The 115343-nt window shown below is 65.0% G+C and carries 97 protein-coding genes and 2 pseudogenes (1 of these 99 running past the window's edge); 49 read left to right on the forward strand and 50 right to left on the reverse strand.

Annotated elements, in window-relative coordinates; translation table 11 throughout:
* Positions 1 to 91 precede the first annotated feature (91 nt).
* Positions 92 to 955, reverse strand: a complete 864-nt coding sequence (locus BDW41_RS13885) for a DJ-1/PfpI family protein (protein WP_074549378.1) — start codon at positions 953 to 955, stop codon at positions 92 to 94.
* 72 nt (positions 956 to 1027) lie between these two features.
* Between BDW41_RS13885 and BDW41_RS13890 the strand changes: the two genes are divergently transcribed.
* The 9 genes from BDW41_RS13890 (at position 1028) to BDW41_RS13925 (ending at position 7921) form a co-directional block, all read left to right on the forward strand.
* Positions 1028 to 1495 (forward strand): SDR family NAD(P)-dependent oxidoreductase, encoded by a 468-nt coding sequence (locus BDW41_RS13890; RefSeq protein WP_074549380.1) that lies wholly within the window; start codon positions 1028 to 1030, stop codon positions 1493 to 1495.
* Between the two features lie 39 nt (positions 1496 to 1534).
* Positions 1535 to 2542 (forward strand): zinc-binding alcohol dehydrogenase family protein, encoded by a 1008-nt coding sequence (locus tag BDW41_RS13895; RefSeq protein ID WP_074549382.1) that lies wholly within the window; start codon positions 1535 to 1537, stop codon positions 2540 to 2542.
* Between the two features lie 190 nt (positions 2543 to 2732).
* Positions 2733 to 3590 (forward strand): alpha/beta hydrolase, encoded by an 858-nt coding sequence (locus BDW41_RS13900; RefSeq protein ID WP_074549384.1) that lies wholly within the window; start codon positions 2733 to 2735, stop codon positions 3588 to 3590.
* A 128-nt stretch (positions 3591 to 3718) separates the two neighbouring features.
* Positions 3719 to 4438: a hypothetical protein gene (locus tag BDW41_RS13905; RefSeq protein WP_074549707.1), complete on the forward strand. Its 720-nt coding sequence runs from the start codon at positions 3719 to 3721 to the stop codon at positions 4436 to 4438.
* Between the two features lie 9 nt (positions 4439 to 4447).
* A complete protein-coding gene (locus BDW41_RS13910) occupies positions 4448 to 5218 on the forward strand; it encodes an alcohol dehydrogenase catalytic domain-containing protein (protein WP_083337684.1) in 771 nt (256 codons plus the stop codon).
* A gap of 214 nt (positions 5219 to 5432) precedes the next feature.
* Positions 5433 to 6290, forward strand: a complete 858-nt coding sequence (locus tag BDW41_RS13915; protein WP_074549386.1) for a Fic family protein — start codon at positions 5433 to 5435, stop codon at positions 6288 to 6290.
* A gap of 56 nt (positions 6291 to 6346) precedes the next feature.
* Complete coding sequence (locus tag BDW41_RS13920; RefSeq protein ID WP_074549388.1) at positions 6347 to 7081, forward strand: hypothetical protein; 735 nt, start codon at positions 6347 to 6349, stop codon at positions 7079 to 7081.
* 25 nt (positions 7082 to 7106) lie between these two features.
* Entirely contained in the window at positions 7107 to 7445 is a 339-nt protein-coding gene (locus BDW41_RS23045) for a hypothetical protein (RefSeq protein WP_146217355.1), read from the forward strand.
* Between the two features lie 185 nt (positions 7446 to 7630).
* Positions 7631 to 7921: a hypothetical protein gene (locus BDW41_RS13925; RefSeq protein WP_146217356.1), complete on the forward strand. Its 291-nt coding sequence runs from the start codon at positions 7631 to 7633 to the stop codon at positions 7919 to 7921.
* A 158-nt stretch (positions 7922 to 8079) separates the two neighbouring features.
* Here the strand turns inward: BDW41_RS13925 and BDW41_RS23935 are convergent, their stop codons facing one another.
* Both BDW41_RS23935 and BDW41_RS13935 read right to left on the reverse strand, forming a co-directional pair.
* Positions 8080 to 8232, reverse strand: a complete 153-nt coding sequence (locus tag BDW41_RS23935) for a helix-turn-helix domain-containing protein (RefSeq protein WP_343125765.1) — start codon at positions 8230 to 8232, stop codon at positions 8080 to 8082.
* Positions 8233 to 8471: 239 nt separating this feature from the next.
* Positions 8472 to 8927, reverse strand: a complete 456-nt coding sequence (locus tag BDW41_RS13935; protein ID WP_146217357.1) for a hypothetical protein — start codon at positions 8925 to 8927, stop codon at positions 8472 to 8474.
* Positions 8928 to 9439: 512 nt separating this feature from the next.
* On the opposite strand from BDW41_RS13935, the gene BDW41_RS13940 reads away from it, so the two are divergent.
* Positions 9440 to 10369, forward strand: a complete 930-nt coding sequence (locus BDW41_RS13940; RefSeq protein WP_146217358.1) for a hypothetical protein — start codon at positions 9440 to 9442, stop codon at positions 10367 to 10369.
* A 170-nt stretch (positions 10370 to 10539) separates the two neighbouring features.
* Here the strand turns inward: BDW41_RS13940 and BDW41_RS13945 are convergent, their stop codons facing one another.
* On the reverse strand, positions 10540 to 10854 hold the full coding sequence (locus BDW41_RS13945; RefSeq protein ID WP_074549396.1) for a carboxymuconolactone decarboxylase family protein: 315 nt from the start codon (positions 10852 to 10854) through the stop codon (positions 10540 to 10542).
* Positions 10851 to 11258, reverse strand: a complete 408-nt coding sequence (locus tag BDW41_RS13950) for a cupin domain-containing protein (RefSeq protein ID WP_074549398.1) — start codon at positions 11256 to 11258, stop codon at positions 10851 to 10853. Before BDW41_RS13950 ends, BDW41_RS13945 begins: the two co-directional genes overlap by 4 nt.
* A 119-nt stretch (positions 11259 to 11377) precedes the next feature.
* Here BDW41_RS13950 and BDW41_RS13955 point away from each other — a divergent pair, with 119 nt between their 5' ends.
* The 4 genes from BDW41_RS13955 to BDW41_RS13970 all read left to right on the forward strand — a co-directional run bounded on the left by BDW41_RS13955 (position 11378) and on the right by BDW41_RS13970 (position 16917).
* Entirely contained in the window at positions 11378 to 12268 is an 891-nt protein-coding gene (locus BDW41_RS13955; protein WP_074549400.1) for a LysR family transcriptional regulator, read from the forward strand.
* Between the two features lie 143 nt (positions 12269 to 12411).
* Entirely contained in the window at positions 12412 to 13899 is a 1488-nt protein-coding gene (locus BDW41_RS13960) for an FUSC family protein (protein WP_083337685.1), read from the forward strand.
* A gap of 182 nt (positions 13900 to 14081) precedes the next feature.
* Complete coding sequence (locus BDW41_RS13965; protein WP_074549404.1) at positions 14082 to 15641, forward strand: glycosyl hydrolase family 39; 1560 nt, start codon at positions 14082 to 14084, stop codon at positions 15639 to 15641.
* A 133-nt stretch (positions 15642 to 15774) separates the two neighbouring features.
* Positions 15775 to 16917, forward strand: coding sequence for a M23 family metallopeptidase (locus tag BDW41_RS13970; RefSeq protein ID WP_074549406.1), 1143 nt, complete (start codon positions 15775 to 15777; stop codon positions 16915 to 16917).
* Between the two features lie 125 nt (positions 16918 to 17042).
* Here the strand turns inward: BDW41_RS13970 and glnA are convergent, their stop codons facing one another.
* Complete coding sequence (gene glnA, locus BDW41_RS13975) at positions 17043 to 18458, reverse strand: type I glutamate--ammonia ligase (RefSeq protein WP_074549408.1); 1416 nt, start codon at positions 18456 to 18458, stop codon at positions 17043 to 17045.
* 36 nt (positions 18459 to 18494) lie between these two features.
* Between glnA and BDW41_RS23050 the strand changes: the two genes are divergently transcribed.
* The 3 genes from BDW41_RS23050 to BDW41_RS13985 are packed head-to-tail and all read left to right on the forward strand — an operon-like array spanning position 18495 to position 21187.
* Positions 18495 to 18761, forward strand: a complete 267-nt coding sequence (locus tag BDW41_RS23050) for a hypothetical protein (protein WP_146217359.1) — start codon at positions 18495 to 18497, stop codon at positions 18759 to 18761.
* A gap of 21 nt (positions 18762 to 18782) precedes the next feature.
* The gene (locus tag BDW41_RS13980; protein ID WP_074549410.1) at positions 18783 to 19580 is read left to right on the forward strand and encodes an undecaprenyl-diphosphate phosphatase; all 798 of its coding nucleotides are present in this window, start codon (positions 18783 to 18785) and stop codon (positions 19578 to 19580) included.
* Positions 19581 to 19624: 44 nt separating this feature from the next.
* Positions 19625 to 21187, forward strand: coding sequence for a winged helix-turn-helix transcriptional regulator (locus tag BDW41_RS13985; protein ID WP_074549412.1), 1563 nt, complete (start codon positions 19625 to 19627; stop codon positions 21185 to 21187).
* Positions 21188 to 21202: 15 nt separating this feature from the next.
* On the opposite strand, the gene BDW41_RS13990 is transcribed toward BDW41_RS13985, so the two are convergent.
* Positions 21203 to 22186: a serine hydrolase gene (locus BDW41_RS13990; protein ID WP_233496883.1), complete on the reverse strand. Its 984-nt coding sequence runs from the start codon at positions 22184 to 22186 to the stop codon at positions 21203 to 21205.
* A gap of 1233 nt (positions 22187 to 23419) precedes the next feature.
* The gene (locus BDW41_RS14000; protein ID WP_074549416.1) at positions 23420 to 24370 is read right to left on the reverse strand and encodes a LysR family transcriptional regulator; all 951 of its coding nucleotides are present in this window, start codon (positions 24368 to 24370) and stop codon (positions 23420 to 23422) included.
* Positions 24371 to 24517: 147 nt separating this feature from the next.
* Between BDW41_RS14000 and BDW41_RS14005 the strand changes: the two genes are divergently transcribed.
* The 5 genes from BDW41_RS14005 (at position 24518) to BDW41_RS14025 (ending at position 32631) form a co-directional block, all read left to right on the forward strand.
* On the forward strand, positions 24518 to 25714 hold the full coding sequence (locus tag BDW41_RS14005) for an efflux RND transporter periplasmic adaptor subunit (protein ID WP_074549418.1): 1197 nt from the start codon (positions 24518 to 24520) through the stop codon (positions 25712 to 25714).
* A 252-nt stretch (positions 25715 to 25966) separates the two neighbouring features.
* On the forward strand, positions 25967 to 29164 hold the full coding sequence (locus tag BDW41_RS14010; RefSeq protein WP_074549420.1) for a multidrug efflux RND transporter permease subunit: 3198 nt from the start codon (positions 25967 to 25969) through the stop codon (positions 29162 to 29164).
* 154 nt (positions 29165 to 29318) lie between these two features.
* On the forward strand, positions 29319 to 30797 hold the full coding sequence (locus BDW41_RS14015) for an efflux transporter outer membrane subunit (protein ID WP_083337691.1): 1479 nt from the start codon (positions 29319 to 29321) through the stop codon (positions 30795 to 30797).
* Positions 30794 to 31558 carry an SDR family oxidoreductase gene (locus tag BDW41_RS14020; RefSeq protein ID WP_074549422.1) on the forward strand — a complete coding sequence of 255 codons (765 nt, stop codon included), beginning with the start codon at positions 30794 to 30796 and terminating at the stop codon, positions 31556 to 31558. The genes BDW41_RS14015 and BDW41_RS14020 overlap by 4 nt, the downstream gene beginning before the upstream one ends.
* A 41-nt stretch (positions 31559 to 31599) precedes the next feature.
* A complete protein-coding gene (locus BDW41_RS14025; protein WP_074549424.1) occupies positions 31600 to 32631 on the forward strand; it encodes an NADP-dependent oxidoreductase in 1032 nt (343 codons plus the stop codon).
* A 30-nt stretch (positions 32632 to 32661) separates the two neighbouring features.
* Here BDW41_RS14025 and BDW41_RS14030 read toward each other — a convergent pair whose 3' ends face one another.
* The 12 genes from BDW41_RS14030 to BDW41_RS14085 all read right to left on the reverse strand — a co-directional run bounded on the left by BDW41_RS14030 (position 32662) and on the right by BDW41_RS14085 (position 40492).
* On the reverse strand, positions 32662 to 33123 hold the full coding sequence (locus BDW41_RS14030) for a GNAT family N-acetyltransferase (protein WP_074549426.1): 462 nt from the start codon (positions 33121 to 33123) through the stop codon (positions 32662 to 32664).
* A 7-nt stretch (positions 33124 to 33130) separates the two neighbouring features.
* Positions 33131 to 34222: an AI-2E family transporter gene (locus BDW41_RS14035; protein ID WP_083337692.1), complete on the reverse strand. Its 1092-nt coding sequence runs from the start codon at positions 34220 to 34222 to the stop codon at positions 33131 to 33133.
* A gap of 71 nt (positions 34223 to 34293) precedes the next feature.
* Entirely contained in the window at positions 34294 to 34584 is a 291-nt protein-coding gene (locus tag BDW41_RS14040) for a hypothetical protein (RefSeq protein WP_074549430.1), read from the reverse strand.
* Positions 34581 to 35045 carry a hypothetical protein gene (locus BDW41_RS14045; protein ID WP_074549432.1) on the reverse strand — a complete coding sequence of 155 codons (465 nt, stop codon included), beginning with the start codon at positions 35043 to 35045 and terminating at the stop codon, positions 34581 to 34583. The genes BDW41_RS14040 and BDW41_RS14045 overlap by 4 nt, the downstream gene beginning before the upstream one ends.
* 26 nt (positions 35046 to 35071) lie before the next feature.
* Positions 35072 to 35437 (reverse strand): DUF883 family protein, encoded by a 366-nt coding sequence (locus BDW41_RS14050; protein ID WP_074549434.1) that lies wholly within the window; start codon positions 35435 to 35437, stop codon positions 35072 to 35074.
* Between the two features lie 85 nt (positions 35438 to 35522).
* Positions 35523 to 35678, reverse strand: coding sequence for a DUF1328 domain-containing protein (locus BDW41_RS14055; RefSeq protein ID WP_074549436.1), 156 nt, complete (start codon positions 35676 to 35678; stop codon positions 35523 to 35525).
* A 131-nt stretch (positions 35679 to 35809) separates the two neighbouring features.
* The gene (locus BDW41_RS14060) at positions 35810 to 36430 is read right to left on the reverse strand and encodes a YbhB/YbcL family Raf kinase inhibitor-like protein (RefSeq protein ID WP_074549438.1); all 621 of its coding nucleotides are present in this window, start codon (positions 36428 to 36430) and stop codon (positions 35810 to 35812) included.
* Positions 36431 to 36489: 59 nt separating this feature from the next.
* Positions 36490 to 37584, reverse strand: a complete 1095-nt coding sequence (locus tag BDW41_RS14065; RefSeq protein ID WP_110301610.1) for a PQQ-dependent sugar dehydrogenase — start codon at positions 37582 to 37584, stop codon at positions 36490 to 36492.
* A gap of 61 nt (positions 37585 to 37645) precedes the next feature.
* On the reverse strand, positions 37646 to 38047 hold the full coding sequence (locus BDW41_RS14070) for a DUF3224 domain-containing protein (RefSeq protein WP_074549442.1): 402 nt from the start codon (positions 38045 to 38047) through the stop codon (positions 37646 to 37648).
* A gap of 97 nt (positions 38048 to 38144) precedes the next feature.
* A complete protein-coding gene (locus BDW41_RS14075; protein WP_074549444.1) occupies positions 38145 to 39149 on the reverse strand; it encodes an alpha/beta fold hydrolase in 1005 nt (334 codons plus the stop codon).
* Complete coding sequence (locus BDW41_RS14080) at positions 39146 to 39922, reverse strand: lysophospholipid acyltransferase family protein (RefSeq protein ID WP_233496878.1); 777 nt, start codon at positions 39920 to 39922, stop codon at positions 39146 to 39148. Before BDW41_RS14080 ends, BDW41_RS14075 begins: the two co-directional genes overlap by 4 nt.
* Before the next feature lie 93 nt (positions 39923 to 40015).
* Positions 40016 to 40492, reverse strand: a complete 477-nt coding sequence (locus BDW41_RS14085) for an Lrp/AsnC family transcriptional regulator (protein ID WP_074549448.1) — start codon at positions 40490 to 40492, stop codon at positions 40016 to 40018.
* 145 nt (positions 40493 to 40637) lie between these two features.
* On the opposite strand from BDW41_RS14085, the gene phhA reads away from it, so the two are divergent.
* Together phhA and BDW41_RS14095 are read left to right on the forward strand one after the other, a co-directional pair.
* Positions 40638 to 41528 carry a phenylalanine 4-monooxygenase gene (gene phhA / locus BDW41_RS14090; RefSeq protein ID WP_074549450.1) on the forward strand — a complete coding sequence of 297 codons (891 nt, stop codon included), beginning with the start codon at positions 40638 to 40640 and terminating at the stop codon, positions 41526 to 41528.
* Positions 41529 to 41705: 177 nt separating this feature from the next.
* On the forward strand, positions 41706 to 42323 hold the full coding sequence (locus BDW41_RS14095) for an OmpW family outer membrane protein (RefSeq protein WP_074549452.1): 618 nt from the start codon (positions 41706 to 41708) through the stop codon (positions 42321 to 42323).
* A 72-nt stretch (positions 42324 to 42395) separates the two neighbouring features.
* Here the strand turns inward: BDW41_RS14095 and BDW41_RS14100 are convergent, their stop codons facing one another.
* Both BDW41_RS14100 and BDW41_RS14105 read right to left on the reverse strand, forming a co-directional pair.
* Positions 42396 to 43079, reverse strand: coding sequence for an RES family NAD+ phosphorylase (locus BDW41_RS14100; RefSeq protein ID WP_074549454.1), 684 nt, complete (start codon positions 43077 to 43079; stop codon positions 42396 to 42398).
* Between the two features lie 171 nt (positions 43080 to 43250).
* Positions 43251 to 43643 carry an MbcA/ParS/Xre antitoxin family protein gene (locus BDW41_RS14105; RefSeq protein ID WP_074549456.1) on the reverse strand — a complete coding sequence of 131 codons (393 nt, stop codon included), beginning with the start codon at positions 43641 to 43643 and terminating at the stop codon, positions 43251 to 43253.
* Positions 43644 to 43786: 143 nt separating this feature from the next.
* Between BDW41_RS14105 and BDW41_RS14110 the strand changes: the two genes are divergently transcribed.
* Positions 43787 to 44314 carry an SRPBCC domain-containing protein gene (locus BDW41_RS14110; RefSeq protein ID WP_074549458.1) on the forward strand — a complete coding sequence of 176 codons (528 nt, stop codon included), beginning with the start codon at positions 43787 to 43789 and terminating at the stop codon, positions 44312 to 44314.
* 63 nt (positions 44315 to 44377) lie between these two features.
* On the opposite strand, the gene BDW41_RS14115 is transcribed toward BDW41_RS14110, so the two are convergent.
* The 6 genes from BDW41_RS14115 to BDW41_RS14140 form a co-directional block, all read right to left on the reverse strand.
* On the reverse strand, positions 44378 to 46129 hold the full coding sequence (locus BDW41_RS14115; RefSeq protein ID WP_233496884.1) for a DUF885 family protein: 1752 nt from the start codon (positions 46127 to 46129) through the stop codon (positions 44378 to 44380).
* A 35-nt stretch (positions 46130 to 46164) separates the two neighbouring features.
* The gene (locus tag BDW41_RS14120) at positions 46165 to 47829 is read right to left on the reverse strand and encodes a SulP family inorganic anion transporter (RefSeq protein ID WP_074549460.1); all 1665 of its coding nucleotides are present in this window, start codon (positions 47827 to 47829) and stop codon (positions 46165 to 46167) included.
* Between the two features lie 708 nt (positions 47830 to 48537).
* The gene (locus tag BDW41_RS14125) at positions 48538 to 49245 is read right to left on the reverse strand and encodes a YafY family protein (protein WP_074549462.1); all 708 of its coding nucleotides are present in this window, start codon (positions 49243 to 49245) and stop codon (positions 48538 to 48540) included.
* 333 nt (positions 49246 to 49578) lie between these two features.
* Complete coding sequence (locus BDW41_RS14130) at positions 49579 to 49983, reverse strand: GFA family protein (RefSeq protein WP_074549464.1); 405 nt, start codon at positions 49981 to 49983, stop codon at positions 49579 to 49581.
* Complete coding sequence (locus tag BDW41_RS14135; protein ID WP_074549466.1) at positions 49980 to 50174, reverse strand: hypothetical protein; 195 nt, start codon at positions 50172 to 50174, stop codon at positions 49980 to 49982. The genes BDW41_RS14130 and BDW41_RS14135 overlap by 4 nt, the downstream gene beginning before the upstream one ends.
* Before the next feature lie 25 nt (positions 50175 to 50199).
* Positions 50200 to 50817, reverse strand: a complete 618-nt coding sequence (locus BDW41_RS14140; protein ID WP_074549468.1) for a DJ-1/PfpI family protein — start codon at positions 50815 to 50817, stop codon at positions 50200 to 50202.
* 241 nt (positions 50818 to 51058) lie between these two features.
* On the opposite strand from BDW41_RS14140, the gene BDW41_RS14145 reads away from it, so the two are divergent.
* The 5 genes from BDW41_RS14145 (at position 51059) to BDW41_RS14165 (ending at position 60213) form a co-directional block, all read left to right on the forward strand.
* Entirely contained in the window at positions 51059 to 52072 is a 1014-nt protein-coding gene (locus BDW41_RS14145) for a class 1 fructose-bisphosphatase (RefSeq protein WP_074549470.1), read from the forward strand.
* A 678-nt stretch (positions 52073 to 52750) separates the two neighbouring features.
* Positions 52751 to 53698 (forward strand): patatin-like phospholipase family protein, encoded by a 948-nt coding sequence (locus BDW41_RS14150; RefSeq protein ID WP_110301611.1) that lies wholly within the window; start codon positions 52751 to 52753, stop codon positions 53696 to 53698.
* 102 nt (positions 53699 to 53800) lie between these two features.
* Positions 53801 to 54310 carry a hypothetical protein gene (locus BDW41_RS14155; RefSeq protein WP_074549472.1) on the forward strand — a complete coding sequence of 170 codons (510 nt, stop codon included), beginning with the start codon at positions 53801 to 53803 and terminating at the stop codon, positions 54308 to 54310.
* A gap of 67 nt (positions 54311 to 54377) precedes the next feature.
* Complete coding sequence (locus BDW41_RS14160) at positions 54378 to 56399, forward strand: S9 family peptidase (RefSeq protein ID WP_074549475.1); 2022 nt, start codon at positions 54378 to 54380, stop codon at positions 56397 to 56399.
* 262 nt (positions 56400 to 56661) lie between these two features.
* Positions 56662 to 60213, forward strand: a complete 3552-nt coding sequence (locus BDW41_RS14165; protein ID WP_083337687.1) for an autotransporter outer membrane beta-barrel domain-containing protein — start codon at positions 56662 to 56664, stop codon at positions 60211 to 60213.
* A 27-nt stretch (positions 60214 to 60240) separates the two neighbouring features.
* Here the strand turns inward: BDW41_RS14165 and BDW41_RS14170 are convergent, their stop codons facing one another.
* Positions 60241 to 61332: a PA0069 family radical SAM protein gene (locus BDW41_RS14170; RefSeq protein WP_074549479.1), complete on the reverse strand. Its 1092-nt coding sequence runs from the start codon at positions 61330 to 61332 to the stop codon at positions 60241 to 60243.
* Positions 61333 to 61384: 52 nt separating this feature from the next.
* A complete protein-coding gene (locus BDW41_RS14175; protein WP_074549481.1) occupies positions 61385 to 63589 on the reverse strand; it encodes a hypothetical protein in 2205 nt (734 codons plus the stop codon).
* Positions 63590 to 63803: 214 nt separating this feature from the next.
* Between BDW41_RS14175 and BDW41_RS14180 the strand changes: the two genes are divergently transcribed.
* Positions 63804 to 64064 carry a GlsB/YeaQ/YmgE family stress response membrane protein gene (locus BDW41_RS14180; RefSeq protein WP_074549483.1) on the forward strand — a complete coding sequence of 87 codons (261 nt, stop codon included), beginning with the start codon at positions 63804 to 63806 and terminating at the stop codon, positions 64062 to 64064.
* Between the two features lie 57 nt (positions 64065 to 64121).
* Here the strand turns inward: BDW41_RS14180 and BDW41_RS14185 are convergent, their stop codons facing one another.
* Together BDW41_RS14185 and BDW41_RS14190 are read right to left on the reverse strand one after the other, a co-directional pair.
* The gene (locus BDW41_RS14185; RefSeq protein WP_074549485.1) at positions 64122 to 65780 is read right to left on the reverse strand and encodes an MFS transporter; all 1659 of its coding nucleotides are present in this window, start codon (positions 65778 to 65780) and stop codon (positions 64122 to 64124) included.
* 180 nt (positions 65781 to 65960) lie between these two features.
* Positions 65961 to 67469 (reverse strand): hypothetical protein, encoded by a 1509-nt coding sequence (locus tag BDW41_RS14190; protein WP_074549487.1) that lies wholly within the window; start codon positions 67467 to 67469, stop codon positions 65961 to 65963.
* A gap of 219 nt (positions 67470 to 67688) precedes the next feature.
* Here BDW41_RS14190 and acs point away from each other — a divergent pair, with 219 nt between their 5' ends.
* Together acs and BDW41_RS14200 are read left to right on the forward strand one after the other, a co-directional pair.
* The gene (acs, locus tag BDW41_RS14195) at positions 67689 to 69629 is read left to right on the forward strand and encodes an acetate--CoA ligase (protein ID WP_074549489.1); all 1941 of its coding nucleotides are present in this window, start codon (positions 67689 to 67691) and stop codon (positions 69627 to 69629) included.
* Between the two features lie 167 nt (positions 69630 to 69796).
* The gene (locus BDW41_RS14200; protein WP_074549491.1) at positions 69797 to 70471 is read left to right on the forward strand and encodes a response regulator transcription factor; all 675 of its coding nucleotides are present in this window, start codon (positions 69797 to 69799) and stop codon (positions 70469 to 70471) included.
* A gap of 79 nt (positions 70472 to 70550) precedes the next feature.
* Here BDW41_RS14200 and BDW41_RS14205 read toward each other — a convergent pair whose 3' ends face one another.
* A complete protein-coding gene (locus tag BDW41_RS14205) occupies positions 70551 to 74015 on the reverse strand; it encodes a NahK/ErcS family hybrid sensor histidine kinase/response regulator (protein ID WP_199535344.1) in 3465 nt (1154 codons plus the stop codon).
* A 113-nt stretch (positions 74016 to 74128) separates the two neighbouring features.
* Between BDW41_RS14205 and BDW41_RS14210 the strand changes: the two genes are divergently transcribed.
* Positions 74129 to 74773, forward strand: a complete 645-nt coding sequence (locus BDW41_RS14210) for a 4'-phosphopantetheinyl transferase superfamily protein (RefSeq protein ID WP_074549493.1) — start codon at positions 74129 to 74131, stop codon at positions 74771 to 74773.
* Positions 74774 to 74847: 74 nt separating this feature from the next.
* Positions 74848 to 75591: a pyridoxine 5'-phosphate synthase gene (locus BDW41_RS14215; protein ID WP_074549494.1), complete on the forward strand. Its 744-nt coding sequence runs from the start codon at positions 74848 to 74850 to the stop codon at positions 75589 to 75591.
* Between the two features lie 202 nt (positions 75592 to 75793).
* Here the strand turns inward: BDW41_RS14215 and BDW41_RS14220 are convergent, their stop codons facing one another.
* The 9 genes from BDW41_RS14220 to dnaA form a co-directional block, all read right to left on the reverse strand.
* The gene (locus tag BDW41_RS14220) at positions 75794 to 76210 is read right to left on the reverse strand and encodes a biopolymer transporter ExbD (protein ID WP_038622740.1); all 417 of its coding nucleotides are present in this window, start codon (positions 76208 to 76210) and stop codon (positions 75794 to 75796) included.
* Positions 76211 to 76216: 6 nt separating this feature from the next.
* The gene (locus tag BDW41_RS14225) at positions 76217 to 76630 is read right to left on the reverse strand and encodes a biopolymer transporter ExbD (protein ID WP_074549496.1); all 414 of its coding nucleotides are present in this window, start codon (positions 76628 to 76630) and stop codon (positions 76217 to 76219) included.
* 11 nt (positions 76631 to 76641) lie between these two features.
* On the reverse strand, positions 76642 to 77388 hold the full coding sequence (locus BDW41_RS14230) for a MotA/TolQ/ExbB proton channel family protein (protein ID WP_074549498.1): 747 nt from the start codon (positions 77386 to 77388) through the stop codon (positions 76642 to 76644).
* 49 nt (positions 77389 to 77437) lie between these two features.
* Positions 77438 to 78097 carry an energy transducer TonB gene (locus BDW41_RS14235; protein WP_074549500.1) on the reverse strand — a complete coding sequence of 220 codons (660 nt, stop codon included), beginning with the start codon at positions 78095 to 78097 and terminating at the stop codon, positions 77438 to 77440.
* Positions 78098 to 78294: 197 nt separating this feature from the next.
* Positions 78295 to 79587 (reverse strand): tetratricopeptide repeat protein, encoded by a 1293-nt coding sequence (locus BDW41_RS14240; protein WP_199535345.1) that lies wholly within the window; start codon positions 79585 to 79587, stop codon positions 78295 to 78297.
* Positions 79588 to 79897: 310 nt separating this feature from the next.
* Positions 79898 to 82315, reverse strand: coding sequence for a DNA topoisomerase (ATP-hydrolyzing) subunit B (gene gyrB, locus BDW41_RS14245; RefSeq protein WP_074549502.1), 2418 nt, complete (start codon positions 82313 to 82315; stop codon positions 79898 to 79900).
* Positions 82316 to 82392: 77 nt separating this feature from the next.
* A complete protein-coding gene (gene recF / locus BDW41_RS14250; protein WP_074549722.1) occupies positions 82393 to 83472 on the reverse strand; it encodes a DNA replication/repair protein RecF in 1080 nt (359 codons plus the stop codon).
* A 96-nt stretch (positions 83473 to 83568) separates the two neighbouring features.
* The gene (gene dnaN, locus BDW41_RS14255; protein WP_074549504.1) at positions 83569 to 84669 is read right to left on the reverse strand and encodes a DNA polymerase III subunit beta; all 1101 of its coding nucleotides are present in this window, start codon (positions 84667 to 84669) and stop codon (positions 83569 to 83571) included.
* Positions 84670 to 84916: 247 nt separating this feature from the next.
* On the reverse strand, positions 84917 to 86272 hold the full coding sequence (gene dnaA / locus BDW41_RS14260) for a chromosomal replication initiator protein DnaA (protein ID WP_074549506.1): 1356 nt from the start codon (positions 86270 to 86272) through the stop codon (positions 84917 to 84919).
* Between the two features lie 213 nt (positions 86273 to 86485).
* Between dnaA and rpmH the strand changes: the two genes are divergently transcribed.
* The 4 genes from rpmH (at position 86486) to mnmE (ending at position 90273) form a co-directional block, all read left to right on the forward strand.
* Positions 86486 to 86623 carry a 50S ribosomal protein L34 gene (gene rpmH / locus BDW41_RS14265; RefSeq protein ID WP_038622724.1) on the forward strand — a complete coding sequence of 46 codons (138 nt, stop codon included), beginning with the start codon at positions 86486 to 86488 and terminating at the stop codon, positions 86621 to 86623.
* Positions 86624 to 86636: 13 nt separating this feature from the next.
* Positions 86637 to 87035: a ribonuclease P protein component gene (gene rnpA, locus BDW41_RS14270; RefSeq protein ID WP_074549508.1), complete on the forward strand. Its 399-nt coding sequence runs from the start codon at positions 86637 to 86639 to the stop codon at positions 87033 to 87035.
* A gap of 58 nt (positions 87036 to 87093) precedes the next feature.
* Positions 87094 to 88785, forward strand: a complete 1692-nt coding sequence (yidC, locus tag BDW41_RS14275; protein ID WP_074549510.1) for a membrane protein insertase YidC — start codon at positions 87094 to 87096, stop codon at positions 88783 to 88785.
* 147 nt (positions 88786 to 88932) lie between these two features.
* Positions 88933 to 90273 carry a tRNA uridine-5-carboxymethylaminomethyl(34) synthesis GTPase MnmE gene (gene mnmE / locus BDW41_RS14280; RefSeq protein WP_074549512.1) on the forward strand — a complete coding sequence of 447 codons (1341 nt, stop codon included), beginning with the start codon at positions 88933 to 88935 and terminating at the stop codon, positions 90271 to 90273.
* A 48-nt stretch (positions 90274 to 90321) separates the two neighbouring features.
* Here mnmE and BDW41_RS14285 read toward each other — a convergent pair whose 3' ends face one another.
* The 3 genes from BDW41_RS14285 to BDW41_RS14295 all read right to left on the reverse strand — a co-directional run bounded on the left by BDW41_RS14285 (position 90322) and on the right by BDW41_RS14295 (position 94853).
* Positions 90322 to 91266, reverse strand: a complete 945-nt coding sequence (locus tag BDW41_RS14285; RefSeq protein WP_074549514.1) for an FAD-binding protein — start codon at positions 91264 to 91266, stop codon at positions 90322 to 90324.
* Between the two features lie 11 nt (positions 91267 to 91277).
* Positions 91278 to 92027, reverse strand: coding sequence for an electron transfer flavoprotein subunit beta/FixA family protein (locus BDW41_RS14290; RefSeq protein WP_074549516.1), 750 nt, complete (start codon positions 92025 to 92027; stop codon positions 91278 to 91280).
* A gap of 150 nt (positions 92028 to 92177) precedes the next feature.
* Entirely contained in the window at positions 92178 to 94853 is a 2676-nt protein-coding gene (locus tag BDW41_RS14295) for a LuxR C-terminal-related transcriptional regulator (protein WP_074549518.1), read from the reverse strand.
* A gap of 184 nt (positions 94854 to 95037) precedes the next feature.
* On the opposite strand from BDW41_RS14295, the gene BDW41_RS14300 reads away from it, so the two are divergent.
* The 6 genes from BDW41_RS14300 to BDW41_RS14325 all read left to right on the forward strand — a co-directional run bounded on the left by BDW41_RS14300 (position 95038) and on the right by BDW41_RS14325 (position 100837).
* Entirely contained in the window at positions 95038 to 96225 is a 1188-nt protein-coding gene (locus BDW41_RS14300; RefSeq protein WP_074549520.1) for a lipid-transfer protein, read from the forward strand.
* Positions 96226 to 96248: 23 nt separating this feature from the next.
* Positions 96249 to 96689, forward strand: coding sequence for a MaoC family dehydratase N-terminal domain-containing protein (locus tag BDW41_RS14305; RefSeq protein WP_074549522.1), 441 nt, complete (start codon positions 96249 to 96251; stop codon positions 96687 to 96689).
* An 11-nt stretch (positions 96690 to 96700) separates the two neighbouring features.
* Positions 96701 to 97120 (forward strand): MaoC family dehydratase, encoded by a 420-nt coding sequence (locus BDW41_RS14310; RefSeq protein WP_074549524.1) that lies wholly within the window; start codon positions 96701 to 96703, stop codon positions 97118 to 97120.
* A gap of 43 nt (positions 97121 to 97163) precedes the next feature.
* Positions 97164 to 97994: an SDR family NAD(P)-dependent oxidoreductase gene (locus BDW41_RS14315; protein WP_074549526.1), complete on the forward strand. Its 831-nt coding sequence runs from the start codon at positions 97164 to 97166 to the stop codon at positions 97992 to 97994.
* 76 nt (positions 97995 to 98070) lie between these two features.
* Positions 98071 to 99219, forward strand: coding sequence for an acyl-CoA dehydrogenase family protein (locus BDW41_RS14320; protein ID WP_074549528.1), 1149 nt, complete (start codon positions 98071 to 98073; stop codon positions 99217 to 99219).
* Positions 99220 to 99268: 49 nt separating this feature from the next.
* Positions 99269 to 100837 carry a long-chain-fatty-acid--CoA ligase gene (locus BDW41_RS14325; protein WP_074549530.1) on the forward strand — a complete coding sequence of 523 codons (1569 nt, stop codon included), beginning with the start codon at positions 99269 to 99271 and terminating at the stop codon, positions 100835 to 100837.
* A gap of 496 nt (positions 100838 to 101333) precedes the next feature.
* Here the strand turns inward: BDW41_RS14325 and BDW41_RS14330 are convergent, their stop codons facing one another.
* The 4 genes from BDW41_RS14330 to BDW41_RS14345 all read right to left on the reverse strand — a co-directional run bounded on the left by BDW41_RS14330 (position 101334) and on the right by BDW41_RS14345 (position 107745).
* On the reverse strand, positions 101334 to 102497 hold the full coding sequence (locus tag BDW41_RS14330; protein WP_074549532.1) for a CaiB/BaiF CoA-transferase family protein: 1164 nt from the start codon (positions 102495 to 102497) through the stop codon (positions 101334 to 101336).
* A 47-nt stretch (positions 102498 to 102544) separates the two neighbouring features.
* Positions 102545 to 104392 carry an acyl-CoA dehydrogenase gene (locus BDW41_RS14335; RefSeq protein WP_074549540.1) on the reverse strand — a complete coding sequence of 616 codons (1848 nt, stop codon included), beginning with the start codon at positions 104390 to 104392 and terminating at the stop codon, positions 102545 to 102547.
* A gap of 10 nt (positions 104393 to 104402) precedes the next feature.
* A complete protein-coding gene (locus BDW41_RS14340) occupies positions 104403 to 105581 on the reverse strand; it encodes an acetyl-CoA C-acyltransferase (protein WP_074549542.1) in 1179 nt (392 codons plus the stop codon).
* An 85-nt stretch (positions 105582 to 105666) separates the two neighbouring features.
* Positions 105667 to 107745, reverse strand: coding sequence for a 3-hydroxyacyl-CoA dehydrogenase NAD-binding domain-containing protein (locus BDW41_RS14345; protein WP_074549544.1), 2079 nt, complete (start codon positions 107743 to 107745; stop codon positions 105667 to 105669).
* Positions 107746 to 108165: 420 nt separating this feature from the next.
* Between BDW41_RS14345 and BDW41_RS14350 the strand changes: the two genes are divergently transcribed.
* The 4 genes and pseudogenes from BDW41_RS14350 to BDW41_RS23730 form a co-directional block, all read left to right on the forward strand.
* Positions 108166 to 110733: a TonB-dependent receptor gene (locus BDW41_RS14350; protein WP_074549546.1), complete on the forward strand. Its 2568-nt coding sequence runs from the start codon at positions 108166 to 108168 to the stop codon at positions 110731 to 110733.
* A 169-nt stretch (positions 110734 to 110902) separates the two neighbouring features.
* On the forward strand, positions 110903 to 111250 hold the full coding sequence (locus BDW41_RS14355) for a DUF805 domain-containing protein (RefSeq protein ID WP_074549548.1): 348 nt from the start codon (positions 110903 to 110905) through the stop codon (positions 111248 to 111250).
* Between the two features lie 181 nt (positions 111251 to 111431).
* Positions 111432 to 111776: pseudogene (locus tag BDW41_RS23725) on the forward strand (DNA translocase FtsK 4TM domain-containing protein); the annotation flags it as partial.
* A 738-nt stretch (positions 111777 to 112514) separates the two neighbouring features.
* A pseudogene (locus BDW41_RS23730) lies at positions 112515 to 113990 on the forward strand (DNA translocase FtsK); the annotation flags it as partial.
* Between the two features lie 25 nt (positions 113991 to 114015).
* On the opposite strand, the gene BDW41_RS14365 reads toward BDW41_RS23730, so the two are convergent.
* Positions 114016 to 115343: the 3' portion of an alkyl sulfatase dimerization domain-containing protein gene (locus BDW41_RS14365; protein ID WP_083337688.1), read on the reverse strand. The gene runs 637 nt beyond the window's last position; only the last 1328 of its 1965 coding nucleotides appear in the window; its start codon lies off the right edge, out of view; it ends in the stop codon at positions 114016 to 114018.

Raw genomic sequence — 115343 nt, forward strand, 5'->3', positions numbered from 1 at the left:
ATCAAGGAACCCTTGCCAACCCATCACCGAGCGATAAGCTCGCAACCTTGGACTCTACGAAATAGGTTTTGGCCCTAAGCCCGGGGGCAGGTCACCGGAACCCCGTTTCTCTGGCAATGATTTCCAGCGGATGTCTCCCGCGTTCAACCATGTTTCGCGCCTCTTCCAATCGAAGTTTCTCCACGGCCTTAGCGGGTGACTGGCCTGTTTCTGCCTGAAAGACCCTGCCGAATTGACGGGTGCTCAGATTCGCCACCCGCGCTAGGTCATCGACGGAAAGGGGTTTGGACAAGTTGTTCCTGGCGTACTCGAGTGCCAGCTGCACCCGATCCGACTTTGGCGACAGCTTGAGCATTTCGGAGTGTTGGGATTGACCTCCCGATCGGCGCTGGTGCATGACCAGGGCCTGGGCAACTCTCGTGGCCAATGCCGAGCCTAGATCTCTTTCGACCATGGCTAGTGCGAGGTCCATTGCTGCGGTCAGCCCCGCTGATGTCCATGTGCCATCATCGGCGATGAATATGCGGTCGGGCTCGACTTGCACACGAGGTCGACGTTTCTTGAGTACGTCGACATAGGCCCAGTGCGTAGTGGCACGCCTGCCGTCAAGAAGCCCCGCATCCGCCAGAACAAACGCGCCGGTGCAAAGGCCGGCAATACGGCGCGAGGTTCTCGCTGCGTGCCGTACGAACGCCAGTTCCTCGCTGTTCGCAGCGGTTTTTAGGGGATCGATCGTTCCGCCGATCATCCACGTCTCGGCCTTCGTGTCCGTCTCTATAGGCCGTGTTGACACCGATAAGCCCAAAGAAGAGCGAACGTCGCCTCCTGACAGAGAATAGTTCACGACGCTGTACACCTCCTCCCTGGCCACCGTGTTGGCTATTTCGAATACCGACTGAGTTCCGATCGCCATGACCTGGAAGCCATGGGTAAGAAGAAAGCCTACGCGATGCATGATCTTTACCTCGCTCTGTGTCCGAAAAAGTGGCCATAAACGTCGTTGGCGATGTCGATGCCCCATTGCAGCATGAGTCAGTCGGATGACTTCTCACCGGGCGTTGGCGGGGACGACATGGAGGCAGCGTTTGGAACAGTTGTCATTACAGGGGCGTCATCGGTACTTGGCATGGCATGCGCCAGGTATTTCGCTCATGAAGGTTACGACTTGCTTCTCATTGATCGCGACAGGCGTCGACTCAATGAACAGGCCGACGATCTGACTACACGCACGCTACGAAACGTGGACGTTTGGGAGGCCGATCTTGGTCAGCTGACCGAACTTGTTCCCTTGATTGAAAAGATTCGCCAGCACGCCAGCGTTCTGGCCGTGATTTGCGCTCATGAGACGCTTGCCTCGCATAAGTGCGTATCCGCCAGAAACGGTGGTTCTCCCAGCGACCTATTTATGTGTTCTGTCGCGGATTACCTCAAGGAGCGGTGGGGCGAAGCCCTTTCCACTCGCGCCTTGGTGACGATCATTGCCGGTAACCGATAGCAACTCGTTCAAGCCCTCTACCATTCAGGAAGCGACTCTATGAAAGCCATTGTTTACGCGCAGGCTGGCCTACCCATCGACGATGCCGCGTCACTCTACGAGGCTGACGCTCCCCGGCCGACTCCTCGATCGCGCGATCTCATCGTGAAGATCGAGGCCATTTCGGTGAATCCGGTCGACACCAAGGTCCGGGCGAGCGCGCAGCCCCCCGGTGAACGGATTCTGGGCTGGGATGCCGCTGGCGTCGTCGCCCAAAAGGGTGATGACGCGTCATTGTTCGAAGTCGGCGACCGGGTCTGGTTTGCCGGCGACATCACCCGGCCGGGTACCTACGCCGAATTCACGGCCGTGGATGAACGGATCGTCGGTCATGCCCCCAAAACCCTGTCCTCCGCGCAGGCCGCAGCACTTCCCCTGACCACCATCACCGCGTGGGAGCTGCTGTTCGACCGCCTGGCCATTCCTGAAGGGCGGGGACAGGGACAGACGCTCCTGGTGGTTGGCGCTGCGGGCGGCGTAGGGTCGATCCTTGTACAGCTTGCTCGGCAACTCACCGGAGTCACCATTATCGGAACGGCTTCGCGTGCTGAGACCAAGGATTGGATCCATCACCTGGGCGCCCATCATGTCGTTGACCACTCGCAACCCCTGGAGCCTCAGCTCCGCGCGCTTGGCGTGCCGCAGGTCGATCATGTCATCAGTCTGACGCACACGGACTCGCATTACAGCCAGCTTGTCGACGTGCTCAGGCCGCAGGGTCAATTCGCGTTGATCGACGATCCCGTCCATCTCGATCCATCCTTGCTCAAGCGAAAGTCCATATCGCTCCACTGGGAGTTCATGTTCACCCGGTCCATGTACCAGACGCCGGATATGGTGAAACAGCATGACCTCCTCACACGAGTGGCGGAGCTGATCGATCACGGCACCATCAAGACCACGATCGGTCAGCACTTTGGCGCGATCAATGCCGAAAACATCCGCCGGGCTCACGCGCTCGTTGAGAGCCATAAAGCCGTCGGGAAACTGGTGCTGGAAGGTTTCTGATCCAATCGCCGGGCCAACCCATCAAACGCGTTCGTTGGCTGTCCGAAAAGCGGACCCTAAATGTCGTTGGATGTTCCGGGGCGTGGATGCACCATGAGCTCCGGATTCTCACGCCCGCCACGACAACCACTCTTGGCAGACACCGTTCGCACTCGCCTTATGAAGAGTGCCACTTGGAGGGCTTTGCCTCATGCTGAAGCAATACGTGAGTAGCACATCCGAGACTCAGTTCATCGAGGTCAATGGGCGCAAGCTCGCTTACCGCAGCGTGGGCAACGGACGTCCCATGGTGCTCGCCGTCAGGTTCCGCGGAACCATGGACTCGTGGGACCCGGCATTTCTTGATGCGCTGGTGGAACAGGATTTCCGGGTTGTCGTATTCGATTACAGCGGTCTTGGGCAGTCCTCCGGAACACCGACGTATCACCCTGCATCGCTCGCTACCGACATCATCGATCTGATCGGCGCTTTGCAGCTTGACCGGCCTATTCTGGGCGGATGGTCGATTGGAGGCATCGCGGCGCAGTTCGTTCTAGCGAAGGCGCCGCAACTGGTCAGCCATGTCGTTCTGTTGGCAACTACGCCACCCGGTGATCTGCCGAAAACCGGCGACCGGCTGTTCTATGAACTCGCCAAACGGCCCAACGACTTCGAAGATTTTCTGGCGTTGTTCTTTGAACCGACGAATGCCGGGAGTCGGGAGGCTGCGGAGAGGTCAGCAGGGCGCCTTGCTCTTCGCACGCACGGGAGAAGTCCTGAAGTGCCTTATGAGTGGGCGGGAAATCAGCTTAGCGAAGGGCCTCAGAACCCGGTCTTTCCTGCGGATCCGTTTCTTGCCGTGCTCAGATCGACTCCGATCCCCGTGATGCACTTGGGGGGCGACCACGACATCGTGTTTCCCGTCGAGAACTGGCATGCGTTGAGCCGCCAACTGCCTGGGCTGCATCTGGTAACTCTCCCGAGTACGGGGCATGGACCCCATATGCAGTATCCCCACGCCGCGGCCAGGCATATCGCCGCCTTTGTCACGTCCGATGACAACGCATAAGCGACGGCTCTCTCCTCATGACGGGATACGACCGTCATGCCGTGATGAGGCATGAGCATGCAGCGTTCGCCATCGGCAAGAAGTCCCCCTCTCAACACCATCCAAGCCCGTCAACTGCCGAGGTAAGCATGACCCGTCTTCTTGATACCGCCATCCAGGCTGCCGGAGGCATGGATCGATTCCGCTCTTTCCAAAGCGTGTCGGCTCATCTTCATCACACCGGCGTACTTTGGTCCCTTAAAAAGCGCCAGGGCGTGCTCACGGATGCGCGAGTCACGGTCCAGCTGCATACGCAACGGGTTTCGCATGGTCCGTTCCTGCCATCCTCGGATCACTCCGTCTATACGCCCGACCGGGTGGAAATTCGAAGTGAGAGCGATGCGTTGGTAGAGGCTCTGGACAGCCCGCGCGCCTCCTTCGATGGGTTCGAAATGGAAACGCCCTGGAGCAATCCGCAGCTCGCATATTTTGCCGGATACACGATGTGGACGTATCTCACATCACCGTTTCTTCTTGCGCGACCGGACATTGCGACTGAGGAAATGGAGCCGTGGATCGTTGATGGCCTGCGTTGGCGCCGATTGAGGGCGACATTTCCCCGTACCATCGCCACGCACAGCACCATCCAGACGTTCTATTTCGACGCGGATGGTCTACTGCGGCGCCATGACTACGAAGTGGATATTCAAGGCCGGAACGCAGCTGCGCGTTATCTGAGCGACTACGTCGATGTGCAGGGCACCGCCATGCCGACCCGGCTTCGTATCTATCCACGCGGAGCGGATAACCATGCCGTGCCGGAACCGCTCATTGTGGGTGTCGATCTTTCCGACTACCGATTCGCCTGAGGCGGCACGATGACGACACAAGCAACCTACAGAGCCATGGTCGCCGTATCCCGTGGAGTGCTCGAACTGCAGGAACGACCCATACCGGAACCGTGCGCCGGCCAAGTTCGCCTGCGCATCGAAGCCTGCGGCGTCTGCCACAGCGATAGCGCCACCGTGGAAGGCTCCGACTGGGTGGCGCATCCCCGCGTGCCTGGCCATGAGGTCGTCGGCCGGGTGGATGCCATTGGTGATGGAGTGGTCGGCTGGTCCATCGGCCAACGGGTCGGCGTGGGCTTTATTGCGGCCGAAGACGGTACCTGTTCATCCTGCCGGAAGGGCGACTTCGTCAATTGCAGCGATCCGGCCATATCCGGCATCACGTTTGATGGCGGATATGCCGAGGTAATGCTGACTGACGCGCGTGGATTGGTCCGCGTGCCCGAGGCGCTGGAGGCCACTGATGCCGCGCCGTTGTTGTGCGCGGGACTGACCACCTTCAATGCGTTGAGAAACGGCGGAGCCAGGCCGGGCGATCTGGTGGCGATCCTGGGCCTCGGCGGGCTCGGTCACCTTGCCGTGCAGTTCGCTCGCAAGATGGGATTCCACACGATCGCCATCGCGCGTGGCGGAGACAAGGCTGCTTTGGCCCGTGAGCTTGGTGCTCACCGATACATTGATGCGGATGTCGAAGACCCTGCGACCGTGCTTCAGGAAATGGGCGGCGCCACGCTCATATTGGGCACGGCTCCCACAGGTAAGGGCATGTCGGACATCGTGCCGGGCCGACCCAGGCGGTAGAAGACCTGATCAAACGGGGGCGTATAGAGCCTGGCGGCATAGCCCGGGTCTGCCTCCTGGATCGGCTTCCAGCAAGCGCCTGCCACAGACATTGTCACCACCCAGCTGGGGAGGAATGGCGACATCGCTTTCTGGATGAAAACGGTGAACGCAGTTTGGCTGAGCCGGTGGTCCGGATATCCAAGGACTACCTACTCATCCCGGCGGCCTGAGCATGGCCATTCGCAACGAAGCGCACTTCCACGTCAAGGCGACCGATCGGCTCCCCCAGCCGTCAGCGATCGAGAGATCGTTGCTGGACAGGGTTAGCGATCTGTCCGGCCGACTCGGCGATATCGGACCGGTAAATATCCAGCCATGGAGACAACTGGTGACCGTCGATGAAGCTGACATTGGCGTGGACGTGGCCAACTGCATCCGCACGATAAGGAATGACGAGCTGCTCGATGCCTATGCCGAGTATCACGGTGACTGGTCTGCGATTGCCTTTTCCACGAGCGACGAGCTCGGCAGAGGAAGTGAACTAGCTGGCCTCCGCCAAGCCTTACAAGGGGATCTGGGCAACCTCGACCGGTTCGTCGATTACCTGGAAGAACTATCCACCCGGGTGCTCAACGGCCCATCGAGCATGCGAAATCATCCCATCTACACTGCTGCGGATCGGCACGGGCGCTTCGTGGAATACCCGGCCGCATCATCCATTCGCGATCAGCTTGGGTTATTGCTCGACGTTCTGGCCAACCCGGCCACCGATGCGCTGTTTCGGGCAACGGTGGCCTATGTGACGATCGTCAATGTTCATCCATTCAGCGACGGCAATGGGCGCGTGGCACGGCATCTCTTCAACGCCGTGCTCAGGGACGACGGACTCAAGCTAGGGGCTTACGTCCCAATCAAAGAGCTCATCGCCATCTCGCGTAGCGGATTGATCATCCACACCGCCAGGGCGTGGAAACGCTGGGAGTGGAATTGGATCTTCGCCGACATGTGCGCGGCGATCGAACTGTCCTTGCTCCTGGCCCAGCCGTCCGAATCGTGGGAATTCGAAAAGCATAAAGCAGGCCGTACATGACAGGGGCGACTTCGGTCACCCGACACATCAAGGACTATAGTCAAAGGAGTTCGAGTATGAAGTATTCGCTTGTCTGCCTGTTTCTGGCTTCCCTGACCGCATCGACGGTCTCGCTGGCTCAAGATCCCCAACCGCAATCCGTTGGCGTGGCACCACCTTACAAGGCCGTCTTCACCAAGGCTCACGGCATCCGAGGCATCGACGCGCCCACGGGCGAGTTGTCTGACTCGATCCAGCAGCTCGCGAAGCGTGCGGCTGTCGGCGATGGTCATGCCGCGGCACAGATCTACGCGGGGCTTTCCGCGTGCCAAGCGCTCAAGAACCGCCAGTCGTTGAGCTACGGCTCCCATTGCTCGGGCATCACCAACGACGACCTGGCGAGCACCGGAAAGTGGCTTGATTTGGCGGCATCGCTTGGCGACGGGGAGGCGCAGTACGCCTATGCCGTAGGCGGCTTCGATGCGGTGGTGGGCGTGCAGAACGCTCAGAAGCATCCCGAGCAATTTAAGGCCTACCAAGCTAGGGCAAAGCAGTATTTGCTCGACTTGGCTGACGAGTGCAATTTCGATGCGATCAGCATGATCGCGAGCAGCGGGGGATCAGACGGCATAGTTTTCGGTTCCGATGCTTCTACTGCTTACAAGTTCCAGTTAGTACGCGAACAGCTAATCACCGGACCGCAGAACATCGACAGGACCTATCGCAGCCATTTGGAAAGTAAGTTGACCGGCATGCAGGTTGATGACGCTCAGCGCGAAGCTACGAAATTCATCCTCCACCATTGCATGTAATTTGGACAAGGAAAGGAACTTACCGATGAAGACTTTCAACCTTATTCTTCTTGGGATCGCCTATTCCTTGCCGGCGGCATCCTTTGCAGCGGACTGGTTGGTGCAACAGGATTGCAGTTGCATATTGCGAACCCCAGTAGCCGACTCGACTACGGCAAACGATTTGAATCAATGGCACGCCGGTACCGGCCAGTATGCGGGTTTTGCCGGTGCGCCAGCCCCAAAAGATATTGCACCTGGCGACGTGGTGACCATCTGCAACGGGTCCTATTGCGCGCAATACACGTATGGTAAAGATGGCAGCTGGACCAATGGCAGTGCGAAGCCGGAGACAGCCAACCCGCCTCAGAAGTGTAATCCGTAATCGATTCCAGGAACGCTTCTGCAAGTAACACGGGGAGCGGCGGGATCAGCCCGCTGCCCCCCATTTTAACCAAAGACGTCATAGGTGACGAAATGATGGCTCGCTGTTTGTGTGTGTTGGTAATGAGTGCACTGATGTGCGGAACCGCTATCGCGGCGGATGCAGATTTCGGTCAGGCTTTGAGCATGGCCAAGCACGACCAAGCCTCGCTCTCCGGCAATGCTGCGGATGCTTTTACTAATGCAAAGAACGATGTCAGCCTGTCAGCTTTCGCGGCGTGCATGCCTAAGCGGAAGCTGGACGCTCGTGAAACAACGTTCATGGTAGTGGCAAAGCTCGACGATTCCGGCGCGGTCGTGCAGACCTGGCATCAGGGCGACTCCGATCTAGCCACCTGCTTCGAGAACCAGGTCAAGCAGGCCAAGTTTATCCATCCGCCGCGCTCGCCCTTCTACACCTACTTCGATGTGAAATGATTAAGTAGCTCAGCCACGTCAGCCCAGGCGCCTCGTACTGGGCTGTCATGTGATCATGCTTACCGGAGCGGCTTTCCCACTAGCCCCTTATCGCGTCCTGCGAAGGCTGCGTCGTGGCGATTGGCAGGTCAGTTGGGTGTCCTACCATGCGCCAATTTCTAATCGCTGTCGAAGAGCTGTTTGACATCTACGCCGAGCACCGCGCTCAACTTGCACGGGACCAATAGGGACGGATTGCCGATCGCACGCTCGATCTGGCTGACACAGGTCCGATCAACGTCAGCACGAAGCGCCAATTCTTCTTGCGACAGCTGTCCCTCATCCCACTAAGTGCACGGATGTTTTGCGCCAAAATTTTTCGGGCGTGGTCGAAACTCCGTGCCATGCAGCACTCCTTCCGCTCGCGTGTCTATAGTGTGTTGCGTTGACCGGCTGTAGTCGCAGTCGAAAGCGGACCTTTCGTGCATGCCTGACGATCAGATCTATTGAAATTAAACAAACCGTCGAACGGTGGCCAGTTAAAACACGAGGCTGCTGAGTGTCGGCGTAACTACAGCATGTCGATCACGACATCGCGCGCAGCCCCCTTATAGGAACCAGCGCGTGTAATCAACGCAGTCATACCTTCAAGCAATGACGATTTCACTTTAGAAAAGTCTGCTTCGCTCAACGTATCAACACCCATAGCCTCCTTGAGACCTTGCCGCACACTGTCTTCGTGCACGTGACATGCCGTCGTCTGTAGCGGCGTGTAGGGAGTTCCATCGGTTTGAATGATGGGGGCCGAGACCCTTTCCTCGAAGGTAACGAAGAAATCGAACTGGATTCCGGGGGCGCTGTAGGTGTAATGCGCATCCAACCTGGCGTCATCGTAAAAGAAGCTGGACCGAGAGACCCCGATTTGTCGACTCTTGTCAATTACCGTGCTACCTGGCGCGAGCTCGAAAGGCACTTTTCCGTTCTTCCAAGAGTATTGTTCATAACGTTGAAAATGAACGACCGACATGAAGCAAGACCTAGCGCTCTTGATGCGTTGAAGGATCCGCTTTGGGTCTTGTCGAATGCCTGATGACGTTCGTGACTCTTACGGTTCGATCGGATGGATTGCCAAAGAACCGCGCGAATTCGGATCTAGTCGTTCGCCGCAGCAGAGATACCCGCCTCAGGGGTACTGGAACGCGCGGGACCCGCAAAACGATGCCAGCCTTTGCGTGAATTCAGAAGTCTTACCGACTACGCGGAGGAGGTACATAGCTCTTCTGGCCGATATTAATCAAGTAGCCTACCTGCCGAAACAGCGGAGGCATCTATATTGACTTCATCGATCGGAATCTCGGCTTCGAAGATCGGATCAGATGCCTAAGTCACGACTCATGTTATTTGCCTCCGCTTGCGACCTAATCGAGATCCGCGTTCATGCAAACGACGACACCTAATAGGACGGCAGTCATTGGCCTATGCACTATGTGCATAGGCGTCCTGCTTCTCAAGTATTCGGCTACTGCCGGCAAGCTCGCTATGGGTCTGGGCATCCTCGCCATGGTCTCTACAGGTAGCGTCCAGGGCTTTAGCAAGCTCATGGCGGCGGCGCGATGCGATCTCTTCGAGTTACGCCACGCCTTTCTAGCGCGAAAACGCCTATGGTTGCGACGGGCCCGTCATGTGACTAAGCCATCAGCCGCCGCCAGCCTCGGCTGGCAGCTCAGCGTATTGCTGTTCACTCTCGTCATGTTTGTCGGCGGCGCCTTCGAGGTTTCCATAGCAGGCCTAAGCATTGCCACTGAGACCGTTAGCCGCATCGCCCTGACAGTTGCCTTGTTCGATCTATGCATCATGGGGCTGAGAGTTATGCGCTGGCCTTGGGGCCGGTCCGCCGGCAAATGGCTGAAGGCCGCCGTAGCTGCCATCTTAGCCGGCATCGCTCTCAGCATGGCTCGTCAAATCGTTGCTGGTCTTACCGGCGAGGATCCATCTAAGTTTCCAGCTACGGTAGCTTTGTTAGCCGGCTTATGCGTACCACTGGCCTGGGCGACGATCGCCACGGTCGTCGCGGCTGTCACCATTCTTCCCGCTATGGTGCTGTCGTTTCGACGTATGACTCGGGACGAGACACCGCCTATGGAGCATAGCTATTTCCTCGCTCGCGGTGCGGCGATCATTCGCCCCATTTTGCTATGCCTGGCCTTGCTCCAGATCGGGTTCTTTGCGACCCCGCCGGACCTCAATAAGCATCCGCTTCTTCGATATGCCAGTGTCGTGCTTCTCGTGCATATGGATTTCTGGGATCAGACAGTCTGCGGAACCCCAAATGTACTTGCCGCTCGCATTACCGATGACCGGTACCTCAAGGTCAATCCCAACGAGCAAGTGCCCACGCTTCATGTCGCGACTTGCCTTAATAAAGATGCTCAGCCGGCAGGCAGCAAAGCGTCAACTGCCGTCCTTTGAAGCACAGACTTTGCGAGCAATTTCATCAGTCCCGCCCGGAGCAGGCCCAGCGTAAGTGGCTGATAACAAGAGGATGATCACACTATGGCCCGGATTTTCAATGCAAGGTCTGTGCTTGTGGATGCTCTGGTGCACAGACTATGGGCGCTAAATCCGTACAGACTTTGCCGCTAGGAACAGAGCTTTCGTGCGATTTCAATCGCCGTGTTTGCCGCGGGCCAGCCGGCGTAAAACGCCAGATGGGTGATGAGTTCGATGAGCTCCTCACGGGTGACGCCGTTCTGCAGTGCGTACTTCAGGTGGAAGGGCAGTTCGTTGACGCGGTACAGCGATACCAGTGCGGCAACGGTGATCAGGCTGCGCTCGCGCTTGGGTAGCTCGGTGCGTTCCCATATCTGCCCGAACAGCACTTGGCGCGTGCAGTCGTTGAGCGTGGGGGCAATGTCGGCATAAGGGCCGGCATTCGGCGTGGCTTCGCTGCTCATCGGTTTGCTCCCACCAGGTACTGTTCGTCGGTCACGTGCTCTATCCATTCGACGGCTTTGCCGTCCAGGTATTCCTGCACCGCGATGTGCGTCATGGAGGTGTCCGGAGTGGCGCCGTGCCAATGGCGATGACCCGGCGGGCACCAGATCACGTCGCCGGCGCGGATGACTTCGATGGGCTCGCCTTCGCACTGTGTCCATCCGCAACCCGCCGTCACGATGAGGATCTGGCCCAGCGGATGCGTATGCCACGCGCTGCGCGCACCGGGCTCGAGGGTGACGGTGGCGCAGCCCACGCGCGCCGGCACGGGCGCATTGAACAGGGGATCCACGCGCACGTTGCCCGTGAAGTAGTCGGCCGGTCCCTGGGCCGACGGCTGGGAACCATTGCGGATGAGTTTCATAGTGCCGTCCTCGTTCGTAGGTCTGGAGGACAAGCTTGGGCCACGCCCGGCCTATTGATAAGCCGTGGCTATGTGATTGAACATATGAAAATTGCTCACGAATGTCCTGAGGCCCGACGATGGCCCGCCCGAACCTCAACGACCTGCTCGCCTTTGTGGCGGTGGCGCGCTCACGCAGTTTCACCAGGGCGGCCGCGCAACTGGGCGTGAGCCAGTCGGCGTTGAGCCACACGATGCGCGGCCTGGAAACGCGCATGGGCATGCGGCTGCTGACCCGCACGACGCGCAGCGTCTCGGTCACCGACGCGGGCGAACGCCTGCTTCTTTCGGTGGGAAGCCGCCTCGATGAGATCGAAGAAGAGCTGGATGCGCTGACCGCGCTGCGGGACAAACCTGCCGGCACCGTGCGGATCACCACGGGCGAGCATGCACTGACCACCATCCTGTGGCCCACGCTTCGGCCGTTTCTGCGCAAGCATCCGGACATCCAGGTGGAGTTCGACGTCAGCTACGCGTTGAAAGACATCGTAGCGGAACGACTGGATGCTGGCGTGCGCATGGGCGAGCAAATCGAGAAGGACATGATCGCGGTGCGCATCGGGCCGCCCATGCGCATGGCGACCGTCGGCTCACCCGCGTATTTCAAGGGCGAAACGAAGCCGAAGAAACCGCAGGACCTGACCCGGCACCGCTGCATCAATCTGCGCCTGCCCACCTATGGCGGTTTCTATCCCTGGGAATTCGCACGCCAGGGGCGGGAGATGCACGTTCGCGTGCAGGGGCAGCTGGCCTTCAGCACGGTGCCGCACATCGTCGCCGCGGCCATCGACGGTTTTGGCCTGGCGTTTGTGCCTGAGGACATGGTGCTGTCCCATATCAAGGCCGGGCGACTCGTCCGCGTGCTGGAAGACTGGTGCCCCGCGTTTCCTGGCTATCACCTCTACTACCCGAGTCGGCGGCAGCACTCGCCAGCGTTTTCGCTGGTGCTGGAGGCTTTGCGTTATCGCTAGATCGCCGCTCCGCATCGCAGCGGAATGGACGTCCAACGTCGTCACGGACACGGGCGATCGTCGGCGGGCGGTCTGCGGTTGCCCTCTCCGCCGTCGCTATTGCCCTTTATAGTGGCGCCTCTTCTGCTTCCTTCCGGATCGGCATGAACGAGCCTCGCCCCGCATGGATACGCATGGCCAGGTCGGGCGCGTCGGCGCTGACGCGGCCGCTGGTCGAAGCGGTGACGACCATGCTGGCGGCGCTGGCCACCTTGTTCTGCACGCGTTTCATCGCGCCGGGCGCGGGGCCGTCGGTGCTGGCCGTGGTGTTGTGCCTGTCGTTGTCGCGCAGCCATATGGATCGCGATCTGCGCGGCCGGCTGGAAGCCGCGCTGGCCTTGCCGTTGATCGGCTTCGTGGCGACAGGCGTGGGCTTGCTGCTGCGGCACGCGCCCTGGCTGGGGGCGACGGCCTTTATCGCGGGCATGTTCCTGTCGATCTGGCTGCGCCGCTTCGGACCGATGGCCCGACGCGCGGGGCGATTGATTGCCTTGCCGTTCGTCGCCCTGCTCACCGTGCCGCACGTCCACGCGGCGGCGGACAGTGCGATTCCCCCGGTGCTGGTGCCGATCGTGGTGGCGCTGCTGTCCCTGTGGTGGGTGACCGTGTTCCACCTGCTGGCGCGCCGCCTGCGTCTGCTGCCGCCGGTCACCAACGAGCCGGCCGTCGCCGCGCCCGCCACCGCGTCAAAGGAGGGCATGCGTCCCATCGCCAGCACCCGTATGGCCATCCAGATGGCCGTGGCGCTCGCGCTGTCGTTCGTCGTGGGTTATCTGTGTTTCGCCGAACGCTGGGCGTGGATCGTGCTGACCGCCTTCATCGTCAACAGCGGCAATCGCGGCCGGCTCGATGTGGCCTACAAGAGCGGGCTGCGCGTGCTGGGCGCGGCGGCCGGCACGGTACTGGCGATGTCACTGAGCTTCCGCGCGGCGGGTGACCCGACCGCCACGGGCGTGTGGATTCTGGTCGCGCTGTTCTTCGGCGTGTGGCTGCGCCCGCTGGGCTATGCGTGGTGGGCCTTGTTCGTAACACTGGCGCTGGCGCTGCTGCAGAGCCTGCAGCCGGAGGCGCCATCGCTGCTGCTGTGGCAGCGCCTGGAGGAAATCGTCATTGGCGCGCTGATCGGCCTGGCTTCCGCGTGGCTGGTGTTGCCGGTGCGCTCCAGCGACGTATTGCGCCGACGGCTGGCGGATGCACTGGCCGCGATGAGCGAAGCGATGGACCCTGCCATTGCCGAGCGAACACCGGCCCGCGTGGCGGATGCGCTGGACCAACTCCGCGACATGGCCGCGCCGTTTCGCGCCAGCCGACGCCTGATGCGACACGCCAGCGCAAGGCAGCCTGCCGACTGGATCGACGCCTTGCTCGCCTGTCGCGCATCCGCCATCGATATCATCGCGCGCGGCGGCACGCCGGGACGGGTGCGCCAAGCTATCGGCGCCGCGCGCAAGTCGCTGCGCGAGCCGGACACCCTGCTGCCTGCGCTGCAGCGATTGCGCGAGGCGCTGGATCAGGAAGGCGCGGCGCAGTCACCGACGACCTTGCGTGCCATGCAGCAAACGTCAGCGCAACAGGATCACGAAACACCCTGAAAACTGCGGCGTTTACGCGAGCGCCCGCCGTGATGCAGCGCAGCGGGCGCCAAGGGCGCGACATTTCCTTGTTGATCGCATGGGCCGCTCTGGTACAGACTTCGCCCCTGTCGCGTAAACGTTTACATGTCGGCCACCACTGAAGCCGCCGTCTCTCCACCCTGCCGCACAAAGGAATCGCCATGTCGACCCCGTCACCGCTCCGCCGCCTTGCCCTGCGCACCTGCGCCGCGGCATGCCTTGCCCTGCTCGGTTCGGTGCATGCGGCGCCCGCCGGCAACGACGCCGTGCAGCTGCAAGTGGATGCGACGGCCAAGGGCACGCCGCTGCCGCACTTCTGGGAGAACATGTTCGGCTCCGGCCGCGCCGTGCTCGCGCTGCGCGACGACTACCGCAAGGACCTGGAAGACGTGAAGGCCGCCACCGGCTTCACCTATATCCGCTTCCACGGCATCTTCGACCGCGACATGGGCGTGGCATACCGCGACGCGCAGGGCAAGCTGCAATTCAATTTCAGCTACGTAGACCAGGTGTACGACGGCCTGCTCGCGCGCGGCGTCAAGCCGTTCGTGGAGCTAGGCTTCATGCCGCCGGAGATGAGCACCGACCCGGCCAGCCATCATGACTTCTGGTATCACCCCAACGTGATGCCGCCGAAGGACTGGAACGAATGGGACGCGCTGGTGCGCGCCTTCCTGCAGCACGAGATCGAGCGCTACGGCATCGAGGAAGTGCGCAGCTGGTACTTCGAGGTGTGGAACGAACCCAACCTCGCCTTCTGGGGCGGCAAGCCGGAGAAGGACACCTACTACCAGCTGTACGACCGCACCGCGCACACGGTGAAAGCGGTCGACAAGCAGCTGCGCATCGGCGGCCCCGCCACCGCGCAGGCCGCGTGGCTGCCGGAATTTCTCAAGCACGTGAAGCAGAGCGGCGCACCAATCGACTTCGTGAGCACGCACGTCTACGGCGACGACACCGCCGACAACGTGTTCAAGACCAACGAGAACATCCCGCGCCGCGACATGGTGTGCCGCGCGGTGGACAAGTCGCACCAGGAAATCGCCGCGTCGGCCTTCCCCAAGCTGCCGCTGATCTACAGCGAGTACAACGCCTCGTACGCCAACCTGCCCAACGTCACCGACACGGTCTACATGGGCCCATGGATGGCCAACACCATCCGCGCATGCGCGGGCAAGGTGGAGATGATGAGCTACTGGTCATTCTCGGACGTGTTCGACGAACAGGGCGTGGTGAAGACGCCGTTCTACGGCGGCTTCGGCCTGATCGCCGCCGACCGCATCGAAAAACCCGCCTTCAACGCGTTCGCCATGCTGCACAAGCTGGGCGACGTGCAGCTGCCGCTGAAGACCGACAGCGCGCTGGCCACGCGCCGCGCCGACGGCACCGTGGTGCTGGCGCTGTGGAACTACACGCCGCCGCTGGGCAACACCGCCGACTACACGCCGGGCGTGCCCACCGGCCAAGCCAAGCACTTCGATGTGGACCTCAAGCACCTGGGCAACGCCACGCAGGCCACGGTGTGGCGCCTGGATCAGGAGCACGGCAACGCCGTCGCTGCCTTCGACAAGATGGGCCGCCCGGCCTGGCCCAGCCGCGAACAGATCGCGCAACTGCGCGAGGCAGGCAAGCTCGCCGCGCCCGAACAGGCTGCGTTGCAGAACGGCCGCCTGAGCATCGACATTCCCCCGCAAGGCCTGGTGGTGGTGGAGCTGCACTGACCATCGGCAAACGCGCCGCCGCCATCCCCTCGTGGCGGCGGCGCGTGTTGTTCCGCGCCAGTGACCTCCGGCATTGGCGCGCTGCGTCCCTTCGATCAAAGCTCGCGCGGCACTCCACCATGGATGCCATGCCATGCGTTTCCTGCGCGACGTCGTCTTCTGCGTGATCATCGTGCTGCTGGCGCCGGCCGTCGCCGCGCAGCGTGCCACGTTGCATCAGTCCTTCGATGTGCGCGTGCCGTGGACGCCGCAACCGGTCGTCGTCGCGGGCAAGGCCTCGCTGGTCTACGAACTGCACATCGCCAATGAAGCGCAGGAGGCGCTGACACTGCGGCGTATCGACGTGGTCGATGACCGGCAACAGGTGCTGCTCGATCTTGCTGGAAGCGAACTGGTCGCCGCGTTGGGCAGGGCCGATCGTGCCAAGGGCAAGGATCGATTGCACATCGCACCGGGCATGACGGCGGTGGCCTATCTGTCGGTGCCGATGGCCGATGCACGCACCGGACACCTGAGACATCGCATCGTCTACGAAGACTCCGCTGCACGTGAGATCACGCTGGAGAGCGCCGAGATAACGCCCATCGCGGCAGTGGCAAAACCGTTAGGTCCACCGCTACGCGGCGGCCCATGGGTAGCTATCTACGACGCGAGCTGGGAGCGCGGACATCGCCGCGTGATCTACGCCACCCACGGCAGCGCGAAGATTCCCGGACGTTTTGCCATCGACTGGATCCTGGTCGGTCCGCACGGCGGCTTTGCGCAAGGCAAGGGCGAGACGCCTGCGCAATGGCACGGTTACGGCGCCGACGTGCTTGCGGTGGCCGACGCCACGGTAGCCTCGGTGGGCGAAGGCATCGCGGAGCCTGCGTCGCTCAAGGAGGGCGCCGCGCACAAGGTGCCGCTGGAGGATGCCACCGGCAACTACGTTGCGCTGGATCTCGGCGACGGTCGCTATGCCTTTTACGAGCACCTCAAGCCCGGCAGCATCACCGTGCACGCCGGCCAGCGCGTTCGCCTGGGCGAGGTGATCGGCAAGCTGGGATTCACCGGCGAATCCACGGGCCCGCATCTGCACTTCCACGTGAGCGATGCCAACGCGCCGCTCGATGCCGAGGGCCTGCCGTATGCGCTGTCGTCGTTCCGTGTCGTCGGCGCTTATGCATCCATCGAAGACTTCGGCGAAGGGCGGCCATGGACGCCGAATGAAACACCCATGCATAGCAACGGATTCCCCGCGCCCTTGTCCGTGGTGGATTTCGGCGCGGGTCACTGATCCGCCATCGACAACGCACGCGCTCTTCAAGAAGGTACGTAGCAGACGGCGTCACCCGGCACGCAGAAAAAACAACGGGCGCCGAAGCGCCCGTCGTCCCCTCTTCCCCGTCTGTGGCAACGCGATCAGATCGCGTAGTACATCTGGAATTCCAGCGGATGCGTGCTGGCGCGGTAGCGGGTGACTTCCTGCATCTTCAGCGCGATGTACGCGTCGATGAAGTCGTCGGTGAACACGCCGCCGGCCTTGAGGAAGTCGCGGTCCTTGTCGAGCGCGACCAGCGCTTCGTCCAGGCTGGCGCACACCTGCGGGATGTTCTTCTCTTCTTCCGGCGGCAGGTCGTACAGGTCCTTGTCGGCCGGCGCGCCCGGGTCGATCTTGTTGATGATGCCGTCCAGGCCGGCCATCATCAGCGCGGTGAACACGAGGTAGCCGGAGTTCATCGGGTCGGGGAAGCGCACTTCGATGCGGCGGCCCTTGGGGCTGGACACATACGGAATGCGGCAGCTGGCCGAGCGGTTGCGGGCCGAGTAGGCGAGCATCACCGGCGCTTCGAAGCCCGGCACCAGGCGCTTGTAGCTGTTGGTGGTGGAGTTGGCGAAGGCGTTGATGGCCTTGGCGTGCTTGAAGATGCCGCCGATGTACCACAGCGCCGTCTGCGACAGGCCGCCGTACAGGTCGCCCGCGAACAGGTTGTTGCCGTCCTTGCTCAGCGACTGGTGCACGTGCATGCCGCTGCCGTTGTCGCCCACGATGGGCTTGGGCATGAAAGTGACGGTCTTGCCGTTCTGGTGGGCGACGTTCTTGATGACGTACTTCATGGTCATCAGTTCGTCGGCTTTCTTCACCAGCGTGTTGAAACGCGTGCCGATTTCGCACTGGCCGGCGTTGGCCACTTCGTGGTGGTGCACTTCCACCACCTGGCCCAGCGATTCGAGCACCTTGCACATGTCGGCGCGCAGGTCGCCCAGCGAGTCGACCGGGCTGACCGGGAAGTAGCCGCCCTTCACGCCCGGGCGGTGGCCGGTGTTGTTGTCTTCGTACTTGTAGCGCGAGGACCACGCGGCTTCTTCGGAGCCGATTTCATAGAACACGCGGCCCATGTCGTTCTGCCAGCGCACCGAGTCGAAGATGAAGAATTCCGGCTCCGGACCGAAGAAGGCGGTGTCGGCGATGCCGGTGGACTTCAGGAACGCCTCACCGCGCTTGGCGATGGAGCGCGGATCGCGGCCGTACGCCTGCATGGTGGAGGGTTCCAGCACGTCGCAGTGGATGACCATCTGCGTGTGCGCGCTGAACGGGTCGATGTACGCGGTATCCGGGTCCGGCATCAGCACCATGTCGGACTCGTTGATGCCCTTCCAGCCGGCGATGGAGGAGCCGTCGAACATCTTGCCGTCCTCGAAGGTGCCCTCGTCGATGGCGTGGGCCGGGAACGTGACGTGATGGTGCTTGCCGAGCATGTCGGCGAAACGGAAGTCGACGAACTCGACCTCGTGTTCCTGGATCTGATCGAGCACTTTCTGGACGGCGGACGACATGGACAACCTCGACGGACGAAAAGGTGGGAAAACGACATGCGTCTGAGCAAGGCGCGTGCCAAGCGGTTTGATCTCGCGGTTTCAACGGGTTACGTTTGCTTCAACCATCCTGATGCAGGCTTGTTGCACTGGAATGAAACATTGATATGCACCACACGGGTGCAAAAGGAATGCGGCGGCGCCTTCGGTGAAAGCGAAACGACGGATCGGGAAAGACAAGATGCATCCGACCCGGCCCCGCCCCGAAATCGCCATCCCGTTCCCTTAAGCTATGCCGCTTTGCACCGGTATGGAACCGGTTGAGCCCCCTTCGTCGGAGTTTCCGTGAGCGACCTCATCAACGTCATCCTGCTCGGCATCATTGAAGGCATCACCGAATTCCTTCCCATTTCCAGCACCGGCCACCTGCTCATCGCCGAGAAATTCGGCCTGGGCGAGCGCTCGGACCTGTTCAACGTGGGCATCCAGGCGGGCGCGATCCTGGCGGTGACCTTCATCTACTGGGGCCGCATCTGGAAGCTGCTCACGCAGTGGCGCGATCCGGCAAACCGCGATTACCTGGCCAAGCTCGCCGTGGCCTTCCTGATCACCGCAGTGCTCGGCTTCGTCGCCGTGAAGCTCGGCTTCAAGCTGCCCGAGGCGGTGACGCCGGTGGCCTGGGCGCTGGTGATCGGCGGCATCTGGATGATCGCCGCGGAACGCCTGGCCGCGCGCCAGCCCGATCGCACGCAGGTGACGTGGCGTGTGGCGATCCTGGTGGGCATCGCGCAGATGGTGGCGGGCCTTTTCCCCGGCACCTCGCGCTCGGCGGCCACCATCTTCACCGCCATGCTCGCCGGCACCAGCAACCGCGCTGCCGCCACCGAGTTCGCCTTCCTGGTGGGCATTCCCACCATGTACGCGGCGACCGGCTACGAGCTGCTGAAGGTACTGAAGGAAGGCGGCCTGCACCATGAGGACTGGACGGCCTTCGGCGTGGGCTTCGTGGTGTCCGCCATCGTCGCGTTCGTGGCGGTGAAGTGGCTGCTCGGCTACATCCGCAGCCACCGTTTCACGCCGTTCGCGATCTACCGCATCCTGCTGGGCATCGCCTTGCTGCTGCTGGTTCCCGCGGGCGCCTGAGTGACGTGCGAGGATGGCGTCACCGCACTGACCCTCCTCGCCGCATGACCGCCGCACGTTATCGACTGCTGGATCTTGTCATCGACGTGCCGCGCCAGCGCGTCACGCGCGAAGGCGTACCGCTGGACGTGCAGGGCCTGTCCTTCCGGCTGCTTGCCTGCCTGCTGCGGCACGGCGTGGACGTGGTGGACTTCGACGCGCTGATGGCCGAAGTCTGGGCGCCCGCCGTGGTGAACGAGGAAACCGTCACACAGCGCGTGAAGCTGCTGCGGCAATCGCTGGGCGACGACGGCCGCTCGCCGCGCTACATCCGCTCGGTACGCGGGCGCGGTTATCAGTTGTGCGAGATGCCGGTGGTGGAAGCGGACGACGTACCGCGGGCTTCCGTCTCCCGCCGATGGATCGCGGCCACCGCCGTTGCGGTTGTCCTCGTCGTAGCGGCAGTGGCTTGGCGGCTCGCACCCGGCCCCGCGGCGAAGCCATCCGCGACGCAGGAGCTGGTTCAGCGCGCCAGCTACTACGCCAGCATCGGACAGCGAGACAACAACGAGCGAGCCATCGCGCTCTACCAACAGGCGCTGAGCGCGTCGCCCGCGGACCGCGAGGCCCGCATCGGCCTGAGCCGCGCCTACAGTGCGCGCGTCTGCCTCTACAACTTCCCCTATCCATGGGCGCAACAGGCGCAGACGCTGGCCGAGGCGGCCGTCGCCGCGGAACCGTCCAGCGCGCCGGCATGGTCCGCGCTGGGCTATGCGCGCGATTGCCTGGGCGACATCGATGCCGCCATCGAAGCCTACGAGAAAGCCTTGACGCTCGCCCCGGGCGACGATGCCACGCGCGCCTCGGCCGCCTACCTGTACCAGGAACGCGGACGCATCGACGAGGCCTTGCATGCCAACCTCGACATGCACGGCGACCCCTCGCGCATCCGCTTCCGCGACGTGCAGATCGCCCGCGAAATGGCCTTGCTCGGCTTCGATGAGGAGGCGGGCAAACGGCTGGCGCGCAGCTTCCAGCTCTATCCGGACAATGTCTTTTCCAACATCGCCTGGCCCCGTCACCTGTTCCTGCACGGCCGCCTGGTCGAGGCGCAACAGGCGCTGGACGAAGCGATGGCACGCAACACGCCGCACGTGGAGCTGTATGTGCTGCAGGGCGAACTGGCGCTGTTGCGTGACGACCGCGACGCGGCGCTGGCGGCGTTTGTCCATGCGCAGCAATTGCGTCCACAGATGGGCTTGCCGGGCACGCTCGTTGGCCTTTACGGCCCGAACGCACCCGACGCCAGCTGGTTCGCCACGCGCATTGGCGCCATCCATGACGAGGCCGCGCACCACACGCTGTATCCGGTCGAATGGCTCGAACTGGCGATGCTGTTGCAGGCGCAGGGCCAGCGTGACGCCGCGCTCGACGCGGTGCAGACCGCCGTGAGCAAGGGCTACAGCGACAGCGCCTACCTGCAGGTGTCGCCCCTGCTGAAGCCGCTGTCGCATGAGCCGAAGTTCGCGGCGGCCATCGCTGCGATCAACCAGCGCGTGGCGGAACAACGCCAGCGCGTGCTGGCTGCCGCGTGGTGCCCGCCGGAACTGCGGCAGGCGCCACGCTGAAGCACTATCGCTACGCTACGGCAGCGCCTTCAGCACGTAATCGCGGAACAGTTCCTGCGACTGCGCGTGCGCGTTGCGCTGGTTGTAGGCGGTGCTGGTGATCACCGCGACCAGCTGTTGCGACGGCATCACGAACACGTAGTTGCCGCCGTTGCCCGACATCGCCCAGGCCACTTGCGGGCTGCCGTGCACGGGAAAATGGAAGCACCACCACAGATAGCCGTAGTCGGCATCGTCGCGCGCCTGTGCGTGCACGGTGAGCATCTGCCGCATCCACGCGGCCGAGATCACCTGCCGCCCCTGCCAGCGGCCTTCGTCCAGCGCCAGTTGGCCCAGCTTCGCCAGGTCGCGGCTGCGATAGCGCGTGCCGCCGCCACCCATACCGATGCCCAGCGGCGAGCGGTTCCACTGCACGGCGGTGATGCCCAGCGGCTTTTCGAGCGCCTCCGCGGCGAACGCAGCGAGCCCGCGATGGGTGGCGCGCTCGACCACGGCACCCAGGGTGAAGACGCCTGCCGTGCAATAGGCGAAGGCGCGGCCGTGCGGGCTGTCCTCCGGCCGCGTCATCCACGGCGCGAAGCCCTTGATGGGCAGGTCCAGCGCGAATTGCAGCCAGTCTTCGGTGACGTACATGCGCTCTTCGTTGCCGCTGGAGAATTCGTTGTCGTCGTTGCACTCCCACAGCGAGCTCATGGTGAGCAGGTCTTCGAGGGTGATCGCCTGCTTGCGCGGGTCGGGATGCTGCACCCGCCGCTTGTCCGGGAAGAAGTCGTACACATGCGCCTGCACGCCGCCGATCAGGCCGCGATCGATCGCCGCGCCAACCAGCAAGGCGGTGACGCTCTTGCTGGCGGAGCGGACATCGTTGAGCCGCTCCGCGTCGCCGCCGTTGAAGTAGCCCTCGTAGACGAGCTTGCCGTGCTGGGACACGACGACGCTGGTGATGCCCTTGGCGCTGCCATCGGCAAGATGGGCCTCCATCGCCGCCAGGGTCGCCATGTTCCAGTGCTGCGCACGCGCATCGTCGACGGCCCAGCCGTCGTCGCGGGCGGCTGGCGGTTGATAGTCGGCCGCGGCCAGGGAAGGAGCCGCCAGCGCGAGCGCCAGCAGCCATCGGGGAAAACGCGTGAACATGGATGTGCTCCGTGCGTGGGAAGTCGGAGCACAGCCCACCAGGACGCCGCATGAAGCGCCTGAAAAGCGTATGAAGGATTATGAAGAAGGCCAGAGCATGGACCATCGGCGCTCACCTGGGCCGTCCTTCCCCTTGAGTGCTGTCCTATGTGATCGCCTTGCAGCCGCCAGTAATCTGCCGTCCTGTTTCGAAGCAACGAGAGAAATACCTTGGACGGCTTCAGGCGTTGGTGGAAGGACTTCCGGACGGCGGTCGGTGATGGGCTGATTTCGCTGGCCCGGGGTTTCCTGAGCGCGTGCCGCCCAACCGTGCTCTGGCGCTCGGCGCTCATCAGCCTTGTTGCCCTCGGCCTTACCACCTGGTTCTTCGTTTGGCACTGGGCTCAGGCCCGGTTTCTCTCTGGCCTGTTCGGCCCTTCGTTCCTGGCATCGTCGATAGGTGGAGGCGGGTTGGGCTACGGCGGACAATCCCTGACGCCGACGATGGGACCGTACGATTTCGTTGGCGGCTTTCGAAATGTGTTCGAAATGGGCTCTGGCCTCGCTCACTCAGCCCAGCGCATAGGACAGGCGATTTTGGTCGGCGCGCTCTCCATCGTATGCAGCTACGTCTTTTGCGCCATGGCGTTGGTCGTCCTTGGCACGCGCTGGTGTCTGTTGGATCGTGTCCGTGAGCGCACAAACATGTGCCTCTCGGCACCCTCCCACGCGGAACCTGCCACACATTCACCGTCTGGAGGCGGCGCGCAGGGACAGCCCTGGCCTGGTGGCTAATATGGCAACTGACGTTTGTGGCGGGCATTTTCCTTCCGCACGTCACCATCGTCTGGGCGCTTTCCATCGCCTATCTTTGTCCATGGGTCGTCGCCAACGCCTTGTTGCGGCCGCTGCTGCCAGTGCAAACGAGAAAAGCTCTTTTGGCACGATCGAGACCTGGGCTCCTGATCGTGGGATGCGTCGCCACCATCGCCCTGTGGATACCCATCGTGAACTTCTGGGTCCCTGGACTGATGTGCTGTGCTGTCGCCCACCTTTGCAAGCGCCTGCTGCAACGGTGGCCACCGCAAGGGTGCGCGGCCACCACCGCATAAACCGAAATCAGGCGCTCAACCGCTCCGGCACCGCCGACACCACCGGCTTCTTGTGCTTGCCCGGCTCGTTGGTCTGCTCGAACACCTCGCGCACCCATTCGATAAAGCACTGCACGCGGGCGGAGAGGTGCTTCTTCTGCGGATAGACGATCCACACCGGCTTGCCGGTGGAGATGGTGTCCGTCATCACCAGTTCGAGCTTGCCGATGTCGAGCATGCAGGCGGCGATGACGTTGGGCGCCTGGGTGATGCCCAGCCCCGACACCACGGCCTGGATGACCGATTCGGCATCGTTGATCAGCAGGTGCGCGTCGATGTCCACCGACACCTGGCCGCTCGGCGTGTCGAACTGCCACTGGCGCGGCCGGCCGTTGGGCTGCACGTAGTTGATGCAGCGGTGGTTCTTCAGATCCTCGATGCTCTGCGGGGCGCCGTGTTTGGCCAGGTAATCCGGCGAGGCGAGGATCACGTTGCGCAGGTAGCCGATCTTGCGGGCGATCAGGCTGGAGTCCTCCAGCGGGCCGACCCGCACCGCACAATCGATGCCTTCCTCGTTGAGGTCGTAGGGGTAATCGCACATCGACAGCTCGAGCCGGATATCCGGGTAGCGCTGCTCGAATTCCGCCAGCCTGGGAATGATCACGGTGCGGCCCACGGCGGCCGGCGCACCGATGCGCAGCTTGCCGGTGGGCTTGCGGCTGGCATAGCCCAGGGCCTCGGTGGCCTCGGCCAGATCGGCAAGGATTTCCTTGCAACGTGCGTGGAACGAGGCCCCATCGTCGGTCAAACGCAATGATCGCGTGGAGCGGAACAACAGCCGGGCGCCCAGCTGTTCTTCCAGTCGCGACACGGCGCGGCTGACCCCGGAAGGTGTCATGCCCAACTGGGCGGCGGCGGCGGCGAAGCTCTTGGCCTCGACCACGCGGACAAACGCGGAGATTGCGGCAAAGTCTTCCATAGCTTGGATATTTACCCCATTCGTGACTGGCAGTCACTATTGCGTTGCATCATAAGCTATTTATTGAACTGGATGGTATACCTAATCTTCCGCTCCTGATCGTCGGGGTATTCCTACTTCGGCGACTCCACTCCAGGGAGCCCAACCATGAACAAACGATGGATCCTCACCGCATTCGCCCTCGCCGTGGTGGGCGGCAGCTGGGCCCTGCTGGGCCACAGCGGTGACACCCACGCCCAGGCCGGCCCGCCGCCGGCGCCCGCCGTCACGGTGGCCGAAGTGCTGGTCCGCCCGGTGGACGACGCGGACGAATTCACCGGTCGCCTGCAGGCGGTCGACACCATCCAGCTGCGTCCCCGCGTCAGCGGATATGTGGACTCGGTGCACTTCAAGGAAGGGGCGATCGTGCGAAAAGGCGATCTGCTGTTCCGCATCGACCCACGCCCCTACCAGGCCGAGGTGGACCGGCTGAACGCCAACCTGGCCGAAGCCAAGGCCAACCAGGTGCTGGCCCAGGCCAATGCGGAACGCGCCGACCGCCTGCTGGCGCAGCACGCCATCGCCAAGGAAGAAGCCGACCGCCAGCAAACCGCCGCGCAAAGCGCCAAGGCGCAGGTGGCCTCCACCACCGCCGCGCTGGACGCCGCCAAGCTCAACCTGGGCTTCACCGAAATCCGCGCGCCTATCGACGGCCGCGTGAGCAACGCCCTGGTGACGCCGGGTAACCTGGTCACCAGCAACGACGTGCTGACCAGCGTGGTGAGCATCGACCCGATCTACGCCTACTTCGACGTGGACGAGCACAGCTACCTGAAGTTCGACCGCCAGCGTCGCGAGCATGGCGCGGCGCCGCAGATCTCGATGGCGCTGGCGGACGAGAAAGGGTTTCCGCACACCGGCCGCGTCGACTTCGTCGACAACCAGCTGCGCGCGGGCAGCGGCACGATCCGCCTGCGCGCGGTGTTCGACAACGCCGACGCCAGCTACACGCCGGGCCTGTACGTCCGCATCCAGCTGCGCAGCGACAGCCGCCAGCCGCGTGCGCTGGTCGACGACCGCGCCATTGGCGCCGACCTGGGCAACAAGTTCGTGTACGTGGTCGACAAGGACCGCAAGGTGGAATACCGCCGCGTGGTCACCGGCCCGCTACTGGACGGCCTGCGCGTGGTTACCGAAGGTCTGGACGCCAAGGACACCGTGATCGTCAACGGCATCCAGCACGTGCGCCCCGGCGTGGAAGTGAACCCGACCAAGGTGGCGATGCAGTCGCGCAGCCTCGATCCGAACAAGCAGGTGGCGATGGCGGGTAACGGTAGCGGAAACAAGGCGGCGCAACAGCAGTAGTACCCGCCCCAGTTTTTGCTTCGTCATTCCTGCGAAAGCAGGAATCCAGTGACTCTACTCTGCCGTGGAAAAGGCACTGGATCCCTGCTTTCGCAGGGATGACGGAGTAGGAAAGGTAACGAACAAGTCATGGACGCCCTCTCTCTTTGAGCCGAGGGCCAGGGCCGCTTTGTCTCCGCACTCCGCGAACAACGCACCCGTTAGTACCCGCTCGCGCGGGAATGGTGCCTAAGAGCAACCAGGACGAATGCAATGAAACTCGCCCAATATTTCGTGGACAGGCCGATCCTGGCCGGCGTCCTTTCCGTGCTGATCGTCATCGCGGGCAGCATTGCGCTGTTCAAGCTGCCGATCAGCGAATACCCCGAAGTGGTGCCGCCGACCGTGGTGGTGCGCGCTTCCTATCCCGGCGCCAATCCCAAGGTGATCGCCGAAACCGTCGCCACGCCGCTGGAAGAACAGATCAACGGCGTGGAAGGCATGCTCTACACCAGCTCGCAGTCCACCAGCGACGGCGCGATGACGCTGACCGTCACCTTCGCGCTGGGCACGGACCTGGACAACGCGCAGGTGCAGGTGCAGAACCGCGTGTCGCAGGCGCTGCCGCGCCTGCCCGAGGAAGTGCAGCGACTGGGCGTGACCACGCAGAAGAGCTCGCCCGACCTCACCATGGTGGTGCACCTGATCTCGCCGGACCAGCGCTACGACATGCTGTACCTGTCGAACTATGCGCGCCTGCACATCAAGGATCAGCTCGCCCGCCTCGATGGCGTCGGCGACGTGCAGATCTTCGGCGCCGGCGAATACAGCATGCGCGTTTGGCTCGATCCCGATCGCCTGGCCACGCGCCAGCTGACCACGGGCGACGTGGTGCACGCGATCCAGGAGCAGAACATCACCGTGGCGGCCGGTGCGCTGAACGCGCCGCCGGGGCCGACCAATGCCGCGTTCCAGCTCAACATCAACACGCAGGGCCGACTGATCACCGAGGAAGACTTCCTCAACATCATCGTGCGCAAGGACGCCGACGGCTCCTTCGTGCACCTGCGCGACGTGGCGCGCGTCGAACTGGGCGCCAACAGCTATGCGCTGCGCAGTCTGCTCAACAACCAGCCGGCCGTGGCGCTGCCGATCTTCCAGCGCCCAGGTTCCAACGCCATCCAGATCTCGGACGAAGTCCGCGCGCTGATGGCCGACCTGAAGAAGGATTTCCCGCAGGGCGTGGACTACCAGATCGTGTATGACCCCACGGTATTCGTGCGCGGTTCGATCGAGGCGGTGGTGCACACGCTGTTCGAAGCGATCCTGCTGGTCGTGCTGGTGGTGATCCTGTTCCTGCAGACCTGGCGCGCGTCGATCATCCCGCTGGTCGCCGTGCCGGTGTCGCTGATCGGCACCTTCGCGGTGATGCTGATGTTCGGCTTCTCGCTCAACGCGCTGTCCCTGTTCGGCCTGGTGCTGGCCATCGGCATCGTGGTGGACGACGCCATCGTGGTGGTGGAAAACGTCGAGCGACACATCGAGCACGGACTGTCACCCAAGGAAGCCACGCGCAAGGCAATGACCGAAGTCACCGGCCCCATCGTGGCGACAGCGCTGGTGCTGTGCGCGGTGTTCGTGCCGGCGGCCTTCATCAGCGGCCTGACCGGCCAGTTCTACCGCCAGTTCGCGCTGACCATCGCCATCTCCACGGTGATCTCGGCCTTCAACTCGCTCACGCTGAGCCCGGCGCTGTCGGCCCTGCTGCTGCAGGAACATGGCGCGCCGAAGGACAAGCTGAGCCGCTTCATCGACCGTGCATTCGGGTGGCTGTTCCGTCCATTCAACCGCCTGTTCGTCACCAGCGCCAACCGTTACGTGGGCGGTGTGAAACGCATCCTGCGCTCGGGCGGCATCGCGCTGGTCATCTACGGCGGTCTCGTGTTGCTGGGCCTGTTCGGCTTCGCCCACGTGCCGACCGGTTTCGTGCCGGCGCAGGACAAGCAGTACCTGGTGTCGTTCGCGCAGCTGCCGGATGCCGCCTCGCTGGACCGTTCGGAAGACGTGATCCGCCGCATGAGCGACATCGCGCTCAAGCAGCCGGGCGTGGAGAGTGCGGTGGCGTTCCCGGGCCTGTCGATCAACGGCTTCACCAACAGCACCAACTCCGGCATCGTGTTCGTGACGCTCAAGCCGTTCGAGGAACGTCGCGATGCATCGCTGTCGGCCGGTGCCATCACCGCGGCCCTGCAGCAGAAGTACGCGGGCATCCAGGACGCCTACATCGCGATCTTCCCGCCGCCGCCGGTCAACGGCCTGGGCACCATCGGCGGCTTCCGCCTGCAGGTGGAGGACCGTTCGGATGCGGGCTTCGAGGAGCTGTACAAGCAGACCCAGGGCCTGATCCAGGCCAGCACCAAGGTGCCTTCGCTGGCGGGGCTGTTCTCCAGCTACCAGGTGAGCGTGCCGCAGATCGACGCGAACGTGGATCGCGAAAAGGCGAAGGCCGAAGGCGTGGACCTGAGCGATGTCTACCAGACCATGCAGGCCTACCTGGGCTCGCTCTACGTGAACGACTTCAACCGCTTTGGCCGTACGTACCAGGTGAACGTGTCCGCGGAACCGAGCTACCGCCACGAGGCGAGCGACATACTGCAACTCAAGACGCGCAGCGCCTCGGGTGAAATGATTCCGCTGGGTTCGTTCCTCACCGTGAACCAGACCGTGGGCCCGGATCGCGTGCAGCACTACAACGGTTATCCCACCGCCGAGATCAACGGCGGGCCGGCACCGGGCTACAGCAGTGGCCAGGCGCAGGCAGCCATCGAAAAACTGGCGGCGGAGAACCTGCCCAACGGCATGACCTTCGAGTGGACCGAGCTGACCTATCAGCAGATCCTCGCCGGCAACACCGCGGTGCTCGTGTTCCCCTTGTGTGTGCTGCTGGTGTTCCTGGTGCTGGCCTCGCTGTACGAAAGCCTGCTGCTGCCGCTGGCGGTGATCCTGATCGTGCCGATGGTGCTGCTGTCCGCGATCTCCGGCGTGTGGATCTCCGGCGGCGACAACAACATCTTCACCCAGATCGGCCTGATCGTGCTGGTGGGCCTGGCGTGCAAGAACGCGATCCTGATCGTGGAGTTCGCCCGCGAAGCGCAGATCATCGAAGGCATGGACCGCACGCAGGCCGTGCTGGAAGCGGCCCGCCTGCGACTGCGCCCGATCCTGATGACCTCGTTCGCTTTCATCATGGGCGTGGTGCCGCTGGTGACCTCGCACGGCGCCGGCGCGGAAATGCGCCACGCGATGGGTGTAGCGGTGTTCTCGGGCATGTTGGGCGTGACCTTCTTCGGCCTGATCTTCACTCCGCTGTTCTACGTGATGGTGCGCGGCTGGGGCGAACGCATGAGCGAACGCCGCCGCGCCCGCCGGACTGCGCGCCTCGCGCAGGCCAATCTGATTGAGGAGCACTGATATGTCCTTCTTCAAGAACCTCAAAACCACACTTCTCCCTCTCCCCGCTGGGGCACGCGGGGAGCGGCCATGGATGGCCGCTGCTCTGAGGAGCGAGGAGAGGGCCGGGGTGAGGGGCCAATCCGGCGATGACCTCGCCACCGGCGTCGGTTTCATGGATCTGGCCGCAGGCAATTCGCCCGCATGCGCTCCCGTTTCTCGCCGTAGTGCAGCCAAAAAAGTCACCGCCATCGCCGCCGCCATCATGCTTTCCGGTTGCGTCAGCGTCGGCCCCGACTACCACGCGCCGCAGGAAAAGCCGGTGGCCCTGCAAGGCGTCAACGCGCAGGAGTCCACGCAGACCTTCCAGGCGCAGTGGTGGAAGCAGTTCAACGACCCCACGCTGGATACCTTGATCCAGCGCGCGGCCGCGAACAGCCCGGACCTGAAGATCGCCTTCGCCCGCCTGCGCGAATCGCGTGCGTTGCTCGGCGTAGCCAAGTCGCAGCAGATCCCCGACGTGCAAACCGTGGCGAACTATTCGCGCAGCCGCGAGCAGCAACCAGGCTTCACCGACCAGCGCACCACCATCACCAGCTACCAGGCCGGCTTTGACGCCAGCTGGGAGATCGACCTGTTCGGCGGCGTGCGCCGTTCGGTGGAAGCCGCACGCGCGGATGCCGGCGCCAGCGAGGCTTCGCTGCAGGACGCGCAGGTGACGTTGTTCGCCGAAGTCGCGCGCTACTACTTCGACCTGCGCGGCGTGCAGCTGCGCATCGACGTGGCCAACCGCGACATCGAGAACCAGCGCGAGACGCTGCGCCTGATCCACGCCCGCAACGACATCGGCACGGTGTCCGAGCAGGACGTGGCCAGCGCCACGGCGCGCCTGAAGTTCGTCGAGGCGCAGCTGCCCACGCTGCAGACGCTGGCGCAGAACGACATGTCGCGTCTGGCCGTGCTGCTTGGCGAACGTCCGGGTGAACTGGACGTCGACCTGTCGCCGCAGAAGTTCCAGCCCATCGACGTGGCGCTGGATATCGGCAACGCCGGCGACGTGCTGCAGCGCCGCCCCGACGTGCGCGTGGCAGAACGCGAGCTCGCCGCGGCGAACGCGCGCATCGGCGTGGCCAAGGCCGACTACTACCCGCACATCACGCTGGGCGGTTTCCTGGGCTTTCTCGCCGGCCGCAGCAACGACTTCGGCGGTGCACAGTCGCGTGCATGGTCGATCGCGCCGAGCATCTCGTGGTCCGGCCTGAATGTGCAGCGCGTGCGTTCCAACGTGAAGGCGAGCGAGGCACGTTCCGATGCCGCGCTGGCCAACTACCAGCGCACAGTGCTGCAGGCCGTGGAAGACGTGGACAACGCCATCGTCGGCTACAACCTGCAGCGCGAGCGCGTGCTGAAGCTGCAGGACCAGGTGACCAACAGCCGTCACGCCGCCGACCTGGCGCGCATCCGCTACAACGAAGGTGCCGCCGACTTCCTGCAGCTGCTCGACGCCGAGCGCACGCAGCTGGAGGCGGAAGATTCGCTGGCCGATGCGCAGGCCTCGATCAACCTGCGTGCCGTGTCGGTATACAAGGCGCTGGGCGGCGGCTGGCAGGCCTGCGCCAGCGAGCGTTGCGACCAGCTGGCCGCGACGCCATGAGCGCGGTGGCGTTTCCGGGGAGGCCATCGCGACGCCGCACGCTCGCGCCCGAACCGGAACCGTCACAACGCGTGGCGCTGGTCAGCGGCGCGAATCGTGGGCTGGGTTTTGAAGTCTCGCGCCAGCTCGCCGCCACCGGCGTCACCGTACTGCTGGGCGCGCGCAAGCCCTTGCTCGGCGAGAAGGCCGCGCGGCAGCTGCGCCGCGAAGGCGGCACGGTGATCTCCGTGCCGCTGGACGTCACCTCGCCCGACAGCGTGCGCGAACTGGCGGCACACATCGATAGCGAATATGGTCGCCTCGACATCCTCGTGAACAATGCCGGCGCGTACTTCGATATCGACGACCAAGCCTCGTCCGTCGACCTGGACATCGTGCGCCAGGCGCTGGAAACCAACCTGCTCGGCGCGTGGCGACTCACCGAAGCCATGCTTCCGCTGATGCAGCGCCACGGCTACGGCCGCATCGTGAACGTGTCCAGCGGTTGCGGCGCGGTGGAAAGCGAAGGCGCCAGCTGCCCTGCCTATCGCGTGTCCAAGGCCGCGCTCAACAGCCACACGCGCATGCTGGCCGCGGAACTCGCCGGCAGCGGCATCCTCGTCAATGCCGTGTGTCCGGGCTGGGTCGCCACCGACATGGGCGGCCATGGCGGCCGCCCTGTGGCCGACGGCGCCGAAGGCATCGTATGGGCGGCCATGCTGCCCTCGCGGCCGGCCGTCAACGGTGGCTTCTTCCGCGATCGGCAGCGCATCGATTGGTGATATTCCGCTTTACACCATTTATCAGCATAAGGAAGGCTGTCATGTCGCACGATCGATCGACCCATCAACGCATCGTCCTCGCCAACCGTCCCTACGGAGAGCCGACGCTGCAGGATTTCCGCGTTGAAACAGCCGCCATACCCCACCCCGCCGAGGGCCAGCTGCTGCTGCGCACGCTCTATCTCTCGCTTGATCCCTATATGCGCAATCTCATGGATGAGGCGGGCACCAGCTATGCGTCGGCCGTACCTGTCGGTGCAGCCATGGTTGGCGGCACGGTGAGTCGCGTCGAGGTATCCAGGCATCCGGACTTCCAAGCCGGTGACCTGGTGCTGGGTTCGTCGGGTTGGCAGGAATACGCCTTGGCCGACGCGGCGGAACTGACCCATCTCCACGACATGGCCAGGCCGTCGCTCGCGCTCAGCGGCCTGGGCATGACCGCATTCACCGCCTACGTGGGTCTGCTGGACATCGGCACGCCCAAGGCCGGTGAGACCGTGGTAGTGGCGGCAGCCACGGGCGCCGTCGGCGCCATGGTCGGCCAGATCGCGAAGCTCAAGGGCGCGCGCGTGGTGGGCATCGCGGGCGGCGCAGACAAATGCGCGTACGCGGTGGACGAACTCGGCTTCGATGCCTGCGTGGACCGCCGCGATCCCGCCTTTGCGGAACAGCTCGCCGCCGCCTGCCCCGACGGCATCGATGTCTATTTCGAGAACGTCGGCGGCGCCGTGTTCGACGCGGTGCTGCCGCTGTTGAATATCGGCGCACGCGTGCCGGTGTGCGGTTTCATTGCGCATTACAACGACAAGGCCTCGGCCGGCCCGGACCGTTTGCCGGCGGTGACTTCGGCGATCCTGCAGAAGCGCATTCGCATGCAGGGCTTCATCATCCTCGATCACTACGCCACGCGGTTCGATGCGTTCCGCCGCGACATGGAGGCATGGATCGCCAGCGGCCAGGTCAAGGTGCGCGAGGACATGGTGGAGGGTCTGGAGAACGCACCGGCCGCATTCATCGGCCTGCTCCAGGGTCGCAACTTCGGCAAGCTGGTGGTGCGCGTCGCACAGGACTGAGCGAACACGACCAAAACCGGCGCCACGCGACTACAGCGGTTGGCGGTAGACGATAAACCCCGACTTCTGGGCCAGCTTGTCGTACAGCTGCATGGCCGTTGCGTTGGTCTCATGCGTCTGCCAGTACACGCGCGAGGCGCCCGCTTCGCGGGCCTGCGCGTAGACGGCCTCGATCAGCGCGCGGCCCACGCCCAGGCCGCGTGCTTCCGGCACAGTGAACAGGTCCTGCAGATAGCAGCTGTTCGCAGGATGTGTGGTGTTGCGGTGGAAGAGGTAATGCGCAAGGCCGAGCAGCTGGCCGTCGCGTTCGGCCACCAGCGCATGCATCGGTTCGGCGGGATCGAGAAAACGCATCCATGCGACGCGCGTGAATTCGTCCGGCAAGGCCGTATCCCCGCTGCGGCCGTAGAACGCGTTGTAGCCGTCCCACAGCGGTTTCCAGGCGACAAAGTCGCTGTCGGTCACGGCGCGGATGACGAGTGCGCTGCTCATCGTGGGATCAGCGTTGCACCATGCGCGCGAACCAACGCCAGCCGCGCACGCGCTCGGCCACGAGCTTGGCGCTGGTGAGCATGGGCACGGCCAGCAGCGCACCCGGAATGCCCCACAGCCATCCCCAGATCAGCAGCCACAGCAGGATCGCGATGGGGCTGAGCCGCATGCGGTGTCCCTGGATCAACGGCGTGACCACGTTGCCCTCGAACGCCGTGATGCCGGCGAACGTAAGCGCGGGCAGCAACGCCGCGCCCGCCTGGTTGAAATTGAGCAGGCCCACCACCGCCAGCACGGCCGTGGTGCTGATCGCGCCCACGTAGGGGATGAAGTTGGCGAGCATGGCCACGGTGCCCCACAGCAGCGGATCGGGCATGTGGTACAGCCACAGCATGCCTGCCGTCACCGCGCCGAGCGCGGCGTTGATCAGGGTGGCGGTGAGGATGTAGCGCGACACTTCATACTGAATGCCGCGCACTACCGACACCGCGTGCCGCTTGTAGCCAAAGCTTGGCGAGGCCTCGACCAGCCGCCGCAGCATCAGGTCGCCGTAGACCAGGAAGAAGAACACCAGCAACACCACCGTGAGCACGCCCGCCAGCACCTTCGGCGTGGTGGCGACCACATCCCAGAGGGTGATGGACAGCGGCGACTGCGCCGAGCCCTGCACGCGCGTCGGGCCGGTGAGACCCTGCGTAGCGCGGTTGGCGGCTTCCAGCGGCTGCAGCACGCTGCGCAGCTTGGGCAGGAAGCCGCGAATGGCCGTGGGCGCTTCGTGCACCCAGCCCAGGGCCGGCTGCGTGAGCATGCCGATGCCCGAACCGATGGCGGCGATCAGGCCGATGGTCAGCACGCTGGCCGCGAGCCAGCGCGGAATGCCCAGATGCGCGCAGCGCGCCACCAGCGGATTCAGCGCCAGCCCGATGAAGGAGGCCAGCACCAGCGGTATCAGCAGCTGCTTGGTGAGGGTCACCGTGTACAGCAGCGCCAGCGCCAGGAAGATGTTGAGCACGATGCGGATGCCGCGCAGGTGACGGCGCGCGCTTTGCGTGCGCTGCACGCGCATCAGGTTCGTCCGCGGCTCGCGGCGGGGCACCATGGCTTCAATGGGCAAATCCGGCGCCGCCGCGTCGCCCTGGTCGACCGGCGGTGGCGGCGGCGTAGGCGTGTTCATGACGGCTCGGTGCCGTCCTGCATGAACTCGGCCACCATGCGCATGGCCTGACCGGCCACCTCGGCGGCGGTGCCGCTCAGCAAGGCGCCCAGGCCGGGCACGCGCAGCGGATGCACGTTGAGCTGGCCGAGCACGAAACCCGCGCCCGCCGCCACGCCCACGGTGGTCAGCGGATAGCGCCGGCCGCGCGACAGCAGCGCCTGCGCGGGTCGGGCCAGTTCCTCGCGAGCGTCCTGCACGCGGCCTTGCGCATCGCGTACCGCGTGCAATTGCTTGATGAGGCTCATGGCACGTCCTCCGGGCGGGATGGACCCTGCGCATCGGAACGGCGCAGGGCGTCGCGCATCATCGCATTCCATTCGCCCCGCGTCGCGGGCAAGGTCATCCAGTGCATGCAGCGGCGGAACAGCAGCAGCGCGCCGCCCAGAAAGGCCAGCTCCACCACGGCGAGCGCGGCCAGCGCCCACGTCCACGAACCGAACCATTGCGCCAGCAGCCAGCCGATCAGGCCCAGCAGGGTCAAGCCGAGGCCCACGCCCGCCACGGTGGCGACCAGTCCGGCGACGAGTATCCAGTGCACGGCGCTGCGGGCCAGGCCCAGCTCGGCCGACAACAGCTTGAGCTGGGCACCGAACAACGTCTGGAAAGCGCGACCGAGGCGGCCGATGTCGTCCAGCAGCCCCGGCGGCGCAGCAGGTGGCGTCTCGTCAGGCGAGGCGGGCGCGTCATCGCGTCCGGTCTGGTCCATCCACTATCCCCAGGTAGCTACGGCTGTCAGCGGCGAAGTATGCGGCCAAGCAGCCAGCCGGCGCCAAGCGCGATGGCCACGGATTGCACGGGCTTCTCGCGCACGTAGTCGCGGGCGCGCTCCAGCCATTCGTCGGCGCGGTCGATGGCGTCGTCGTAGGCTTCGCGGCCGCGCTGGCGATATTCGTCGGCCTTCTCGGTGGCGCGCGTGGCGGCGTCGGCGGCCTTGTCGGTGGCGCGGTGCAGGCTTTCCTCCACGTGGTCAGCCGCGCGCTCGACGGCTTCCTTGGTGTTGGTCACGGCGTGCGTGGTGGCCTGCTTGATGCGCTCGGCGCGCTCTTCGATGCGATCGGCGGGCGTGGTTTCCTCGTTCGCCTGGACTTGCTTGTTCATGACGTTCTCCGTTGAGGCGGACATTCACTGTAGCCAAAATGGTCAACCGGGCGCATCGGACGATGCCGCTGTGTCGTGCCGTCGCTCAGCTCGCGCGACGGAAGAACGCGATGATGGCCAGGATCAGGAAGACGATGAAAAGGATCTTCGCAATGCTCGCGGCGGCGCCGGCGATACCGGTGAAACCGAACAGGGCTGCGATGATGGCGATAACCAGGAATACCAGGGCGTAATGGAGCATGGCGCGATCCTCTCTGTGGGCGCATGACGTCATCCCTGCGCCATTCACCCACAGCCCATGCCTCCCGAGCGTGAAAATGACCTGAGGCCGCGTGCACCTTTGGTCACTGTTCACGCTCGCGCCGACGCCGTTCAGGCGGCCGAGGGATTGATCGCGTAGCTGCCCATGATTTCCGCTTCGGCCAGCACGTGGCCGTCCATCGCCGCGCGCAATTCGTTCACGGTGAAACCATCGGCCAGGCGGAGGTTTTCCACGTCCAGCGCGTATAGGCGGAAATGGTAGTGATGCACGATGCTGTCGTTCCACGGCGGGCACGGGCCGTCGTAGCCCAGGTATTCGCCGGCCATGTCGGCATCGCCCGCGAACCAGCCGGTGTAGTCGTTCTTGCCCTGCACGCTGCCGGGCGGGCCGTAGGGCGCGCGCTTGCCGCGCGGCACGATGCCATCGCTGCAGGCGCCTTCGGCCAGCTCACCGCATTCCACCGGAATATTGGCCATCAGCCAGTGGACGAATTCCACGCGCGGCAGGTCGGCCGGCACCGTGCGGCCTTGCATGTTCACGTCGTCGGGCTTGCTCGGTACGTCGAAGTCCAGGCAGGTGAGCACGAACGAACGCGTGGCGTGCGGCGCGTCTTTCCAGGCGAGGTGCGGGCTGAGATTGTCCGACAGGGCGAAGGGCTCGCCGCGCTTGCCGAAGGCAAGTCGCGCCGGCATCGGCTGCCCGTGTTCGAAACTATCGCTGCGCAGTTGCAAGGTGGTTCTCCCGGATCATGGTCAAATGATGAGTATCGCGTCGCCGCGCAGGCGCCGCATCAGTGCTTTTCGTAGGTCACGCGGTAGACCGCGCCCGCCAGGTCGTCGCTCACCAGCACGCTGCCATCGGGCAGCGGCTGCACATCCGCCGGGCGGCCCCAGGCCTGCTCGTTCTGCTGGAAGCCTTCCAGCAGCGGCTCGTACGCAGTGACCTTGTCGCCGCTGAGGTGCACGGCCATCACGCGGTAGCCGGATTTCTTGGTGCGGTTCCACGAGCCGTGCTCGGCCACGATGATCGCGCCCTTGTAGCTGGCCGGGAACTGCGAGCCCTCATAGAAGCGCATGCCGAGCGAGGCGACGTGGGCGCCCAACTTGTAGACCGGCGGCGCGTAGTCCTTGCAGTTCTTGCCCTGGCCGAATTCCGGATCGAGCGTGTCGCCCTGGTGGCAGTAGGGAAAGCCGAAGTGCTCGCCGACGCGCGACAGGCGGTTGAGCTCGTCGCTGGGCATGTCGTCGCCCATGAGATCGCGGCCGTTGTCGGTGAACCACAACTGCTTCGTCTTCGGCTGCCAGTCGAAGCCGACGGTGTTGCGGATGCCGTAGGCGACGTCTTCCAGCCCCGTGCCGTCGGCATTCATGCGCGTGAGCTTGGCGTAGTCCTTGCCCTTGTCGCAGACGTTGCACGGCGCGCCGATGGGCACGTAGAGCTTGCCGTCCGGGCCGAAGGCGATGAACTTCCAGCCGTGGTGCGTCTCGGTGGGAAACTTGTCGTACACCACTTCCGGCTTCGGCGGGCTGTCGAGATGGTTCTCGATGTCGCGCAGCACGAGGATCTTGCTCACCGCGGAGATGTACAGGTCACCGTTCTTGAACGCCACGCCCACTGGCAGCTGCAGGCCGCTGGCGATGACGCGCACCTTGTCGGCGTGTCCGTCGCCCTTGCTGTCGGTGAGCGCATAGACCTTGCCCGCGCTGTTGGAACCGACGAACACGGTGCCCTTGGCGCCCAGCGTGATCTCGCGCGCGTTGGGCACCTGATCCGAATACACCGCCACGTGGAATCCCGGCGGCATCGTGAGCTTGTCCAGCTGCGGCGCAGCCATGGCGGCGTGGACGGCGAACAAACCGAACAGACCAAGAATCAACTTGCGCATGGAACGGCACTCCATGGGGGAGTCCCGAAGCGTAACGCCATGGCTGCGACAGCGAAACGCTTCAGGGCAGATCGGGCAGCGTGTAATGCAGATCGTAGGAATGCACGCCGTTGGCGACCGTGATCGACAGCGTGCCGGCGATGCCCGCCAACTCGTCGGTGCCCGAGTCCGGCACGATGGCGATGCTCAGCTGCGGCGTGCCGCGGTGCATGGTGCCGTTATGCTGCAGCGCGAAACTGCCCTGGCGGCCTTGCAGGCTGGCCTTGACCCGCTCCATCGCCACATAGCCGGCCGAACCGTCCACGGCGGTGCCCATGGCCAGCATCTGTCCGCGGCCCAGCCCCTGCATGTCGCCCTGGAACTGTTTTTCGATGGCCATGCGCCCGACGCCAGGATCGCCCACGCCGTCCTCTGCTGGCTGCGGGGTGATCTTTACTTCGAACGTACCCTTGGCGTGCGCCATGTATTTCCCTCCCTTGGATGTGACCCGCGATGGTGACGCGGACGATGCGACGCGATTGTGACGGCCTGCGCATGCCCCGTCCGCACGCTGCGTGCCGCTACGCCGAGGCGATCGTGTTGAATCGCGCCGCGATGTAGTCGTCGGTGAAGCTGGTCATGTCCCAGCCGCGGATGAAGCCGCAGTGGCCGCCATAGGTGGCGATGTCCAGCTCGATGTTAGCCGGAAGCTGCAGCTTCTCGAACGCGTCCACCGGAATGACGGGGTCGTCGCGCGCGGTGAGGATGGTGCACGGGACGTGCATGTCCTCCAGCGCTCGGCCCGCCACGGAATAGCCGTCCAGATAGGCTTCGAGCGAACCGAAATCGGTGTGCCGCGCCACCAGCGCCGCGGTGAGCCCGCGCAGGTTCTGCTTGAGCTCGGCCAGCTCGAAGTATTCGCGCTGCGGGAACGCCGCCTGCTTGGCCTGCAGGGAGCGCCGCCACTTGTGCATGAAGTACGCCTGGTAGAACCACGGCGCCGAGGCTTCGAGCGAGAACAGGCCCTCGCCCGGATCGATGATCGGGCACACCGCCAGCGCATAGCTCAGCGGAAGGCCGGCCGCCGGCGCGCGCATGGCGGCGCGCAGCGCGAAATTGCCGCCCAGCGAAAAACCGGCCAGCGCCATGGGCCGCGCCGGAAAACGCTGGGCGATGTCGCCCAGCGCATGCACCACCTCGTCGATGCGGCACGAATGGAACAGCGCTTCGTTGAGGTGATGGCTGTCGCCGTGGTCGCGGAAATTCAGGCGGAAGATGTCCCAGCCATCGGCCAGCAGGCGGCTGCCGGTCTGCAACACATAGGTGGAATCGACGCTGCCTTCCCAGCCGTGGAACAGCACGGCCAGGCCGCGCGATTGGGGTTGCGCCGTCTGCGCGGTGTACGCACCCGTGAGCCGCACGCCGTCGCCGCCATCCACCATCATCGGCTGCGAACCCTGCAGCACGGTCCGGGCTGCCTTGGGCAGCAGCAGGCGGCGCACGCCGCTGGAGGACAGCATGGTCTGGATATGGCCGCTGCGCAGCGGCCTTGGCGGCAGAAAATCCTTTCCCCTGGGTAGCGTCATGCTTGGTTTTCGTGGGTCGTCTTGTCTTCCAGCGCCAGCGCGATGCGCTCGCGCGCGGTTTCCGCCATGCGGCGGCGCGCATCGGGCGTGGCCGGCACCGGCTCGAGGAAATGCACCTCGGCGTCCAGCGGCGCTTCGCCCAGCAGGCGCAGGAAGTTCTGCATGAAGTTTTCGTGCTCGCGGAAGCCGGCGTCGATGACGCGGCGACCGTCGCGCGCGAAGCGCAGGGCCACCGGCTGCACCGGCACTTCGGCGTCGAGCGCGGCCTGGAAGATGCGCGCATGGAACACGCGCAGCACGCCGTTGTGGCCGGTGCCGCCCTCCGGGAACACCGCCACGGAACGGCCCGCACGCAGGCGATCCACCATCACCTGCATCACCGCCGCCAGCGAATGATTGCTGCCGCGGCGGTGGAAGATGGTGCCGCCCGCGGAGGCCAGCCAGCCCACCAGCGGCCAGCTGGCGATTTCCGCCTTGGCGACGAAGCAGGCGGCGCGCTGGCTGTGCAACAGCTCGATGTCGATCCACGACGTGTGGTTGGCGACGAACAGCACCGGATCGGCCAGCGGCGTGCCGACCCGCACCGAGCGCAAGCCGAAGATGCGCAGCAAGGCGGTGGACCACCAGCGGATGGTGCGATGCGCAAACGGCTCGCGGCCGTTCTTCATCACCACGTCGCGGCGCCAGGTCAGCACCAGCGAACAGAGCAGGATGCCAAGCACCACGTGCAGCAGCAGCAGGGGCACTCGCCACAGGTAGCGCAAGGGTCGCATCAGGTCTCGGCGGGCAGGGGCGGTGAGGGAATGGCTATTCATCAGTACCGGTTAGTTTAGCGTTAGTCGATCCCGAAGCGCCCATTTGCGGGATCAACGTTCCAGCTGCCCCAGCGGCAGGGCCGAGGAGTGTTTGACCGTGCGCAGGACAAAGCTGGAGTTGACGTCCGCCACGCCCGAGGCGTTCAGCAGCCGGTCCAGCAGGAAGCGCGAGAAGTCCTGCAGATCAGCCACATAGACGTGCAGCAGGTAGTCCATGTCGCCGGTCAGCGCATAGCAGGACACCACCTGGGGCCAGTCGTTCACCAGGGCCACGAAGCGCTCGACGGCGGCGCTCTCGTGCTTGGTCAGCTGCACGCGGACGAAGGCCTGCAGGCCGAGCCCCACCGCCTGGGGGTCCACCTGTGCGCTGTACCCCGCCAGCACGCCCTCGCCCTCCAGCTTCTGGAGCCGGCGCAGGCACGCCGAGGGCGAGAGGCTGACCTTGTCGGCCAGCTCGGCATTGGTGATGCGTCCGTCCGACTGGAGGACGGCCAGAATCCGCAGATCGGTGCGGTCCAGAGTAACCATGGCAACAAATCTCCATAGATACGCAGGGTAAAACACGATTATTGCGCAAATGGCGTCACTTGATGCAACAAAACAAGCATCGTGCGCGGCAATCAGCCTATGCTGGCAGAGCCAAAACTAGCGGGTATGTCGCCAGGAGCACGCCATGAACACCACGCCGCGCCGCGTAGAACATCAGCAGACCGACCGTGGCTATGTGCCTGTGTATGCCACGGGCGTCGTGGAGCAACCGTGGGCGGACTATTCCCGCACCGATCACGAAGTGTGGGACACCCTCTACAAGCGCCAGCGCGACCTGCTGCCGGGCCGGGCCTGCCAGGAGTTCCTGGATGGCGTGGAGCGCTTCGGCCTGGGCGATGGCGGCATCCCGAAGTTCGCCGACCTGAACAAGGTGCTGGGCGCCACCACCGGCTGGGAGCTGGTCGCGGTGGAGGGGCTGCTGCCGGACGAGGTGTTCTTCGATCACCTTGCCCATCGCCGCTTCCCGGTGAGCTGGTGGATCCGGAAGCCCGACCAGCTCGACTACCTCAGCGAGCCCGACCTGTTCCACGACCTGTTCGGCCACGTGCCGCTGCTGCTCAACCCAGTGTTCGCCGACTACATGCAGGCCTACGGGCGCGGCGGCATGAAGGCCTTCGCGATCGGGCCCGAAGCGCTGATGAACCTCACGCGGCTGTACTGGTACACGGTGGAATTCGGCCTGATCAATACTAAGGAAGGCATGCGCATCTACGGCGCGGGCATCGTCAGCTCCAAGGGCGAGTCGATCTATTCGTTGGACTCGGCCTCGCCCAACCGCATCGGCTTCGACCTGGAGCGCGTGATGAGCACGCGCTACCGCATCGATACCTTCCAGCAGACTTATTTCGTGATCGACAGCTTCGAGCAGCTGTTCGACGCCACGCGTCCCGACTTCACGCCCATCTACGCGAAACTGCGCGAGACGGAAGCGCACAAGGCCGGCGACGTGCTGGACGGCGACCGCGTATTCACGCGCGGCAACCGCGAGGGCTGGGCGACCAACGCCGACAACTGATCGCCACGCGCCGTCACGCGAGGAAAGGAAAGGCCCGCCATCGTGCGGGCCTTTTTCTTTTCCGCCTTCACACCTGCGTCCGAATGCCCTACACGCACATGATCTGGATCAAGGGTAGACAACGACTTCCTAACGACCATGGCCTTGTCACCAACGAAAACACGATGGAACAACGCCATGAAAGCCCTGCTTCCCCTTGCCCTTGCCGCCACGCTCGGCGCGCTCGCCATTCCCGCCGCCCACGCGGAAGGCAATGATTCCTGGGTCGTCCGCATCGGCGGCACCGTGGTCGCGCCCAAGAGCAACAACGGCACCCTGGCCGGCGCGCGCGCGGATGTGAGCAGCAGCACGCGCCCCACCATCGACCTTGAATACATGATCACGCCGAACTGGGGCGTGGACGTGCTCGGCGCCTCGCCGTTCCTGCACGACGTCAGCCTCGCCGGCCTGGGTACGGTGGCCCGCACCAAGGAACTGCCGCCGACCTTCGGCATCAACTACCACTTCATGCCGAACCAGGCGTGGTCGCCCTTCCTGGGCTTGGGCGTCAACTACACCAACTTCTTCGGCACCCATGCCACGGGCGCGCTGTACGGCAACAGCGTGAGCATCGCCAACAGCTGGGGCCCGGCAGTGCGCGCCGGCTTCGACATGAAGATCTCGGAGAAGTGGCTCGCCACGGTGGACGTGCGCTGGGCCTACATCGAGAGCGACGTGAAGCTCAACAACACCAAGATCGGCACGGCCAAGATCGACCCCATCGTGTTTGGCGCCAGCGTGGGCTACCGGTTCTAAGGGGAGACCAGTCGGCAAGGAAGCTGCAGGGGCCCTTCGCGAGAAGGGCCCTTTTTCATGCCTTCACATGCACTAGCCGCGCTTCCACTCGTCCACGGTCAGCACCTGCGCGATGCGCTTGCCGTCCCAGCGGTACATCAGGTGCTGCGCCTGCACGCACGGCGCGACGCGATCGGGATAGAACACCGCCACGCATTCACCGCCGGCATGACGCACGCTGTCGTAGACCAGCCCATCCGAGCCTTCCTTGCGCAGCCTGCGCGCGAGTGCGACGCCGGCGGCGTAGTTGTCCGGATCGTGCTCGGCCTTCCAGCCCCCGCGCAGGTCGTGCAGCTTCGCCTGGATGCTGGTGCTGTAGCAGCGCATTTCGATGTCGCACGGCGGTTCGGCCGTGGCGGCGAGGAACAGCTCGCGGTGATAGACCGTTTCCTCCACCGCGGTGGCCACGCTGTGCGCGGCGTAGAACACGCCCCAGGTGCCGTCGGAAAAACGGCTGCCTTCGGGGTTGAGATGCGTGAACGCCGCCATCACCGGCGTAGTGCCCGGACCGCTGATGCGCCGCTCCGGCGACACCAGGTGCAGGTCGCCGATTTCATTGCGCAGGCGCGGATTGGTCATCGCCTCGATGGCGTACAGCGCTTCCAGATCGCCCGGCTCGGCGATGCGGTCGAACACGCCGATGGGCGGAAAGCGACTGGGAACGATGCGATAGGCATGGCTCCAGCGGATGCGTTTGAGCGGTGGAATGTCGGCCATGACGTGGATCTCTCACGCGATCTGCCAGAGGAAAGGAGTATGGCGGAGAGCGGTATCGCGGGTTGCGACGTGGGGCTGGGAACGAGGAACGAGTGAAGAGGAGTGAGAAGTGAGAGTCGCGATCCCCCGCTCTCTCTCGCTTCTCACTCCTCTTCACTCACTTCCAGCTCCTCAACCGCGTTGGGCGTCGAGGTACTGGCGCACCACGTAAAGGTCGGCCACGTTGCCCGAAAGCATGCGTTCCAGCGCCGAATGGCCGCCGAACGTCGCGGCCTGGTTCGCGCGATGCACCCAGCCGTCGGCCTGGTCGGGGTCGGGAAACAGGATCTGCAGGTCCTTGAAGATGCCCAGCAGGTAGCTGATGCGTTCCAGGGTGTCGCGCCCCAGCGTGCCGCTCTGCAGTCGCTTCCACTTGTAGAAGGTGGACTCCGGCGGATCGCCCAGCAGGCGGCGCTGGTCGGCGATGCGCAGGTTCCAGCGCTCGGCGATGTTGAAGAAGGCGCGCAGCGCGGGGCCGCCGAGATCGGTGGCGGGATGGCTTTCGGGTTGGAGATGAGCCGCCATGGTTCGACTCTCCCTGTGAAGTTGTGATCAACTTTACTTCATTGGTGCATTTTTCGCCAGTGGGCCAGTCATCGGCCGTTCGGCCAGTACAGGCGCCTCCCGGCCCGCCGCATACTCGCCCCGCCCCGTCGGGAGGAACCGCCATGCGTAGCCACGCCCTTGCCGCCGCGATCCTGCTCTCCGCCTGCGCCCTCGCCGCCCATGCGGAAGTGAAGGAGGCCGCGCTGGACCACCTGCTGATCCAGGACACCCGCACCGTCCATGCGTCGCCCGACAAGCTCTACGCCGCACTGACCGACGTCGGCCGCTGGTGGAACAGCGAACACACCTATTCCGGCGACGCCACGCACCTGAGCCTGAAGGCCGAGGCCGGCGGATGCTTCTGCGAACGCTGGGATGGCCAGAGCGTGGAGCATGGCCGGGTGATCTGGGCGGCGCCAGGCCACGTGATCCGCCTCGATGCCGCATTGGGACCGTTGCAGGCCATGGCCGTGCAGGGCGTGATGACCTTCACCCTTAAACCCGCGCCGGGCGGCACGGCGCTGCAATTTGACTACCGCGTCAACGGCTCCGCGGCCAGCGGGCTCGACAAGATCGCGCCCGCGGCCAACGCGATGTGGATGGACCAGTTGCAGCGTCTGCAGCGCTATGCGGAAAAAGCGGCGCCGTGAAGCGGCGCCGGCCATCACGCCATTCCGCTATCGCGGGAATGACGTGATGGCTCCTCTGCTCCGTTACTTCTTTCCGCCCTTGTCCTTCCCGCAGTCACAGCCGAAATCCGGCTCCGGGCCGCCCTCGGCAATGAAACGGTCGATGCGCTTCTCCAGCACCGGCAGCGGCACGGAGCCGATCTGCAGCACGGTGTCGTGGAAGTGGCGGATGTCGAACTTCGGTCCCAGCGCCTGCTCGGCCTTCTGGCGCAGTTCCAGGATCTTCAGGTAGCCCAGCTCATACGACAGCGCCTGGCCCGGCCAGCTGATGTAGCGGTCCACTTCGTTGGCGATTTCGCGGTCGGACAACGCGGTGTTCTGCGTCATGAAGTCGATCGCCTGCTGGCGCGTCCAGCCCAGGTGATGGATGCCGGTGTCGACCACCAGCCGGCACGCGCGCCACATCTGGTAGGTGAGGTAGCCGAAGTGTTCGTAGGGCGTCTTGTAGATGCCCATCTCGTTGCCGAGGTATTCGGAGTACAGGCCCCAGCCTTCGCCGTAGGCGGAGATGTAACCCTCGCGACGGAAATCCGGCTGGCCGTGCTGCTCGGCGGCCAGCGCGAGCTGCAGCGAATGGCCCGGCATCGATTCGTGCAGGGTCAGCGCGGGCATGTTGTAGAGCGGACGCGACGGCAGATCGTAGGTGTTCACCAGGTACGTGCCCGCGCCGCCGCGGCCGGAGGTGTAGTACGGTGCGATGTCGTCCGGCACCGGCACGATGGCGAAGCGCTGGCGCGGCAGACGGCCGAATTCCTTGCCCAGCTGCGCGTCCACCTGCTTGGCGACCCAGGCGGTGCGCATCAGCAGTTCGTCCGGCGTCTTGGCGTAGAACTGCGGGTCGGTGCGCAGGAAATGCAGGAAGTCGGCGAAGCTTCCCTTGAAGCCCGTCTCCTGCATGGTCTTGACCATCTCGGCGTGGATCTTCGCCACTTGCTCCTGGCCCACCTTGTGGATGGTGTCGGGGTCCAGGTCGAGCGTGGTGTACTCGATGATCTGCTGGCGATACCACGCCTTGCCGTCCGGCATGGCTTCAGCCGCCAGCGTGGTGCGCGCCTTGGGCACGTACTCGTTGCGGAAGAACGCGAGCAGTTTGGCGTAGGCCGGAACCACCTTGGCGCCGATGGCCTGCTTCGCCGCTTGCTGCAGCTTCGCCGCATCGGCCGCGGGCATGGTGGAAGGCATTTTCTCGAACGGCTTGTAGAAGCTGCTCTGCGCGGGGTCTTTCAGCTCGGCCACGGAGGCGATGGACACGTCGCGGCCCTTCAGCACTTCCCGGGGCACGGTGAAACCGCGCGCCAGGCCGTCGCGCATGTTGTCGATCTGCTGCTGGAAATACGCCGGCACTTCGTTGAGGCGATCGATGTAGCGCTGGTAGTCCTGCGCGGTGCGCAGCTTGTCGCCTTCCAGCACGTAGCCCAGGTCGCTCCAGAACGCCGAGTCGCTGTTGAACGGCATCTGCCATTGCTTGAACTGCTGCGCGGCCAGCAGGTTGTGGATTTGCGCGCGATACACCGCGTAGTTCACCTGCTCTTCCGGCGACAGCTGCTTGACGTCGATGCCGTCGAGCTCGCTGGACACCTTCTGCCAGTAGTCCAGGCGCTTCTGCTGGTTGGCCGCGTCCACGTTGTCCAGCCGCGAACCGTTGGGTTGCGCCTCGCCCGACGAGGCGATGCCGGACTGGCCGTTGCGCCAGGCCCATTCCTGTTCGTAGATCTGCCTGAAGCGTGCATCGGCGCTGGAATCGGCCCAGGCGGGGGCGGCCAGCGCCAGCGTCACGGCGGCGGCCAGCCAGGTCGTGCGTAGAGCGTTCTTCACTGCGGGTTTCCCTTTGGCAACGAGGTCATCGGCGGTGCCGACACGGCATCCTCCACGCTCCAGTCGTCCAGCGCCTGTGGCGGAAGCTGGGGTAGCGCCATGCGCGACAGGGCATCGCGGGCGTCGTCCTTCAAGCGTGCCACGCGCAGCTCGATGCCGCGCGCGGCCAGCCAGGTGGCGAAATCGCCGATGGCTTCCAGCGAGGTACCGTCCAGGTCGGGGCTGACTTCCAGGCTCAGCACCACGCGCCTAAGCCCCTGGCAGGCCTCCACCCGATGCCGCGCCTGCGCCAGCATGGCCTCGGCGTTGACGAAGAACAGCGGCTCCTCCGGCCGCACGATCAGCATGCCCGGCACCGGCTGCGCGCCGGGGTGCTGCCCGATATCGACGAAATCATGCCCATCGGCCAGCCGGCCCAGCACGCTGAGCCGCGGTGCGGCCAGCTGGCGCAGCAACATCACCAGGCTGAAGGCGATGGCGCACAGCAAGCCGTTGAGGATGCCCAGCGACAGCACCGCCACCACCGCCGCCAGCAGCACCAGCCGGTCGCGATGCCAACGCAGATAAGGCATGAACACGGACACCCGCAGGGACTTGCTCACCGCATGGATCACGATGGCCGCCAGCACCGGCTGCGGGATGCGCTCGATCCACGGCAAGGCCAGCAACACCAGCACCAGTACAGCGCCCGCGCCGATCAAGCCCGCCAGCCGCGATTGCGCGCCCGCCGCCTCGTTCGCCGACGTGCCCGAATAACCCGCGCCCACCGGCATGCCATGCAGCGCGCCGGAGACCATATTGGCCACGCCGAGCACCAGCAGGTCGCGATTTGGGTTCACCGCGTCGCCATGCTTGAGCGCGAACCCGCGGATGGAGCTGTACGACTCCGCGTAGAGAATCAGCAGCAACGCCGCCGCCAGTTCCACGCTCGGCAACCATTGGCCGCTCTGCGGCCAGGTCGGCCAGCCGAGATCCACCGCCAGCTGGATCGAACCCGTCAACGCCACGCCATGCGCCGCCAACCAGCCCGACGACGCCACACCCAGCGCAATGGCCACCAGGCTGCCCGGCAACCGCCGGAAACGCTCGCACGCGAACAACAACGCCAACGCCACCACACCCGCGCCCAGCGCCGCCACATTCACCTGCGGCAGCACCTTGGCCAGCTGCAGCAGCAGCGCCGGCACGAAATCGCCATGCATGTCCGCCACACCCATCAGATGCGGCAGCTGCTTGAGCGCGATCACGCACGCCAGCCCGAAGGTGTAACCGCGCAGCACAGGACGCGCGATCAGATGCGACAACCCACCCAGCCGCGCCGCGCCCGCAATCAGGAAACACACACCCGCCAGCAGGATCAGCGTCCCCGCCATCGCCACGCGGGACACGTTGTCCCCGCCCGCCAGCGCCAACGTGCCCGCCGCCAGCACCGCCGCCGACGATGACGTCGCGGAGACGATGGCATAGCGGCTTTGCCCGAGCAGGCCATACGTCGCCAGACCCACGAACAACGCGATGACACCGGCCTGCGGCGACAGATTGGCGATGCCCGAATAGGCCACCGCTTCCGGAATCAACAGACCGGCGATGGAAAGGCCAGCCACCAGGTCGAGGTGCCAGACAGGTGCAGCCTTGGTGGCAGGGCTGACGGTGGAGGACATGGACGGCTCCGGCTTGTACGCGCGGAGTGAGGGTAACGGATTGGGGTGTGAGTTCGTTCTGGTGGCTTGAGGGGCGACGCTCGACTTGGCGTTTGATCTTTACCGTCACCCGGGGTGTCGCGCAGTGACACAACTACCTTGCGGTTCCTGCAGCGCAGCGCTCCATTCCTCAGCGCGACATCCCAGCACAACGCCACATTCCTGCTCTGCGCGTCCGCCACGACGCGATGTGCCGCGCAGCGGCACGAGCCGTCGGCAGTCGCTCTTGATCTTCCGGATCCCCGTATGAGGCGGCGGGCGGGTGGAGATCAGGCCCCGCAGGGGTGCCTGGCATGGAAGCCAGGCACTTTTCGTCGGGGCAGGAGCCCCGTCGAAAAGCCCGGAACCCGTCCGCGCACCTATCGGGCTTTGCCCGATAGGTGCCTCATCCGGGGGGCCCTTCTCTTTGGTTACTTTCTCTTGGGCAAGCAAGAGAAAGTGACCCGACCTCCGGCAGGAGGTCGGAACGCTCGCCGCGTAGGCGGCACGGTCGCGGAAACGCTGGTAAGAGCCGATCAACCTCTACGCGACAACCGAGCATAAAGTCGCTGGATCCCTGCCTCCGCAGGGATGACGGCTAAAGAATGAAGCGGTGAGGCGAGCACCCGACCTTTACCCCCTTTTCGGGGCTCACCCAAACCCTCTCCCCAAAGAGGAGAGGAAGAAAAGTCACCCATCCATCCCTTCGTAATACCCCCGCATCGCCTCCAGATAAGCATCCAGATTCCGCCCCTCCACATCCCCGAACCGCTCCCCCGTGATGGTGCACGCGGCAATGCGATCCGGCCGGAAATTGCGGAAGCCCACCCGTAAACGACACCACGTCCCCAGGGTCCACTTGCCGCCCCAGAACGCCAGGCACAGCGGCTCCACTTCGCGCGTGGAGGTTCGCCCCGCCTCGTCGGTGTAGTCCAGGCGCAGCACCTGGCCGTCGGTGATGGCGGCGTTGAGCCGGTCGATGAGCGCGGCGAAATCGGTCTTGCTCTGGTCGCGCCAGATCGGCGCGTAGATGCGCGTGCGCGTGGCGCGCTCGCGCAGGTCGGCGGGCAGCACGGCCTCGATCTTGAGCAAGGCGGCCTGCGCGCTTTCGGCCAGCTTCTGCCCGGCGAAGGCCCGCACGAAGCGCGTGCCGACCACCAGGGATTCGAGCTCGTCGGCGGTGAACATCAGCGGCGGGATGTCCGAACCCTTGCGCAACAGATAGCCGACGCCGGCCTCGCCCTCGATGGGCACGCCGGAAAGCTGCAGGTCGGCCACGTCGCGATAGACGGTGCGCAGCGAGACGCCGAGCGTGCCGGCGAGCTGGCGCGCCTGCAGCGCGGTACGGCGCCCGCGCAGGGCGTGGATGATGAGGAAGAGCCGGTCGGCGCGACGCATCCGTGGATGATGGCGGAGCGGCGCGCGCGGGGCCAGCGCCGGGAGTCATGGGTGTGATGTAACGCCGGGCGCATCCTCACCGTCATTCCCGCGAAAGCGGGGATCCAGTGTCTTTCGGGATTCACGGCGAAAATCAAAGACGCTGGATTCCCGCTTTCGCGGGAATGACGGTGAGGGATTTCACCGCAGCGGGTCACTTCAGGCCGCCTGCTTCGCCAGCGCATCGAGCACGGTACGAATGCTGACGGAACAGCTGCCCGCTGCGTAATGGAACGCGACGCTCGATGTGCTCATAAGGTTCTCGCGAACTTATTCACAAGTTGCCCGAGTTATTCACAGGTAACTCGTCACGGCCGGCGCGTTCCACCAGTTGTTGTCGCGACCATCCGCGAACCTCACCGGCGTCGCGGCCCATTCCTCGTCGCTCACGTCGTCCAGGCAGGCGACGTTGACGGAGACGTAAGCGCCGCCGATCTGTTCCACGTAGCCGCGATGGAACGCGTGCGTGCCGCAGTGGCGACAGAACACGTTATGCGCGCTGTGGGTGCCGAACTGGTAGTCGACCAAGGCCTCCTCGCCGCTCAGCAGGCGGAAATGTTCCGGCGTGGTCCTGGCGCCCCAGAAGCGCAGCTTGCGGCAGATGGAACAGTTGCAGCGGCCGGTGCCGGCGGACAGGTCCAGCTCCGCTTCGTAGCGGACGGCGCCGCAATGGCAACTGCCCTGGTGCGTACGGGTCATGCGCGAACTCCTCGTAGGGTGGGTGATGCGGCGGGCATGCGCTCGGCCGCGACTTCCTTGCTCACTTTGACTTTCTTGCCCTGCACCGGCGCCGGCGTGCTGGCCGGCAGGCGGTATTGGCCGTCCATCAGCAGGCCGCGCAGGTACAGGGGCCGATAAGCCATCAGGATCTTTCCAAGCGGGAATGCCATGACGTCCTCCTCGTCATTCGATGCGTCACGCCGCCACGGCAGCGGCGGCTTCGCCCGCGCACCAGGGCGGCGGCAGGGCATGCTTGAACAGGCGGAACCAGTGCTCGCGGTCGCTGGGGTTGTACAGGTCGAGCGTGCGGATCACTTCGCGGGCGAACTCCACGCAGCCGAGCTGGCTGGCGGTGATCACGCCGCCGTCGCTCACCGCGAGCACGTTCGCGTCGTACTGATCGGCGCCCGCATAGGCGGGCACATGCGCGCCGATGTGGCCCGGCCAGCTGCCGGTATGACGGCAGGCATCCAGCAGCCCGGCACGGGCCAGCACCAGCACACCACTGTCGACGGCGGCCACCGGCACGCCGGCCGCGTGGAGGCGGCGCGCCGCGTCCACCGCTTCCTCGCCGTGCCCGTGCTCCCACACATACCCGCCGGGCACGATCAGGAGCGCCGCGCGCTTGAGGTCCAACTGGGCCAGGGTCAGCTCCGGCACCACGCGCAGGCCGCCCATCGAGAGCACCGGCTGCATGGAGAAGCCCACCGTCTTCAACTGCCATTCGCCCGGACGGCGGATCTCGCAGAGGGCATGCGCCGCATGCCAGTCCGCGAAGCCGTCGAACGCCAGGAAATACACCGTATCGCGCATGAGAGTCCCTCCTTCCGATGGAGGGAAGTGTGGGGACCCCCTGCTGCCAACGTGTTGTCAGCAGGGGCGGCGCGGATCAACTCCGGGTTATCCACAGCCGCCGCTCCTGCGCGAGGCGGACGGGGGTGGCTTGCCAGAAAAGGTTTTCCAGACCGGGAGATGAACCCACTGGTCACACTTTGTACTGACAAGCGCAGGGGTCTCCCCGGACAATAGGCGTCCCTTTGCTTGCGGGTTCGCCATGAAGTCCATCTCGCTGATCCAGTTCCTCATCGAGGAACGCCGCGCCGGCCGCATCAACGCCGAGCTGTCCCTGCTGATCGAAGTCGTGGCGCGTGCCTGCAAGCGCATCGCGGTGGCCACCAACAAGGGCGCCCTGGGCGGCGTGCTGGGCGAGGCCGGCACCGGCAACATCCAGGGCGAGGCGCAGAAGAAGCTGGACGTGATCTCCAACGAGATCCTGCTCGAAGCCAACGCCTGGGGCGGCCAGCTCGCCGCCTGCGCGTCGGAGGAAATGGAAGACCCGCAGCCCATCCCCGACATGTACCCCAAGGGCAACCACCTGTTGCTGTTCGATCCCCTGGACGGCAGCTCCAACATCGACGTGAACATCTCCGTCGGCACCATCTTCTCGGTGCTCCGCTGCCCCGACGGCATCACGGAGCCTAAGGCCGAGCACTTCCTGCAGGAAGGCACCACCCAGCTCGCCGCCGGCTACGTGGTGTACGGCCCGGCCACCGTGCTGGTGCTCACCTTCGGCCACGGCACGCACGAGTTCACGCTGGACCGTGAGGTGGGCAGCTTCATCCTGAGCCGCCGCGATATCCGCATTCCCGAGGAAACCGCCGAGTTCGCCATCAACATGTCCAACCAGCGCCACTGGGAAATCCCCATGCAGCGCTACATCGGCGAACTGCTCGCCGGCAAGGACGGCCCGCGCGGCAAGGATTTCAACATGCGCTGGGTGGCCTCGATGGTGGCCGACGTGCATCGCATCATCACGCGCGGCGGCGTGTTCTTCTATCCGCTGGACGCCAAGATCAAGTCCAAGGGCGGCAAGCTGCGCCTGATGTACGAAGCCAACCCCATGGCCTTCATCATCGAACAGGCCGGCGGCGCCGCCACCACCGGCCGCCAGCGCATCCTGGACATCCAGCCGACCGGTTTGCACCAGCGCGTGCCGGTGTTCCTGGGCTCGAAGAAGGAAGTGGAAGTGGCGACGCATTACCACGTCGCGGCGGACGCGGCGGGTTGAAGTGAACTCGCCACCTTGCGGCAAGACACTCCTGTAGCGTGGTGTTCCATCTCCACAACAGCACGCTCCAACCAACGCGTCATTTCTGCTCCAAGGCCGGCGCTCCGCCAAACGCGACGCGATGTGCCGCACAGCGGCACGAGCCGTCCGCTCGACGCTCTTGATCTATGGGTCCTCGTATGAGGCGGCGGGCGGGTGGAGGAATAGCCCGAAGGGTGGCTCGCAGGGATGCGAGCCAGTTTGGCGTCAGGGCAGGATGCCCTGTCGACAAACCCCGTAACCCGTCCGCGAACCTATCGGGCTTTGCCCGATAGGCGCCGATTCCGGGGGGGCCCTTCTCTTTGGTTACTTTCTCTTGGGCAAGCAAGAGAAAGTGACCCGGCCTCCGGCAGGAGGTCGGAACGCTCGCCGCGCAGGCAGCCAGGTCGCGGAAGCGCTAAAAAGTGCCGAACACACTCCCACGCGACAACCCAGCACAAAGTCACTGGATCCCGGCCTTCGCCGGGATGACGGCTCCTTTGAGGAAACGAGGCAAGAGTCCCCTCACATGACCGCCGCCCAACGGCACGCCCCAATCCGCCATCACCTCGCCCCGCACCGGCCGTACACTCGCCCGCCAACCACCACCGGCAACGGAACCGCCGGCGGCCCCCCGCTCCCCATCATCCCCACGCCGACATGACGTCCACCCGCCGCATCCATGCCCTGCTCCCCCTGCTCGCCACGCTCGCGCTGTGCGCCTGCTTCGGCGACACCAAGCCCACGCCGCCCGCGCCCATCGCGCCGCCGCCGGTGGTGAAGCTGCGTATCGGCCTGGCACTGGGTGGCGGGGCGGCCAAGGGGTTTGCGCATATCGGGGTGATCAAGATGCTGGAGGCCAACGGCATCCGTCCTGACGTGGTGGCCGGCACCAGCGCGGGCAGCGTGGTCGGGGCGCTGTACGCCAGCGGCATGGATGCGTTCCAGTTGCAGGAGACGGCCGCCGCGCTCGACCAGGCCAGCATCCGCGACGTGCGGCTGTTTTCCGGTGGCGTGGTGCAGGGGCAGAAGCTGCAGGACTACGTGAACCAGCAGGTGAAGAACCGGCCGCTGGACAAGCTCAACGTGCCGTTCGCGGCGGTGGCGACGCAGCTGGAGACCGGCCAGCGCACCGTGTTCGTGCGCGGCAACACCGGGCAGGCGGTGCGCGCGTCCAGCAGCGTGCCCGGCGTGTTCGAGCCGGTGGAGATCAACGGCAAACACTATGTGGACGGCGGCGTGGTCAGCCCGGTGCCGGTCGATGCCGCGCGCCAGCTCGGCGCGGACGTGGTGATCGCCGTGGACATCTCCAGCAAGGCCAGCGGCACCAACCCGCAAGGCATGCTCGGCATCGTCGGCCAGTCCATCAGCATCATGGGCCAGAAGCTGGGCGAGCAGGAGCTGGCGCGCGCGGATGTGGTCATCCGCCCGCAGGTCAACCAGATCGGCGCCGCCGATTTCGAACAGCGCGACCGGGCCATCCTCGAAGGCGAACGCGCGGCGCTGGCAGCCATCCCGGCCATCAAGGCCAAGCTCGCCCAGGTGCAGCAGGCTCGCCAGCAGGCGGCGATGCGTGCGCAGGCGCCGGCGGCCACGACCACGCGCTGACCCCGAAGCAGTTTCTTTCCCGGCTGTCCATACGGCCGTCCGGACGATGGGATTGCCCGCGTCCGCACGGTAGCTTGCGCGCGGGGAAAACGGGGGAAAGCCATGAGTTCATGCGACCAGTGCGGCAAGTCGATCCTGTTCGGCGGCCAGAGGCTTGATCAGCGCCGTTACTGCAGCGCCGCCTGCGCGCGCATCCATCCGCTGCTGGAGATGGCCGATCGCGTGCCGGTCGACATTCTCCAGCGCCAGGTGAGCGAATGGCGCCAGTCGGCCTGTCCGAAGTGCAAGCGGCGGGACGGCGCCATCGACGTGCATGAGCATCACCGCGTGCATTCGCTGGTACTGATGACGCAATGGAGCACGCGGCGCAATGTCTGTTGTCGACGCTGCGGTCGCCGCGAGCAACTGCTGAGCACGCTGTACTGCGCCACCCTGGGCTGGTGGGGTTTTCCGTGGGGGCTGCTGGTGACGCCGGTGCAGATCGTGCGCAACGTGGCCGCGCTGTGCAGGCGCGAGGCGGATCGACCCTCGGCGGCGTTCGAGCAGATCGTGCGGCGCCAGATCGCCCGCCATTATCTCGATGCGCAGGCCACCGTGCCCGCATCGCCATAAGTTACGTTGGCGGGAAGCGCCTCTGGCTGTTAGCGTGGGAATTCTTCACCGTTATCCGGGCTTCGCCATGCAACACCCTGCTCGTCTGCTTCTGCCGCTCCTGGCCGCCGCCTTCATTCCTGCTCTGCATGCCGCGCCTGCCGTCGATCCGCGCATCGACGCCTTGCTGACCGAACTGGGCAAGGCCCGCGCCATCAGCGCGGTGCAGATGTCGCCGGACGGCAGCCAGCTCGCATGGGTCGTGCGTACCGACGGCAAGGACGTCATCGAAGTGGCCAAGGCCGATGGCAGCGGCGCGCATCGCGTCGGCGCGGCATCGGGTGACTGCAACGAGACCGATCCGGCATGGGCGCCGGACTCGCATCGCCTTGCCTATGTGGCCAACTGCGGCAGCGGGCAGCAGAAGGATCTGTTGATCGTCGACACGCAGACCAAGGAATCGCCGCACCACATGGCGTCGCTGCCCGGCGTCGCGCAGGGTTTCAGCTGGTCGCCGGATGGCAAGTCGCTGGGCTTTCTCTACGTGCCCAACGGCACGCGCCGCGCCAGCGCGGTGTACGCGGCGAAGCCGGCATCGGGTGAGATTGGCGTGGACGGGCTGGAAGTGCAGCGCGTGGCGGCGGTCGATGCCGGCGGCGGCGCGGTCAGGCTGCTCTCGCCCGAGAAACTCTACGCTTATGAATTCGCCTGGTCGCCGGACAGCCAACGCATCGCCTACACCGCCGCGCCGCCGCCGGGCGACAACAACTGGTGGCTGGCCAAGCTCTACGTGCAGAACGCGCAGGCACAGGCGAAGCCCGACGCGATCGTCGATCCATCGACGGTGAAGGGGCCGCTGCACGGCCTGCAGATGGCGCTGCCGCGCTGGTCGGCGGATGGACAGCGCATCGGCTTCATCGGTGGCCTGATGAGCGATCAGGGTGCGACGGGCGGCGATATCTACGCCGTGCCGGCATGCGGCGGCGAGCCGGTGAACCTGACGGCGGGCACGACGGTGACGCCGGCGTGGTTCGACTGGTTCCGCTCGGATGAAATGATCGTCGCGCATATTCGCAACGGCCAGAGTGAAGTGGCCGAGTACGGCGTCACGCCGACCAAGGCCACGCAGGAAGTCCTGCTGTTCACCCTACCCGCCAGCATCGGCGACGGCAGCGCGGAGATGGCCTTGTCGCTGTCCGCCGACCGCACCAAGGTCGCCTTCGTGCAGAGTTCGTACACCGAAGCGCCCGAAGTGCACGCCGGCCCGCTGAGCCAGGTCCCACCGCCAGCCGTCACCCGCATCAACGCCGCGCTCAAGCCCGGCTGGGGCAAGGCCGAATCGGTGGAATGGGACAACGAAGGCCATCACGTGCAGGGCTGGCTGCTGTATCCGGCCAATTACGATCCGAAGAAGTCGTATCCGATGATCGTCACCGTGCATGGTGGACCGTCGAGCGCGGTGATCCCACGCTGGCCGCGCATGGGTTTCGGCGGCGAGCCGTTCTCGGCGCTGGGTTATTTCGTGTTCATGCCCAACCCGCGCGGCAGCTTCGGCCAGGGCGAGGCCTACGTGCAGGCCAACCGCAAGGACTTCGGCCACGGCGACCTGCGCGACATCCTCGCCGGCATCGATGCCATCGAAAAGAAGCTGCCGGTGGACGACAAGCGCCTGGGCCTCACCGGCTGGAGCTACGGCGGCTTCATGAGCATGTTCATTCCCACGCAGACGCAGCGCTTCCGCGCGGTGGTCGCGGGCGCGGGCATCGCCAACTGGCAGAGCTATTACGGCCAGAACCTGATCGACCAATGGATGATCCCGTTCTTTGGCGCGTCGGTATACGACGATCCGCAGGTGTACGCGAAGAGTTCGCCCATCGACTTCATCAAGCAGACCAAGTCGCCCACGCTGGTGGTGGTGGGCGATCGCGACGCCGAATGCCCGGCGCCGCAGTCATTCGAGTACTGGCACGCGTTGCGTGCGCTCGGCGTGCCGACGTCGCTGGTGGTGTATCCCAACGAAGGGCATCACTTCGTCGATCCCGATCATCAGCGCGACGTGTTGCAACGCGCACTGATGTGGTTCGAGAAATACCTGCCGCCGTCGAACTGAAACTCCTGCGAACGCACACAAGGCTGTCGATGGCGGCAGCCTTGTCGCGCTTGCAAGCGCTAAAACTCGGCCTGGCATCGAGCGAGCAAAACTTCGCAGATGCATGCACGTAGTTTCACGGATGCGCGCCAATGTCGTCGTGCAACGGCGCCTTGATCGCTACATGACATTCACAGAGGCGGCGCTATCACATGGCGCGTCAGCATGGTGAAGTGCCGACGCAGGCGCTTACGTAACGCACTCTGTTTGGCATGGGGCGGCCATGAGCATCCCACTGTGTCCATCACGACTCTCCGCAGGCATCGTGCTGGCTTGCCTGTTCTCCACGGCAACGCACGCCGGCACCGTGCTGATACCCGACGGCGGCAACCTCGCCACGTTGACGCCGATGAGCGGCGACACGTGGGTGCTGCTCGGCAACGCCTATCTTTCCGATGGAAGCAGCAGCACGTTCGCCAAGGCATGGCCCACCGGCCTGATGTTGTCGATCAACAGCGCGCCGGCCGGCGGCACGATCACGCTCAATGATGGAGCGGGCCACTACGCTTACATCAGCGATCCCAGCCTGACGCTGACGCTTTTCCATCTGACGCTAAGTGGCGGCAATAACGCGACCGGCAGCGGCGGCGTGATCGATGCCGCCACCTCGCTGACCTTGCAGACCAGCAGTGACACGGTGTTTCGCGGCAATGTGGCGAATCAGGACGGCGGCGCGATCCATGCGCCCGGTGCGCTGACCGTCAACGGCAGCCTCACCGCCAGCCAGAACCAGACGCTGCTCGGTTCAGGCGGCGCAGTGCTGGTGGGCCAAGGCAATGCGCTGGTCACCGGTGCGGTTTCCATGGATGGCAACCACGCACAGGTATCAGGCGGCGCCATCGTTGCCGCCAACGGCAACATCGCGCTTGCTACGCAAACGGGCGACATCACGCTCACCAACAATACGGCCGGGCTGGCGGGCGGCGCGATCAGCGCGGCCAATGGTCCCGGTGGCACGGGTTATCTCACGCTGGGCAACGGCACGGGCAACATCACCCTCGTGGGCAATACGGCGGGCGTGAGCGGCGGCCCAGACGCTCCCGTGGTGACGGCGCCCAAGGGTGTCGGCGGAGCGGTGTACGCCGAAGTCGCCACGTTGACGGCGCAGACGGTGACAATCTCGAACAATATCGCGCCCACGGGTGGCGGCATGTATGTCTACGGCAATGTCGCCATCAACGGCGACTTGATCGCCAACGGCAACCAGGCCATCAATCCTGGCGTGATCAATGACGCGGGTTCCGGCGGTGTCATCTACGTACAGTCCGGCGGTATAGACGTCCATGGCGATGCCAGCCTGAGCAACAACATCGCCAAGGGCGCGGGCGGCGCGATGGTGGCGGCCGACAGCCATATCAGCATCAGCGGGTCGGTCGACATGACGGGCAATCAGGCGCTGAGCAATTCGGGCGGTGCGCTCTATACCAACGATTTCGGTTTTGAGGCGTCGGTGAAACTGGCCACGCTTTCCGGCAACGTCTCCGCCGCCAGCAACCATGCCGGCATCGACGGTGGCGCGATCTACGTCAATGGCTATGGCTCGGTGGAGCTCGGCAATGCCACGTCCACGCTGACGCTGGTCAACAATACGGCGAGCCAGGATGGCGGTGCCATCTATGGCGGCGCCGGCATCACCGTGAATTCCGGCGGCACGTCGAACATCAGCGGCAATACCTCCGGAGGCAATGGCGGCGCCTTCTGGAACAACGGCAACCTGGCGGTGAATGTGACCGGCGGCAGCCTGACATTTTCCGCCAATCACGCGGGCGGGTTGGGCGGTGCGATCTATGCCGATCCTTCGCTGCTGTCGTTCAACGCCACCGGCGGCGACATCGCCTTCACCGGGAACACGCAGGCCGGCACGGGCACGGCACAGGCCAACGCGCTCTATATCGCCAACACGGGCAACGACAGCTCCCTGGTCTTGAATGCCGCGGCAGGCCACAGCATCACCTTCTTCGATCCCATCAAGAACGATGGCCTGCACGGCCTGATATCGGTGGCCAAGTCCGGCGACGGACTCGTCAGCTTCGATGGCGCGCAGTACAGCGACGTCGCGGAGCGATGGTCACAGGTTTACGCCAATACGGAGGTGCAAGCGGGCACGTTCGAAGTAGCTAACGCCGCGGCCTATGGCGTGCGTGCGGCGAATATCGCGGGTACGGCGTCGCCCAGTTCCTTCATCGTCGACAGCGGCGCGACCCTGCAAGGCGGTGGCTACGGTGCGGTGATCGCCGATCAGGTGACGTTTCAGCCGGGCGCGACGCTGAACCTTGCGGGGAAGCAAACGGGCGTACGCAGCGTGTTCGGCATTGATGCGGCCAACGTAAACTTCATGCCCGGCAGCACCCTCGTTTTCAACACCGTGCTCAACACCGGACTCACGCAAGACAGCGACCGACTGTTGCTGAGCCGCAGCACGACCAGCGGCACCGGCACGATCATCGTCCACCGCGTCGGCGGCACGGGCGGCATCACGGTGGGTGATGGCATCCAACTGGTCGCCACCATCAATGGCGCAACCACGCAGCCGGACTCGTTCGTGCTGGGGCAGCGCGTGGCGGCGGGGCCCTTCGAATACCAGCTCTATCGCGGCGGCTCGCTCAACGGCAACGATTGGTTCCTGCGCAACTCGTACACACCACCGCCCGCGCCACCGATACCACCCGCGCCGCCTGTTCCACCGCCACCACCCGGCCCACCGGTGCCACCCGATCCCCCGCCGCCACCGACACCACCCGCGCCATCGCCCGCTCCGTTGCCCGACATACGTCCGGAAGTACCCACGGACATGGTCGTGCCCGTGCTGGCCAATCAGTTGGGGCTGGAGATGCTGGGCACCTACCACGACCGTCAGGGCGAGGACTACGCGAACCTTGGCCCAAGCGACAACACCGGCTATCGGCCCAGCTCGGGCTGGGGACGCATGTTCGGTGGAAGCCAGCACGTGGGCTATGGCGGCGGCGATGCCTACGACCGCTATCACCGCTTCACCAGCTATGGTCCCGCGTACAGCGACGACACTTACGGCTTCCAGACCGGCGTGGATCTCTATCGCGCGGACGAGGGAGACCTGCGAACCCAATCCGGCGTGTACGTCGGCGCCGCTCGTGCGAATGCCGACGTGAAGCAGATCTACAGCGGCGAGCAGGCGGGCACGGTGTCGATGGACGGCTATGCGTTCGGCGGCTACTGGACACGCAAGGCAAGCAGCGGCTGGTATGTGGATGCCGTGCTGCAGGCGATGCGCTACGACCGCATCCGGGCCCGTTCGTTCTATGGCCTGGAACTGGACACCACCGGCTGGGGATTCATCGGATCGCTCGAAGGCGGCCGCGCGTTTGCGCTGAACGAACACTGGTCGCTCGAACCCCAGGGACAACTGATCTATCAGCGCGTATCGCTCGATGATGTCGCCGACGCCTACGCACGCGTCACGTACAACGGCAGCAACGCGCTTTACGGACGCCTCGGTCTGCGACTCCTGCGGCAGTGGAACATGGGCAACACGTATCCGATCACGGCCTGGATGCGCGTCAATGCATGGGATGCCATGGGACCCTCACCGAAGACCACCTTCATCGCCCCCGACGGCCTTGGCGCCTATCCGTTCTCGACCAGCCTGGGCGGCCGCTGGGCGCAGGCGCAGCTGGGCGTGGCCGGGCAGATATCAACCGCCATCAGCCTGTTCGCATCCGTCGACTACAACCACGTTATCGGCGTGGGCAATGGACATGGCATCGGCGGCCGGGTCGGCGTTCGCGCAAGCTGGTAACGTCTCGCAAAGCGGCAGCGAGCTGCCTCAGAACAATTGGCCTTGGGGCGATGGCTTGCGCGGCGGCACGAATTTCGTGGTGTCCAGCCACAACTCGCGCGCGCGGCCAAAGCCGTGCTTGCGGCAGGCGACATCGAAGCGGCGGCGGATGAGTTCGGCGAACACGCTCTGCCCGCGCATGCGCGTGGTGAAGTCGCTGTCGTAGTCGCGGCCGCCGTGCATCTGCTGTACCAGGCTCATCACGTGGGCGGCGCGTTGCGGCACGTGCAGCGCCAGCCATTCGCGGAACAGCGCTTTCAACTCGTAGGGCAGCCGCAGCGTGGTGTAGCCGGCGCAGGTAGCGCCGGCGTCGGCGGCTTGTTCCAGTACCGCTTCCATGTCGCAGTCGTTGAGCGCGGGAATGATGGGCGCGACGAGCACGCCAACCGGCACGCCAGCCTCGCGCAGCTTGCGTATCGCCTTGATGCGCCGGTGCGGTGCGCTGGCGCGCGGTTCCAGTTTCGCGGCCAGATGGTTGTCCAGCGAGTTCACCGACACGAATACCTGCACCAGGTTTTCGCGCGCCATCGGCGCGAGGATGTCCATGTCGCGCTCCACCATCGCGTTCTTGGTGACGATGGTGCACGGATGCTTGCATTCCGCCAGCACTTCCAGCGCCGCGCGCGTGAGTTTCCAGCGGCTTTCGATGGGCTGGTAAGGGTCGGTGTTGCTGCCGATGTTGATCGGGCTGACCGTGTAGGAGGGCCGCGCCAGTTCATGGCGAAGCACTTCGGCCAGGTTGCTCTTGGCGCGCAGCCTGGTTTCGAAATCGAGGCCGGGCGACAGATTGAGATAGCTGTGCGATGGACGGGCGAAGCAATAAATGCAGCCGTGTTCGCAGCCGCGATACGGATTCAACGCCTGGTTGAAATGGATGTCCGGCGAATCGTTGCGCGTGATGACGCTGCGCGCCTTCTCCTCCGTCACCTCGGTGCGCGGGCGCGGCGCCTGTTCGTCGAGCAGCAGGCTCTGCCAGCCGTCATCCTCGGCGTGGTGGCGGATGGACTCGAAGCGGCCCTCCGGGTTGGAGGCGGCGCCGCGGCCCTTGAGGGCCTGCAGGGGAAGAAAGGATTCGGCCATGCCGCCAGTGTGCGCCGGGCATGTCTCAGCTGGCGCGACACCTGGGGGATGCCTAATTCACCGGCGCGAGCTGCTCCCTCAAGGCATCGCCCATGGCCTGCAATGGATAGCGGCCGAGTTGCCGGTCCAGCTCGTTGAACACGGGGTCGGAGATGGTCCAGCCCATGGGAATCGGGTAGTTGCCAGGACACAGGCGGAAGTGCCACAGGATGTCGCCGTTCGCGGGTTGCGTCGCGTCCGGCCTCAGCGCGTTGAGCAGTTGCACGCGCGCGTATTCGCCGCGCGCGCTGCGCGTGTCGAGCAAGGCGTAGAACGGGGCGGTCGCCTCGCCGCTGACCTGATCGTGGAGTTTGCCTGGCACCGCGGGGCACGCGGTGGAGTAGACCGGCATCGGATGGCTGGCATCGTGCTGGTCGATGAAGTCGGTCATCAACGGATCGTTGCTGATGTGGATGACGATGAAGCGCAAGGCGATGCCGCGCTCCCTCGCCTTGCCGCGCACCAGACGCAGCAGTTCGAGCAGGGTGGTGGCGCCGGAGTTCTCGAAGTAGCCGCCATCGACCAGTTGCAACCGATCCGGCACCGGCGGATTGGCCATGTTCGCCTCCAGCGTGCCTGCCGGGCTGATATAGGTGAAACGCGCGCTGTTGAGCACCACTTCGCTGAGCGGCGCGCGCGGATCAAGCCAGCTCGAACCGTCGAGCCCCGCGGTCCAGGGCTGCCGCTGCGGCGTGGCCAGCGGCTTGAACGGATGCTCGATGAAGCGCTTGCCTTCGGCCACGGTCGTGCTGTTGAGGAACAACGCCGGCAACGACGGAGCGGTCGGCCCGTACAGCGCAGCGAAGGGTTGCGCGAAGGCAGGCATGCCTTCCTTGCTGGCCGCCGATTCCCATGCGCGCGTCAGGGCTCGCGAGCGGTCGTTGAGCCACGCGCCGGGCAACCAGCGCTGGGTGAAATCGACGAAGAAGGCGTTGGCCAGTGTCGGTGCGAGAAAATCGTGGCTCAGCAGGCGGCGGGCGCGAGGCTCCAGAGTCGATACATCCACCGGCTGCGGTTGCGCCAGCGACGCCGTATAGACGGCCAAACCCAGGCCGCCGCCCGACACGCCGCTGCTCGCCAGCAGGTGTCGCGCGAACAGGGGTTCGCTTCCCGATGATTGCCCTTGCTGGGTCAGCGCGGTGAGCTTGCCTAGCACTTCGACGGTCCACGCGGCGCCGCGGATGCCGCCGCCCTCGGCCGACACCAGGATCACTGGGCAAGGGCGGCGTTCCGCGCAGCGGTCCGTGAGCCAGTTGTCCATATAGGCATCGAACGACGTGCGCGTGTCCGCGGGTTGCGGCGCGGGTCGTTCATGCGTGGACATCGCCGGGTACTGGCGCACCCTATGGTTGTCGTTGAGATGCAGCCAGTGCAACGAGGCGCCGAGCAGCAACAGCATGCTCAGCAGCGGCACGCCGCGCCGGTCGCCGAGCATGCACAGCAGGCCGCCGTTGTAGCAGAGGAAGGCCTCGGCGATGAGCAGGATGGCCAGCGGGCCGATGCCGTCCAGCAGCTCCGGCCGGATGGCGATCAGCACGGTGGCGAGCACGTTGAGCAGCACCGCAGCCGCATACATGGCCACGGCCCGCGGGCCGAGCTCGCGCACGCGCCACACGCGCTTCTCTTCCCTGGGCTGAAGACACGGCGCGCGCACGCCCGCCATATGGCGCGACAGCATATGCCACGCACGGCGGCGCATGACGAAGAACACGATCAGCGCCGCCGACTCCACCAGCAGGCCCAGCGCACGCCAGCTGCGCTGCATGCATTGGTCGGTGATGCCGCACGGGCCATGCGGCAGCCGGCTCAAGGCCAGCACGTAGCCGAGGCAGATCAACAGCGGCACGGACGCGCCGAGCAGGCGCGGCAGCCAGTCGCGCAGGACGGCCGCGCGTTCGTCCTGCAGCGAGGGCCAGCGCGGATAACGCAGGCGATAGGCATTGCGCGCGGCATGCCACATGGCCAGGCCAGTCAGGGCGCCGGTGGCCAGCAAGGCCAGGTAGCGCCAGCGGCTGGGATCGGTCCACAGCGCAATCAGGAAAAGCTCGGCCGCCTGATCCACGGCGATGGCGACCACGGCCACCGTGGCCAGCACCAGCAGCGACACGCGCACGGGCTTGAGGTGATCGAGCACCAGCGCCGTCCAGCCCTGCATGCGGCGCCACCGGCTGCGGACGCCGCCGCGTGGCGTTTTCCTTGCGCGTTCGAGATCGGGCATGCGGCGCCCTCCCGGTGCCGTGCTTCGCCATGGCCGCGGCCATAGTAGAGCGCCCGGGGGTCTGCCTCTCGTGATCCGGTTGGCATGCACGTTTCGGCGACATCGCCAACCGGGCGCTGAAGCGGCGTTCCCGCATTGCGCTGGCGGTCACCGTGCCTGTGGATACTTCCTGAGCCTGTGGACAGTTTGTGGATCGACTCACCGGGAGCTTGCGATGACCACCGAAGGCCTGCTGATTTTCCTGTTGATCGGCGCCATTGCCGGCTGGCTGGCCGGCCTGATCGTGCGAGGCTTCGGCTTCGGGCTGATCGGCAACATCGTGGTCGGCATCATCGGCGCGTTCTTCGCCGGGTGGTTGCTGCCGCGGTTGGGCGTGCATTTCGCCGTGGCGGGGCCCTTCGTCAACAGCGTGCTGCACGCGTTGATCGGCGCGGTGGTGCTGCTGGCCATCGTGGGCGTGATACGCAGCATGTAGCGGCCATAGAAAAGGCGCGGCGGTTGCCCGTCGCGCCTTGGCCTTGCGTGAAAACGCTCAGTAGCGGATGTCGACGTCCTTGGTTTCGCGCAGGAACAGCAGGCCAATGAAGAACGTGGCGATGGCCACGATGATCGGATACCACAGGCCGTAGTAGATATCGCCCTTCCAGGCCACCAGCATGAAGCCGATGGTGGGCACGAAACCGCCGAACCAGCCATTGCCGATGTGGTACGGCAGGCTCATCGAGGTGTAGCGGATGCGCGTGGGGAACATTTCCACCAGCCATGCGGCGATGGGCCCGTACACCATGGTCACGTAGATCACCAGGATCGCGAGCAGCACGATGAGCATGACGTAGTTGCTCTGCGCGGGGTCGGCCTTCTCCGGATAACCGGCGGCTTTCAGCGCCGCGCCCAGCTGCGCGCCGAAGGCCTTGCCCTGGTCGGCGAAGGCCTTGCTGTCCAGCGAAGCGCCCTCGAAAGATGTAATGCTGCGATCGCCGATCTTCACTTCGGCCACGCTGCCCGGCTCGGCGGTGACGTTGGAGTACGGAATGCCCTTCTTCGCCAGCGCGCTCTTGGCCACGTCGCACGAGCTGGTGAACTTGGTCTTGCCGACCGGATCGAACTGGAAGCTGCAGGCCTTGGGATCGGCCACCACCTTCACCGGCGCGGTGGCCGCGGCAGTCTCGATGGCCGGGTTGCCGAAGTGCGTCAGGCCCTTGAAGATCGGGAAGTAGGTCAGCGCGGCGAGCAGGCAGCCGGCGAGCACGATGGTCTTGCGGCCGATGCGATCCGACAGCCAGCCAAACAGCACGAAGAACGGCGTGCCGATGGCAAGCGCGGCGGCGATCAGCAGGTTCGCCGTGGTGCCGTCGATCTTCAGGCTCTGGGTGAGGAAGTACAGCGCGTAGAACTGGCCCGTGTACCACACCACGGCCTGGCCGGCGGTGGCACCGAGCAGCGCGAGGATCACCAGCTTGAGGTTCTTCCACTGGCCGAACGCTTCGGTGAGCGGCGCCTTGGAGTGCTTGCCCTCGGCCTTCATCTGCTGGAACACCGGCGACTCGTGCAACTGCATGCGGATGTACACCGACACCGCCAGCAGCAGCGAGGACACCAGGAACGGAATGCGCCAGCCCCAGTCGTCGAACTTGGCGTCGCCCAACCCCAGGCGCGTGCCGAGGATGACCAGCAGGGACAGGAACAGGCCGAACGTGGCGGTGATCTGGATGAAGCTGGTGTACAGGCCGCGCTTGCCGTTGGGCGCATGTTCGGCCACATAGGTGGCCGCGCCGCCATACTCGCCGCCCAGCGCCAGGCCCTGCAGCAGGCGCAGCGCGATCAGCAAGGTCGGCGCGGCGACGCCAAGCTGTGCATAACCCGGCAGCACGCCGACGAAGAACGTCGACAGGCCCATGATGATGATGGTGATGAGGAAGGTGTACTTGCGCCCGATCATGTCGCCCAGGCGGCCAAACACGATGGCGCCGAACGGACGCACCGCGAAGCCGGCGGCGAAGGCGAGCAGTGCGAAGATGAACTGGCTGGTTTCGTTGAGGCCGGTGAAGAAGTGCTTGCCGATCAGCGCGGCCAGCGAGCCATAGAGATAGAAGTCGTACCACTCGAACACGGTGCCCAGGCTGGAAGCCAGGATGACGCGGCGGTGGCCGGTGTCGAGCGATCCCCGCATGTCGACGGCGGTCGTAGCCATGATGTAACCCTCAGTTGTGACGCTCGGTCAGGTCGATGGATGACGTTTTTCTGCGTGCATGCCGCTGGAGCGGCAGCCGCCACTCGTCGCGTCCCTCTCCACTGTCCGGTTCGGGCGCCTCCCGTCGCCCCGCCCGGTGATGCCGGCAGCAACGCTGCTCGCGTCGCCGCCGTTGCTTGCTCAGAACTTGTACATGGCGCTGAAGTTGAACTGGTTGCCGTTGACGGTGTGGCTCGACGCCGAGTTCTTCAGCTGGTAGCGCACGTCGTCGTAGAGATATTCCACGCCAAGCTCATAGTTGCCCGAGGCGTATTGCAGGCTGACTGCACTCATGTTGTTTCGCAGCAGCGCCGTGCCCGGCGCGGCGGCGGTGCCGGCAGGAGTCCACGCAAGCACGTCGTCGCGATTTGGCCTTGCCGCGGCGAAGAAGCCGTTGACACTCCACTTCGGCGTGAAGTTGTAGCCCGCCTGCACGAAGCCGCCCGATTCCTTGATGTTGCCGAACTGCGACATGGCGCCGAAGATTTCGCCCAAGGCCCTGCCGGCATAGAGCAGGCCCTTGAAGGTCCACGGGCCGGGTTTCCACTGGCCGCCCAGGTCGTAGCCAAAGCTTTGCAGGTTGTCGCGCGGCGGCTTGGCCGTGATGTTGCCCACGCCGTGCAGGTCGATTTCCGAGTAATGCGCGGTGAGGTAGGCCAGCCAGTTGCTGCCTTGCGCGTGCAGGCGCGCTTCCACCTGCGGCTTGAAGTGTGCGGCGCCACCGTTGAGGTAGTTGATGGTGGAGTTGCCGGCGGCATTTTGCGGTCCGCTCCAGCTGCCCTCGAGCACGGCCACGTCGAAACGCCATTTCACGCCGTCGGTGCCGTGGTTGAGATCCTGCATGACGATCACGCCGGGATAGCGCCAACCCACGATGCCCGCGCCATAGCCCAGGGGAAAGGCAATGTGCGACAACGAGGTGGGCGTGTTCTCCAGCGGGAACATCAGGTCCCACATCTGGCCCACGCGCACCGTGGTGCCCCAGTTGGGATTGACGATGTCCATATAGGCCTGGCGAAGGCGCGGTATCGGCTGCTGCTGCGCATAGGCGCCGGTACCGTTGTTGCCGCCGAAGAAGTCCATCTCGATGCGGCCGCTGCCGTTCCAGTCGTCGTTCAACTTGGCGCCGGTGAAGTCGAGCCAGAAGCGAGTGTTGCGGATGTCGGCGCCGCTGAGCGATCCGGTATAGCCGTTGGCCTTGTTGGCCGCGGTGGGCGGCGCCGGGATCTCGGCGTTCTGGCCATTGCCGTAATTGATGAAGGTGCGGTCCTGGCCGAACACCGTGGCATCGATAAAGCCGTGCAAGGCCACCGACAGGCCGGGGGCCGTGGTGAACTGCGGCTTGGGCGCCGCTTCCACCTTGGTCTGCGTGGCCTGTGCCGTGGTCTGCGCCTGCGTGGCGGCGACCTGCGCCTGTTGCGCGGTCTGCGTGGCCTGCGTGGTGGCGGCCTTCTGTTCCTGGATCATGGCCTTCAGTTCGGCCAGTTCCTGTTCCAGCTGGTTGACGCGCTGTTCGAGCTGCTGCTCCCGCGTGCTGCTCTTGGTGGTTTTCGTGGTGCTCTGCGCGTGGACTCCCAGCGGCAGGCTCAGCGCGCAGGCGATGCCAACAGCCAGCAGGCCGTGGCGTCGTGCGGTCGTAGGCAGTGTCATGGCAGGCCTCCCCAGGTCGATGACCAGCCGAGGATGTCCATGCTGCATTGCGGACGCCTATTCACCATTGGTCGAACCTCGACCAAAGTCGAAAGCGGCCGCGTTCACGCCGAAACGTACCGATCACCAGCCAGACGCTACACTCGGCGAGTCATGCCGCGGCAGGCGGCAACGTTCATCCATGAGGAGGCCGGCAGGACCGGCCGCAGGAGCCCCGCGATGTCCAAGCTCTACCCCGTCAAGCCCGAGTTCGCCGCCAAGGCCCGTATCCGCAAGGACGATTACGAGCGGCTCTACGCCGAGTCGGTGAAGGACCCGGAGGGCTTCTGGGGCAAGATCGGCCAGCGCCTGGCATGGACCAAGGCGCCCAGCAAGATCAAGAACGTCTCCTACGACCCGAAGAACCTGCACATCCGCTGGTACGAGGACGGCGAGCTGAACGTGGCGGCCAACTGCCTGGACCGCCACCTGGCCGAACGCGGCGACAAGACGGCCATCATCTTCGAGGGCGACGACCCGAACGAGTCGCGCCACATCACCTATAGGGAGCTGCACGCCGAGGTGTGCAAGTTCGCCAACACGCTCAAGCACCTGGGCGTGGTCAAGGGCGACCGTGTGGCCATCTATATGCCGATGATCCCGGAAGCTGCCGTGGCCATGCTGGCCTGCGCGCGCCTGGGCGCCATCCACTCGGTGGTGTTCGGCGGCTTTTCGCCGGATTCGCTGGCCGGCCGTATCGCCGACTCCACCTGCAAGGTGGTCGTGACCGCCGACGAAGGCGTGCGCGGCGGCAAGAAGATCCCGCTCAAGGCCAATGTGGACGCCGCACTGGAACGCCCCGGCACCAACAGCGTGGAGACCGTGATCGTGGTGCGCCGTACCGGCAGCGCCGTGCCGATGCAGTCGCCGCGCGACCGCTACTACCACACGCTGATGGAAGGCCAGTCCACCGACTGCCCGCCCACGCCGGTGGAAGCGGAACACCCGCTGTTCATCCTTTACACCTCCGGCTCCACCGGCAAGCCCAAGGGCGTGCTGCACACCTCGGGCGGTTACCTGGTCTACGCCAGCTACACGCACGAACTGGTGTTCGACCTGCGCGAGGACGACGTGTACTGGTGCACCGCCGACGTGGGCTGGGTCACGGGCCACAGCTACGTGGTGTACGGGCCGCTCGCCAACGGCGCCACCACGGTGATGTTCGACGGCGTGCCCAACTACCCGGACACCAGCCGCTTCTGGAACGTGGTGGACAAGCACAAGGTCACGCTGTTCTACACCGCGCCCACCGCCATCCGCGCGCTGATGCGCGAGGGCGAAGGCCCGGTGAAGAAGGCCTCGCGCGCATCGCTGCGCCTGCTCGGCTCGGTGGGCGAGCCGATCAATCCGGAAGCCTGGGAGTGGTACTACCGCGTGGTGGGCGACGAACGCTGCCCGATCGTGGACACCTGGTGGCAGACCGAAACCGGCGGCATCCTCATCACGCCGCTGGCCGGCGCCATCGATGAGAAGCCCGGTTCCGCCACGCTGCCGTTCTTCGGCATCAAGCCGGCCATCGTCGACGCCGGCGGTGCCGTGCTGGAAGGCGCGACCGAAGGCAACCTGGTCATCACCGATTCGTGGCCGGGCCAGATGCGCACGGTGTACGGTGACCACCAGCGCTTCATCGACACCTACTTCAGCGCCTATCCCGGCAACTACTTCACCGGCGACGGCGTGCGCCGCGACGAAGACGGCTATTACTGGATCACCGGCCGCGTCGACGACGTGATCAACGTCAGCGGCCACCGCATCGGCACCGCCGAAGTGGAAAGCGCGCTGGTCGCGCACCCCAAGGTGGCCGAGGCCGCCGTGGTCGGCGCGCCGCACGACATCAAGGGCCAGGGCATCTACGCCTTCGTCACGCTGGTGGCCGGCGAGCAAGGCAGCGACGAGCTACGCAAGGAACTCGTCGCCTGGGTGCGCAAGGAAATCGGCCCCATCGCCACGCCGGACTTCCTGCAGTGGGCGCCGGGCCTGCCCAAGACGCGCTCGGGCAAGATCATGCGCCGCATCCTGCGCAAGATCGGCGAGAACCAGCCCGACCAGCTCGGCGACATTTCCACGCTGGCCGATCCGGGCGTGGTGAAGAACCTGGTGGACGAACGACTTATCAAGTAATGAGGGAATAGAGAATGGGGAATGGAGAATAGTGCGCTTCGTTGCAGGTCTCTGTTCCCCATACATTCGGCTCTAATGAAGGAGCATCAGCAAAAGCGCAGCGCATGTACCCGCCTTGCACTGCTTTTCACTATTCCCTATTCCCCACTCCCTATTCCCTCCCCAACATGCCCGACGTACTCATCGCCGACGATCACCCGCTCTTCCGTGATGCCCTGCAACGCGCCGTGGTCGCCGCAGTTCCCGACGCGAGCGTGCACAGCGCGGACAGCGTGTACACGCTGCTCAGCCTGATCGAACAGTACCCCGACGCCGAACTGCTGCTGCTCGACCTGCACATGCCGGGCGCGCGCGGCTACTCGGCGCTCGCGCACATCCGCGGGCAATTCCCAGGGCTGCCGACCATCGTGGTGTCGGGACACGAGGACGTGCAGGTCGCGCGCCGCGCGCTCGCGCACGGCGCATCCGCCTATATCCCCAAGTCGACGCCGGGCGAGGACATCATCACCGCCATCCGCAAGGTGCTGGATGGCGACGTATGGCTGCCGCACCAGCTGGTCGGTGGCGGCACGGAACTGAAACCCGATGAGGCGGCGGTGGCTGATCGCATCGCCACGCTCACGCCTCAGCAATTTCGCGTGCTCACCATGATCGCCGAAGGCCTTCTCAACAAGCAGATCGCCTACGATCTCGGCGTTTCCGAAGCGACCGTCAAGGCGCACATGACGGCGATCATGCGCAAGCTCGGCGTGAACAACCGCACGCAAGTCGCGCTGGCCGCCAGCCATCTGGCGATCGACCAGGAAGCGATGCCCTCGCTACCCGATGAAAGCGAGGAATGAGTGAAGAGAAGTGAGAAGTGAGAGAAGAGCCGTGCCCGCTTTCTCTGTTTTTCTCACTCCTCTTCACTCACTTCTCGCTCTACGCCATCTGCCGCCTCACCAGCGCGCTCAGCAACGCGCGCAAGGCCGCCGGTCGTACCGGCTTGTGCAGGATGGGATAGCCCAGGGATCGCGCGCGCTGCTTGAGTTCGCTGCTGCCGTCGGCAGTGATCATGGCGATGGGCGGCAGGTCGCCGATCACGCCGCGTAGTTCTTCCAGCGCCTGCAAGCCGTCCAGGTCGTCGGTGAGGTGGTAGTCCGCGAGGATCAGGTCGATGCCGCCGCGACGAAGTTCCTGCTCGGCCTGCGCCACGTCGAGCGCCGTGCGGCAGTCCACGCCCCAGCGCTGCAGCAGCGCACGCATGCCGTCGAGGATGGCTGGATCGTTGTCCAGGCACAGCACGGTGAGCGGCAGCTGTTCGTTCGATACCGGGTGGGCATTGGCGCGGCGCCTGGGTATTGCGCTTTCCGCGCGCGGCACGCGCACGGCGAAACGGCTGCCCTTGCCTTCGCGTGATTCGAGCTCGAGCTTGTGATGCAGGATGCCGGCGATGCGTTCGCAGATCGACAGGCCCAGCCCCAACCCTTTCTCGCCCCAGGGCGAGGGACGATCCAGTCGCTGGAACTCGCCGAAGATGCGTGCGCGTTGCGTCTCCGCGATGCCCGGCCCCGTGTCCCACACCTCGATGCGCACCTCGTCGCCCATGCGGCGCGCGCCCAGCAGGATGCCGCCCTCGCGGGTGTAGCGCAGCGCGTTGGAGATGAAGTTCTGCAGGATGCGCCGCAGCAGTTGCGGATCGCTGCGCACGGCGAGCCGGGTCGGCACCACGCGCAGACGCAGACCGCGCTGCTGGGAAAGCACGGCGAATTGCGCCTTGAGTGACTCGAACAGGTCGGACAGCGCCACGTTGCTCACATCCGCGCGATAGCTACCCGCGTCCAGGCGCGAGGTATCCAGCAGTGCGTCGAGCAGATCTTCCGCCGCGCGGAACGATGCGTCGATGCGTTCCGCCAGCAGGCTGGCTTCGTCGTCCAGGCCCGGATGCTGACGCAAGGCCGCGGTGAACAGCCGCGCCGCGTTCAAGGGCTGCAACAGGTCGTGGCTGGCCGCCGCGAGGAAGCGCGTCTTGGAGGCGTTGGCCATCTCCGCCTCGCGACGGGCGTGCGCAGCGGAGTTCAATGCCTCGCTCAACTCGGCCGTGCGCTGGTCGACGCGCTGCTCCAGCGTTTCGTTCGCTTCGATCAGCGCCTGTTCCGCGTGCTTGTACGCGGTGACATCGGTGTAGGTGGTGACGTAGCCGCCGCCGGGCAGCGCGCGTCCACGCATCTCGATCACCGAGCCGTCGGGCCGGATGCGCTGGAACACATGCGGAGAACCCGCGTGCATGTGGGCAAGGCGCTTGGCGACGTGCGCCTCGACTTCGCCGGGACCGCATTCGCCATGCTCGGCGTTCCAGCGGATGAGATCCGCCACCGGCACGCCGACGTAGACCATGCCGTCGGGATAATCGAACAGTTCCAGATAGCGCCGGTTCCACGCCACCAGCCGCATGGTGGCATCGACCACGCTGATGCCTTGCGACACGTTCTCCAGCGTCGTGGAAAGCAACTCGCGGTTGAAGCGCAATTCCTGCGAGGCCTCGTCCATCAGCGCCATCGCTTCGGCGATGTCCAGCCCGGAGCCGGACAAGGCGCCCATCAGGATGCGGCGCGCGCTCGCCGCGCCCACCGCGGCGGCAAGCAGGCGCTCGGTGTACTGGATCAGCGCACGGTCGGCGGCTTCGCTGGGTTGCAGCGGCTTGCCGCGTCGTTCGGCGTATTCGTCGAAGGCGCGCTGGCTGCTGCGTTCGCCGACGATGCGTTCGGCGATGGTGCGCAGGTCCGCGACGGCCACGCGGCCGCGCCAATCGCCGGCGCCGCGGCTGTCGATGGCATACGGGTCGATGAACATCGCCGCGTGCAGGCGTTCTTCCAGGTTGGGGCGGAACCGCAGCGAGACAAAGATCAGGCACGCCACGTTCACCAGCAGCGACCAGAACGTGCCGTGCATCACCGGATCCCAGCCGCTCAGGTGAAACAGCGCCTGCGGCTGCAACCAGCTGAGATTCATCGGCCCCGTCGCCAACCATGCGGCCGAACGATCCATCGCGGGCAGCAGCAAGGTGTACGCCCACACCAGAAAGCCCATCGCCAGGCCTGTGGCTACACCCTTACGGCTGGCGCTGCGCCAGTACAGCGCCGCCACGATGCCCGGCGCGAACTGCGCCACCGCCGCGAACGCCAGCAGCCCAGTGGCCGCCAGGTTGGTGGTGTCGGCCACCACGCGGTAGTAGACGTAAGCCATGGCGGCGAGCGCGATGATGGCGATGCGGCGGACCAGCAGCACCAGCTGCGAGAGGTCCGCGCGCTGCTCCAGCTTCAGCGCGCGGATGCGCAGCAGCATCGGCATGACGATGTCGTTGCTGATCATCGTGGACAAGGCCACGCACGCCACGATCACCATGCCCGTGGCCGCGGAGAAACCGCCGAGGAAGGCGAGCAACGCTATGGTGCGGTCGCCGTAAGCCATGGGCAGCGTAAGCACCCAGGCGTCCTTGTTGCCCTGCTGCAGCTGCGGCAGGTGCAGACCCGCCGCGACGATGGGCAGCACGGCCACGCTGATGATCACCATGTAGGCGGGAAACAGCCATCGCGCACGCGAGACGTCGTGCGGGTCTTCGCATTCCACCACGCCGATCTGGAACTGCCGCGGCAGGCAGAACATGGCGCAGAAGGCGAGCAGGGTCTGCGCAAGAAAGCCGGGCGATACACCGTCGGCGAGCTGCTGCGCGGGCAGGCGCACCGTATCGGCCAGGCCGGGTCCGCGCCATAGCGCGTAGGCCGCCAGCATGACGAACACCACCAGCTTGATCAGCGATTCCACCGCGATGGCGAGCATCATGCCGTGGTGATGTTCGGTGGCGTCGATGGTGCGCGTGCCGAACAGGATCGCGAACGTGGCCAGCAGGATCGCGCACCACAGCGCGCTGTCGCTGAACTGCGACGTGCCCGGCGGCACCGCGCTGCCCAGCACTGCATAGGACATCGCCACCGCCTTGAACTGCAGTGCGAGGTACGGCACCACGGCGATCACCGCGATGACGGCCACCAACGCGGCGAGTCCGTGCGACTTGCCGAAACGCGCGCCGATGAAATCGGCGATCGAGGTGATGTTGCGTTGGCGCGCCAGCAGCACGAGCCGCCGCAACAGCCCGAAGCCAAATACGAACAGCAGGATCGGCCCGAGGTAGATCGGCAGATAGCCAAGGCCTTCGCGTGCCGCCGTGCCCACCGCGCCATAGAACGTCCACGACGAGCAGTACACCGCCAGGGCGAGGCTGTAGACCAGCGGGCGCAGTCGCGGCTGCCGCGGGTAGAGCGGGCGTCGGTCCCCCATGTACGCCACGACGAACAACAAGCCGACGTAGAGCAGGGAAACCAGCAGCAGCAGCCATCCGGCAATCAAGCGGTGTTCTCCGATGTGCGTGCTTCCGTTCGTTGGGTACAAGCAGCCGGGGCGCCGCTCCGGTGGGCTGGCCGCGCTTGTAAGTATCGCCTCTTGGGCGGCAACATGCGCGGATGATCACGACCGATGGCCAGACCCCGGCCCAGTTGGCGACCGAGTTGCGCGACGAGGAAATCCACGTCTGGCGCCTCGCCTACGACCATCACCAGGGTCGGCAACCCCTGCTCGCCATGCTGGGTGCGTATCTTGGCGTACCGCCTGCCGAGGTAATGCTGGAGGCCTCCGAGCACGGCCGTCCGGCCTTGGCGGGGGACCAGCGCGATGCGCTTTCCTTCAACTGGTCGCACAGCCACGACCAGGCATTGATCGCCATTGCGCGCGGTGTGTTGCCTGGCGTGGATCTCGAACGCCTGCGCGCCCACCCCAAGGCCGTGCCCATCGCCCGCCGTTATTTCAGCCCCGACGAGACGGCGGCGCTGGAAGCCTTGCCGGACGGTCAGCGCGACCGCGCCTTCCTCGAACTGTGGACCGCCAAGGAAGCCGTGCTCAAGGCGCTGGGGCGTGGGCTCGCGTTTGGGTTGCATCGCCTGAGCATCGCCGGATCGGCGGAGCTGCCGGTGCTGCATCGGCTGGATGGCGACGAGGCGAACCAGTGGCAATTGCACCGGCTGATTCTCGACGACGCCCATGTCGGCAGCCTGGCGTGGCGCGGTACGCCTCGCCGGATCCGGCAGTGGACACTTGCCGGCACCGACTGATCGGCGCACTGTGTCCGGCCCGGCGCCGTGCATGGCGTCGGATTACGTCTTAGCCTGCGAGTATCGAACGCCTTATGACCCTGCTCAGCGTCAACGTCAACAAGATTGCCGTGCTGCGCAATTCGCGCGGCGGCAGCGAGCCCGATGTCCTGCGCGCCGCCCACGCCTGCATCGATGCCGGCTGCGGTGGCATCACCGTGCATCCACGGCCGGACCAGCGCCATATCCGTCCAGACGATGTGCGCGCGCTTGCCACGCTCACGCGCGGTCGTGTCGAGTACAACATCGAGGGTAATCCCTTCGCGCCGGCGCGCGGCACGTATCCCGGCCTGATCGAACTGGTGCGCGAAACACGTCCCACGCAGGTCACGCTGGTGCCGGACAGCGATGGACAGATCACGTCGGACCACGGCTTCGACCTGACCCGCGACATCGAATCCTTGAAGCCCTTGGTGGCCGCGTTGCGCGACATTGGCTGTCGCGTGAGCCTGTTCGTCGATTCGGGCGCCACCGGTTTCGACGCGGCCGTGGCCATCGGTGTGCAACGCATCGAGATCTATACCGGGCCCTACGCGCAGGCTTTCGAGGAGGGGCATGCGCAGGATGAGCTCGAGCGTTGCGCGGACACCGCACGGCGCGCACTGCACGCCGGCCTGGCGGTCAACGCCGGCCACGACCTCAGCCAAGCCAACCTCGGCACCTTCAAGGCCGCTATACCCGGGCTGGCGGAGGTGTCCATCGGTCACGCGCTGGTCGGCGAGGCGCTCTATGAAGGCCTGACGACGACCGTGCGAAAGTATCTGCAGATACTGCGCTGATACCGCGAAGGCGGTTTCGATTCGCTTGGGCGCGTTGTCATGCGCGACGGGAGCGGTTAATCGCGTGGCGTTTGGACGTCCATACGTCTGTACCGCAACGTCGCGAAACGCGCGGACGGCCCTTTTCAATGCCCCAAAAAAGAACCCCCGCTCAAGGCGGGGGTCCAAAGGGTAGTGTTGCGTTCATTCCTCTCGGAATGAATTACTGACCTTCAGTGAAGCCGATCTTCGTAAGGCCGTAGCTCTTGGCATCGGCCAGGACGCGGGCGACGTGCTCGTAAGCGACGCCGTCATCGGCATTGATCTGCACTTCCGGCTGCTTGGCCGGATCGCCCAGACCACCGATCACCGCGAGCTGTGCCTTCAGGCCAAGCTCGTCCACCGGGGTATCGTTCCAGTACAGCGCGCCGGACTGGTCGATCTTGAGGCGGACGGGTTCCGGCGGATTTTCCGGCTGAACCACGTTCGGGTTCGGCTGCGGAAGATCGATCTTGACCTTATGGGTCAGCATCGGAGCCGTGATCATGAAGATGATCAGGAGCACCAGCATCACGTCGACGAGCGGCGTGACGTTGATGTCGGCCATGGGGCCCTTGCCACTTCCAGAACTGAATGCCATGGCTTGTTACTCCTTGCCTGTCGTCATGAAGCCGACATGCACCATGCCCGCTTCCTTGGCGTCGGCGAGGACCTTCTTCACGATCTTGTATTCCGTGGTCTTGTCCGCACGGATCTGCAGTTCGGGCTGCGGCGACTGCTGTGCCGCAACCGCGAACTTCGCCTTCAGCTCGCCCTCGGTGACTTCGATGTCATCGAGATACAGCGTGCCATCCGGCTTCACGGCCAAGTCCATCGGCGTGACCTGCTCCGTATCCGAAACCTTCGGATTGGCGGTCGGCAGTTCCACGGTGATTCGATGGGACATCAGGGGAGCCGTGATCATGAAGATGATCAGCAGCACCAACATCACGTCGACGAGCGGCGTAACGTTGATCTCCGACATCGGGCCGCCGGAATCGCCTCCGGTACTCATTGCCATGGGTCAGATCCTCACTTGCCTTCGACGCGCGCGCCGGTGGCGAAGAAGTCGTGCAGGTCGTGCGCGAACTCGTCGAACTGAGCGTAGGTCAGGCGGTTGGAGCGGTTGAAGAAGTTGTAGGCGAGCACGGCCGGGATAGCGGTGAACAGACCGAAGGCGGTCATGATCAGAGCTTCACCCACCGGACCGGCCACGGCTTCCATCGAAGCGTTGCCCGACGCGGAGATCTTGATCAGCGCGTGGTAGATGCCCCACACGGTACCGAGCAGACCGATGAACGGCGCCGACGAACCGACCGTGGCGAGCAGGGTCAGGCCGCCTTCGAGGCGCAGGCTCTCGCGAGCCACGGCCTGGCGCAGGGCGCGGTCGATGAACTCGGAGCGGCTGAGCGACTCGGCGAGGCGACCACCGCCGGCCGAGGCCTGCTGGTGGTGAGCGACGGCCGAAGCGGCGTCGAGGGCGATCTTCGAGAACGGTTCGCCCTTGGGCTGGGCTTCCAGCTCACGGATGGCGTCCTGGGTCGAACCATTCGACCAGAAACCGTTGATGACCTTGTCGGCGCGGCCGCGAACCATCGAGTTGCGGATCGCGTTGGCGACGATGAAGTACCAGGAGGAGAAGGACATCACCACCAGCACCACGAACACGATCCAGCCAAGGAAATCGAAGTTGTGGATGAGGTGGTCGAAGCCCATCGACTTCATGGCTTCGGCGTTGGTGGTACCGCCCGCGGGGGCCGGAGAAGTTTGCAGGAACATAACGCTACCCTTGGAAAGTCAAGCGTGAACTGATTGACCGTAACCGAAGTTACAGCTGATTGAGATTGAAATTGACCGGGACGCGGACATAGCCTTCCGTCTTTTGTCCGTTCCTGATGTTCGGATTGAAGCGCCACTTGCGTGCCGTTTCAATCGCGGCCTGATCCAGCTCGCGATAACCGCTGGACGCTTCCACCTTGATGTCCTTCGGCGAACCGTCCACGCCCACCAGAATCATCAACGTAACCGTGCCCTCGTGACGCTGGCGGATAGCCTGCGGCGGATACTTGGGCTGAATACGGCTGTTGTAGCTGATGTCCTGACTGGCGGTGATGTCCGCAGGCGGAGCCGGGGGAGCAGGCGGAGCCGGCGGCGGAGCCGGGATGGCGTTGGTCGACGCTTCCTCGACAGCCGGCGGCGGAGCCGGCGGCGGCGGAGTCGGCGGCGGCTTGACCTGCTGGATGATCTTCGGCGGCGGCTGCTTCGGCGGTTCCGGCGGCGGCGGCGGCGGTGGCGGCGGCGGCGGCGGCGGCTCGATAAAGTTCACCTGGACCGTGCGTTCTTTTTCCTTCTGCACCTGCTTCGGCGGTGCCATAGGCGCCACCAGCAACAGGAATGCGAACGCATGCAGCGCGATGGCTACGGCCAGCGCCCAGGTACGCCTCCAATTGAACGGCCCTTGGCCGGTTGCTTCGTTACTTGAGGCCATCTGTCACTATCTGGAGCTAATCAATCGGTGAGACGTGGTCACGATTTCCGGTGGCAAATCGATCCATAGGGATGACATTTGCCACTGGACGGGAGCACGGAAAGGTTTCAACGGTACAACAGCACATGGCATTTGTATAGCACTTGTGAGGCAGGCAAATGGACGTCTATCTGCCCCACATTTGTTACACCTCTGCCTTACTTGCTCACTGTCGGCGACTTCAGCCAAGCCTTGGCTTTTTCTGAAGTTTCTGGATCCTGTGCCGCTTTCTCCATGGCTGCAATCGCGCCCGCCTTGTCCTTCAGACCGCGGCACGCCTGGGCCAGCAACATGTAAGCGGTGCCCTTGTGCTGCACGCCCTTGTCGATGCCCTGTTGGATGAGGCTCTTGGCCTCGCTGAACTTGTTGTCCTGGATCAGGAGCTGGCCGGCGCGGATGTGCGCCTCGCCGTCCTTGGCCAGCGGGATGGCCTTCTGGTAGGCCGCCAGCGCGCCCGAGGTGTTGTCGGACATGTAGTTGGCGGCGCCGAGCAGCTCGTAGTTCTCGGCCGTCTGGGTGACGATACCCTTGCTCATGCCATCCTGCAGCGTGGCGGCCGCCTTGGTGGAGAGGTCCTTCTGGTCGCCGCCGCCGTTCTGGCCGGTGACCAGGTAGAGCTTGGCGAGCGTGATGTAGTCCTTCTCGGTCTTGAGCTGGCCGTTGGCCTTGGCCTTCTCCATCAGCGAAATCGCTTCCGGATACTTCTGCGCCTGCATCAGCGCGGCGACGGCGTTGTTCAGCGCGTTCGGGTCGTTCGGGTTGGCGGCCAGCTGCTGCTGGGCGATCTGAGCGGCCTGGTCACCCTGGCCCGATTCCGAGTAGCTGGCGACCAGGATCTGGTTCCAGCTGTCGTTCGGCTTGTCGGTCTTCGACTGCGCCGTCTTGATGGCGGCAATCGCTTCGGGGTACTTCCCGAGGCGGTAGTAGGCGTTGCCTTCCAGCGCGTAGGAGTCGGCGGTTTCCTTCTTGCCTTCGGCGCGCCACTTCTCGACGGTGTCGATGCACTGCTGGTACTGCTCGTCGGCCAGGTAGAACTGGGCGAGCATGTACTCGAGCTGGAAGAAGGTGTCGTTCGGCATGGTGCCGTTGTCGAGCGCGCGCTTGAGCAGGTCGATGGCGCCCTTCACGTCGCCGTCGTTGTAGTGCACGTTGGCCAGGCCCTGCAGGGCCAGCGCCTGGGCGTACTTGCTCTTGCTGCCATCGGCGATCGGCTGGAGGATCTGGATCGCCTTTTCCTTGTCCTGGTTGTTGACCGCGTCAAGGCCTTCGTTGATGGCCTTCTGGTCCTTTTCGCTGGTGAGGTCCAGCTTCGGTTCCTTGCGCGTGGCGTTGGGGTAAAGCGCTTCCTTCTTGTCCTTGGAAGAGCTGTCGCCTGCGATGACCGGCGTGCTCACCACGGCCAGGGCCAGCGCCGTACCGGCAAGCATTTTGATCAGGGGAACACGCTTCATGGCAGTCCTCAATGGTGGTTTCACGCGATTGCAACGCGGGGGATCGCTGAGCGTAACCTGACTAGGCGGCAGATAACAAGTCGCACCGCGACAAGAAAGATTGTTAAAAATCAATAAGTTGAACCATACGCCAACGACTGGACATGATTTTCAAGTCCGATGCCCCGGCCACCCGTGACTTTTTGGCCTGGAAACACGCTATCGGCGGCCGTTTTCCTGACTTTAGCCAATGTGCTAATGCGTTAGTACGCGCGGTCAAAGGAATGGCCGTCGACGATGCGATGGCGTCGCATCGTCGACGGCCGGCGGCTCAGATGTCGAGGTTGGCGACCTTGAGCGCGTTCGCTTCGATGAAGTCGCGACGCGGCTCCACCGCCTCGCCCATCAGCATGGAGAACATCTGATCGGCGGCGAAGGCGTCTTCGATGCCGACCTGCAGCATGCGGCGGGTCTCCGGGTTCACGGTGGTTTCCCACAGCTGTTCCGGATTCATTTCACCCAGGCCCTTGAAGCGCTGGATCATGCGGCCCTTCTTGCCCTCTTCCAGCAGCCAGTGGCGCGCTTCGGCGAAGCTCTGCACGCCGCGCGAACCGTTGCCGCGGCGAACCACGGCGTCAGCCTGCACCAGGCCGGCGAGCTGCTGGCTGACCGCCAGGATCGGACGGAACTCGGCGCTGCCGAAGAACGGTTGCGGCAGCAGCCAGGTGTGGCTCAGGCCGTGCTGGTCGCGCACCACTTCGATGGCGGCCGGCTGCTCGCCTTCCGCGGGACGCAGCGACAGGCGGTAGCGCGGCTTGCCCAGGCCGCTGGCGGCCAGGCGCGATTCCACGCCCTTCAGCCAGCCCTGCATGGCGGTGGCGTCGTTCCACAGCGCGGGTTCGAGAGGCGCATGTTCGAGTAGCGCGGTGAGCACGGCGGCGTCGAAGCGGTGGCCCAGGCGCTCGATCTGATCGAGCGCGGTCTGGTAGTCGCGCAGCAGCTTTTCCAATGCTTCGCCGTAGATGGCCGGTGCATCCGGCGAGTACTGCAGTTCGGCGCCGTCGACCGCGCTGGAGACGAGGTAGCCGTTCAGGGCTGCGTCGTCCTTCAGGTACATCTCGTTCTTGCCCTGCTTGATCTTGTAGAGCGGCGGCAGGCCGATGTAGACGTGGCCGCGTTCGATCAGCTCCGGCATCTGGCGGTAGAAGAAGGTCAGCAGCAGGGTGCGGATGTGCGAGCCGTCCACGTCCGCGTCGGTCATGATGACGATGCGGTGGTAGCGCAGCTTGTCCGGGTTGTACTCCTCCTTGCCGATGCCCGTGCCGAGCGCGGTGATCAGCGTGCCGACTTCGGCGGAGGACAGCATCTTGTCGAAACGGGCCTTTTCCACGTTGAGGATCTTGCCCTTCAACGGCAGCACGGCCTGGGTCTTGCGGTTGCGGCCCTGCTTGGCCGAACCACCTGCGGAGTCACCCTCGACCAGGAACAGTTCGCATAGCGCGGGATCCTTTTCCTGGCAGTCGGCGAGCTTGCCCGGCAGGCCGGCGATGTCCAGCGCGCCCTTGCGGCGGGTCATCTCGCGGGCCTTGCGGGCGGCTTCGCGGGCGCGCGCGGCGTCGACCACCTTGGAGGCGATGGCCTTGGCTTCGTTGGGGTGCTCCAGCAGGAACTCGCCCAGCTTCTCGTTGACGGCCTGCTCCACCGCGGTCTTCACCTCGGAGGACACCAGCTTGTCCTTGGTCTGCGAGGAGAACTTCGGGTCAGGCACCTTCACCGACAGCACGGCGATCAGGCCTTCGCGCATGTCGTCGCCCGACAGCGCGACCTTGGCGTTCTTGGCCAGGCCTTCCTTCTCGATATAGCCCTGCAGCGAGCGCGTCAATGCCGCGCGGAAGCCGGTCAGATGGGTGCCACCGTCGCGCTGGGGGATGTTGTTGGTGAAGCAGAACATCGTCTCCTGGTAGGAGTCGGTCCACTGCATCGCCAGTTCCACCGAGATGCCATCCTGCATGGCACTGAGGCTGATCACGTTGGGATGCAACGCGGTCTTGAGCTGCGCCAGATGCTGCACGAAGGACTTGATGCCGCCTTCGTAGGCAAAGCGGTCGCTGCGCCCTTCCCCTCGCTCGTCCTTCAGGTCGATGGTGACGCCGGAGTTGAGGAAGGCCAGCTCGCGCAGGCGCTTGGCCAGGATGTCGTAGTGGAATTCGGTATTGGAGAAGGTTTCCGGGCTTGGCAGAAAGCGCACGGTGGTGCCGCGCTTGGTGGACGCGCCCACCTCCTTCACGGGGTACTGCGGCTCACCCAGGGCGTATTCCTGCTGGTATTCCTTGCCATCGCGGTAGATGGTCAGCCACAGGTGCGAGCTGAGCGCATTCACCACGGACACGCCCACGCCGTGGAGGCCACCGGACACCTTGTACGAGTTGGCGTCGAACTTGCCGCCCGCGTGCAGCACCGTCATTACCACTTCGGCGGTGGACCGGCCTTCTTCCGGGTGCATGTCGACCGGAATGCCGCGGCCGTTGTCACTGACGCTGACCGAGCCGTCGTCCAGGATGGTCACGGTCACATGATCACAGTAACCAGCGAGAGCTTCGTCGATGGAGTTATCGACGACTTCGAACACCATGTGGTGCAGGCCGGTGCCGTCATCGGTATCGCCGATGTACATGCCGGGGCGCTTGCGCACCGCTTCCAGACCTTTCAGGACCTTGATGTTGCTCGAATCGTAGGTTGTATCGTTCATTCGGTGACCGATTCCTGGGCGCCTTATCCCGCCCGGGCGGCGCCATGTAAGGCCGGGCTGGGGACACAATTGGTTGATTATAGCAGGGGGCTGAGATGCCCTTGTTCCACGTGGAACACTCGTGCCGAGCCGCCCTGTAGGGCATCGGGGACCTCGGTTCCCGTCACCAGCACCTGGGCGCCTACCGAGCGCAGCTGCTCTACCACGGCCGCTTGATGGGACTTGTCGAGCTCGGAGGCCAGGTCGTCGAGGCACACAACCGGCCATTCGCCTCGCCGCTCGGCGTACAAGGCAGCCTGGGCCAGCATGCAGCCGAGTGCCGCCAGTTTTTCCTGTCCGCGCGAGAGATGCTCCCTTTGCGGAGCGTGTTCAAAGGACAAGGCCCAGTCGGCGCGATGAGATCCCATGGTGGTATGGCCCCGCGCCAGGTCCCTGCCCCGCTGGCTGGCCAGCACCGCGCCCAGCGACACCTCATCCGTCCAACCACGACGGTATCTGAGTTCGACCGAGCCCAGTTCGGGAAGTAGCCCCTGCATGGTCCGTTCTATATGGGGGCGCAAAGCGACTAAATACAGTTCGCGAAGCCGATCGATCACGGACGCCGTGGCGTCCAGTTCGGCCTCCCAGGGAAGAAACAGCGCTTCGGAAGCGGGCGCACTGGCGCGGAGTAGCGAATTCCGCTGCTTGAGGGCGCGCTGGTAGCGCCGCCACGCCGGCATGAACTCTTGTTCCACGTGGAACACGCCCCAATCGAGGTAGCGTCGGCGTTCCTCAGCGCCACCAGCGATCAGGGCGTGGGACCCTGGTTCAAAGCAGACGACGGCGCACTCGCCCACCAACTCGCTGAGGCTGACGATGTCCCCGTCCATGCGGGCTTCCCAACGCACGCCCTGACGCCCAAGTCCCAAGCGTCGGATGCGATCGTCCTGATGCCGAAGCTCCGCGAAAACAGCCAGGGACTCTGCACCGCGCTGAAGCAAGGCATCCTTGGCGCCTGATCGGAAAGAACGGGCGTGGGAGAGCAGGAAAGCCGCTTCCAGCACGCTGGTTTTTCCGGCGCCATTGGCACCGACAAATACGGTCATGCCGGCTTCCAGCGGAATGGTGACCTCGCTCAGGCAGCGCAGCCCGCGAATCTTCATGGTTTCCAGCCGCACCTCAGCGGCCTCCGGAAGCAAGAACGCCGGAGCGTCTTTCGACAGCTCCGGCGTTCGCGTTCGGCCTGCCCTTAAAGGGCAAACAGATGATCGTCATCAGAGACGCAGCGGCATGATCACGTGGCGGGCCTGATCGCTGTCGTCTTCCTGCACCAGACAGCTCGACTGCGCATCGCGCAGGTTCAGACGGGCCTTTTCGCCGCGCAGTGCGCCCAGTGCATCCAGCAGGTAGCCGACGTTGAAACCCACCGCCAGATCCGACACCGGCGTCTCGGCCTCGACCTCTTCCACGGCTTCTTCCTGTTCCGGGTTGTGCGCCACGATGCGCAGCTTGCCCGGCGACAGTTCCAGCTTCACACCGCGGTATTTCTCGTTGGAAAGAATCGCTGCTCGCTGCAGGGCACCGCGCAGCGCTTCGCGATCCAGCGTGGCGTGCTTGTCGGCGCCCAGCGGAATCACCGCCTCGTAATCCGGGAAGCGGCCGTCGATGAGCTTGGAGGTGAACACCACATCGCCACGACGCACGCGCAGATGGTTACGGCCGAACTCGAGCTCGATCTGGCCATCGCCCGTTTCGAACAGACCGATCAGCTCGTTCACGCCCTTGCGCGGAATGATGATCTGACGACGCGTGGATACCTTGCTGTCCAGCTTGGTTTCCTTCAATGCCAGACGGTGACCGTCGGTGGCGACGCAACGCAGGGTGTGTTCCTGCAGGTCGAGCAGCATGCCGTTGAGGTAATAGCGCACGTCCTGGTTCGCCATGGCGAAGGCGGTACGTTCCATCAGGTCTCGCAGCACCTCTTCCGGCAGCGTGACCCGCTCAACCAGCTCTATTTCATCGATGGTGGGGAACTCGGTGGCTGGCAGGGTGGCCAGCGTGAACCGGCTGCGTCCCGCATTCATGGCCACGCGATCGCCATTGAACTTCAGGTCGATCTGGGCGCCATCAGGCAAGGCGCGCACGATGTCGAACAGCTTGCGCGCGGGAATGGTGATTTCGCCGTCGACCAGCTTGTCAGCGGTCGTCGTGGCGATCATTTCCACTTCCAGGTCCGTACCGGTCATCGACACTTTGCCGTCGGCGACTTTCACCAGCAGGTTGGCCAGAACCGGCAGGGTCTGGCGACGTTCGACGACGCCCACGACCTGCTGCAACGGCTTGAGCAGAGCTTCTCGTTGAATGCTGAATTGCATGTATGCGCTTCCCCAATCCTGCTTTTCTGTTTTTAAAAGAAGTTCTGTGGTGGTGGTAGGCGGCGTGGATAACTCGAAAAACTAAAATTATCCATTGGAATCAATAAATTACATGATTCCCGGGTTGTGTTCCAAAGAGCCAGAGAACTGTGGGCCGATTGTGGATAACTCAGCCCGCCAAATCGTCCACCTATTATCCACAGGTTGCCACCGTACTTTTCAAGCAAACAGTGCACAGCCGCCCTGCTCAGCCGGTCAGGATGCGGATCAGCTGCTCCCAATCCTGACGCATGCGTGTGTCCGTCTCGCAAAGCTTTTTGATGGTGCGGCAGGCATGCAGCACCGTCGTGTGGTCGCGACCGCCGAACGCCTCGCCGATCTCCGGCAGGCTGTGCTCGGTGAGTTCCTTGGACAGCGCCATGGCGATTTGGCGCGGGCGTGCCAGCGAGCGCACGCGGCGCTTGGACAGCAGATCCTGCAGGCGCACCTGGTAGTAGTCGGCCACGGTCTTCTGGATGTTGGGCACCGTCACCGCCTGCGCATGCGTGGCGAGCAGGTCGCGCAGGGTTTCCTCGGCGAAGTCGATGGTGATCGGCTTGCCATAGAAGTTGGCGCGGGCCGCCAGCGTGTTGAGCGCGCCTTCCAGGTCGCGAACGTTGGAGCGAATGCGCTTGGCCAGCAGCATCGCCACGTTCTCCCCCACCGCCACGCCCTTGTCGTGCGCCTTGGACAACAGGATCGCCGCGCGCGTCTCGAAATCAGGCGGCTCGATCGCCACCGACAGGCCCCAGCCCAGGCGCGACTTCAGGCGCGGCTCCAGCTTGTCCACTTCCTTGGGATAGCGGTCGCAGGTGAGGATGATCTGCTGCTTGGATTCGAACAGCGCATTGAAGGTGTGGAAAAACTCTTCCTGCGTGGTGTCCTTGCCCGCGAAGAACTGGATGTCGTCGATCAGCAGCGCGTCCACCGAGCGGAAGCGCCGCTTGAACTCGTCCATGCTCTTGGTGCGCAGCGCCTCGATCATCGAGCCGACGAACTGCTCCGAGCGCAGGTACAGCACCTTGAACTCGGGGTTGCGCTCGCGCATCAGGTTGCCGGTGGCGTGCATCAGGTGCGTCTTGCCCAGGCCCGTACCGCCGTACAGCAGCAGCGGGTTGTAGGCGCGGCCCGGATTCATCGCCACCTGCATGGCGGCCGCCTTGCCCAGCTGGTTCGACTTGCCCTCGACGAAGGTCTCGAAGGTGTAGTGCGGGTCCAGGTTGTGGCTGAAGCTGGCCGGCGGCGCGTCGGCCACCATCGGTTCCACCTTGGCCGGCGCGGGTGCTGGCGCCGCTGCGGATTTGGCCGCGGGCGCGGGCCGGGGCGAGCTGGAGCCCACCTCCAGGCGCACGGTCAGCTCATGCCCGGTCAGCTGGCTGATCACGGTCTCGATGCGGGCCAGATAGCGCTCGCGCACCGTCTCCAGCGTGTACGGATTGGGTGCGAACAGCTTCAGGCCATGGGTGTCGTCGCGTGCCTGCAGCGGCATCAGCCACGTATGCAGGTCTTCGGCGTTCAATTCGCCCTCGAGACGCTCGAGACAGCGCCGCCACAGGTCACTCATGGGAAGTCTTCAACCACTGGAAGGAGCGCTTTCGCGCGGGGTGGACCGGAAAGTCTAACAGCAGGAAGCCCGCTTTTTGGTAGGGATATCCACACGGATATCCACAGGCAGTCAACAGCCTTTGTCAACCCCGCGCATACCCCCATTTGACAGGGCCCCCGACCGCCCCGCATAATTTCCAACCTTTTTATTCACTTAACTTTGGAGGAAGCCATGTCCAAGCGGACCTTCCAGCCCAGCAAGCTCAAGCGTGCCCGCACCCACGGCTTCCGTGCTCGTATGGCCACGGCCGACGGCCGCAAGGTGCTGAACGCACGTCGCGCCAAGGGCCGCAAGCGCCTGATCCCGTAAGCGGCGGGCGCCCATGCCTGCCGCCGGCCTGCCGCGCGAGGCGCGGCTTCGCCGCGCCGGTGATTTCGCTGCTCTGCGACAAGCCAGCGGCCGCTTCGGCGGCCGCTGTTTTTCTGTGCGCTATCGGGTCAACGACCTGGGCCACCCGCGCCTGGGCCTGGCCATTTCCAAGCGCGTGTCCAAGCGCGCGGTGGACCGCAACCGCATCAAGCGACTGGTGCGCGAATCATTTCGCCGCGCCCGTCTTGAGCTTCCGCCCGTCGACCTCATGGTGATGGCGCGCGAGCAGGCCTGTGGCCTGCCCGGCCCGGAGCTGCTCGCGGAACTGCAGCAGCTGTGGAAGAAATTGCGCTCGGCCAAAGTCGAGGTCACGTTGAAGCCGGGCGACCCGGCCGGCACAATCGTGCGTTGACCTTTTCCCACCCTCTTCCGCGGCACGGCGTCGCGGCACGCACCGGATCTGCTCCGCGATGAATCAAACGCGCACGTTCCTCATCTTCGCCCTGCTGGCCGTGGCCTGGCTGCTGTTCCAAGCCTGGGAAAAGGATTATGGCCCGCACCCGCCGGCGGTTACCGCCGCGGCGACTCCGGCCGGCGCCGACTCCAGCGTGCCGGGCGCCACGTCGTCGACGTCCGCGCCGGCCAGCGTGCCAGGCACGGTCAGCGAAGCGTCCGCGCAGCTGATCACCGTCAGCACCGACGTGCTGCGCCTGACCATCGACACGCGCGGCGGCAGCGTGGTGCGCTCCGAGCTGCTCGGCTATCCGGTGTCGCCGCGCACCAAGAACAATCCCGACCCGGCCCCGGTACGCCTGCTCGATGACGACCGCGCGCAGTACTTCGTCGCGCAGAGCGGCCTGGTCAGCAACCAGGGCGAGGCGCCCGACCATCGCGCCGTGTTCTCCGCCGCGCAGACCAGCTACACGCTGGCCCAGGGCCAGGACGCGCTGAACGTCGACCTGACCTGGCAGGACGCCGCCGGCCTGAAGGTCACCAAGACCTTCGTGCTCAAGCGCGGCAGCTACGTCGTCACCGTCGATCAGAAGATCGAGAACGGCGGCAGCACCGCATGGACCGGCAACAGCTATGAACAGTTGCAGCGCGTGGCGCCGGCCCAGCAGAAGAGCTGGTGGCAGAACTTCAGCGATCCGTCGTCGCACAGCTTCTATGGCGCGGCCTGGTACAGCCCCGAAGACAAGATGACCACGCTGCCCTTCGCCGATTTCGCGAAGAAGCCGCTCAACCACCCGATCACCGGCGGCTGGGCCTCGATGCTGCAGCACTACTTCTTCGTGGCCTGGATTCCGCAGGCGCAGGAAGCCAACACCTACAGCACTAGCGTGATCAATCCAGACACCGCGCAGCCGGTGTACCTGATCCGCGCCGTCGGCCCCTCGATCAGCGTGGCCCCGGGCCAGAGCCAGAGCACCGCCTCGCGCCTGTATGTCGGCCCGAAGCTGCAGGGCACGCTGGATCTGGTCGCGCCGGGCCTGGACCTGACCACCAACTACGGCATGCTTACCGTCGTTGCGCAGCCGCTGCACTGGCTGCTGTCGAAGCTGCATTCCATCAGCGGCAACTGGGGCGTGGCCATCATCCTGCTGGTGCTGCTGCTGAAGGCCGCGCTGTGGAAGCTCACCGCCGCGCAGTTCCGCTCCGGCGCCAAGATGCGCAAGCTGCAGCCGCGCGTGAACGCCCTCAAGGAGCGTTACGGCGACGACAAGATGAAGATGCAGCAGGCCATGATGGAGCTGTACAAGAAGGAGAAGGTCAACCCGATGTCGGGCTGCCTGCCGGTGCTGATCACCATGCCCGTCTTCTTCGGCCTGTACCGCGTGCTGATGGAAAGCGTGGAACTGCGCCATGCGCCGTTCTTCGGCTGGGTGCATGACCTGTCCGCGCCCGATCCGTTCTTCGTGCTGCCGGTGATCTACATCCTGGTGATGCTGGCCACGCAGTGGCTCTCGCCCTCCGCCGCCGGCATGGACCCGGCCCAGCAGAAGATGATGAAGGTGATGCCGGTGGTGTTCGGCTTCATGTTCCTGTTCTTCCCGGCGGGCCTGGTGCTGTACTGGGTCATCAACGGCCTGACCAGCCTGGCGCAGCAGTGGCTGATCACGCGCAGCGTCGAGCGTGCGGACGAGAAGGCGAAAGAGGCCTGATCATTCGGCCGCTTACGGAAAAAGGCCGCGAAAGCGGCCTTTTTCGTGCGTGGCATCGTCGGCTCGTCATCCCGGCGCAGGCCGAGATGACGGTAACCGATACACCGATGTTTTCGCATCCCCACAGGTAAACCGCATAATTCCGCCATGACCCACACCGACACCATCGCCGCCATCGCCAGCGCACCGGGTGCCGCTGGCGTCGGCGTGCTGCGTGTATCGGGGCCGGCCGTGCCAGGCATCGCCGCCGAACTGCTGGGGCGCGATCCCGATCCGCGCCGCGCGCATTTCACCGCGTTCCGCGACCATGATGGCAGCCTGATCGATCGCGGCCTGCTGCTCTACTTCCCCGCCCCCGCCTCCTACACCGGCGAACACGTGCTGGAGCTGCAAGGTCACGGCAGCCCCGTGCTGCTCGATGCGTTGCTGCGCCGGGTCTGTGCGATGGACGCGCGACTGGCGCGTCCGGGCGAATTCACAGAACGCGCCTTTCTCAACGGCAAGCTCGATCTGGCCCAGGCCGAAGCGGTGGCCGACCTTATCGCGGCGCGTTCACAGGCGGGGGCGCGCGCGGCGCTGCAATCGATGGAAGGTGTGTTCTCGCGCAAGGTGCAGGATCTGCTGCAGGCATTGATTGCGCTGCGCGTGCATATCGAAGCGGCCATCGATTTTCCCGAGGAGGAAATCGATTTCCTCGCCGACCCGTTGATCATGCAGCAGCTCAACGACCTGCGTACACAGTTGGACGACTTGCTGCGCGAAGCGCAGCGCGGCGTGCGGCTCAACGACGGTTTGCGGGTCGCCATCATCGGACGTCCAAACGCCGGCAAATCCAGCCTGCTGAACGCCTTGGCCGGAAGCGATCGCGCCATTGTCACCGATATCGCAGGCACCACGCGCGACGTGTTGCGTGAATCCTTGAATCTCGACGGCATCGCGCTGGAACTGGCCGACACGGCCGGCTTGCGCGACACGGATGACCCGGTGGAGCGCGAAGGCGTGCGCCGTGCACGCGGCGAACTCGCGCGCGCGGATGTCGCCCTGCTCGTCACGGATGGATCGCACGCCGAGCACGACCTCGCCCTGCTCGGCGAACTGCCCGCCAGCGTCGAACGCATCGTGCTGGTGAACAAGATCGACCTCGACCGCCATGCCGCGCGCTACGAAGTTCGCGCCGACGCGATCTGGGTATGGGCATCCGCCAAAACCGGCGCTGGCCTCGACGCCTTGCGCGACCACCTCAAACAGCTCGCCGGCGCCGGCAGCGGCGAAGGGGCGTTCAGCGCAAGGCGCCGCCATGTGTTGGCGCTGGAACAGGTGGCGACACATCTGGAACACGCCGACCAGGTACTGCACGCCACGCGTGCCGGCGAACTCGCCGCGGAAGAGCTGCGCCAGGCGCAGCACGCCCTTGGGGAAATCACCGGCACCTATACCAGCGACGACCTGCTGGGCGCGATCTTCAGTTCGTTCTGCATCGGCAAGTGACGCCTCGCGATGTGTGTCATGCCGCCCTCGCGCAAGAGGCGGCGTGGATCACAGTGAAGCCACCAGCTGCGGCACCGCGTCGAACAGGTCGGCCACCAGTCCGTAATCGGCGATGTCGAAGATCGGCGCGTCCGGGTCCTTGTTGATCGCGACGATCACCTTGGAATCCTTCATGCCAGCCTGATGCTGGATGGCGCCGGAAATGCCGCAGGCGATGTAGAGCTCCGGCGCCACGATCTTGCCGGTCTGGCCCACCTGCCAATCGTTCGGGGCGTAGCCTGCGTCCACGGCGGCGCGGCTGGCGCCCAGCGCGCCACCCAGTTTGTCCGCCAGCGGCACGAGCACGCTGAGAAAGGTTTCCTCGCTGCCGAGTGCGCGACCGCCGCTGACGACGACGCGCGCGCTGCCCAGGTCCGGCCGGTCAGTGCGCGCCGCGGCGCGCGACACGAAGGCCGACAGGCCGGTATCGCCCACCGGCGCCACGCTTTCGATCGACGCCGTGCCGCCCTCGGCCGGGGCCGCCGGAAAACCGGTCGCGCGCACGGTGGCCACCTTGATGGCGTCGTCGCTTCGCACGGTGGCGATGGCGTTGCCGGCGTAAATCGGCCGCTCGAACGTATGGGCGTCCAGCACGCGGATGATGTCGGACACCTGGGCCACGTCGAGCAGGGCCGCGACGCGCGGAGCGACATTCTTGCCGTAGCTGCTCGCCGAAAAGAAGACATGGCTGTAGCCCTGCGCAAGCGCCCATACCAGTGCCGCGTGGTTCTCCGCCAAGCCGTTAGCCAGCGAGGGTGCATCGGCATGCAGCACGCGCGACACGCCTGCGATGGCGGCAGCAGCGCGCGCCGCCTCGGCGCAGCCGTCGCCCGCGACGAGCACGTGCACGTCGTCTCCGCATTGGCTCGCAGCGGTGACGGCATGGCGAGTGGTGGGATGGATCGATTCTCCTTCGTGATAGGCGACGACGAGTGCGCAAGCGAAAGCAGTCATGTCCGGCTCCTTCAGAGAATCTTGGCGTCGTTCTTCAACCGGTCGACCAGCGTCGCCACGTCGGGCACCTTGACGCCCGCCTTGCGTTTCGACGGCTCGGTGACCTTGAGCGTGCTCAGCCTGGGCGTGACATCGACGCCAAGCTCGGCTGGCGTCAATCGCGCCAGCGGTTTGCTCTTGGCCTTCATGATGTTCGGCAAGGAGGCATAGCGCGGCTCATTGAGGCGCAGATCGGTCGTGATGACAGCGGGTAGCGCGACGCTGAGCGTTTCCAACCCGCCATCGACTTCGCGCGTGACGCATGCGCGACCATCGGCGATGCGGACCTCGCTGGCGAACGTCGCCTGCGCGATGCCGGCGAGCGCGGCGAGCATCTGCCCCGTCTGATTGCAGTCATCGTCAATCGCCTGTTTGCCGAGGAGCACGAGCTGTGGCTGTTCGCGCTCCATTACCGCCTTCAACAGCTTCGCCACGCCCAGCGGCTGCAGTTCGACGTCGGTTTCCACCAGGATGCCGCGATCGGCGCCCAGCGCCATGGCTGAACGCAGCGTTTCCTGGCAGGCCGCCGGCCCGCAGGACACGGCCACCACTTCAGTGAGCACGCCTTTCTCTTTCAGGCGGACGGCCTCTTCGACGGCGATCTCGTCGAACGGGTTCATGCTCATCTTCACGCCGGCGAGGTTGATCCCGCTGCCGTCCGGCAAGACCTGGATCTTGACGTTGAAATCCACCACGCGCTTGACCGCGACGATTGCCTTCATGCTTGTCTCCTGCCGCGTCCGCTGTCGCGGACATGCCTTGAAGCTACCGTCGGGCAAGAAGCACCGACGGCCTTCAGGAAAGAGCCGCAAGTTAAGGGACGGCGGAAACCCGCAAAACCACCCTAGGTTGGGGGGCGACCGGCGGCAGATTCAGCCCGCGCCGGCCTGTTCCAGATGTTTGCGGATCAGCACGATGGCGTCATAGCGATTGGATACGCCGAGCTTCACGAAGATGTTCTTCAGGTTCCACTTGACGGTTTCGAGACTGATATGAAGCGCCAGGGCAATGCGCTTGTTGGACATCGACTGTTCCAGCAGCGACAGGATCTCCCACTCGCGTTTGGTCAATGACGCCTCGCCCTGCGCGCCCAGCGCGATGAGCGTGCCGCCACGCGTGATCGCATCGACGATCAGGCTGGACACGTAGTCGTCCATCGAGCGTTCGCCAAGACGCGGAAGGCCCTTGAGCAATACCTGCAAGGCCTCGCCCTGATCGAGGAACGTGCGCACCAGGCCATGGCGATAGCCTCGTGCAACGGCGGCGCGCAGATATTCCTGCGATTCCAGCGTGCGGCCGAGGCGATCCAGCAGCAGGCAGCGCAGCAGATCGGCCTGCACGCGCCATAGGCCGCGGCCGTATTCCTGGATGATGCCGTCGATGCCGGAAAGCACCTGCAGCCCTCGTTCCGGTTGCTCGCGTACCCACAGGATGCGCGCCATCGACAAGGCCGCCAGGGCGACGATCTCGGCATGGCGCGGCCCCTGTTCGTCCTCTGCCGACCGCAAATCCTCCAGCCTCGCCTGAAGGCGCTCGGCTTGCCGGATGTCGCCGCCGGCAAGCACGATGCGCACCTGCTCGGCCAGCATATTGGCCACGCCGCGGCTGAGCCCCGCTTGGCGAAAGTGTTCTTCCTTGCGTTCGAGATCATCCAGCGCCAACCGCGCCGAAGCCTGCGCATGCTGCAGCCGCGCATGAGTGAGCGCGGCGTGGATCATGAATTCCGGCGCTGCCACGCGCAGTACGTCCAGGCGATTGGCCAGCACTTCGCGCGCATCGTCCAGCCGATTGAGTTCGTAGAGCACGGACGACATCAGCGCACCGCAGCTGCACGCGCTGACCGAACGGCGGCCGTGCGCGTGCTCGGCCCGTGCCAGCAACTCGCCGCCGATGCGCTCCGCGTCCAGCACGCGGCCTTCCAGTTGCGCGGACACGGCCGTGGCCATCATCGCCAGCAAGGCCATTTCATGCGTGCTGTCGCGCATGGCGCGCAACGCGCCGGCTTCGGCGGCGTGCCGCACCTCGGCGTAGCGGCCCATGTGGGCGAGGCAGCCCAGTTGCAGGCAGACCTGCACTTCCTGCAGGAACGGCGAATCCAGCGGCTGCCCGCTGAGCGTATCCAGCCAGGATAGGCATGCCGGTGCATCGTCGTGCTGTATGGCCAGCGAGGCCTTGATCAAGGCGATCTGATCCGCCCATTGCCGCGCGCCCGGCGTGGCCTCCACCGCCGCAAGCCAGGTCAACGCCGGCTCGGCCCGCAAGGTCAGCACGCAACACCAGACGCCCAGCAGCAGCAGGTCGGGATGGTGGGCAAGGCGCTCCAGCGGCAGGTGTTCCAGCCATCGCACGAACTGCCGCAGATGGCTCACGCTCTTCTGCGGCGGCTTGACCCGTTTCAGCAGCGCGACGATGCCGTCGACGTCTTCGGTAAGCAGCGCATAGCGAACCGCCTCCGCGATCAGCCCGGCCTGCTCGAACCATTGCGAAGCCCGGCGGTAGAGTTCGCGCACGTCCACGTCTTCCGCCGGTGGGCGCTGCGCCAGAAACTCCGCGAACATGCGGTGCAGGCGGAACCAGCGCGAGTCATCGGGCGCATCCACCGACTGCAGGAACAGGTTGCGCGACTGCAAGGCCTGGATATGGTCCTGGGCTCGCGCCGAACCGGTGACGTGGGCTGCCACCGCCACGTTGAAGCGGCGAAGGATGGCGACCTTCCGCAAGAAGGCGAGCAAGTCTTCGGGAAGATCCTTGAGCACGTCTTCGGTGAGATACGCGCCCAGCCCGCGCCGGTTGAGCTGCAGCGCGGCCAGGTCGGACTGGCGGCGCGGGTCGGCTTTCAGCGCCATCGACAGCAACTGCAAGCCGATCGGCCATCCATCGGCTTTCTCATGCAGCAAGTGGGCCGCATCGAGGTCGATGTCCTTGTCCAGGTTCGCGCGGAGAAACGCCTGCGATTCGCGAAAGCGGAAAGCCAGCTCGCGTCCGTCGATCTCGTGCACCTCGCCTCGGGCGCGCCATCGTCCCAGCAGCAGATCGGGCGTGTTTCGCGACGACAGCACGATGTGCAGGTGATGCGGCGCGGCGTCGATCAGCGATTGCATCAGGCGTTCGATGCGTGGATCGCTGGCGTAATGAAAGTCGTCGATGACCAGGTACAGCTCGCCGTGCGCGTGATCCAGCGCGCCGATCAGCAGCGACGCCATGCTCTGCGCATCCAGCTCCGCCTCGGCTTCGCCCAGCGAGGACAGCGCGTCATCCGACAGACCTGCCTGCAGCAGAGAGCCGACCAGGTTGGCGCCCCAGGTTTCCAGTTGCTCGTCGTCCGGCGACAAGGTCAGCCACGCTACCTTCGCGCCATCGGCCAGCAAGGCTTGCCGCCATTGCGCAAGCAGCAGGGTCTTGCCGTAGCCGGCGCCGCCGGTGATCAGGATCAGGCGGCAGTGGCGGGCTTCGTGCAGGCGCGACAAGAGTTCTTCGCGCGCAACGGCATGACCGTCCACGCGCGGTGCGATGAATTTCGTGTTGATCAGCAGAGACGGCCGTTTCATGGATCCGATGAACTCCAGTGACGAGCGCCTCGCGCCGCCCCGCGTATGAAAAACGGGAACGGCCCCCCCTTACCGGGCGGGATACAGCGCCGGTCCATTGTATGAGCATGTGGGCATGCGTCATGTCCGCCCTTTCCCGTCGGGTCGAAAGGGCACACCGTCGCACCACTACGGAGACAAACGGATGGGACAGAAGACCTGTGTTGCGGGCGTGGGGATGATCCAGTTCACCAAGCCCAGCGCCAGCGCCACCTACGTCGAGATGGGCGCGCAGGCCGTGCGCCAGGCCTTGCTCGATGCAGGTCTGGACTATCGCCACGTACAGCAGGCCTATGCGGGCTACGTGTACGGCGATTCCACCTGCGGCCAGTCCGCGTTATATGAAGTGGGTTTGACGGGCATCCCCGTCATCAACGTCAACAACAACTGTTCCAGCGGTTCCACTGCGCTCTACCTGGCGCGGCAGGCCGTCGAAAGCGGGGCGGTCGATTGCGCGCTCGCCTTCGGCTTCGAGCAGATGCAGCCGGGTGCGCTCAACAACGTCTGGACCGACCGCCCGCTGACGATGGGCAAGGGCTTCGACGTGGCGCACCGCGTCTTTCCCGAAGGCAAGGACATGCCGGGCGCCTTGATGTTCTTCGGTGGCGCGGGCCGCGAGCACATGCAGAAGTACGGCACGACGATGGAAACCTTCGCGGCCATTCGCGCCAAGGCCAGCCGTCACGCCGCGCGCAATCCACTGGCCGTGTTCCGCAAGGTGGTCAGCACGGAAGAAGTGATGGCCGACACCGTGATCTGGCCCGGCGTGATGACGCGCTTGATGGCCTGCCCGCCTACCTGCGGCGCGGCGGCAGCCCTTGTGGTTTCCGAGGCCTTCGCGAAGAAGCACAACCTGCGCACCGACGTGCGCATCCTCGCGCAGGCGCTCACCACCGATGAATCCAACGCCTTCGAACCGCCGTCGATGATCGGCGCCGTCGGCGTGGGCATGACGCGCTCCGCATCGCGCAAGGTCTATGAGGAAGCCGGCGTCGGTCCCGAAGACATCCGCGTGTGCGAGCTGCATGATTGTTTCGCGCACAACGAACTGCTCACCTACGAAGGCCTGGGCTTCTGTCCCGAAGGCGGTGCGCAGAAGTTCGTCGAGGATGGCGACAACACCTACGGCGGCCAGGTAGTGGTCAACCCTTCGGGCGGCCTGCTTTCCAAGGGGCATCCGCTCGGGGCGACGGGCCTGGCGCAGTGCTACGAGCTTACCCACCAATTGCGCGGCACGGCGGACGAACGTCAGGTCGACGGCCTGCACCATGCCCTGCAGCACAACCTTGGCCTTGGCGGCGCCTGCGTGGTGACGCTGTACGGTCGCGGCTGATCGCACAGGACGGAGCCACCCACATGGCGGATAAAAGTCTGATCGGCCGTTCCACGGGCGTGACCACGGTAGAAGTCGAAAAGGGACGCTTGCGGTTCTTCGCCAAGGCCATAGGCGAAACCGACCCTATCTACACCGACGAGGCAGCGGCGAAGGCCGCCGGCTACCGTTCGCTGCCGGTGCCGCCCACCTTCCTCATGTGCCTGGAAAGCGAAGGCCGCAACCCGCAGTCCATCGTGGAGGACGTGATGGGTTTCGATCTGGGTCGCATCCTGCATGCGGAGCAGGGGTTCACCTATCACGCCATGGCCTTCGCCGGCGACGTGCTGACCTTCGACACGCATATCGTCGACGTTTACGAGAAGAAGGGCGGCGCCCTGACCTTCGTGGTCCAGGAAACGCGCGTAACCAACCAGGCGGGCGAGCACATCGCCGACCTGCGTTCATCGCTGGTGCAACGATGAGGAGCCAGGCCATGGCCATGCTTTCCCACGAGCAGGTGCGGGTGGGCGACACGCTGCCGCCACTTACCCTGCGTCCGATCAACCGCACCACGCTCGCGTTGTATGCCGGCGCATCGGGCGACCACAACCAGATTCACATTGACATCGACTTTGCCCGCAAGGCAGGCATGCCCGACGTGTTCGCCCACGGCATGTTGTCGGCCGCCTATCTCGGGCGTCTGCTCACCGCATGGGTGCCCCAGTCGCAGCTACGCAAGATCACGGTGCGCTTCACCGGCATTACCCAGCTTGGCCATGTGCCGCATCTCACGGGCCACGTTGCCGAGGAGCTGGAGCAGAACGGCGAGCGTTGCGTGCGCGTGGAGATCCGCTGCGAAAACCAATACGGCGAACACAAGGTCGTGGGCGACGCCATCGTCGCGCTGTCCTGACGGCGCATCGGTGCTCGCAAAAAAACAGATTTCAGGAGAACACATGAAGAAGCTCGAAGGTAAGGTCGCCCTTGTGACCGGCGCTGGCCGTGGCATCGGCCGTAGCGTGGCACTGAAGCTCGCCGGCGATGGCGCGCGCGTGGTGCTCAACGATCTCGATGCCGCGCCGGCCGAAGAAGTCGTTGCTGAAATCCGCCAGGCTGGCGGTGAGGCCGTCGCCTGCGTGGGCAGCGTCACCACCCCGGATTTTGCGGATCGCCTGGTCAAGACGGCGCTCGATCACTACGGCGGCATCGACATCGTCGTCAACAACGCGGGCTATACCTGGGACAACGTCATCCAGAAGATGACGGACGAGCAGTGGTACGCAATCATCGACTGCCATCTGACCGCGCCGTTCCGCATCCTGCGCGCGGTCTATCCCGTGATCAGCGCGCTGGCCAAGCAGGAGGCCGCCGAGGGCCGCGTGGTCAACCGCAAGATCGTCAACATTTCCTCCGTGTCGGCCAGCGGCAACGCCGGCCAGGTCAACTACTCCACGGCCAAAGCCGGCGTGATGGGCATGACGAAGGCGCTGGCCAAGGAGTGGGGGCGTCACAAGGTGAACGTCAACGCGGTGGCCTTCGGCCACATCGAAACGCGCATGACGGTGCCAGTGGAAGGCGAGGCCAAGACGGTGACCATCGAGGGGCGCGAGATCCGCGTGGGCATCAGCCCGCAGCTAGTCGAAATGTCCAAGCACATGACCCCGCTGGGTCGCCCCGGCACGCCGGACGAAGCCGCCGGTGCCGTCTACCTGTTCTGCATCCCGGAATCCGATTACGTATCCGGGCAGGTGCTGGTGTGCGGCGGCGGGCTGGGTACCGTCGTCTGAGTCGACATCGCTTCAGCGCGACGCGTCTGCTACGCCGACGTTGCCCGCGCAAGCCGAATCTTCCAAGGAATCGATCATGCAATTGAAGGGTTACCGCTCCCCGTGGATGGACGACGCGACGGACATATTCGGCGACAGCATCCGCCGCTTCGTGGGCGAACAGCTGGTGCCGCACGAAGACCGCTGGCGCGAACAGCACAGCGGCGATCGCGAGGCGTGGCGCGCGTGCGGCGAGATGGGCATGATTCTGCCGGACATCCCGTCCGAATACGGCGGCGTGGACGGCTCGCCGGCGTACTACGCGGTGGCGTTCCAGGAGCTCACCTACGCTGGCGTGACCAGCCTGGCGCTGAGCATCAACCACATCGTGGGCCACTACATCCTCAGCAGCGGTACGGAGGCGCAGAAACGGCACTGGCTGCCGGGCATGGCGTCGGGCGAGATCATCACCTCCATCGCCATGACCGAGCCGGGCACCGGATCGGACCTCCAGGCCGTGCGCACGCGTGCGGTGAAGAAGGGCGACAGCTACGTGATCAGTGGCGCCAAGACCTTCATCAGCAACGGCCAGCTGAGCGACATGGTGGTCGTGGTGGCCAAGACCGACCCCGAACAGGGCGCCAAGGGCATCTCGCTGTTCATCGTGGACACGCGCACGCCGGGCTTCCGCCGCGGCAAGTGCCTGGACAAGATGGGGCTGCCCGGCCAGGACACCTCGGAGATGTTCTTCGACGACTGCGTCGTGCCCGCGGACTGCCTGCTCGGCGGCGTGGAGGGCCAGGGCTTCTACCAGCTGATGCAGCAGTTGCCGTACGAGCGTGCCGAAATCGCCATCCAGGCCACCGCCACCATGGAGCGCGCCTTCGCCCTGACCGTGGACTACACCAAGGAGCGCAAGGCCTTCGGCAAGCCGATCCTCGACTTTCAGAACACGCGCTTCACCCTGGCGGACGTCAAGGCCACGGTATTCGCCTCGCGCACCTTCTGCGACCTCATTGTCCAGCGCTGGATCGACGGTACGCTGGACACCGCCACCGCCTCCATGGGCAAATTCTGGCTGACCGATCGCCAGGGCGAGGTGCTGGACCGTTGCCTGCAGTTCTTTGGCGGCTTCGGCTATATGAACGAATATCCGATCGCGCGCATGTTCACCGACGCCCGCGTCACCAAGATCTACGGTGGCGCCAACGAAATACAGCGGGAACTGGTCGGCCGTTCGCTTTGAACGCGTTCCGTTTGATGTTGGTGCATCACCTGCACGTGGAATACACCGGATGAACATCACCCAAGGACTCCATCGCCATATCCAGCAGCGTCCCCATGCCACGGTGATCCGCAGCATGGGACGAAGCATCACGTTCGCCGAGCTTGGCCAGCGCGTTGCCCGGCTGGCCGGCGCGCTTGTGCAGCTGGGCTTGGCGCAAGGCGATTGCATCGCCATGCTGTCGCGCAACTCGCACCGCTATATCGAATATGCGCTGGGCGTGCCCTGGGCGGGCGGCGTGCTCAATCCGGTCAATACGCGCTGGAGCCACGCGGAGATCCTGTATTCGCTGAACGATTCGGCCACCACCATCCTGATCGTCGACGACACGTTCAAGGAAGCTGGCGCGGCCATCGCCAGGCAGTCCGAAACGATTCGCCACGTCATCTATGCCGGCGACGGCGACACGCCGGAAGGCATGCTGTCCTACGAGGCGTTGCTCGCCGCTGCCGAGCCCGTGCAAGACGTGCGTCGAAGCGGTGACGACCTGCTCGGCATCTTCTACACCGGCGGCACCACCGGATTCCCCAAGGGTGTCATGATCAGCTACAACAACCTGGCGTATGCCTCGTTGACGTCGCTGGCCAAGGGTTTCCTCAGTCGCGACGCCGTGTTTCTGCATGCCATGCCGATGTTCCACCTGGCCGACTTCTCGGCGATGTACGGCCTGCTGGTGACCGGCGGCGTGCACGTGGTGCTGCCGGCCTTTACGGGCACGACCGCGCTGGAAGCCATCGCGCTGGAGCAAGTGACCGAGCTGATGCTCGCGCCCACCATGATCCAGATGATGCTGGACGCGCGCGAGGCCGATCCGGAGCTGGGCAAGATCCGCTTCGACGGCATCCGCAACATCATCTACGGCGCTTCGCCCATTTCGTCGACCCTGCTGGATCATGCCTGCGAAGCGTTTCCGTCAGCCCGTTTCTTCCAGGGCTATGGCATGACCGAGCTCACCACCGGCGGCACCATGCTCGATGCCGAATACCACTGCAAGGAGCACCACCTCAGCGGAAAGATGTATTCCGCCGGGCGCGCGGTCAGTTGCGTGGAACTGCGCATCGTCGATACCGATGGCAACGAGGTGCCGCGAGGCACGGTGGGCGAGATCGTCGTGCGCGGCCCCAACGTGATGCTGGGCTATCTCAATCAGCCGGACATGACGGCGGCCGTGCTGCGGGATGGCTGGATGCATACCGGCGACGGCGCTTATATGGACAAGGACGGCTTCGTCTATATCGTGGACCGCCTCAAGGACATGATCGTGAGCGGCGGCGAGAACGTGTATTCCGCCGAGGTGGAAAGCGCCATGTCCAGCCACCCTGCCGTCGCGTTGTGCGCGGTCATCGGTATTCCGTCGGAAAAGTGGGGCGAGGCGGTGCATGCCGTCGTCGTGCTCAAGGCAGGCATGAGCGCCAGCGAAGACGAGATTGTGCAGCATTGCCGTGGCCTGATCGCCGGCTACAAATGTCCCCGCAGCGTGGAATTCCGCCCCGCCTTGCCGCTTTCCAGCGTGGGCAAGCTGCTCAAGAACGAGTTGCGCGAACCGTATTGGAAGGGCCGTTCCCGCGGTGTGGCCTGAGCGTGCTTCGATACGCTGACGGGAAGCATGAGGTGACGACGAACCGGTTCGCTCTGAGCGGATGCAATATGGCGGTCATGCGCTGACCTTCAAACCGGCATGGGTGCATGCGCATCACCCGATGCCCGCAGTGATACGGATGCGGTTTGACCGTTCAAAGGTAGGTTGGGGGGCGATGGGCGGACGGTGCTGGGGGGTGCCGTCCGCCCTATCGTTTGAGCCCGCACGACGAGGGACGAACGGTTATTCCCGCGCCATCACCTTCGGACCCGTTCGCAATCTAGCGCGAACGTCTAATTCCCTCACCGTCATTCCGGCGAAGGCCGGAATCCAGCGACTTTAATGCCCTGAAAAAGGCTAAAAGGCACTGGATTCCGGCCTTCGCCGGAATGACGGTGAGGGATACAGGCGTCATGCGAGATGTTGAACGGTCTTTGAGGTTATTCAGTGTCTGAAGTTGTCCAGCGTCGTCTCAATAGGAAAACACGCAAAGCGCTTACTTGGAGCCCGCCTGGAAATCCAGGCCGTTCTCTCGCAAGCGCTCCACGTCGGCGGGGTCGAAGCCCCAATCACGCAGGGCCGCGCAGCCACCTTCGCCGCGTTCTGGTGCTGCCGCCTTGATGGCGGAAGGGGTTGCCGAGAACCGTGGCGCCGGCGCCGGCTGTACCACACCATCAACCTCCACGAAGCTGCCGCGCGCGCGGTGATGCGGGTGGCTGGGTGCTTCCGCAAAACCCAGCACCGGTGCCACGCAGGCATCGCTTCCCTCGAAGATCGCGCACCACTCGTCGCGTGTGCGCGTGAGGAACGCCGCCTCCAATTGCTGGCGCAGTATCGGCCAGCCCTTGCGGTCGTGTTGATGCGGCAGGCTGGCGCCATCGAGGCCGAGTTTGTGCAGCAGCTCGGCATAGAAGCGTTCTTCCACGGCGCCCACCGCCATGTAATGGCCGTCGCGCGTGCGGTAGCTGTCGTACCAGGGCATGCCGCCGTCGAGCAGGTTGCTGCCGCGTTGTTCGCGCCAGTTGCCGGAGGCCAGCAGGCCCCAGATGACCGAACCCAGCTGTGCCGCGCCCTCGGTCATCGCCGCGTCGACGACCTGCCCCGCACCGCCGCGTTGCACGTGCAGCAATGCCGCCAGTACGCCCAGCGCGAGCAGCATGCCGCCGCCACCGTAATCGCCGACCAGGTTCAGCGGCGGCACCGGCGGGCCGTCGCGGCGGCCGATGCCGGAGAGCACGCCCGCCAGCGCGATGTAGTTGAGGTCGTGTCCCGCCCGTTCGGCCAGCGGGCCCGTCTGGCCCCAGCCCGTCATGCGTCCGTAGACCAGCCTGGGGTTCCGCGCCAACGCTGTTTGCGGGCCCAGCCTCAGGCGCTCCATGGTGCCCGGTCGGAAGCCTTCGATCACCACGTCGGCGCGTGCCATCAGGTCCAGCGCGGCTTCCGCCGCCTGCGGCTTCTTGAGGTCGAGGGTGACCGATCGACGTCCGCGCGCCACGACATCCACGATGCGGCGTTCGGTCTTCGGCCCCAGGTCGCTGGGCGGCAATGGCCGGTGCACGCACAGCACGTCGGCGCCCATGTCGGCGAGCAGCATGGCGCCGAACGGCGCCGGGCCGATGGCTTCGAATTCCAGTACACGGATACCGCTTAGAACACCCATGTCATCGGGCTCCCTTGATGCTGTGGAAGAGAAAAGGCATAGCAGGCTCAAAACCATTCATCGCGCATATCCAGCGTGGTGCGGTCCAGTGAAGCGAGCAGGTCGAGCTGCGGCGTGATGCGCGGCAGTTCCCAGCGGTAGAAGTAATCGGCCGCCGCCAGCTTGCCGCGCAGAAAATCCCCGTCGTTGCCGTGTCGACCGGCGGAGAGCGCCTGTTGTGCTACCCGCGCCTGTTCCAGCCATATCCATGCCATCACCACGTGGCCGAAGGCTTCGAGATATACGCTGGCATTGGCCAGGGTGAGACGAAGATCGTCCGCGCTCCACAGCTGCGCCGTGACTTCGGCAAGACGGACCATCGCCGCATGCAGTGCATCGGGATGATGGTCGATCACGCCGCGTGCGCCTTCCACGGTCTGTTGCATGCGGCTGCACAGCGCACGCCAGGCCGCGCCCTGGTGCATGGTGACCTTGCGGCCCAGCAGGTCCAGCGCCTGGATGCCGTGCGTGCCTTCGTGGATCGGATTGAGGCGGTTGTCCCGATAGAACTGCTCGACGTTGTATTCGCGCGTGTAGCCGTAGCCGCCGTGTACCTGGATGGCCAGATCGTTGGCCTCGAGGCACCACTGCGATGGCCAGCTCTTGGCAATGGGCGTGAGGATGTCGAGCAGCAGCGTCAGCTGCTCGGCTTCCCCGGCATCGCCGCGCTCGCGTGCCGCACGCGCTTCGTCGACCAGCCTGGCGCTGTAGAGAATCAAGGCGAGCGCGCCTTCGGCATAACTCTTCTGCGCCAGCAGCATGCGGCGAACGTCGGCGTGCTCCACCAGTTTCACCTGGGGAAGGGATGCGTCCTTGCCGTTCGAGCCGGTGACGCGCCCCTGCGGCCGACTGCGCGCGTAATCCAGTGCGTGCAGATAGCCGGTGTAACCCAACGCGGCTGCGCCCAGGCCGACGCCGATGCGCGCCTCGTTCATCATGTGGAACATGCAGCTCAGGCCCTGGCCGGGCTCGCCCACCAGGTAACCGATGGCGCCGGCCTTGCCCTGCGGCTGATGGCCGCCTTCGCCGAAGTTGAGCAGGCAGTTCACCGTGCCGCGATAACCCATCTTGTGATTGAGGCCGGCCAGCACGACATCGTTGTGTCCGCCGAGCGAACCGTCCGGCTGCACCAGATAGCGGGGCACGACGAACAGGGAAATGCCTTTCACGCCGGGCTGGAGCTTGCCATCGGGGCCTGGAATCTTCGCCAGCACCAGATGCACGATGTTTTCCGAGAGCTCGTGCTGGCCACCGGAAATCCACATCTTGTTGCCGCGCAGGCGGTATTGCGCGCCCAGCGGCGACTCGCCCTCGTATTCGGCGCGCGTGCCGATGTCCGCCAGCGACGAGCCCGCCTGCGGTTCGGACAGGCACATGGTGCCGAAGAAGCGGCCTTCCATCGCCGGTCGCACGAAGGTGTCGATCTGCGCCTGCGTGCCGTGGGCGAGCAGCAGGTTGGCGTTGCCGACGGTGAGAAAGGGATAGCCGGCGGTGCCGATATTGGCAGCCAGGAACCACGCGAAGCCCGCTTTCTCGACCACCATCGGCAACTGCATGCCGCCGAGCCCGTAGTCCTGTCCGGCCGCCATCAGGCCCGCCTCGCAAAAGGCATCCAGCGCGGTCTTCACTTCCGAGATCAGATAGACGCGCCCGCCATCGAAGTGCGGTTCGTGCTGGTCGTTCTTGCGATTGTGGGTGGCGAACCGTTCGCTGGCGATCTTCTGGCAGGTGTCGAGCACGGCATCGAAGGTGTCGCGCGAGTGATCGGCATGGCGCGGATGCCGCGTGAGTTCGTCCACCTTGAGCCAGTCGTACAGGAGAAAGTCGAGGTCGCGGCGGCTGAGGATCAACGACATGGCCCGCCGCTCACAGCACGTCGAACAGGCCGGCGGCGCCCTGCCCGCCGCCGATGCACACGGTCACCACCACATGCTTCACGCCACGGCGGTGGCCTTCGAGCAGCGCATGCCCGACCAGGCGCGCGCCCGACACGCCATAGGGATGCCCCAGCGCGATGGCGCCGCCGTTGACGTTGAGGCGCTCCATCGGGATGCCGAGCGTGTCCGCGCAGTACAGCACCTGCACGGCGAAGGCTTCGTTCAATTCCCACAGGCCAATGTCCTCGACGCGCAGCCCGGCCTTCTTCAGCAGTTTGGGCACGGCGAACACGGGGCCGATGCCCATTTCGTCCGGCTCGCAACCCGCCACGGCAAAACCGCGAAACACGCCCAGCGGCTTCAGCCCTCGCGCCGCGGCCGTGCCCGCGTGCATCACCACGGTGGCGCAGGCGCCATCGGAGAACTGCGAGGCGTTACCCGCGGTGATCACGCCGCCAGGGACGGCGGTGCGGATGGCCGATACGCCCGCCAGCGTGGTGTCGGCCCGAATGCCTTCATCGGCTGCGATGGTGACTTCTCTTGTGGATATCTGTCCGGTGGACGGATCCGTGGTGCCAGCCTTCACCGTCATCGGCACGATTTCATCGTCGAAACGGCCGGCCTCGCGGGCGGCGGCGGCCAGTTGCTGGCTGCGCACGCCGTATTCATCCTGGCGTTCGCGTGGAATGCGGTAGCGGCTGGCGACGTTTTCCGCCGTGCGCAGCATGGGCCAGTAGATGCCCGGGTAATGGCCGGACAGCCAGCCCTCTTCCAGCATGTGCAGGTTGGTGGCGTGCTGCACGCAGGAAATGCTTTCCACGCCGCCGGCGACGAAGATCTCGCCTTCGCCTGCGATCACGCGTTGCGCCGCCATGGCGATGGTCTGCAGGCCGGAGGAACAGAAGCGGTTCACCGTGGCGCCGGGCACCGTTGTCGGGCAACCCGCGCGCAGCGCGATCTGTCGTGCGATGTTGCTGCCGGTGGCACCCTCCGGATAGGCGCAGCCCATCAGCACATCTTCCACCTCGCCCGGTTCAAGGCCCGCGCGCATGATGGCGTGCTGCACCACATGGCCACCCAGGGTGGCGCCATGCGTCATGTTGAAGGCGCCCTTCCAGCTCCTGGCCAGAGCGGTACGCGCGGTGGATACGATGACGGCCTCGTTCATGCCTGCTCCTGACCTGCCTGCGGGTGATATGCGTGTTCTGTCGAGGCATGGCGCGGACGGACACACGCGCCTGCCGGAAACCGGTTCAATCGTTGAAGCCCCTGCCCGCATCGGCCAGCCGCTGCAGCAGCGGCGCCACCTGCCAGGCCTGCCCGTGGTAACCGTTGGCGAAGCGCCGCATCGAGCGCACGACGTTGTACAGGCCCACCTGGTCGGCATAGAGCATCGGGCCGCCCCGGTAAGCGGGAAAGCCATAGCCGGAGAGATAGACGACGTCGATGTCGGAGGCCTTGGCGGCGATGCCTTCCTCGAGAATCCGCGCGCCTTCGTTCACCAGCGCGTAGACCAGCCGCTCGACGATTTCCACGTCGGCGATGCGCCTGCGCACAAGGCCGAGATCGCGCGAGTGCTGCACGATCATCGCGTTGACCTGCGCGCTGGGATACGCGCGGCGATCGCCGGTCTTGTAGTCGTACCAGCCGGCGCCCGTTTTCTGGCCCAGGCGACCCTGTTCGCACAGGATGTCGCCCGTCATGGAATAGGTGAAATCCGGTTGCTCGATATACCGCCGCTTGCGAATGGCCCAGGCGATGTCGTTGCCAGCCATGTCGATCATGCGGAACGGACCCATCGCAAAACCGAAGTGTTCGATGGCCTTGTCGACCTGTTCGGGCAGCGCGCCTTCGTCCAGCAGCAGGCCGGCCTGGCGGCTGTACTGCTCGAGCATGCGGTTGCCGATGAAACCGTCGCACACGCCGGCCACCACGGCCACCTTGCGCAGCTTCTTCCCTAGCTGCATGACGGTGGCGAGCACGTCCTTGCCGGTCTGCGCGCCGCGCACGACTTCCAACAGGCGCATGACGTTGGCCGGACTGAAGAAGTGCGTGCCCACCACGTCCTGCGGGCGACGCGTGAATGACGCGATGCGGTCGATATCCAGCGTGGACGTATTGGAAGCGAGGATGGCGCCCGGCTTCATCACCTCATCGAGCCGATGAAACACGGACTGCTTGATGGCGATGTCCTCGAACACCGCCTCGATGACCAGGTCCGCGTCGCGGATGTCGTTGTAGGCCAGCGTCGTGCGCAACAGCTCCATGCGCTGCCCTACCTGCTCGCGCGTGAGCTTGCCCTTGCTGGCGCTGGCCTCGTAGTTCCTGAGGATGGTGGCGACGCCGCGATCGAGCGCGGCGTCGGTGGTATCCACCAGCGTGACCGGAATGCCGGCATTGAGGAAGCACATGCCGATGCCGCCACCCATGGTGCCGGCGCCGACGATGGCCACGGTGTCGATGCGGCGCGTGGGCGTATCGGCGGGAACGTCCGCGATCCGGGTGGCGGCGCGCTCTGCGAAGAACGCATGACGCAGCGCGCGGGATTCGGGCGTGGCCTGAAGCTGCTCGAAACACGCCCACTCGTACGCGGCACCTTCGTCAAAAGGCTTGAGCGAAGCGGCAATGGCATCGATGCACTTGGCCTTGGCGGGGTGCTGCTTCGACGCCGCCGCCACGGCCTGGCGGGCGTAGGCAAGAAAGCCTTCCGCGTTCTCGTGCTGCACGACGCGGTCGCGTGCTTTCGGATGCACCTTGGCGCAGGCCACTTCCCGGGCATAGGCGATCGCGGCCGGCAGCAGCTCGCCCTCGACGATGTCCTGGAACAACGGCGTGCCCGACAGCTGGCCGGCCGGCACCGATGTGCCCGACACGATCATGTTGAGTGCTTCCTCAAGCCCCAGCAGGCGCGGCAATCGCTGCGTGCCGCCTGCTCCCGGCAACAGGCCGAGATGGACTTCCGGCAGGGCGATCTGCGCGGTGGCCGTGGCCATGCGGTAGTGGCAGCCCATGGCCAGCTCCAGGCCGCCGCCCATCGCCACGCCATGAATCGCGGCCACCACGGGCTTGGATGCGTTTTCGATAATGCGGATGACGGCGTGCAGGCTGGGTTCGCACTGCGCCATCGCCGTGCCGAATTCGCTGATGTCGGCGCCGGCCGAAAACGCCGAACCGGCGCCGGCGATCACGATGGCGACCACGTCGTCGTCCGCCAGCGCACGGTCGATGCCGTCGACCACGCTGCGTCGCGTGGCATGGTCCAGGCTGTTGACCGGCGGATGATCGAGCGTGATCACGGCCACGCCGCGTCGTACTTCGTAGTGCGTTGTCATGACGGACCCTTGCGCGCGAATGGACCTGCGCGAGCGGATCGTTGACCGCGTGACGCGGATGCGCCGTTATGCAGACCCTGGTGGGTTTGCATTAGGCGGCATCGCGACCGTAGCCTCACCCCCCTGCGACGAGGGGAATGCACGCCACGGCTTGGGCGTTGGGGAAGGCGGCGACCTTCGCTGAAGATAAAGCGCGCGTATTGCATTGCAGCAAGCACGATGCGTGCCGAGCCACGTCCGTCCTACCCGTCGCGGGTGGTATCCGCTCTCGGAAGGGCTTCCTACCCTCGGGCAAAGGATGCGCATGGTGGACAGGAGTCCGCACGGGGAACGGGGAGGCTGGGGGAAGCGGATCGGGACGTCATGGATCAGCTCGCCAAGGCCACGACATTTGATGGTCCATGCATGGGGTGAGAGGGCATGACGGAACAGCGGTTCGCTAGGAGAGTGCTGGGACTGGCCGTACTTTGGGCACTTTGCTCATCGGCCTACGCGCAAGAGAGCGCGCAAGGCAGTGCGCAGAACGCCGGGGCGCCCTCCAGCCAGAAAGAGGCCAAGACGCTCGACGCCATCAAGGTGGTGGCCGAAAAGCGCGAGGAGAAGATCCAGGACGTACCCATCGTGGTGAACGTGCTGCCAGCGCAGCAGTTGCAGGATGCGGGCGTGCGCGACATCAAGGATCTGCAGATCCTGGTGCCGAGCATGAACGCCACCACCACGCAGAACGCGATGTCCACCACCGTCCGCATCTGGAACGTGGGCACCACCGGCGACAACCCGGGCCTTGAATCCTCCGTGGGCGTGGTGATCGACGGCGTGTACCGTCCGCGCACGGGCGTGGCCTATGGCGATCTGGGCGAAATCGATCACATCGAAGTGCTCAAGGGGCCGCAAGGCACGCTGTTCGGCAAGAACACGTCGGCCGGCGTCATCAACATCATCACCGCCCAACCGGAGTTCGTGCAGCACGCGCAGGCCGAGGCCACGCTGGGCAACTATGGCGCCTGGGGTCTTTCCGGTTCCTACACCAACGCGCTGAGCGACAACGTCGCATTCCGCGTCTACGCGGCGGACCGCGAGCGTGACGGTTTCTGGGACGTGGTCAACGGCAAGGGGCCGGGCACCCACAACACCGACAACAACGAGCATTACCACACCTTCCGCGGCCAGCTGCTGTGGAAACCCAGCGACACGGTGAAGGTGGATTTCAGTGCCGACTACACCGACCGCAACGAGAACTGCTGCGCCACCAGCGCCTATATCGAGGGCAGCACCGCGCCGCTGATCAACAAGCTGGCGGGTGGCAAGGGCATCGCCGCACCCGGCGACAACCCGGCCGACCGCGTGGCGTACCTCAATCGCGATACCACCCAGGCGATCAAGGACAAGGGCGTCTCCGCCACGGTCACCTGGGACACGTCCTGGCTTGGCGGCGCCACCTTCACCTCGGTCACGGCCGACCGCAGCTGGAATGCCAGCACCGGCGGCGACCTGGATTTCACGGGCGCGGACCTGCTGTATCGCAACGGCAACCGGCAGCAATCCTTCAACGGCTTCCGCACCTTCTCGCAGGAATTTCGCCTGGCCGGCAAGACCGATAGCGTCGACTGGCTGGTCGGTGCGTTCTACGCGGACGAAGTGCTCAACAGGAACAACTCGTACGGGCTGGGCACCGATTACGAAGCTTACCTCTCGACGCTGGCCTTCGGCGGGCTCGCTGCGACCGGCGTGCCCATCCGCAAGCCCAACCCGGCGGCGTTCTTCTCGCAGATATCCGGCGTCACCAACGGCTTCACCGGTTTGTCGGGGCTGGATCACTACCGCCAAAGCACCAAGAGCGGCGCGCTGTTCACCAACAACACCTGGCATGCCACCGACGCGCTCGACCTGACGATGGGCCTGCGCTACACGCACGACAGCAAGCAGCTCCAATCGCAGTACAGCAACCCCAACGGTACGCCGGCCTGCGCCGCGGTGCTGCAGAACCCCGCCGCCCACGTGGCCGCGGGCCTCAAGGCGCAAGGGGTCACGCCGACGCCCGCCCTGATCGCGGCACTGGCGCCCACCATCGTGGGGACCATGTGCCTGCCCTGGTCGAATGCGAACTTCGCGAACTTCCAGCCGCCGAACCAGCAGATGACCGAAAACGAATGGACCGGCACGCTCAAGGCCGCCTATCACTGGAACGATCAGGTGATGACCTACGTTTCCGGCGCGCGAGGCTACAAATCCGGCGGCTACAACCTCGATCGCGTGCAGAACGGCGTCAAGCCAGCGACCGATACCTCGTTCCCCGGCGAGTTCGTCAACAGCTACGAGCTGGGCGCCAAGACCACCTGGCTGGGCGGCAACCTGCTGTGGAACAGCACGCTGTTCTATCAGGACTACAAGAACTACCAGTTCAACGGTTTCCTTGGCGTGTCCTGGGCCGTGCTCTCCATTCCCACGCTCACCAGCAAGGGCCTCGACAACGAGCTGATGTGGCAGACCGGCATCCAGGGCCTGATGCTGCAAGCGGGCCTGACCTATGCCGACACCCGCTTCGGCAAGAACATCCCCGGCGCCCTTTTCCAGGCGCCGGCCGGTGCGCTGAACCGCCTGCCCGGCGCGCATCCGAGCTTTGCCCCGGAGTGGTCCGGCACGGCGGGCATCACCTATGAGAAGGACATCGCGCACAACCTGCTGGTGCGCTTCAACATCAGCGCCAAGTACACCTCCAGCGAGAACGCCGGCACCGACCTGATGCCGGAGAAAGACCAGAACCCGTTCACCGTGGTCAACGCGCGCGTGGGGCTGGGTTCGAGCGACGGCCGCTGGATGGTCGAACTGTGGGGCCAGAACCTCACCAACGCGCTCTATTACGAAGTCGCCTTCAACAACCCGCTGCAAAGTCCTTCCGTCGCCTCCCGCAGCCCGCAGAACACCTTTGGCGCGGGCTATGGCGACCCACGGACCTACGGCCTGACCTTGAGGGTGAAAACGGACTGAAGGTCCACGTTCCGCGCAGGAATGCCATATTGCTGTGGTTGACTAGCATGTCTCTTATTTCCGAGACTTGCCGCATCAGGCGGGTCGCGCGTGCGACCCTGCCTGGTCGGTTTCGATGAAAGACACCCTTCCACCTGCCTGATCCAACCCACTGAAAGGAACGCTATCCATGGAATGGTATTTGAAGGTACTCAAGCAGCATTACGCCGATTTCAACGGCCGCGCGCGTCGCCAGGAATATTGGATGTTCACGCTGGTGAACATCATCGTGGCCATCGTGCTGGCCGCGCTGACCAAGGTCAGCGGCCTGTTCTCCATCCTCTACACGATCTACGCGCTGGGCACCCTGCTGCCCTCGCTGGCCGTGTGCGCGCGCCGCCTGCACGACGTAGGCAAGTCGGGCTGGTTCATGCTGCTCTCGCTGATTCCCATTGTCGGCCTGTACCTGATCTACCTGCTGGTGCAGGACAGCGAGCCGGGCACCAATCAGTACGGCCCCAATCCAAAGGGCGTGTAACGACTCGAAAGCCGGCCCTTGGGCCGGCTTTCTCTTTCGGGCCTCGGCACCCGAGCCGGGTGCCACGTGCGGTACGCAATACGCCAGCAATAACAGCCCGTTACCGTGCAATCTGCTGACGCGCCTGATGCATTGGCGCTAACATGCTGAGTTTGCACGCAGGCGATTCGGCATCACAGGCATGCTCCATTTCTTCTTCGGCGCCTTCGGGCTGTCCACGCTCTGGCTACTTCCCCTGCTTTGGCGCGTTGGCGGCAGCCTGCTGAAACGGCGTGCAGGGTCGGTCAGCGGCCAGGGAACGATCCGCTTCTGGCTGGGCGCCTTGCTGGTGCTGTTGGCCAGCGCGACGCTGGAAGGCTTGGTGATCGACCAGTACACCGACGATGCGAATGCCGGCGGCGTGGTGTGCCGCGCCCTGTCGCACGTGATCGGCAGCCTGCTCGGCGGTTGGCTGACCACGCTGGCGATGCTGGCGGTGATCGCCGCCGCCTTGCCGTGGTATCTCGGCGTGACCTGGCCGGCGATGTTCAAGCGCATCACGGCGGGCGTGGACGTACTCGCGGCGCTGCTGCAGCGCGTGGTCGATGCGGTGGCGGCGCGGCGTGGCCGTTCGTCTTCCGTCCGCGCACCGCGTGGCGCCGTGCGCCGCGCCGAGCGTGCGTCCCGTCAGGCGCGCCGTACCGCGCCGCCGGCCGCGCGTCGCACACCGGCCACCGCCGCGCCGGTAGCGGCGGCAAAGCCCATCCCCGAGACCGCCGCTTCACCGACGCCAGCGCCCGTGTCGCGCGTGCGCCACGTCGCGCAGCAAGAGAAGGTGATACGCGAACCGTGGCTGATGCCCAAGCACGGCCGCCCGGCGCAACCCGCGCCGCGTGCGCCCTTGAGTCGACCCGCGCCGGCCATCGCGACCAGCGCCATCGTTGCAAAGGCGGCTGCGGCACCGGTCGCCGCGGCGGTCGAGTCCTCCGCCCCCATCGCTACAGCGATGTCCGCGCCGGTGTCATGGGAGCCGACGCCCGCCGTCAAAGCCGCTCCCGTTCCCGATGTTGTGGAAACACCGGTCACACCGTCCGCCGTCGACGAAGCACCTGCTGCTGCAGTGGACGAACCCTTCGAGATCGAACTTCCATCGGTCAGCGCGCCGATCACGCCAGCACCGATAGCGCCGGCGCGCCGCTATGCGGCCAATGACGACGACGCCATCGGCACGCCCGCCAGCGTCACCTCGCTGCGCCCCGCAGCTCCCGCGCGCGAGCGTTCCGCCGCCATGCTGCCGCCGCTTTCGCTGCTGGCCGCGCCGCGTTCGGAAGTGGCCGCCATCGATGACGCGCAACTGGCCGAAACCGGCGAGCTGATCGAGCAGCGCCTGCGCGAGTTCAAGGTGCCGGTGACGGTGGTCGGCGCCTCCGCGGGTCCGGTGATCACGCGCTTTGAAGTGGAACCGGCGGTGGGCGTGCGCGGCAACCAGATCGTCGCGCTGATGAAGGATCTCGCGCGTGGTTTGGGACGGACGTCCATTCGCGTGGTCGAAACCATTCCCGGCAAGACCTGCATGGGCCTGGAGCTGCCCAACGAACAGCGCCAGATGATCGCGCTGTCCGAGATCCTCGACTCGCCGGCCTACCGCGATTCCGACTCGCTGCTCACGCTGGCCATGGGCAAGGGCATCACCGGCGAACCGCTGGTGACCGACCTGGCCAAGGCGCCGCACATGCTGGTGGCGGGCACCACGGGTTCGGGCAAGTCCGTCGCGGTGAACGCGATGATCCTGTCCATGCTGTACAAGGCCACGCCCGACGACGTGCGCATGATCATGATCGACCCGAAGATGCTGGAGCTTTCGGTCTACGAGGGCATTCCGCACCTGCTCGCGCCGGTGGTCACCGACATGAAGCTCGCGGCGAATGCGCTGGCGTGGTGCGTCGGCGAAATGGAGAACCGCTATCGCCTGATGTCCGACCTGCGCGTGCGTAACCTCGCCGGTTTCAACCAGAAGGTGCGCGAGGCACGGGCGTCTGGACGTCCGTTGATGAACCCGTTCCCCACGCATCCGGAAGTGCCCGAGACGCTCGACACGCTGCCGATGATCGTGGTGGTGATCGACGAGCTGGCCGACCTGATGATGGTGGCCGGCAAGAAGATCGAAGAACTCATCGCGCGACTCGCACAGAAGGCGCGCGCCGCCGGCATCCACCTCATCCTGGCCACACAGCGCCCGTCGGTGGACGTGATCACCGGTCTGATCAAGGCCAATATCCCCACGCGCGTGGCGTTCCAGGTGTCGTCCAAGATCGACTCGCGCACCATCCTCGACCAGATGGGCGCGGAAAGCCTGCTGGGCCAGGGCGACATGCTGTTCCTGCCGCCGGGCACGGGTTACCCGCAGCGCATCCACGGCGCCTTCGTCGCCGACGAGGAAGTGCATCGCATCGTCGCCCACCTCAAGCTCTACGGCGAACCCGACTACAAGGACGAAATCCTCGCCGGCCCGCCCAGCGAAGGATCGGGCGAGCTGTTCACCGAAGACGGTGGCGACCCCGAACTCGACCCGCTCTACGACGAAGCCGCCGCCTTCGTGCTGCGCACCCGCCGCGCCTCCATCTCCTTCGTGCAGCGCCAGTTCCGCATCGGCTACAACCGCGCCGCGCGACTGGTGGAAGCGATGGAAGCCGCGGGCCTGGTCTCGCCGATGGGCATCAACGGCCAGCGCGATGTGATTGCGCCGGGGCCGGTGGACTAATCCTTCGCCATGACGGCCTCGTCGCTCACGGCTCGATGAGGTTGAACATCACATCGAAACGGTCGAGCAGGCCGAACAGTTCGGCGAGTTTGCCCGCGTCGCCATTCACCTTCGCCTGGTTGGCCTGGACAAGCTCATCCAATGTGCCCGAGCCCATCGCCAGCCGGGCGAATTGGGCTTTATCGGCGGTCAGGGTGGCATCGGGCTCGCTTACCGGCCTGGCTTCGTCGTAGATCAGGACGCTGTTGTGCAGGGTGATACCGATGGCCTGGTGCGTGTCGGGCTGGACCCAGTTGATGCGCACCGTCTTGCCGTTGGCCCGCGTGCCATCGAGGCGAATGCCCATGTAGTCGAGCAGCATGTCGGGCGTCATGGCCTGCACCACGTCGGGCGTGGCGACGCCGGGCACGTGGATCTTGGGTTTGCCGTGGCGTAGTTCGTTGGCGCCCATCAGGAAATTATTACGCCAGATGGCATCCTCGCTCTGGTAGCCGAGCTGTTCGAGCGCGTCGGCTTCCAGGTTCCGCGCGTCGCGGTTGTCGGGCTCCGCAAACACCACCTGATTCATCACCTCGGCCACCCAGCGGTAGTCGCCCTTGGCGTAGGACTGTCGTGCCTTGGCGATGATGGCCGCACTGCCGCCCATGTATTCCACGTAGCGTTTGGCCGATTCGGTCGGCGGCAGCGCATACAGGTGCGCGGGGTTGCCGTCGTACCAGCCGAGGTAACGCTGGTAGACCGCCTTGGCGTTGTGGTTCACCGAGCCGTAGTAGTCGCGGTTGTACCACTTGTCGGCCAGGCCCGGCGGCAGCTTGATCCGCTCGGCGATTTCGGTGGCGGTCAGGCCCTGGTTCGCCAGGTTGAGCGTCTGGTCGTGGATGTACTTGTACATGTCGCGCTGGTCGGCCAGGAACTGGTTGATGCGCTGCTGGCCCCACATGGGCCAGTGATGCTGGGCGATGATCACGTCGGTGTTCGCGCCATAGCGGTCGAGCATCAGGTTGAGCGTTTTCCACCACGTCCTGGCATCGCGCACCTGCGCGCCGCGCAGCGTGTACAGGTTGTGCTGGGTGTGCGTGGCGTCCTCGGCGGTGTCGAGCAATTTGAACTGCGGGAAATAGATCAGCATTTCCGCGGGCGCTTCGGTGCCCGGCGCCAGGTGGAATTCCATCTGCACGCCGTCGATGGCGCGCGTTTCGACGGTCTTGCGGATGAGGTCGGTAGGTGGAATCAGCGTGGTCGAGCCGAACGAGGCGGCCTTGCCAAGGCCGTCGTCGACAAGGCCGCGTTCGTTGCGCGGCAGCAGCACGCCGAACTGGTACAGGCCGCGGCGCGCCATGGCCGCGCCTGCGT

Origin of the sequence: Dyella sp. AtDHG13 (assembly GCF_003201105.1) — a bacterium.
In the GTDB taxonomy this organism is placed as follows: domain Bacteria; phylum Pseudomonadota; class Gammaproteobacteria; order Xanthomonadales; family Rhodanobacteraceae; genus Dyella; species Dyella jiangningensis_B.

Excerpts from the sequence above, each read along its gene's own strand:
- BDW41_RS13950 (WP_074549398.1), bottom strand. The coding sequence starts at position 11,258 with ATGAAACTCATCCGCAATGGTTCCCAGCCGTCGGCCCAGGGACCGGCC.
- BDW41_RS14345 (WP_074549544.1), bottom strand. The coding sequence starts at position 107,745 with ATGACAACGCACTACGAAGTACGACGCGGCGTGGCCGTGATCACGCTC.
- phhA (WP_074549450.1), top strand. The coding sequence starts at position 40,638 with ATGAACACCACGCCGCGCCGCGTAGAACATCAGCAGACCGACCGTGGC.
- BDW41_RS13900 (WP_074549384.1), top strand. The coding sequence starts at position 2,733 with ATGCTGAAGCAATACGTGAGTAGCACATCCGAGACTCAGTTCATCGAG.
- BDW41_RS13890 (WP_074549380.1), top strand. The coding sequence starts at position 1,028 with ATGAGTCAGTCGGATGACTTCTCACCGGGCGTTGGCGGGGACGACATG.
- BDW41_RS14120 (WP_074549460.1), bottom strand. The coding sequence starts at position 47,829 with ATGTCCTCCACCGTCAGCCCTGCCACCAAGGCTGCACCTGTCTGGCAC.
- BDW41_RS14225 (WP_074549496.1), bottom strand. The coding sequence starts at position 76,630 with ATGGCAATGAGTACCGGAGGCGATTCCGGCGGCCCGATGTCGGAGATC.
- yidC (WP_074549510.1), top strand. The coding sequence starts at position 87,094 with ATGAATCAAACGCGCACGTTCCTCATCTTCGCCCTGCTGGCCGTGGCC.
- BDW41_RS13965 (WP_074549404.1), top strand. The coding sequence starts at position 14,082 with ATGTCGACCCCGTCACCGCTCCGCCGCCTTGCCCTGCGCACCTGCGCC.
- BDW41_RS14175 (WP_074549481.1), bottom strand. The coding sequence starts at position 63,589 with ATGCCCGATCTCGAACGCGCAAGGAAAACGCCACGCGGCGGCGTCCGC.
- BDW41_RS13895 (WP_074549382.1), top strand. The coding sequence starts at position 1,535 with ATGAAAGCCATTGTTTACGCGCAGGCTGGCCTACCCATCGACGATGCC.
- BDW41_RS14065 (WP_110301610.1), bottom strand. The coding sequence starts at position 37,584 with ATGCGCAAGTTGATTCTTGGTCTGTTCGGTTTGTTCGCCGTCCACGCC.
- BDW41_RS14190 (WP_074549487.1), bottom strand. The coding sequence starts at position 67,469 with ATGACACTGCCTACGACCGCACGACGCCACGGCCTGCTGGCTGTTGGC.
- BDW41_RS14025 (WP_074549424.1), top strand. The coding sequence starts at position 31,600 with ATGTCGCACGATCGATCGACCCATCAACGCATCGTCCTCGCCAACCGT.
- BDW41_RS14100 (WP_074549454.1), bottom strand. The coding sequence starts at position 43,079 with ATGGCCGACATTCCACCGCTCAAACGCATCCGCTGGAGCCATGCCTAT.
- BDW41_RS14330 (WP_074549532.1), bottom strand. The coding sequence starts at position 102,497 with ATGGGTGTTCTAAGCGGTATCCGTGTACTGGAATTCGAAGCCATCGGC.
- BDW41_RS13960 (WP_083337685.1), top strand. The coding sequence starts at position 12,412 with ATGAACGAGCCTCGCCCCGCATGGATACGCATGGCCAGGTCGGGCGCG.
- BDW41_RS14230 (WP_074549498.1), bottom strand. The coding sequence starts at position 77,388 with ATGTTCCTGCAAACTTCTCCGGCCCCCGCGGGCGGTACCACCAACGCC.
- BDW41_RS14335 (WP_074549540.1), bottom strand. The coding sequence starts at position 104,392 with ATGTCGTTGATCCTCAGCCGCCGCGACCTCGACTTTCTCCTGTACGAC.
- BDW41_RS14095 (WP_074549452.1), top strand. The coding sequence starts at position 41,706 with ATGAAAGCCCTGCTTCCCCTTGCCCTTGCCGCCACGCTCGGCGCGCTC.
- BDW41_RS13915 (WP_074549386.1), top strand. The coding sequence starts at position 5,433 with ATGGCCATTCGCAACGAAGCGCACTTCCACGTCAAGGCGACCGATCGG.
- BDW41_RS14170 (WP_074549479.1), bottom strand. The coding sequence starts at position 61,332 with ATGGCCGAATCCTTTCTTCCCCTGCAGGCCCTCAAGGGCCGCGGCGCC.
- BDW41_RS14055 (WP_074549436.1), bottom strand. The coding sequence starts at position 35,678 with ATGCTCCATTACGCCCTGGTATTCCTGGTTATCGCCATCATCGCAGCC.
- BDW41_RS14035 (WP_083337692.1), bottom strand. The coding sequence starts at position 34,222 with ATGGTGCCCCGCCGCGAGCCGCGGACGAACCTGATGCGCGTGCAGCGC.
- BDW41_RS14010 (WP_074549420.1), top strand. The coding sequence starts at position 25,967 with ATGAAACTCGCCCAATATTTCGTGGACAGGCCGATCCTGGCCGGCGTC.
- BDW41_RS14080 (WP_233496878.1), bottom strand. The coding sequence starts at position 39,922 with ATGCGACCCTTGCGCTACCTGTGGCGAGTGCCCCTGCTGCTGCTGCAC.
- acs (WP_074549489.1), top strand. The coding sequence starts at position 67,689 with ATGTCCAAGCTCTACCCCGTCAAGCCCGAGTTCGCCGCCAAGGCCCGT.
- BDW41_RS14210 (WP_074549493.1), top strand. The coding sequence starts at position 74,129 with ATGATCACGACCGATGGCCAGACCCCGGCCCAGTTGGCGACCGAGTTG.
- BDW41_RS14070 (WP_074549442.1), bottom strand. The coding sequence starts at position 38,047 with ATGGCGCACGCCAAGGGTACGTTCGAAGTAAAGATCACCCCGCAGCCA.
- BDW41_RS14315 (WP_074549526.1), top strand. The coding sequence starts at position 97,164 with ATGAAGAAGCTCGAAGGTAAGGTCGCCCTTGTGACCGGCGCTGGCCGT.
- BDW41_RS14125 (WP_074549462.1), bottom strand. The coding sequence starts at position 49,245 with ATGCGTCGCGCCGACCGGCTCTTCCTCATCATCCACGCCCTGCGCGGG.
- BDW41_RS13945 (WP_074549396.1), bottom strand. The coding sequence starts at position 10,854 with ATGAGCAGCGAAGCCACGCCGAATGCCGGCCCTTATGCCGACATTGCC.
- mnmE (WP_074549512.1), top strand. The coding sequence starts at position 88,933 with ATGACCCACACCGACACCATCGCCGCCATCGCCAGCGCACCGGGTGCC.
- BDW41_RS14150 (WP_110301611.1), top strand. The coding sequence starts at position 52,751 with ATGACGTCCACCCGCCGCATCCATGCCCTGCTCCCCCTGCTCGCCACG.
- BDW41_RS14350 (WP_074549546.1), top strand. The coding sequence starts at position 108,166 with ATGACGGAACAGCGGTTCGCTAGGAGAGTGCTGGGACTGGCCGTACTT.
- BDW41_RS13905 (WP_074549707.1), top strand. The coding sequence starts at position 3,719 with ATGACCCGTCTTCTTGATACCGCCATCCAGGCTGCCGGAGGCATGGAT.
- BDW41_RS14290 (WP_074549516.1), bottom strand. The coding sequence starts at position 92,027 with ATGAAGGCAATCGTCGCGGTCAAGCGCGTGGTGGATTTCAACGTCAAG.
- BDW41_RS14020 (WP_074549422.1), top strand. The coding sequence starts at position 30,794 with ATGAGCGCGGTGGCGTTTCCGGGGAGGCCATCGCGACGCCGCACGCTC.
- BDW41_RS14085 (WP_074549448.1), bottom strand. The coding sequence starts at position 40,492 with ATGGTTACTCTGGACCGCACCGATCTGCGGATTCTGGCCGTCCTCCAG.
- BDW41_RS13925 (WP_146217356.1), top strand. The coding sequence starts at position 7,631 with ATGGCCAAGCACGACCAAGCCTCGCTCTCCGGCAATGCTGCGGATGCT.
- BDW41_RS14240 (WP_199535345.1), bottom strand. The coding sequence starts at position 79,587 with ATGAAGCGTGTTCCCCTGATCAAAATGCTTGCCGGTACGGCGCTGGCC.
- BDW41_RS13885 (WP_074549378.1), bottom strand. The coding sequence starts at position 955 with ATGCATCGCGTAGGCTTTCTTCTTACCCATGGCTTCCAGGTCATGGCG.
- BDW41_RS14165 (WP_083337687.1), top strand. The coding sequence starts at position 56,662 with ATGAGCATCCCACTGTGTCCATCACGACTCTCCGCAGGCATCGTGCTG.
- BDW41_RS13985 (WP_074549412.1), top strand. The coding sequence starts at position 19,625 with ATGACCGCCGCACGTTATCGACTGCTGGATCTTGTCATCGACGTGCCG.
- BDW41_RS14235 (WP_074549500.1), bottom strand. The coding sequence starts at position 78,097 with ATGGCCTCAAGTAACGAAGCAACCGGCCAAGGGCCGTTCAATTGGAGG.
- BDW41_RS13990 (WP_233496883.1), bottom strand. The coding sequence starts at position 22,186 with ATGGCGACCCTGGCGGCGATGGAGGCCCATCTTGCCGATGGCAGCGCC.
- BDW41_RS14015 (WP_083337691.1), top strand. The coding sequence starts at position 29,319 with ATGGATCTGGCCGCAGGCAATTCGCCCGCATGCGCTCCCGTTTCTCGC.
- BDW41_RS13970 (WP_074549406.1), top strand. The coding sequence starts at position 15,775 with ATGCGTTTCCTGCGCGACGTCGTCTTCTGCGTGATCATCGTGCTGCTG.
- BDW41_RS14355 (WP_074549548.1), top strand. The coding sequence starts at position 110,903 with ATGGAATGGTATTTGAAGGTACTCAAGCAGCATTACGCCGATTTCAAC.
- dnaN (WP_074549504.1), bottom strand. The coding sequence starts at position 84,669 with ATGCAATTCAGCATTCAACGAGAAGCTCTGCTCAAGCCGTTGCAGCAG.
- BDW41_RS14075 (WP_074549444.1), bottom strand. The coding sequence starts at position 39,149 with ATGACGCTACCCAGGGGAAAGGATTTTCTGCCGCCAAGGCCGCTGCGC.
- BDW41_RS14310 (WP_074549524.1), top strand. The coding sequence starts at position 96,701 with ATGGCCATGCTTTCCCACGAGCAGGTGCGGGTGGGCGACACGCTGCCG.
- gyrB (WP_074549502.1), bottom strand. The coding sequence starts at position 82,315 with ATGAACGATACAACCTACGATTCGAGCAACATCAAGGTCCTGAAAGGT.
- BDW41_RS14305 (WP_074549522.1), top strand. The coding sequence starts at position 96,249 with ATGGCGGATAAAAGTCTGATCGGCCGTTCCACGGGCGTGACCACGGTA.
- BDW41_RS14105 (WP_074549456.1), bottom strand. The coding sequence starts at position 43,643 with ATGGCGGCTCATCTCCAACCCGAAAGCCATCCCGCCACCGATCTCGGC.
- BDW41_RS14050 (WP_074549434.1), bottom strand. The coding sequence starts at position 35,437 with ATGAACAAGCAAGTCCAGGCGAACGAGGAAACCACGCCCGCCGATCGC.
- BDW41_RS13920 (WP_074549388.1), top strand. The coding sequence starts at position 6,347 with ATGAAGTATTCGCTTGTCTGCCTGTTTCTGGCTTCCCTGACCGCATCG.
- BDW41_RS14320 (WP_074549528.1), top strand. The coding sequence starts at position 98,071 with ATGCAATTGAAGGGTTACCGCTCCCCGTGGATGGACGACGCGACGGAC.
- BDW41_RS14215 (WP_074549494.1), top strand. The coding sequence starts at position 74,848 with ATGACCCTGCTCAGCGTCAACGTCAACAAGATTGCCGTGCTGCGCAAT.
- glnA (WP_074549408.1), bottom strand. The coding sequence starts at position 18,458 with ATGTCGTCCGCCGTCCAGAAAGTGCTCGATCAGATCCAGGAACACGAG.
- rnpA (WP_074549508.1), top strand. The coding sequence starts at position 86,637 with ATGCCTGCCGCCGGCCTGCCGCGCGAGGCGCGGCTTCGCCGCGCCGGT.
- BDW41_RS14110 (WP_074549458.1), top strand. The coding sequence starts at position 43,787 with ATGCGTAGCCACGCCCTTGCCGCCGCGATCCTGCTCTCCGCCTGCGCC.
- BDW41_RS14030 (WP_074549426.1), bottom strand. The coding sequence starts at position 33,123 with ATGAGCAGCGCACTCGTCATCCGCGCCGTGACCGACAGCGACTTTGTC.
- BDW41_RS14160 (WP_074549475.1), top strand. The coding sequence starts at position 54,378 with ATGCAACACCCTGCTCGTCTGCTTCTGCCGCTCCTGGCCGCCGCCTTC.
- BDW41_RS14300 (WP_074549520.1), top strand. The coding sequence starts at position 95,038 with ATGGGACAGAAGACCTGTGTTGCGGGCGTGGGGATGATCCAGTTCACC.
- BDW41_RS14325 (WP_074549530.1), top strand. The coding sequence starts at position 99,269 with ATGAACATCACCCAAGGACTCCATCGCCATATCCAGCAGCGTCCCCAT.
- BDW41_RS14040 (WP_074549430.1), bottom strand. The coding sequence starts at position 34,584 with ATGAGCCTCATCAAGCAATTGCACGCGGTACGCGATGCGCAAGGCCGC.
- BDW41_RS14140 (WP_074549468.1), bottom strand. The coding sequence starts at position 50,817 with ATGCGCGATACGGTGTATTTCCTGGCGTTCGACGGCTTCGCGGACTGG.
- BDW41_RS14135 (WP_074549466.1), bottom strand. The coding sequence starts at position 50,174 with ATGGCATTCCCGCTTGGAAAGATCCTGATGGCTTATCGGCCCCTGTAC.
- BDW41_RS14185 (WP_074549485.1), bottom strand. The coding sequence starts at position 65,780 with ATGGCTACGACCGCCGTCGACATGCGGGGATCGCTCGACACCGGCCAC.
- BDW41_RS14180 (WP_074549483.1), top strand. The coding sequence starts at position 63,804 with ATGACCACCGAAGGCCTGCTGATTTTCCTGTTGATCGGCGCCATTGCC.
- BDW41_RS13910 (WP_083337684.1), top strand. The coding sequence starts at position 4,448 with ATGACGACACAAGCAACCTACAGAGCCATGGTCGCCGTATCCCGTGGA.
- BDW41_RS23050 (WP_146217359.1), top strand. The coding sequence starts at position 18,495 with ATGCGTCTGAGCAAGGCGCGTGCCAAGCGGTTTGATCTCGCGGTTTCA.
- BDW41_RS14295 (WP_074549518.1), bottom strand. The coding sequence starts at position 94,853 with ATGAAACGGCCGTCTCTGCTGATCAACACGAAATTCATCGCACCGCGC.
- BDW41_RS14340 (WP_074549542.1), bottom strand. The coding sequence starts at position 105,581 with ATGAACGAGGCCGTCATCGTATCCACCGCGCGTACCGCTCTGGCCAGG.
- BDW41_RS13935 (WP_146217357.1), bottom strand. The coding sequence starts at position 8,927 with ATGTCGGTCGTTCATTTTCAACGTTATGAACAATACTCTTGGAAGAAC.
- BDW41_RS14130 (WP_074549464.1), bottom strand. The coding sequence starts at position 49,983 with ATGACCCGTACGCACCAGGGCAGTTGCCATTGCGGCGCCGTCCGCTAC.
- BDW41_RS23045 (WP_146217355.1), top strand. The coding sequence starts at position 7,107 with ATGAAGACTTTCAACCTTATTCTTCTTGGGATCGCCTATTCCTTGCCG.
- rpmH (WP_038622724.1), top strand. The coding sequence starts at position 86,486 with ATGTCCAAGCGGACCTTCCAGCCCAGCAAGCTCAAGCGTGCCCGCACC.
- BDW41_RS14155 (WP_074549472.1), top strand. The coding sequence starts at position 53,801 with ATGAGTTCATGCGACCAGTGCGGCAAGTCGATCCTGTTCGGCGGCCAG.
- BDW41_RS14145 (WP_074549470.1), top strand. The coding sequence starts at position 51,059 with ATGAAGTCCATCTCGCTGATCCAGTTCCTCATCGAGGAACGCCGCGCC.
- BDW41_RS14220 (WP_038622740.1), bottom strand. The coding sequence starts at position 76,210 with ATGGCATTCAGTTCTGGAAGTGGCAAGGGCCCCATGGCCGACATCAAC.
- BDW41_RS14200 (WP_074549491.1), top strand. The coding sequence starts at position 69,797 with ATGCCCGACGTACTCATCGCCGACGATCACCCGCTCTTCCGTGATGCC.
- dnaA (WP_074549506.1), bottom strand. The coding sequence starts at position 86,272 with ATGAGTGACCTGTGGCGGCGCTGTCTCGAGCGTCTCGAGGGCGAATTG.
- BDW41_RS14000 (WP_074549416.1), bottom strand. The coding sequence starts at position 24,370 with ATGGAAGACTTTGCCGCAATCTCCGCGTTTGTCCGCGTGGTCGAGGCC.
- BDW41_RS14045 (WP_074549432.1), bottom strand. The coding sequence starts at position 35,045 with ATGGACCAGACCGGACGCGATGACGCGCCCGCCTCGCCTGACGAGACG.
- BDW41_RS14005 (WP_074549418.1), top strand. The coding sequence starts at position 24,518 with ATGAACAAACGATGGATCCTCACCGCATTCGCCCTCGCCGTGGTGGGC.
- BDW41_RS13940 (WP_146217358.1), top strand. The coding sequence starts at position 9,440 with ATGGGTCTGGGCATCCTCGCCATGGTCTCTACAGGTAGCGTCCAGGGC.
- BDW41_RS13955 (WP_074549400.1), top strand. The coding sequence starts at position 11,378 with ATGGCCCGCCCGAACCTCAACGACCTGCTCGCCTTTGTGGCGGTGGCG.
- BDW41_RS14285 (WP_074549514.1), bottom strand. The coding sequence starts at position 91,266 with ATGACTGCTTTCGCTTGCGCACTCGTCGTCGCCTATCACGAAGGAGAA.